General features: G+C 45.8%; 119 protein-coding genes, 7 tRNA genes, 3 rRNA genes and 2 pseudogenes (1 of these 131 cut by a window edge). 100 read left to right on the top strand and 31 right to left on the bottom strand.

Annotated elements, in window-relative coordinates:
- The first annotated feature begins 154 nt into the window (after nucleotides 1–154).
- From ICN41_RS08460 to dsbD, 53 genes and pseudogenes are all read left to right on the top strand, one after another.
- Nucleotides 155–1,687: ribosomal RNA gene (locus ICN41_RS08460) — 16S ribosomal RNA — on the top strand.
- Between the two features lie 59 nt (nucleotides 1,688–1,746).
- Nucleotides 1,747–1,823, top strand: a tRNA-Ile gene (locus ICN41_RS08455).
- A gap of 29 nt (nucleotides 1,824–1,852) precedes the next feature.
- Nucleotides 1,853–1,928 (top strand) — tRNA-Ala (locus ICN41_RS08450).
- A 268-nt stretch (nucleotides 1,929–2,196) separates the two neighbouring features.
- Nucleotides 2,197–5,070, top strand: a 23S ribosomal RNA gene (locus ICN41_RS08445).
- Nucleotides 5,071–5,176: 106 nt separating this feature from the next.
- Nucleotides 5,177–5,290 (top strand): 5S ribosomal RNA (gene rrf / locus ICN41_RS08440).
- Together the 16S, 23S and 5S rRNA genes with 5 tRNA genes alongside form the textbook arrangement of a ribosomal RNA operon.
- A gap of 105 nt (nucleotides 5,291–5,395) precedes the next feature.
- Nucleotides 5,396–5,480 (top strand) — tRNA-Tyr (locus ICN41_RS08435).
- 5 nt (nucleotides 5,481–5,485) lie between these two features.
- Nucleotides 5,486–5,559 (top strand) — tRNA-Gly (locus ICN41_RS08430).
- Between the two features lie 20 nt (nucleotides 5,560–5,579).
- Nucleotides 5,580–5,654 (top strand) — tRNA-Thr (locus ICN41_RS08425).
- A gap of 63 nt (nucleotides 5,655–5,717) precedes the next feature.
- A complete protein-coding gene (tuf, locus tag ICN41_RS08420) occupies nucleotides 5,718–6,908 on the top strand; it encodes an elongation factor Tu (RefSeq protein WP_087908789.1) in 1,191 nt (396 codons plus the stop codon).
- A gap of 14 nt (nucleotides 6,909–6,922) precedes the next feature.
- A tRNA-Trp gene (locus ICN41_RS08415) sits at nucleotides 6,923–6,998 on the top strand.
- Between the two features lie 20 nt (nucleotides 6,999–7,018).
- The gene (gene secE / locus ICN41_RS08410) at nucleotides 7,019–7,396 is read left to right on the top strand and encodes a preprotein translocase subunit SecE (protein ID WP_216292472.1); all 378 of its coding nucleotides are present in this window, start codon (nucleotides 7,019–7,021) and stop codon (nucleotides 7,394–7,396) included.
- A gap of 9 nt (nucleotides 7,397–7,405) precedes the next feature.
- Nucleotides 7,406–7,978: a transcription termination/antitermination protein NusG gene (gene nusG / locus ICN41_RS08405; RefSeq protein ID WP_215293441.1), complete on the top strand. Its 573-nt coding sequence runs from the start codon at nucleotides 7,406–7,408 to the stop codon at nucleotides 7,976–7,978.
- A gap of 166 nt (nucleotides 7,979–8,144) precedes the next feature.
- Nucleotides 8,145–8,576 (top strand): 50S ribosomal protein L11, encoded by a 432-nt coding sequence (gene rplK, locus ICN41_RS08400; protein ID WP_011901890.1) that lies wholly within the window; start codon nucleotides 8,145–8,147, stop codon nucleotides 8,574–8,576.
- Nucleotides 8,577–8,578: 2 nt separating this feature from the next.
- Nucleotides 8,579–9,280: a 50S ribosomal protein L1 gene (gene rplA, locus ICN41_RS08395; RefSeq protein WP_215348179.1), complete on the top strand. Its 702-nt coding sequence runs from the start codon at nucleotides 8,579–8,581 to the stop codon at nucleotides 9,278–9,280.
- A 236-nt stretch (nucleotides 9,281–9,516) separates the two neighbouring features.
- A pseudogene (gene rplJ, locus ICN41_RS08390) lies at nucleotides 9,517–10,032 on the top strand (50S ribosomal protein L10); the annotation flags it as partial.
- A 159-nt stretch (nucleotides 10,033–10,191) separates the two neighbouring features.
- The gene (gene rplL, locus ICN41_RS08385; protein WP_215293444.1) at nucleotides 10,192–10,569 is read left to right on the top strand and encodes a 50S ribosomal protein L7/L12; all 378 of its coding nucleotides are present in this window, start codon (nucleotides 10,192–10,194) and stop codon (nucleotides 10,567–10,569) included.
- Between the two features lie 227 nt (nucleotides 10,570–10,796).
- Complete coding sequence (rpoB, locus tag ICN41_RS08380; RefSeq protein WP_216292470.1) at nucleotides 10,797–14,897, top strand: DNA-directed RNA polymerase subunit beta; 4,101 nt, start codon at nucleotides 10,797–10,799, stop codon at nucleotides 14,895–14,897.
- A 1-nt stretch (nucleotide 14,898) separates the two neighbouring features.
- The gene (gene rpoC, locus ICN41_RS08375) at nucleotides 14,899–19,161 is read left to right on the top strand and encodes a DNA-directed RNA polymerase subunit beta' (RefSeq protein WP_216292469.1); all 4,263 of its coding nucleotides are present in this window, start codon (nucleotides 14,899–14,901) and stop codon (nucleotides 19,159–19,161) included.
- Nucleotides 19,162–19,338: 177 nt separating this feature from the next.
- Nucleotides 19,339–19,719: a 30S ribosomal protein S12 gene (rpsL, locus tag ICN41_RS08370; RefSeq protein WP_216292468.1), complete on the top strand. Its 381-nt coding sequence runs from the start codon at nucleotides 19,339–19,341 to the stop codon at nucleotides 19,717–19,719.
- A gap of 161 nt (nucleotides 19,720–19,880) precedes the next feature.
- Nucleotides 19,881–20,351: a 30S ribosomal protein S7 gene (gene rpsG / locus ICN41_RS08365; protein WP_015420229.1), complete on the top strand. Its 471-nt coding sequence runs from the start codon at nucleotides 19,881–19,883 to the stop codon at nucleotides 20,349–20,351.
- A 27-nt stretch (nucleotides 20,352–20,378) separates the two neighbouring features.
- Nucleotides 20,379–22,481: an elongation factor G gene (gene fusA, locus ICN41_RS08360; protein ID WP_216292467.1), complete on the top strand. Its 2,103-nt coding sequence runs from the start codon at nucleotides 20,379–20,381 to the stop codon at nucleotides 22,479–22,481.
- A gap of 50 nt (nucleotides 22,482–22,531) precedes the next feature.
- Nucleotides 22,532–23,722, top strand: coding sequence for an elongation factor Tu (tuf, locus tag ICN41_RS08355; RefSeq protein ID WP_087908789.1), 1,191 nt, complete (start codon nucleotides 22,532–22,534; stop codon nucleotides 23,720–23,722).
- 115 nt (nucleotides 23,723–23,837) lie between these two features.
- Nucleotides 23,838–24,149: a 30S ribosomal protein S10 gene (gene rpsJ, locus ICN41_RS08350; RefSeq protein ID WP_216292466.1), complete on the top strand. Its 312-nt coding sequence runs from the start codon at nucleotides 23,838–23,840 to the stop codon at nucleotides 24,147–24,149.
- Nucleotides 24,150–24,346: 197 nt separating this feature from the next.
- Nucleotides 24,347–25,003 (top strand): 50S ribosomal protein L3, encoded by a 657-nt coding sequence (gene rplC / locus ICN41_RS08345; RefSeq protein ID WP_216292465.1) that lies wholly within the window; start codon nucleotides 24,347–24,349, stop codon nucleotides 25,001–25,003.
- An 11-nt stretch (nucleotides 25,004–25,014) separates the two neighbouring features.
- Nucleotides 25,015–25,635 (top strand): 50S ribosomal protein L4, encoded by a 621-nt coding sequence (gene rplD / locus ICN41_RS08340; RefSeq protein WP_216292464.1) that lies wholly within the window; start codon nucleotides 25,015–25,017, stop codon nucleotides 25,633–25,635.
- Nucleotides 25,632–25,946, top strand: a complete 315-nt coding sequence (gene rplW, locus ICN41_RS08335) for a 50S ribosomal protein L23 (protein WP_071464440.1) — start codon at nucleotides 25,632–25,634, stop codon at nucleotides 25,944–25,946. Before rplD ends, rplW begins: the two co-directional genes overlap by 4 nt.
- 2 nt (nucleotides 25,947–25,948) lie before the next feature.
- A complete protein-coding gene (rplB, locus tag ICN41_RS08330) occupies nucleotides 25,949–26,779 on the top strand; it encodes a 50S ribosomal protein L2 (protein WP_011901903.1) in 831 nt (276 codons plus the stop codon).
- Nucleotides 26,780–26,799: 20 nt separating this feature from the next.
- Nucleotides 26,800–27,078, top strand: coding sequence for a 30S ribosomal protein S19 (rpsS, locus tag ICN41_RS08325; RefSeq protein ID WP_046329379.1), 279 nt, complete (start codon nucleotides 26,800–26,802; stop codon nucleotides 27,076–27,078).
- A 7-nt stretch (nucleotides 27,079–27,085) separates the two neighbouring features.
- A complete protein-coding gene (gene rplV / locus ICN41_RS08320; protein WP_216292463.1) occupies nucleotides 27,086–27,418 on the top strand; it encodes a 50S ribosomal protein L22 in 333 nt (110 codons plus the stop codon).
- 8 nt (nucleotides 27,419–27,426) lie between these two features.
- Nucleotides 27,427–28,254 carry a 30S ribosomal protein S3 gene (gene rpsC, locus ICN41_RS08315; RefSeq protein WP_216292462.1) on the top strand — a complete coding sequence of 276 codons (828 nt, stop codon included), beginning with the start codon at nucleotides 27,427–27,429 and terminating at the stop codon, nucleotides 28,252–28,254.
- A 2-nt stretch (nucleotides 28,255–28,256) separates the two neighbouring features.
- Nucleotides 28,257–28,670: a 50S ribosomal protein L16 gene (gene rplP / locus ICN41_RS08310; RefSeq protein WP_071464443.1), complete on the top strand. Its 414-nt coding sequence runs from the start codon at nucleotides 28,257–28,259 to the stop codon at nucleotides 28,668–28,670.
- Between the two features lie 14 nt (nucleotides 28,671–28,684).
- Nucleotides 28,685–28,879 carry a 50S ribosomal protein L29 gene (gene rpmC, locus ICN41_RS08305; RefSeq protein ID WP_216175961.1) on the top strand — a complete coding sequence of 65 codons (195 nt, stop codon included), beginning with the start codon at nucleotides 28,685–28,687 and terminating at the stop codon, nucleotides 28,877–28,879.
- Between the two features lie 12 nt (nucleotides 28,880–28,891).
- Nucleotides 28,892–29,161 carry a 30S ribosomal protein S17 gene (rpsQ, locus tag ICN41_RS08300; protein WP_011901909.1) on the top strand — a complete coding sequence of 90 codons (270 nt, stop codon included), beginning with the start codon at nucleotides 28,892–28,894 and terminating at the stop codon, nucleotides 29,159–29,161.
- Between the two features lie 184 nt (nucleotides 29,162–29,345).
- The gene (gene rplN / locus ICN41_RS08295; protein WP_011901910.1) at nucleotides 29,346–29,714 is read left to right on the top strand and encodes a 50S ribosomal protein L14; all 369 of its coding nucleotides are present in this window, start codon (nucleotides 29,346–29,348) and stop codon (nucleotides 29,712–29,714) included.
- 9 nt (nucleotides 29,715–29,723) lie between these two features.
- Entirely contained in the window at nucleotides 29,724–30,032 is a 309-nt protein-coding gene (rplX, locus tag ICN41_RS08290; RefSeq protein WP_011901911.1) for a 50S ribosomal protein L24, read from the top strand.
- A gap of 16 nt (nucleotides 30,033–30,048) precedes the next feature.
- Nucleotides 30,049–30,591 (top strand): 50S ribosomal protein L5, encoded by a 543-nt coding sequence (rplE, locus tag ICN41_RS08285; RefSeq protein ID WP_046329383.1) that lies wholly within the window; start codon nucleotides 30,049–30,051, stop codon nucleotides 30,589–30,591.
- A 9-nt stretch (nucleotides 30,592–30,600) separates the two neighbouring features.
- The gene (gene rpsN / locus ICN41_RS08280; RefSeq protein WP_011901913.1) at nucleotides 30,601–30,906 is read left to right on the top strand and encodes a 30S ribosomal protein S14; all 306 of its coding nucleotides are present in this window, start codon (nucleotides 30,601–30,603) and stop codon (nucleotides 30,904–30,906) included.
- 24 nt (nucleotides 30,907–30,930) lie between these two features.
- Nucleotides 30,931–31,326: a 30S ribosomal protein S8 gene (gene rpsH, locus ICN41_RS08275; RefSeq protein ID WP_011901914.1), complete on the top strand. Its 396-nt coding sequence runs from the start codon at nucleotides 30,931–30,933 to the stop codon at nucleotides 31,324–31,326.
- 10 nt (nucleotides 31,327–31,336) lie between these two features.
- The gene (rplF, locus tag ICN41_RS08270) at nucleotides 31,337–31,870 is read left to right on the top strand and encodes a 50S ribosomal protein L6 (protein ID WP_216292461.1); all 534 of its coding nucleotides are present in this window, start codon (nucleotides 31,337–31,339) and stop codon (nucleotides 31,868–31,870) included.
- A 13-nt stretch (nucleotides 31,871–31,883) separates the two neighbouring features.
- The gene (rplR, locus tag ICN41_RS08265; RefSeq protein WP_046329386.1) at nucleotides 31,884–32,237 is read left to right on the top strand and encodes a 50S ribosomal protein L18; all 354 of its coding nucleotides are present in this window, start codon (nucleotides 31,884–31,886) and stop codon (nucleotides 32,235–32,237) included.
- Between the two features lie 18 nt (nucleotides 32,238–32,255).
- Nucleotides 32,256–32,774, top strand: a complete 519-nt coding sequence (gene rpsE / locus ICN41_RS08260) for a 30S ribosomal protein S5 (RefSeq protein WP_068947703.1) — start codon at nucleotides 32,256–32,258, stop codon at nucleotides 32,772–32,774.
- A gap of 24 nt (nucleotides 32,775–32,798) precedes the next feature.
- Nucleotides 32,799–32,987, top strand: a complete 189-nt coding sequence (gene rpmD, locus ICN41_RS08255; RefSeq protein ID WP_015420249.1) for a 50S ribosomal protein L30 — start codon at nucleotides 32,799–32,801, stop codon at nucleotides 32,985–32,987.
- A 27-nt stretch (nucleotides 32,988–33,014) separates the two neighbouring features.
- On the top strand, nucleotides 33,015–33,455 hold the full coding sequence (rplO, locus tag ICN41_RS08250) for a 50S ribosomal protein L15 (RefSeq protein ID WP_216292460.1): 441 nt from the start codon (nucleotides 33,015–33,017) through the stop codon (nucleotides 33,453–33,455).
- Nucleotides 33,456–33,473: 18 nt separating this feature from the next.
- On the top strand, nucleotides 33,474–34,811 hold the full coding sequence (gene secY / locus ICN41_RS08245; RefSeq protein WP_216292459.1) for a preprotein translocase subunit SecY: 1,338 nt from the start codon (nucleotides 33,474–33,476) through the stop codon (nucleotides 34,809–34,811).
- Between the two features lie 4 nt (nucleotides 34,812–34,815).
- Nucleotides 34,816–35,034 (top strand): translation initiation factor IF-1, encoded by a 219-nt coding sequence (gene infA / locus ICN41_RS08240; protein ID WP_068320132.1) that lies wholly within the window; start codon nucleotides 34,816–34,818, stop codon nucleotides 35,032–35,034.
- 34 nt (nucleotides 35,035–35,068) lie between these two features.
- Nucleotides 35,069–35,185 (top strand): 50S ribosomal protein L36, encoded by a 117-nt coding sequence (gene rpmJ / locus ICN41_RS08235; RefSeq protein ID WP_012357167.1) that lies wholly within the window; start codon nucleotides 35,069–35,071, stop codon nucleotides 35,183–35,185.
- A gap of 24 nt (nucleotides 35,186–35,209) precedes the next feature.
- Nucleotides 35,210–35,575: a 30S ribosomal protein S13 gene (gene rpsM / locus ICN41_RS08230; RefSeq protein WP_096673340.1), complete on the top strand. Its 366-nt coding sequence runs from the start codon at nucleotides 35,210–35,212 to the stop codon at nucleotides 35,573–35,575.
- 18 nt (nucleotides 35,576–35,593) lie between these two features.
- On the top strand, nucleotides 35,594–36,001 hold the full coding sequence (gene rpsK / locus ICN41_RS08225; protein WP_011901923.1) for a 30S ribosomal protein S11: 408 nt from the start codon (nucleotides 35,594–35,596) through the stop codon (nucleotides 35,999–36,001).
- A gap of 116 nt (nucleotides 36,002–36,117) precedes the next feature.
- The gene (gene rpsD / locus ICN41_RS08220; protein ID WP_011901924.1) at nucleotides 36,118–36,741 is read left to right on the top strand and encodes a 30S ribosomal protein S4; all 624 of its coding nucleotides are present in this window, start codon (nucleotides 36,118–36,120) and stop codon (nucleotides 36,739–36,741) included.
- Nucleotides 36,742–36,764: 23 nt separating this feature from the next.
- Nucleotides 36,765–37,745, top strand: a complete 981-nt coding sequence (gene rpoA, locus ICN41_RS08215; protein WP_071464451.1) for a DNA-directed RNA polymerase subunit alpha — start codon at nucleotides 36,765–36,767, stop codon at nucleotides 37,743–37,745.
- Nucleotides 37,746–37,761: 16 nt separating this feature from the next.
- A complete protein-coding gene (gene rplQ, locus ICN41_RS08210) occupies nucleotides 37,762–38,157 on the top strand; it encodes a 50S ribosomal protein L17 (RefSeq protein WP_216292458.1) in 396 nt (131 codons plus the stop codon).
- Between the two features lie 68 nt (nucleotides 38,158–38,225).
- Complete coding sequence (cutA, locus tag ICN41_RS08205; RefSeq protein WP_216292457.1) at nucleotides 38,226–38,588, top strand: divalent-cation tolerance protein CutA; 363 nt, start codon at nucleotides 38,226–38,228, stop codon at nucleotides 38,586–38,588.
- Complete coding sequence (dsbD, locus tag ICN41_RS08200) at nucleotides 38,585–40,258, top strand: protein-disulfide reductase DsbD (RefSeq protein WP_216292456.1); 1,674 nt, start codon at nucleotides 38,585–38,587, stop codon at nucleotides 40,256–40,258. Before cutA ends, dsbD begins: the two co-directional genes overlap by 4 nt.
- Before the next feature lie 3 nt (nucleotides 40,259–40,261).
- Here dsbD and hemB read toward each other — a convergent pair whose 3' ends face one another.
- Nucleotides 40,262–41,287: a porphobilinogen synthase gene (gene hemB, locus ICN41_RS08195; protein ID WP_216292455.1), complete on the bottom strand. Its 1,026-nt coding sequence runs from the start codon at nucleotides 41,285–41,287 to the stop codon at nucleotides 40,262–40,264.
- Nucleotides 41,265–41,930, bottom strand: a complete 666-nt coding sequence (gene yihA / locus ICN41_RS08190) for a ribosome biogenesis GTP-binding protein YihA/YsxC (protein ID WP_216292454.1) — start codon at nucleotides 41,928–41,930, stop codon at nucleotides 41,265–41,267. Before yihA ends, hemB begins: the two co-directional genes overlap by 23 nt.
- 114 nt (nucleotides 41,931–42,044) lie before the next feature.
- On the opposite strand from yihA, the gene ICN41_RS08185 reads away from it, so the two are divergent.
- On the top strand, nucleotides 42,045–42,770 hold the full coding sequence (locus ICN41_RS08185) for a cytochrome c (RefSeq protein ID WP_216292453.1): 726 nt from the start codon (nucleotides 42,045–42,047) through the stop codon (nucleotides 42,768–42,770).
- Between the two features lie 69 nt (nucleotides 42,771–42,839).
- Here the strand turns inward: ICN41_RS08185 and lysA are convergent, their stop codons facing one another.
- Together lysA and ICN41_RS11395 are read right to left on the bottom strand one after the other, a co-directional pair.
- Nucleotides 42,840–44,138 (bottom strand): diaminopimelate decarboxylase, encoded by a 1,299-nt coding sequence (gene lysA, locus ICN41_RS08180; RefSeq protein ID WP_216292452.1) that lies wholly within the window; start codon nucleotides 44,136–44,138, stop codon nucleotides 42,840–42,842.
- Between the two features lie 103 nt (nucleotides 44,139–44,241).
- Nucleotides 44,242–44,322: pseudogene (locus ICN41_RS11395) on the bottom strand (lipoprotein); the annotation flags it as partial.
- Between the two features lie 47 nt (nucleotides 44,323–44,369).
- On the opposite strand from ICN41_RS11395, the gene cyaY reads away from it, so the two are divergent.
- A complete protein-coding gene (gene cyaY / locus ICN41_RS08170) occupies nucleotides 44,370–44,753 on the top strand; it encodes an iron donor protein CyaY (protein WP_216292450.1) in 384 nt (127 codons plus the stop codon).
- 9 nt (nucleotides 44,754–44,762) lie between these two features.
- Here the strand turns inward: cyaY and aroB are convergent, their stop codons facing one another.
- From aroB to ICN41_RS08150, 4 genes are read right to left on the bottom strand one after another with little or no spacing between them, the layout of a single operon-like run.
- Nucleotides 44,763–45,845 carry a 3-dehydroquinate synthase gene (gene aroB, locus ICN41_RS08165; RefSeq protein ID WP_216292449.1) on the bottom strand — a complete coding sequence of 361 codons (1,083 nt, stop codon included), beginning with the start codon at nucleotides 45,843–45,845 and terminating at the stop codon, nucleotides 44,763–44,765.
- 7 nt (nucleotides 45,846–45,852) lie between these two features.
- Nucleotides 45,853–46,377, bottom strand: a complete 525-nt coding sequence (locus ICN41_RS08160; RefSeq protein WP_216292448.1) for a shikimate kinase — start codon at nucleotides 46,375–46,377, stop codon at nucleotides 45,853–45,855.
- 12 nt (nucleotides 46,378–46,389) lie between these two features.
- Nucleotides 46,390–47,499 (bottom strand): secretin and TonB N-terminal domain-containing protein, encoded by a 1,110-nt coding sequence (locus tag ICN41_RS08155; protein WP_216292447.1) that lies wholly within the window; start codon nucleotides 47,497–47,499, stop codon nucleotides 46,390–46,392.
- Nucleotides 47,496–48,188 (bottom strand): hypothetical protein, encoded by a 693-nt coding sequence (locus ICN41_RS08150; RefSeq protein ID WP_216292446.1) that lies wholly within the window; start codon nucleotides 48,186–48,188, stop codon nucleotides 47,496–47,498. Before ICN41_RS08150 ends, ICN41_RS08155 begins: the two co-directional genes overlap by 4 nt.
- Nucleotides 48,189–48,328: 140 nt before the next feature.
- Here ICN41_RS08150 and ICN41_RS08145 point away from each other — a divergent pair, with 140 nt between their 5' ends.
- The 16 genes from ICN41_RS08145 (at nucleotide 48,329) to hisD (ending at nucleotide 66,821) form a co-directional block, all read left to right on the top strand.
- Nucleotides 48,329–50,665 carry a penicillin-binding protein 1A gene (locus ICN41_RS08145; protein ID WP_216292445.1) on the top strand — a complete coding sequence of 779 codons (2,337 nt, stop codon included), beginning with the start codon at nucleotides 48,329–48,331 and terminating at the stop codon, nucleotides 50,663–50,665.
- A 12-nt stretch (nucleotides 50,666–50,677) separates the two neighbouring features.
- On the top strand, nucleotides 50,678–51,382 hold the full coding sequence (locus ICN41_RS08140; RefSeq protein WP_216292444.1) for a transposase: 705 nt from the start codon (nucleotides 50,678–50,680) through the stop codon (nucleotides 51,380–51,382).
- A 195-nt stretch (nucleotides 51,383–51,577) separates the two neighbouring features.
- Complete coding sequence (locus tag ICN41_RS08135; RefSeq protein WP_216292443.1) at nucleotides 51,578–56,323, top strand: glutamate synthase-related protein; 4,746 nt, start codon at nucleotides 51,578–51,580, stop codon at nucleotides 56,321–56,323.
- 38 nt (nucleotides 56,324–56,361) lie between these two features.
- Nucleotides 56,362–57,825, top strand: coding sequence for a glutamate synthase subunit beta (locus ICN41_RS08130; protein ID WP_216292442.1), 1,464 nt, complete (start codon nucleotides 56,362–56,364; stop codon nucleotides 57,823–57,825).
- 9 nt (nucleotides 57,826–57,834) lie between these two features.
- Nucleotides 57,835–58,686 (top strand): ABC transporter ATP-binding protein, encoded by an 852-nt coding sequence (locus ICN41_RS08125; RefSeq protein WP_216292441.1) that lies wholly within the window; start codon nucleotides 57,835–57,837, stop codon nucleotides 58,684–58,686.
- The gene (gene mlaE / locus ICN41_RS08120) at nucleotides 58,686–59,483 is read left to right on the top strand and encodes a lipid asymmetry maintenance ABC transporter permease subunit MlaE (protein ID WP_216292440.1); all 798 of its coding nucleotides are present in this window, start codon (nucleotides 58,686–58,688) and stop codon (nucleotides 59,481–59,483) included. Before ICN41_RS08125 ends, mlaE begins: the two co-directional genes overlap by 1 nt.
- 21 nt (nucleotides 59,484–59,504) lie before the next feature.
- Nucleotides 59,505–59,987 (top strand): outer membrane lipid asymmetry maintenance protein MlaD, encoded by a 483-nt coding sequence (gene mlaD, locus ICN41_RS08115; protein ID WP_216292439.1) that lies wholly within the window; start codon nucleotides 59,505–59,507, stop codon nucleotides 59,985–59,987.
- Nucleotides 59,984–60,733, top strand: coding sequence for a VacJ family lipoprotein (locus tag ICN41_RS08110; RefSeq protein WP_216292438.1), 750 nt, complete (start codon nucleotides 59,984–59,986; stop codon nucleotides 60,731–60,733). Before mlaD ends, ICN41_RS08110 begins: the two co-directional genes overlap by 4 nt.
- 62 nt (nucleotides 60,734–60,795) lie before the next feature.
- Nucleotides 60,796–61,428, top strand: coding sequence for a phospholipid-binding protein MlaC (locus ICN41_RS08105; protein ID WP_216292437.1), 633 nt, complete (start codon nucleotides 60,796–60,798; stop codon nucleotides 61,426–61,428).
- Between the two features lie 27 nt (nucleotides 61,429–61,455).
- A complete protein-coding gene (locus ICN41_RS08100) occupies nucleotides 61,456–61,713 on the top strand; it encodes a lipid asymmetry maintenance protein MlaB (protein ID WP_216292436.1) in 258 nt (85 codons plus the stop codon).
- Between the two features lie 4 nt (nucleotides 61,714–61,717).
- A complete protein-coding gene (locus ICN41_RS08095) occupies nucleotides 61,718–62,470 on the top strand; it encodes an ABC transporter ATP-binding protein (RefSeq protein WP_216292435.1) in 753 nt (250 codons plus the stop codon).
- Nucleotides 62,467–63,255 (top strand): ABC transporter permease, encoded by a 789-nt coding sequence (locus tag ICN41_RS08090; protein WP_216292434.1) that lies wholly within the window; start codon nucleotides 62,467–62,469, stop codon nucleotides 63,253–63,255. The genes ICN41_RS08095 and ICN41_RS08090 overlap by 4 nt, the downstream gene beginning before the upstream one ends.
- A gap of 11 nt (nucleotides 63,256–63,266) precedes the next feature.
- Nucleotides 63,267–63,515 carry a BolA family protein gene (locus tag ICN41_RS08085; protein WP_216292433.1) on the top strand — a complete coding sequence of 83 codons (249 nt, stop codon included), beginning with the start codon at nucleotides 63,267–63,269 and terminating at the stop codon, nucleotides 63,513–63,515.
- A 47-nt stretch (nucleotides 63,516–63,562) separates the two neighbouring features.
- Nucleotides 63,563–64,837 (top strand): UDP-N-acetylglucosamine 1-carboxyvinyltransferase, encoded by a 1,275-nt coding sequence (gene murA / locus ICN41_RS08080; protein ID WP_216292432.1) that lies wholly within the window; start codon nucleotides 63,563–63,565, stop codon nucleotides 64,835–64,837.
- Between the two features lie 20 nt (nucleotides 64,838–64,857).
- Nucleotides 64,858–65,484: an ATP phosphoribosyltransferase gene (hisG, locus tag ICN41_RS08075; protein ID WP_216292431.1), complete on the top strand. Its 627-nt coding sequence runs from the start codon at nucleotides 64,858–64,860 to the stop codon at nucleotides 65,482–65,484.
- A gap of 11 nt (nucleotides 65,485–65,495) precedes the next feature.
- Nucleotides 65,496–66,821 (top strand): histidinol dehydrogenase, encoded by a 1,326-nt coding sequence (gene hisD, locus ICN41_RS08070; RefSeq protein WP_216292430.1) that lies wholly within the window; start codon nucleotides 65,496–65,498, stop codon nucleotides 66,819–66,821.
- Between the two features lie 12 nt (nucleotides 66,822–66,833).
- Here hisD and hisC read toward each other — a convergent pair whose 3' ends face one another.
- The gene (hisC, locus tag ICN41_RS08065) at nucleotides 66,834–67,901 is read right to left on the bottom strand and encodes a histidinol-phosphate transaminase (protein ID WP_216292429.1); all 1,068 of its coding nucleotides are present in this window, start codon (nucleotides 67,899–67,901) and stop codon (nucleotides 66,834–66,836) included.
- A 116-nt stretch (nucleotides 67,902–68,017) separates the two neighbouring features.
- On the opposite strand from hisC, the gene hisB reads away from it, so the two are divergent.
- Genes hisB through tatC form a run of 10 tightly spaced genes read left to right on the top strand, consistent with a single transcriptional unit; the run spans nucleotide 68,018 to nucleotide 73,638 of the window.
- Nucleotides 68,018–68,605, top strand: coding sequence for an imidazoleglycerol-phosphate dehydratase HisB (gene hisB / locus ICN41_RS08060; RefSeq protein ID WP_216292428.1), 588 nt, complete (start codon nucleotides 68,018–68,020; stop codon nucleotides 68,603–68,605).
- Between the two features lie 51 nt (nucleotides 68,606–68,656).
- Nucleotides 68,657–69,316: an imidazole glycerol phosphate synthase subunit HisH gene (gene hisH / locus ICN41_RS08055; protein WP_216292427.1), complete on the top strand. Its 660-nt coding sequence runs from the start codon at nucleotides 68,657–68,659 to the stop codon at nucleotides 69,314–69,316.
- Nucleotides 69,317–69,334: 18 nt separating this feature from the next.
- Nucleotides 69,335–70,096, top strand: a complete 762-nt coding sequence (hisA, locus tag ICN41_RS08050) for a 1-(5-phosphoribosyl)-5-[(5-phosphoribosylamino)methylideneamino]imidazole-4-carboxamide isomerase (RefSeq protein ID WP_216292426.1) — start codon at nucleotides 69,335–69,337, stop codon at nucleotides 70,094–70,096.
- Nucleotides 70,096–70,854 (top strand): imidazole glycerol phosphate synthase subunit HisF, encoded by a 759-nt coding sequence (gene hisF, locus ICN41_RS08045; RefSeq protein ID WP_216292425.1) that lies wholly within the window; start codon nucleotides 70,096–70,098, stop codon nucleotides 70,852–70,854. The genes hisA and hisF overlap by 1 nt, the downstream gene beginning before the upstream one ends.
- Before the next feature lie 21 nt (nucleotides 70,855–70,875).
- Nucleotides 70,876–71,277 (top strand): phosphoribosyl-AMP cyclohydrolase, encoded by a 402-nt coding sequence (hisI, locus tag ICN41_RS08040; RefSeq protein ID WP_216292424.1) that lies wholly within the window; start codon nucleotides 70,876–70,878, stop codon nucleotides 71,275–71,277.
- A gap of 33 nt (nucleotides 71,278–71,310) precedes the next feature.
- Nucleotides 71,311–71,712: a phosphoribosyl-ATP diphosphatase gene (locus ICN41_RS08035; protein WP_216292423.1), complete on the top strand. Its 402-nt coding sequence runs from the start codon at nucleotides 71,311–71,313 to the stop codon at nucleotides 71,710–71,712.
- A 3-nt stretch (nucleotides 71,713–71,715) separates the two neighbouring features.
- Nucleotides 71,716–72,072 carry a histidine triad nucleotide-binding protein gene (locus ICN41_RS08030; RefSeq protein WP_216292422.1) on the top strand — a complete coding sequence of 119 codons (357 nt, stop codon included), beginning with the start codon at nucleotides 71,716–71,718 and terminating at the stop codon, nucleotides 72,070–72,072.
- Nucleotides 72,073–72,088: 16 nt separating this feature from the next.
- Nucleotides 72,089–72,325 (top strand): Sec-independent protein translocase subunit TatA, encoded by a 237-nt coding sequence (tatA, locus tag ICN41_RS08025; RefSeq protein ID WP_216292421.1) that lies wholly within the window; start codon nucleotides 72,089–72,091, stop codon nucleotides 72,323–72,325.
- A gap of 37 nt (nucleotides 72,326–72,362) precedes the next feature.
- Nucleotides 72,363–72,839: a Sec-independent protein translocase protein TatB gene (gene tatB / locus ICN41_RS08020; protein ID WP_216292420.1), complete on the top strand. Its 477-nt coding sequence runs from the start codon at nucleotides 72,363–72,365 to the stop codon at nucleotides 72,837–72,839.
- A gap of 7 nt (nucleotides 72,840–72,846) precedes the next feature.
- A complete protein-coding gene (gene tatC / locus ICN41_RS08015) occupies nucleotides 72,847–73,638 on the top strand; it encodes a twin-arginine translocase subunit TatC (RefSeq protein ID WP_216292419.1) in 792 nt (263 codons plus the stop codon).
- Here tatC and ICN41_RS08010 read toward each other — a convergent pair.
- Nucleotides 73,614–75,095, bottom strand: coding sequence for a tetratricopeptide repeat protein (locus ICN41_RS08010; RefSeq protein ID WP_216292418.1), 1,482 nt, complete (start codon nucleotides 75,093–75,095; stop codon nucleotides 73,614–73,616). The two genes, tatC and ICN41_RS08010, sit on opposite strands and share 25 nt — an antisense overlap.
- Before the next feature lie 208 nt (nucleotides 75,096–75,303).
- Here ICN41_RS08010 and ICN41_RS08005 point away from each other — a divergent pair, with 208 nt between their 5' ends.
- Entirely contained in the window at nucleotides 75,304–76,491 is a 1,188-nt protein-coding gene (locus ICN41_RS08005; protein ID WP_216292417.1) for a porin, read from the top strand.
- A 128-nt stretch (nucleotides 76,492–76,619) separates the two neighbouring features.
- The gene (locus ICN41_RS08000) at nucleotides 76,620–76,769 is read left to right on the top strand and encodes a hypothetical protein (RefSeq protein ID WP_216292416.1); all 150 of its coding nucleotides are present in this window, start codon (nucleotides 76,620–76,622) and stop codon (nucleotides 76,767–76,769) included.
- On the opposite strand, the gene ICN41_RS07995 is transcribed toward ICN41_RS08000, so the two are convergent.
- Nucleotides 76,766–78,838: a tetratricopeptide repeat protein gene (locus ICN41_RS07995; RefSeq protein WP_216292415.1), complete on the bottom strand. Its 2,073-nt coding sequence runs from the start codon at nucleotides 78,836–78,838 to the stop codon at nucleotides 76,766–76,768. The genes ICN41_RS08000 and ICN41_RS07995 overlap by 4 nt on opposite strands.
- 208 nt (nucleotides 78,839–79,046) lie before the next feature.
- On the opposite strand from ICN41_RS07995, the gene ICN41_RS07990 reads away from it, so the two are divergent.
- The 4 genes from ICN41_RS07990 to ICN41_RS07975 are packed head-to-tail and all read left to right on the top strand — an operon-like array spanning nucleotide 79,047 to nucleotide 82,194.
- Complete coding sequence (locus ICN41_RS07990; protein WP_216292543.1) at nucleotides 79,047–79,955, top strand: amino acid ABC transporter substrate-binding protein; 909 nt, start codon at nucleotides 79,047–79,049, stop codon at nucleotides 79,953–79,955.
- A gap of 3 nt (nucleotides 79,956–79,958) precedes the next feature.
- Nucleotides 79,959–80,744 (top strand): amino acid ABC transporter permease, encoded by a 786-nt coding sequence (locus ICN41_RS07985; RefSeq protein ID WP_216292414.1) that lies wholly within the window; start codon nucleotides 79,959–79,961, stop codon nucleotides 80,742–80,744.
- Nucleotides 80,745–80,755: 11 nt separating this feature from the next.
- Nucleotides 80,756–81,424, top strand: a complete 669-nt coding sequence (locus ICN41_RS07980) for an amino acid ABC transporter permease (protein WP_216292413.1) — start codon at nucleotides 80,756–80,758, stop codon at nucleotides 81,422–81,424.
- 35 nt (nucleotides 81,425–81,459) lie between these two features.
- On the top strand, nucleotides 81,460–82,194 hold the full coding sequence (locus tag ICN41_RS07975) for an amino acid ABC transporter ATP-binding protein (protein ID WP_216292412.1): 735 nt from the start codon (nucleotides 81,460–81,462) through the stop codon (nucleotides 82,192–82,194).
- A gap of 10 nt (nucleotides 82,195–82,204) precedes the next feature.
- On the opposite strand, the gene ICN41_RS07970 is transcribed toward ICN41_RS07975, so the two are convergent.
- On the bottom strand, nucleotides 82,205–83,386 hold the full coding sequence (locus ICN41_RS07970) for a trypsin-like peptidase domain-containing protein (RefSeq protein WP_216292411.1): 1,182 nt from the start codon (nucleotides 83,384–83,386) through the stop codon (nucleotides 82,205–82,207).
- 21 nt (nucleotides 83,387–83,407) lie between these two features.
- Nucleotides 83,408–83,830 (bottom strand): large conductance mechanosensitive channel protein MscL, encoded by a 423-nt coding sequence (gene mscL / locus ICN41_RS07965; RefSeq protein ID WP_216292410.1) that lies wholly within the window; start codon nucleotides 83,828–83,830, stop codon nucleotides 83,408–83,410.
- A gap of 137 nt (nucleotides 83,831–83,967) precedes the next feature.
- On the opposite strand from mscL, the gene petA reads away from it, so the two are divergent.
- The 6 genes from petA to ICN41_RS07935 all read left to right on the top strand — a co-directional run bounded on the left by petA (nucleotide 83,968) and on the right by ICN41_RS07935 (nucleotide 88,043).
- Nucleotides 83,968–84,570, top strand: coding sequence for a ubiquinol-cytochrome c reductase iron-sulfur subunit (gene petA / locus ICN41_RS07960; RefSeq protein ID WP_216292409.1), 603 nt, complete (start codon nucleotides 83,968–83,970; stop codon nucleotides 84,568–84,570).
- 10 nt (nucleotides 84,571–84,580) lie between these two features.
- A complete protein-coding gene (locus ICN41_RS07955) occupies nucleotides 84,581–85,981 on the top strand; it encodes a cytochrome bc complex cytochrome b subunit (RefSeq protein WP_216292408.1) in 1,401 nt (466 codons plus the stop codon).
- Between the two features lie 41 nt (nucleotides 85,982–86,022).
- A complete protein-coding gene (locus ICN41_RS07950) occupies nucleotides 86,023–86,796 on the top strand; it encodes a cytochrome c1 (RefSeq protein ID WP_216292407.1) in 774 nt (257 codons plus the stop codon).
- Between the two features lie 105 nt (nucleotides 86,797–86,901).
- Nucleotides 86,902–87,513, top strand: a complete 612-nt coding sequence (locus ICN41_RS07945) for a glutathione S-transferase N-terminal domain-containing protein (RefSeq protein WP_028819209.1) — start codon at nucleotides 86,902–86,904, stop codon at nucleotides 87,511–87,513.
- A 29-nt stretch (nucleotides 87,514–87,542) separates the two neighbouring features.
- On the top strand, nucleotides 87,543–87,950 hold the full coding sequence (locus tag ICN41_RS07940; RefSeq protein WP_216292406.1) for a ClpXP protease specificity-enhancing factor: 408 nt from the start codon (nucleotides 87,543–87,545) through the stop codon (nucleotides 87,948–87,950).
- 17 nt (nucleotides 87,951–87,967) lie between these two features.
- Nucleotides 87,968–88,043 (top strand) — tRNA-Thr (locus tag ICN41_RS07935).
- Between the two features lie 45 nt (nucleotides 88,044–88,088).
- On the opposite strand, the gene ICN41_RS07930 is transcribed toward ICN41_RS07935, so the two are convergent.
- Nucleotides 88,089–89,057, bottom strand: coding sequence for an amidohydrolase family protein (locus ICN41_RS07930; protein WP_216292405.1), 969 nt, complete (start codon nucleotides 89,055–89,057; stop codon nucleotides 88,089–88,091).
- 8 nt (nucleotides 89,058–89,065) lie between these two features.
- The gene (locus ICN41_RS07925; protein ID WP_216292404.1) at nucleotides 89,066–90,391 is read right to left on the bottom strand and encodes an MFS transporter; all 1,326 of its coding nucleotides are present in this window, start codon (nucleotides 90,389–90,391) and stop codon (nucleotides 89,066–89,068) included.
- Nucleotides 90,392–90,557: 166 nt separating this feature from the next.
- On the opposite strand from ICN41_RS07925, the gene ICN41_RS07920 reads away from it, so the two are divergent.
- Nucleotides 90,558–91,142 carry a phasin family protein gene (locus ICN41_RS07920; protein WP_216292403.1) on the top strand — a complete coding sequence of 195 codons (585 nt, stop codon included), beginning with the start codon at nucleotides 90,558–90,560 and terminating at the stop codon, nucleotides 91,140–91,142.
- Between the two features lie 102 nt (nucleotides 91,143–91,244).
- Here ICN41_RS07920 and rmuC read toward each other — a convergent pair whose 3' ends face one another.
- From rmuC to hemA, 5 genes are all read right to left on the bottom strand, one after another.
- The gene (gene rmuC, locus ICN41_RS07915; RefSeq protein ID WP_216292402.1) at nucleotides 91,245–92,519 is read right to left on the bottom strand and encodes a DNA recombination protein RmuC; all 1,275 of its coding nucleotides are present in this window, start codon (nucleotides 92,517–92,519) and stop codon (nucleotides 91,245–91,247) included.
- 15 nt (nucleotides 92,520–92,534) lie between these two features.
- Nucleotides 92,535–92,843: a Grx4 family monothiol glutaredoxin gene (gene grxD, locus ICN41_RS07910; protein ID WP_216292401.1), complete on the bottom strand. Its 309-nt coding sequence runs from the start codon at nucleotides 92,841–92,843 to the stop codon at nucleotides 92,535–92,537.
- 100 nt (nucleotides 92,844–92,943) lie between these two features.
- Nucleotides 92,944–93,786, bottom strand: a complete 843-nt coding sequence (prmC, locus tag ICN41_RS07905) for a peptide chain release factor N(5)-glutamine methyltransferase (protein ID WP_216292400.1) — start codon at nucleotides 93,784–93,786, stop codon at nucleotides 92,944–92,946.
- Between the two features lie 6 nt (nucleotides 93,787–93,792).
- Nucleotides 93,793–94,872, bottom strand: coding sequence for a peptide chain release factor 1 (prfA, locus tag ICN41_RS07900; RefSeq protein WP_216292399.1), 1,080 nt, complete (start codon nucleotides 94,870–94,872; stop codon nucleotides 93,793–93,795).
- Nucleotides 94,873–96,189 carry a glutamyl-tRNA reductase gene (hemA, locus tag ICN41_RS07895; protein ID WP_216292398.1) on the bottom strand — a complete coding sequence of 439 codons (1,317 nt, stop codon included), beginning with the start codon at nucleotides 96,187–96,189 and terminating at the stop codon, nucleotides 94,873–94,875. It lies immediately after the preceding gene.
- Between the two features lies 1 nt (nucleotide 96,190).
- Here hemA and ICN41_RS07890 point away from each other — a divergent pair, with 1 nt between their 5' ends.
- Entirely contained in the window at nucleotides 96,191–96,487 is a 297-nt protein-coding gene (locus tag ICN41_RS07890) for a hypothetical protein (RefSeq protein ID WP_255537943.1), read from the top strand.
- Here the strand turns inward: ICN41_RS07890 and ICN41_RS07885 are convergent.
- The 4 genes from ICN41_RS07885 to ICN41_RS07870 are packed head-to-tail and all read right to left on the bottom strand — an operon-like array spanning nucleotide 96,476 to nucleotide 101,004.
- Nucleotides 96,476–97,228: a uracil-DNA glycosylase gene (locus ICN41_RS07885; protein WP_216292397.1), complete on the bottom strand. Its 753-nt coding sequence runs from the start codon at nucleotides 97,226–97,228 to the stop codon at nucleotides 96,476–96,478. The genes ICN41_RS07890 and ICN41_RS07885 overlap by 12 nt on opposite strands.
- A gap of 11 nt (nucleotides 97,229–97,239) precedes the next feature.
- Nucleotides 97,240–99,015 (bottom strand): M61 family metallopeptidase, encoded by a 1,776-nt coding sequence (locus ICN41_RS07880; protein ID WP_216292396.1) that lies wholly within the window; start codon nucleotides 99,013–99,015, stop codon nucleotides 97,240–97,242.
- A gap of 5 nt (nucleotides 99,016–99,020) precedes the next feature.
- Nucleotides 99,021–99,737 carry a DsbC family protein gene (locus ICN41_RS07875; RefSeq protein WP_216292395.1) on the bottom strand — a complete coding sequence of 239 codons (717 nt, stop codon included), beginning with the start codon at nucleotides 99,735–99,737 and terminating at the stop codon, nucleotides 99,021–99,023.
- Nucleotides 99,730–101,004, bottom strand: coding sequence for an FAD-dependent monooxygenase (locus tag ICN41_RS07870; protein ID WP_216292394.1), 1,275 nt, complete (start codon nucleotides 101,002–101,004; stop codon nucleotides 99,730–99,732). Before ICN41_RS07870 ends, ICN41_RS07875 begins: the two co-directional genes overlap by 8 nt.
- Before the next feature lie 40 nt (nucleotides 101,005–101,044).
- On the opposite strand from ICN41_RS07870, the gene ychF reads away from it, so the two are divergent.
- Entirely contained in the window at nucleotides 101,045–102,139 is a 1,095-nt protein-coding gene (ychF, locus tag ICN41_RS07865; protein WP_216292393.1) for a redox-regulated ATPase YchF, read from the top strand.
- 90 nt (nucleotides 102,140–102,229) lie between these two features.
- Here ychF and ICN41_RS07860 read toward each other — a convergent pair whose 3' ends face one another.
- A complete protein-coding gene (locus ICN41_RS07860; protein ID WP_216292392.1) occupies nucleotides 102,230–102,577 on the bottom strand; it encodes a hypothetical protein in 348 nt (115 codons plus the stop codon).
- Between the two features lie 117 nt (nucleotides 102,578–102,694).
- Between ICN41_RS07860 and ICN41_RS07855 the strand changes: the two genes are divergently transcribed.
- Nucleotides 102,695–103,264, top strand: a complete 570-nt coding sequence (locus ICN41_RS07855) for a hypothetical protein (RefSeq protein WP_216292391.1) — start codon at nucleotides 102,695–102,697, stop codon at nucleotides 103,262–103,264.
- On the opposite strand, the gene trpC is transcribed toward ICN41_RS07855, so the two are convergent.
- From trpC to rpe, 5 genes are read right to left on the bottom strand one after another with little or no spacing between them, the layout of a single operon-like run.
- Complete coding sequence (trpC, locus tag ICN41_RS07850) at nucleotides 103,245–104,048, bottom strand: indole-3-glycerol phosphate synthase TrpC (RefSeq protein WP_216292390.1); 804 nt, start codon at nucleotides 104,046–104,048, stop codon at nucleotides 103,245–103,247. The two genes, ICN41_RS07855 and trpC, sit on opposite strands and share 20 nt — an antisense overlap.
- Nucleotides 104,045–105,079 carry an anthranilate phosphoribosyltransferase gene (gene trpD / locus ICN41_RS07845; protein WP_216292389.1) on the bottom strand — a complete coding sequence of 345 codons (1,035 nt, stop codon included), beginning with the start codon at nucleotides 105,077–105,079 and terminating at the stop codon, nucleotides 104,045–104,047. Before trpD ends, trpC begins: the two co-directional genes overlap by 4 nt.
- A gap of 11 nt (nucleotides 105,080–105,090) precedes the next feature.
- Entirely contained in the window at nucleotides 105,091–105,657 is a 567-nt protein-coding gene (locus tag ICN41_RS07840) for an aminodeoxychorismate/anthranilate synthase component II (RefSeq protein WP_216292388.1), read from the bottom strand.
- Nucleotides 105,641–107,146, bottom strand: coding sequence for an anthranilate synthase component I (gene trpE, locus ICN41_RS07835; protein ID WP_216292387.1), 1,506 nt, complete (start codon nucleotides 107,144–107,146; stop codon nucleotides 105,641–105,643). The genes ICN41_RS07840 and trpE overlap by 17 nt, the downstream gene beginning before the upstream one ends.
- Entirely contained in the window at nucleotides 107,146–107,871 is a 726-nt protein-coding gene (gene rpe, locus ICN41_RS07830; RefSeq protein ID WP_216292386.1) for a ribulose-phosphate 3-epimerase, read from the bottom strand. The genes trpE and rpe overlap by 1 nt, the downstream gene beginning before the upstream one ends.
- Nucleotides 107,872–107,920: 49 nt before the next feature.
- Here rpe and apaG point away from each other — a divergent pair, with 49 nt between their 5' ends.
- From apaG to ICN41_RS07815, 3 genes are all read left to right on the top strand, one after another.
- Nucleotides 107,921–108,295, top strand: a complete 375-nt coding sequence (apaG, locus tag ICN41_RS07825) for a Co2+/Mg2+ efflux protein ApaG (protein ID WP_216292385.1) — start codon at nucleotides 107,921–107,923, stop codon at nucleotides 108,293–108,295.
- 115 nt (nucleotides 108,296–108,410) lie between these two features.
- A complete protein-coding gene (locus tag ICN41_RS07820; protein WP_216292384.1) occupies nucleotides 108,411–109,562 on the top strand; it encodes a murein transglycosylase A in 1,152 nt (383 codons plus the stop codon).
- Between the two features lie 25 nt (nucleotides 109,563–109,587).
- Nucleotides 109,588–110,364 (top strand): enoyl-CoA hydratase, encoded by a 777-nt coding sequence (locus ICN41_RS07815; RefSeq protein WP_216292383.1) that lies wholly within the window; start codon nucleotides 109,588–109,590, stop codon nucleotides 110,362–110,364.
- Here ICN41_RS07815 and ICN41_RS07810 read toward each other — a convergent pair.
- Nucleotides 110,361–111,254, bottom strand: partial view of a M20 aminoacylase family protein gene (locus tag ICN41_RS07810; RefSeq protein WP_216292382.1) — the 3' portion only. 303 nt of this gene lie beyond the right edge of the window; the window shows 894 of its 1,197 coding nt (coding positions 304–1,197); its start codon lies beyond the right edge, outside the window; its stop codon occupies nucleotides 110,361–110,363. The genes ICN41_RS07815 and ICN41_RS07810 overlap by 4 nt on opposite strands.

The raw sequence follows: 111,254 nt of genomic DNA, 5'->3' as shown, positions 1-111,254 counted from the left end.
TTAGTCAACCGATAATTGTGGGTACTAAGTGAAAGCATCCAGTCCTTCGGGACAGATGTAAATAAATAGTACTCATAGACAGTAAAAAGATTTGGTTTTATTACCAAGTCAATTTCTTGAATGAGTGCGACGATCCGCAAGGATCACAGGAATTAAACTGAAGAGTTTGATCCTGGCTCAGATTGAACGCTGGCGGCATGCCTTACACATGCAAGTCGAACGGCAGCACGGGTGCTTGCACCTGGTGGCGAGTGGCGAACGGGTGAGTAATACATCGGAACGTACCTTATCGTGGGGGATAACGCAGCGAAAGCTGTGCTAATACCGCATACGCCCTGAGGGGGAAAGCGGGGGATCGAAAGACCTCGCGCGATTAGAGCGGCCGATGCCTGATTAGCTTGTTGGTGGGGTAAAAGCCCACCAAGGCGACGATCAGTAGCTGGTCTGAGAGGACGATCAGCCACACTGGGACTGAGACACGGCCCAGACTCCTACGGGAGGCAGCAGTGGGGAATTTTGGACAATGGGGGAAACCCTGATCCAGCAATGCCGCGTGAGTGAAGAAGGCCTTCGGGTTGTAAAGCTCTTTTGTCAGGGAAGAAACACCGGCTCTAACACAGTCCGGGAATGACGGTACCTGAAGAATAAGCACCGGCTAACTACGTGCCAGCAGCCGCGGTAATACGTAGGGTGCGAGCGTTAATCGGAATTACTGGGCGTAAAGCGTGCGCAGGCGGTTATACAAGACAGGCGTGAAATCCCCGGGCTTAACCTGGGAATGGCGCCTGTGACTGTATAGCTAGAGTGTGTCAGAGGGGGGTAGAATTCCACGTGTAGCAGTGAAATGCGTAGATATGTGGAGGAATACCAATGGCGAAGGCAGCCCCCTGGGATAACACTGACGCTCATGCACGAAAGCGTGGGGAGCAAACAGGATTAGATACCCTGGTAGTCCACGCCCTAAACGATGCTGACTAGTTGTTCGGGATTTACATCCTGAGTAACGTAGCTAACGCGTGAAGTCAGCCGCCTGGGGAGTACGGTCGCAAGATTAAAACTCAAAGGAATTGACGGGGACCCGCACAAGCGGTGGATGATGTGGATTAATTCGATGCAACGCGAAAAACCTTACCTACCCTTGACATGTCACTAACGAAGTAGAGATACATTAGGTGCTCGTAAGAGAAAGTGAACACAGGTGCTGCATGGCTGTCGTCAGCTCGTGTCGTGAGATGTTGGGTTAAGTCCCGCAACGAGCGCAACCCTTGTCTTTAGTTGCTACGCAAGAGCACTCTAAAGAGACTGCCGGTGACAAACCGGAGGAAGGTGGGGATGACGTCAAGTCCTCATGGCCCTTATGGGTAGGGCTTCACACGTCATACAATGGTGCATACAGAGGGTTGCCAACCCGCGAGGGGGAGCTAATCTCAGAAAATGCATCGTAGTCCGGATCGTAGTCTGCAACTCGACTACGTGAAGCTGGAATCGCTAGTAATCGCGGATCAGAATGTCGCGGTGAATACGTTCCCGGGTCTTGTACACACCGCCCGTCATACCATGGGAGTGGGTTTTGCCAGAAGCCGTTAGCCTAACCGCAAGGAGGGCGACTGCCACGGCAGGGTTCATGACTGGGGTAAAGTCGTAACAAGGTAGCCGTATCGGAAGGTGCGGCTGGATCACCTCCTTTCTAGAGAAAAGATGCTGGAGCTATAGTGCCCACACTTATCGGTTGACAATAAAAGCCACGGGTCTGTAGCTCAGCTGGTTAGAGCACTGTGTTGATAACGCAGGGGTCGTAGGTTCAAGTCCTACCAGACCCACCACCAGCCAGAAACAAACTTAGTGGGACGTTGGGGGATTAGCTCAGCTGGGAGAGCACCTGCTTTGCAAGCAGGGGGTCGTCGGTTCGATCCCGTCATCCTCCACCATCATCTAAATGTCAAAACTAAGCGAATACTTAATCGTTTAGTTTTGCCATTTATGGCTGTTCTTTAAAAATTTGAGTAAGCAAAGTGTCAAATGTTTCTTTGAGAGGACATTTGACAATGTAATAAGGGTAAAGATTGAATCATCAATCAGTAATATCAAACGAGTTTTACAAAGTTCTTAACAAGTACTTACAGTTTGGATTACGGCAAACATGTCAGAAGTAGAAGTAAAACCTGTAACGGTTACTAGTAATGGTGCTCGTTATAGGATCAAGTGAATAAGTGCACATGATGGATGCCTTGGCGATTACAGGCGACGAAAGACGTTATAACCTGCGATAAGCCCCGGGGAGCTGGTAAATAAGCTTTGATCCGGGGATTTCTGAATGGGGAAACCCACCACTTTTGTGGTATCCATACCTGAATACATAGGGTATGAGAAGCGAACCTTGTGAACTGAAACATCTAAGTAGCAAGAGGAAAAGACATCAACCGAGATTCCCAAAGTAGTGGCGAGCGAAATGGGAAGAGCCTTCTAGTGATATCTCAGTAATTAACAGAATGGAATGGAAAGTCCAACAATAAAGGGTGATAGTCCCGTATGTGAAAATTATTGAGTGGTACTAGGCTAGAGACAAGTAGGGCGGGACACGAGAAATCCTGTCTGAATATGGGGGGACCATCCTCCAAGGCTAAATACTCGTAATCGACCGATAGTGAACAAGTACCGTGAGGGAAAGGCGAAAAGAACCCCGGGAGGGGAGTGAAATAGATCCTGAAATTGTGTGCATACAAACAGTAGGAGCCTCGTAAGGGGTGACTGCGTACCTTTTGTATAATGGGTCAGCGACTTACATTCAGTAGCAAGCTTAACCGAATAGGGAAGGCGTAGCGAAAGCGAGTCCGAATAGGGCGCTAGTTGCTGGGTGTAGACCCGAAACCAGTTGATCTATCCATGGCCAGGTTGAAGGTGCGGTAACACGTACTGGAGGACCGAACCCACTAACGTTGAAAAGTTAGGGGATGAGCTGTGGATAGGGGTGAAAGGCTAAACAAAACTGGAAATAGCTGGTTCTCTCCGAAAACTATTTAGGTAGTGCCTCGTGTATCACTGTAGGGGGTAGAGCACTGTCATGGTAGTGGGGTCCATTGCGGATTACTGCGCCATAGCAAACTCCGAATACCTACAAGTGCAAGCACGGGAGACAGACATCGGGTGCTAACGTCCGGTGTCAAGAGGGAAACAACCCAGACCGCCAGCTAAGGTCCCTAATATATGCTAAGTGGGAAACGAAGTGGGAAGGCTAAAACAGTCAGGAGGTTGGCTTAGAAGCAGCCATCCTTTAAAGAAAGCGTAATAGCTCACTGATCGAGTCGTCCTGCGCGGAAGATGTAACGGGGCTAAGCATATAACCGAAGCTGCGGATCACAGCAATGTGATGGTAGGAGAGCGTTCTGTAAGCCTGTGAAGGTGTCTTGTAAAGGATGCTGGAGGTATCAGAAGTGCGAATGCTGACATGAGTAGCGATAAAGGGGGTGAAAAGCCCCCTCGCCGTAAGCCCAAGGTTTCCTGTTCAACGTTCATCGGAACAGGGTGAGTCGGCCCCTAAGGCGAGGCAGAGATGCGTAGCTGATGGGAACAAGGTTAATATTCCTTGACCATTGTTAGATGCGATGGGGGGACGGATCGCGGAAAGTTGTCCGGGTGTTGGAAGTCCCGGTTCTTGCGTTGGAGATGGCTATTAGGTAAATCCGGTAGCGTAATTCAAGGGCGTGAGACGAGCGAATTTATTCGCGAAGCAATTGGAAGTGGTTCCAAGAAAAGCCTCTAAGCTTCAGTCTAACAAGACCGTACCGCAAACCGACACAGGTGGGCGAGATGAGTATTCTAAGGCGCTTGAGAGAACTCAGGAGAAGGAACTCGGCAAATTTGTACCGTAACTTCGGGATAAGGTACGCCCTGGTAGTTTGACCCTGTACAAGGGGAGGACGAAAGGGTTGCAATAAAAAGGTGGCTGCGACTGTTTAATAAAAACACAGCACTCTGCAAACACGAAAGTGGACGTATAGGGTGTGACGCCTGCCCGGTGCTGGAAGATTAAATGATGGGGTGCAAGCTCTTGATTGAAGTCCCAGTAAACGGCGGCCGTAACTATAACGGTCCTAAGGTAGCGAAATTCCTTGTCGGGTAAGTTCCGACCTGCACGAATGGCGTAACGATGGCCACACTGTCTCCTCCTGAGACTCAGCGAAGTTGAAATGTTTGTGATGATGCAATCTACCCGTGGCTAGACGGAAAGACCCCATGAACCTTTACTGTAGCTTTGCATTGGACTTTGAATCGGTCTGTGTAGGATAGGTGGGAGGCGTTGAAAGCGGAATGCTAGTTTCGCTGGAGCCAACCTTGAAATACCACCCTGATTTATTTGAGGTTCTAACCTTGGCCCGTTATCCGGGTCGGGAACAGTGCATGGTAGGCAGTTTGACTGGGGCGGTCTCCTCCCAAAGTGTAACGGAGGAGTACGAAGGTACGCTTGGTACGGTCGGACATCGTACCTAAAGTGCAATGGCAAAAGCGTGCTTAACTGCGAGACCGACAAGTCGAGCAGGTGCGAAAGCAGGTCATAGTGATCCGGTGGTTCTGTATGGAAGGGCCATCGCTCAACGGATAAAAGGTACTCTGGGGATAACAGGCTGATACCGCCCAAGAGTTCATATCGACGGCGGTGTTTGGCACCTCGATGTCGGCTCATCTCATCCTGGGGCTGTAGCCGGTCCCAAGGGTATGGCTGTTCGCCATTTAAAGAGGTACGTGAGCTGGGTTTAAAACGTCGTGAGACAGTTTGGTCCCTATCTGCCATGGGCGTTGGAGATTTGACGGGGGCTGCTCCTAGTACGAGAGGACCGGAGTGGACATTCCGCTGGTGTACCTGTTGTTTCGCCAGAAGCATCGCAGGGTAGCTATGAATGGAAGAGATAACCGCTGAAAGCATCTAAGCGGGAAACTTGCCTGAAGATGAGATCTCCCGTAGGTTTAACCTACATAAAGGGTCGTTGAAGACCACAACGTTGATAGGTCGGGTGTGGAAGTGCAGTAATGCATTAAGCTAACCGATACTAATTGCCCGTTAGGCTTGATCCTATAACCAGCACTATTGTGTTGGATGTTTGCCAGATTTAATCTGCATCCTTATTACATGCTTACTCAAATAGAGTTGTTGATTTATTCAGCAACTCAACCCTCTACGCCCGGTGACCATAGCGAATTGGAACCACTCCTTCCCATCCCGAACAGGACAGTGAAACGATTCTACGCCGATGATAGTGCGGATTACCCGTGTGAAAGTAGGTAACTGCCGGGCACCAATGCGACGCCCAGACCCTTTTAGGTCTGGGCGTTTTTACTTGTGCAAAGCGTTTAGAGAGATTGACAGAAGCTCCATTTGGAGTCAGAATATTGGGTTCGCGGAGGGGTGTCCGAGCGGCTAAAGGAGGCAGACTGTAAATCTGTTGGCTATGCCTACGTAGGTTCGAATCCTACCCCCTCCACCAGATGTGCGGGATTAGTTTAATGGTAAAACAGCAGATTTCCAATCTTCGGTCAAGAGTTCGATTCTCTTATCCCGCTCCAGAATTGTTGTATTAGATTTAGCCCATGTGGCTCAGTGGTAGAGCACTCCCTTGGTAAGGGAGAGGTCGGCAGTTCGATCCTGCCCATGGGCACCATGTTTGATTTATTAATTGTGTATTTCGTGTTTGGTTTAAGAGTTAACTAAAGGCAGATTAAAAATGGCAAAAGAAAAGTTCGAGCGGACAAAACCGCACGTAAACGTAGGCACCATCGGTCACGTTGACCACGGTAAAACCACACTAACAGCTGCAATTGCAACCGTGCTCTCAAAAGCATTCGGTGGCGAAGCAAAAGCATACGATCAGATCGATGCTGCTCCTGAAGAAAAAGCACGTGGTATTACGATTAATACTGCGCACGTTGAGTATGAGACTGCAAATCGTCACTACGCTCACGTGGATTGCCCAGGACATGCTGACTACGTTAAGAACATGATTACTGGTGCTGCTCAGATGGACGGCGCAATCTTAGTTTGCTCTGCTGCTGACGGCCCAATGCCACAAACGCGTGAGCACATCCTCTTGGCACGCCAAGTTGGTGTTCCTTACATCGTGGTGTTCCTCAACAAGTGCGACATGGTTGATGACGCTGAATTGCTCGAGTTAGTTGAAATGGAAGTTCGTGAACTTCTATCTAAGTATGACTTCCCAGGCGATGACACACCAATCATTCAAGGTTCTGCTAAGTTAGCTCTTGAAGGCGACGAAGGCCCATTGGGTAAAGAAGCCATCATGAAATTGGCTGAAGCATTAGACACCTACATCCCAACTCCAGAGCGTGCGATTGACGGTGCGTTCTTGATGCCAGTAGAAGACGTGTTCTCTATCTCTGGTCGCGGTACTGTAGTGACAGGTCGTATCGAGCGCGGTATCGTTAAGGTTGGCGAAGAGATTGAAATTATCGGTATCAAGCCAACACTCAAGACAACTTGTACTGGTGTTGAAATGTTCCGCAAATTGCTCGACCAAGGTCAAGCAGGCGATAACGTTGGTATCTTATTGCGCGGTACAAAACGTGAAGAAGTTGAGCGTGGCCAAGTATTGGCTAAGCCAGGTTCTATCACTCCACATACTCACTTTACAGCCGAGGTTTACATCTTGGGTAAAGATGAAGGTGGTCGTCATACTCCGTTCTTTAACAACTATCGTCCACAGTTTTACTTCCGTACTACGGACGTAACTGGTTCAATCGAGTTGCCAAAAGACAAAGAGATGGTAATGCCTGGCGATAACGTCACCATTACTGTCAAACTCATCGCGCCAATCGCGATGGAAGAAGGTTTACGTTTTGCGATCCGTGAAGGTGGCCGTACTGTTGGCGCCGGCGTGGTTGCAAAGATTTTGGCTTAAGTAGTTTTTTATAAAGGGGTGTAGCTCAATTGGCAGAGCGTTGGTCTCCAAAACCAAAGGTTGGGGGTTCGATGCCCTCCGCCCCTGCCACGATTTGAACTGAAAGTTATATGTCTCAACAAACAGCAAGTCACTCTGAAGAAAAAAGCAGCTGGGTATCCGTACTCGCTGCTTTAATTGTCGTTGCCGCATTGGTGCTTTATTACACCTTGGCCGACCAATCTTTATTGGTGCGTTTAGCAGTTTTGTTTGGTGGCATTGCAGCTGCAGTTTTCATTGTGGCGATTTCACCTGATGGGCGTCGTTTTATCGCCTACGCAAAAGATTCTTGGTACGAAGTAAAAAAGGTTGTTTGGCCAACTCGTAAAGAGACGACCCAAATGACTCTAGTCGTATTTGGCTTTGTTCTGATCATGTCCTTATTTTTATGGCTTGCAGACAAATTAATTGAATGGCTAGTTTTTTCAGTGCTATTAGGCTGGAAGTGAGTAAGAAAAATGATTGATTCTGAAGTAGCCGTAAATCCACAAGCCACTGGCAATATGCGCTGGTACGTCATCCATGCTTATTCCGGTATGGAAAAGAGCGTGAAAAAAGGCCTGGAAGAGCGCATTGCTCGATCTGGCATGCCTGAGAAATTTGGCCGTATTTTGGTGCCTTCCGAAGAGGTTGTAGAGATCAAATCCGGCACAAAATCAGTGACTGAACGCCGTTTCTTCCCAGGATATGTGCTGATTGAGATGGAAATGACCGATGAGAGCTGGCATTTGGTGAAAAATACCCCAAAAGTAACCGGTTTCGTAGGTGGCGTTCGTAACCGCCCAAGCCCGATTTCGACTGCTGAAGTCGCCAAAATCATGGATCAAATGCAGGCTGGGGTGGATAAACCTAAGCCTAAGACCCTATTTGAGGTGGGTGAGATCGTACGCGTTAAGGAAGGTCCATTTGTTGATTTCAACGGAAATATCGAAGAAGTCAATTATGAGAAGTCAAGATTGCGCGTTTCTGTTACAATATTTGGCCGCGGTACCCCAGTTGAGCTGGAGTTCGGCCAAGTAGAAAAGATGTAAAAACAAGGACTTAGTCCTGTTTTGCAGTGCAGCAGTTTGTAGTTTTGGATGGTTATTTAGTTTTTGTAATTAACCGAGGAGCGGAGCTAGAAAGCCAAAAACTAGCGAAGCGTTTACTCAACGGCGGTCTTTCCTAATGAGGTTAGGCGCGCTTTAAGGAGCACACATGGCAAAGAAGATTATTGGCTTTATCAAACTGCAGATTCCTGCAGGTAAAGCAAATCCATCACCACCCGTAGGTCCAGCATTGGGTCAACGCGGTCTTAATATTATGGAATTCTGTAAGGCGTTTAATGCTCAAACTCAGAGCATGGAACCTGGCCTGCCAATTCCAGTCGTGATTACAGCGTTTGCTGATAAGAGCTTCACATTCATCATGAAGACTCCTCCAGCAACCATCATGATTAAGAAGGCTGCGAAGATCGAAAAAGGATCGCCACGTCCCCATACCGATAAGGTAGGAAAAATTACACGTGCTCAAGCGGAAGAAATCGCTAAAGCAAAAATGCCAGATTTGACAGCAGCCGATATGGACGCAGCTGTTAGAACAATCGCTGGTAGCGCCCGTTCCATGGGCATCACTGTGGAAGGTCTCTAATCATGACTAAGTTATCCAAACGCGTTAAAGCAATTCAATCTAAAGTTGATCGCAACAAATTCTATTCATTAGACGATGCATTGAACCTCGTTAAAGAGTGTGCAACTGCCAAGTTCGATGAGTCTATCGACGTTGCTGTTCAGTTGGGTATTGATGCTAAGAAATCTGACCAAGTTGTGCGTGGCGCAGTAGTGCTCCCAGCTGGTACAGGTAAGCATGTTCGTGTTGCAGTTTTTGCTCAAGGCGAAAAGGCTGAACAAGCTAAAGCCGCTGGTGCAGAAATCGTTGGCATGGAAGATCTTGCTGAACAAATTAAAGGCGGCAAAATTGATTTTGATATTTTGATCGCATCTCCAGACACAATGAAAATTGTTGGTACCTTGGGTCAAGTATTGGGCCCACGTGGTTTGATGCCAAATCCAAAAGTTGGAACGGTTACTCCTGACGTTGCTACTGCAGTTAAAAATGCAAAAGCTGGTCAAGTTCAGTTCCGTGTGGACAAGGCCGGTATCGTGCACGCAAGCATTGGCCGTCGTTCATTCGAGCCAACTGCATTGAAGTCCAACTTGCTCGCATTGCTTGAGGCTTTGAATAAAGCAAAACCTCCTGCATCTAAGGGCATCTATTTAAAGAAGGTTGCCGTAAGCAGCACCATGGGTGCGGGCGTACGTGTTGACCAAGCATCGTTACAGGCGGCAGCTTAATTAGCTTGTAACAAAAAAGAACTTTGGGTCGACTCCTGCTCTTTGAGTGAGAGTCGAACATCAAAGACCGTTGGTGGATTAGTTGCTTGTAAAGAGTTAATTCTTAATCGTTACGAAAGTAATAGCCAGCGCAGATGGCGACCCTGAAAAGATTTTCACAAAAATTTTGTGAACAAATGATCAGACGCTGGTGTGTAACCCCAACTGGAAACAGTTGGTTTTTATGGAGTTAAACCGTGCCTTTGAATGTACAAGACAAAAAAGCGATTGTTGCTGATGTCGGCGCTCAATTGGCTGGAGCCCAAACTGTCGTGCTCGCTGAATACCGTGGTATTCCAGTAGAGCAGTTGACAAAGCTACGTGCTAGCGCACGTGACCAAGGTGTATATCTTCGCGTTTTGAAGAACACATTGGCACGCCGTGCTGCACAAGGCACACAGTTTGAGCCTCTTGCTGATTCGATGGTTGGCCCCTTGATTTACGGCATCTCTGCTGATCCGATTGCTTCGGCAAAAGTATTGCAGAGCTTTGCTAAGACTCAAGATTTGCTAGTCATTAAAGCTGGCTTATATAACGGCAAGTTGTTAGACGTTGCAGGCGTAAAAGCCCTCGCAACAATTCCAAGCCGCGACGAGTTGTTATCTCAGTTGTTGGGTGTGATGTTGGCACCTGTCTCTGCGATGGCTCGCGTATTGGGCGCAGTAGCAGCACAAAAGGCAGCTGGAGCACCTGCTCCGGTAGCAGCACCTGCAGTTGAAGCAGCAGCCCCAGCAGAAGTAGTTGCTGAAGCCGCCGCTCCAGAAGCAGCCGCTCAGCCTGCAGCCGCAGCCCCAGAAGCTGGAACAGAAGCAAACGAAACCCCTGCCGCTGAATAAGCGACAGATTAACTATTTAAGTATTAGGAGCTAAAAATGGCGATTACTAAAGAAGAAATCATTGAAGCAGTAGGTAGCATGTCCGTTATGGATTTGAATGACTTGGTTAAGGCGTTCGAAGAGAAGTTTGGCGTTTCAGCTGCAGCGATGGCTGTTGCTGGTCCTGCTGGTGCAGGCGGTGGCGGTGCAGCTGCTGAAGAGCAAACAGAATTCACTGTTAACTTGCTCGAAGCTGGCGCAAACAAGGTTTCAGTAATTAAGGCAGTTCGCGAAATTACTGGTCTTGGCTTGAAAGAAGCTAAGGACTTGGTTGACGGTGCACCGAAGCCAATCAAAGAAGCTGTTGACAAGAAAACTGCTGAAGAAGCTAAGAAGAAGCTTGAAGAAGCTGGCGCTAAAGCAGAACTCAAGTAACACAAACTTTGCTAGCGCTTCTCAAAAAGGAGCGTTAGCTATGTTGGGTTTGACCATTAGTGGTCAAACCCGATTTCATTTCTGATTGAAATCGGGTTTGCCTTCTGATACGACTGCAGAATGCAAGTTTGGTCGGACACTGGATCTAAACGATTTAGTGTTGTCCGCCAGTGATTGGTAGTGGCCAATCGCCAAATCTTTGTACAGTCGCTGAATTCGGAGATGAAATGAACTATAGCTTCACCGAACGCAAGCGAGTCCGTAAAAGCTTTGCTAAGCGAGTAAATAATCACCAGGTTCCGTACCTGATCGCAACGCAGCTGGAATCCTACGCTAAATTTTTACAGGCTGAGAAGCCGCCATTGTCTCGTCTTACTGAGGGACTTCAGGCTGCCTTTACATCAGCGTTCCCAATTGTGTCTAACAATGGTTATGCGCGTATGGAATACGTGTCTTACCAGTTATCACAGCCACCATTTGACGTTAAAGAATGTCAGCAACGTGGTTACACATACCACTCCGCCTTACGCGCAAAAGTTCGCTTGATTATTTATGATCGCGAAGCGCCTACTAAGGTTAAAGAGGTTAAAGAGAGTGAAGTTTATATGGGTGAAATTCCACTCATGACAGAAAACGGCTCTTTTGTGATCAATGGTACTGAGCGCGTCATCGTGTCTCAGTTGCACCGTTCCCCAGGCGTGTTCTTTGAGCACGATAAGGGCAAGACACATAGCTCTGGTAAGTTGCTGTTCTCAGCACGCATCATTCCTTACCGTGGTTCATGGCTTGATTTCGAGTTTGACCCTAAAGATATTTTGTATTTCCGCGTTGACCGTCGTCGCAAGATGCCTGTCACCATTTTGCTCAAAGCAATTGGTTTAAACAACGAACAGATTCTTGCAAACTTCTTCAACTTTGATCATTTTGCATTGACCGCTAATGGCGCATCAATGGAATTTGTTCCTGAGCGTTTGCGTGGCCAGCTGGCTAACTTTGATGTGCTTGATAAGAATGGCGTTGTCGTCATTCAAAAAGACAAGCGTATCAATGCAAAACACATTCGCGAACTCGAAGCTGCTAAGACCAAAACAATCGCTGTACCAGATGACTACTTGGTTGGTCGTGTGGTTGCACGCAATATTGTTGATCCAGATTCTGGTGAAATCTTGGCTTACGCTAATGACGAAATCACTGAAGAGTTATTGGCTACGTTGCGCGATGCAGGTATCAAGCAATTAGAAACCATCTACACCAATGATTTGGATTCTGGTGCGTATATTTCTCAGACATTGCGTACTGACGAAACTGCGGATCAAACAGCAGCACGTATTGCTATCTATCGCATGATGCGTCCTGGCGAGCCTCCAACAGAAGATGCTGTTGAAGCTTTGTTCCAGCGCTTGTTCTATAGCGAAGACACTTATGATTTATCACGTGTTGGCCGTATGAAGGTTAATAGCCGTTTGAACCGTCCAGAAATGGAAGGTCCAATGGTCCTGTCAAACGAAGATATTCTCGACACGATTAAGTCTCTAGTAGATTTGCGTAACGGTAAAGGCGAAGTAGACGATATTGATCACTTAGGTAATCGTCGTGTACGTTGCGTTGGTGAATTGGCTGAAAACCAATTCCGTGCTGGTTTGTCACGTGTTGAGCGTGCGGTTAAAGAACGTCTCGGCCAAGCCGAAACGGAAAACCTCATGCCGCATGATTTGATTAACAGCAAGCCAATTTCTTCTGCAATTCGTGAGTTCTTCGGTTCTTCACAGTTGTCCCAGTTTATGGACCAAACTAACCCCCTCTCAGAGATCACGCACAAGCGTCGTATTTCTGCATTGGGACCTGGTGGTTTGACCCGCGAGCGCGCAGGCTTCGAAGTGCGCGACGTGCATCCAACCCACTACGGACGTGTTTGCCCAATCGAAACTCCAGAAGGACCAAACATCGGTCTGATCAACTCACTTGCGCTATTTGCACGTTTGAATGAGCATGGTTTCTTAGAGACCCCGTATCGTAAGGTTGCTAATAGCAAGGTAAGCGATGAAGTGGTTTACCTCTCTGCGATTGAAGAAGCGAAATATGTCATTGCTCAGGCAAATGCAACGATCGACAAAAACGGTAAGTTGGCTGACGAGCTAGTTTCTGCTCGTCAAGCTGGTGAAACCATGATGGTTAGCCCAGAGCGCATTGATTTCATCGACGTTGCTCCTAGCCAGATCGTTTCTGCTGCTGCTTCACTCGTTCCATTCTTAGAGCACGATGATGCGAACCGTGCCTTGATGGGTGCGAACATGCAGCGTCAAGCAGTTCCTTGCTTGCGTCCAGACAAGCCATTAGTTGGCACAGGCTTAGAGCGTATTGTTGCGGTTGACTCCGGTACTGTTGTATTGGCTAATCGTGGCGGTATCGTCGATTACGTTGATGCAAACCGTGTTGTGATTCGTGTAAACGATGACGAAACAGCAGCTGGTGAAGTTGGTGTGGATATTTATAACCTCATCAAGTACACCCGTTCAAACCAAAATACCAACATCAATCAACGTCCAATCGTACAGGTTGGCGATCGTGTAGCCCGCGGCGACGTTGTTGCTGACGGCGCATCTACCGATTTGGGTGAGTTGGCTTTGGGTCAAAACATGACTGTGGCATTTATGCCATGGAACGGTTACAACTTCGAAGATTCAATCTTGATCTCTGAGAAGGTTGTTGCTGATGACCGTTACACCTCTATTCATATTGAAGAGTTGTCGGTTGTTGCACGTGACACCAAGCTTGGTTCAGAAGAAATTACTCGCGATATTTCCAATTTGGCAGAGTCACAACTCTCCCGTTTGGATGAAAGCGGTATTGTTTACATCGGCGCTGAAGTTGAGGCTGGTGACGTATTGGTTGGTAAGGTAACTCCAAAGGGCGAGACTACTCTCACTCCTGAAGAGAAGCTCCTCCGTGCGATCTTCGGTGAAAAAGCATCTGATGTTAAAGATACTTCTTTGCGCGTTCCTTCAGGAATGATTGGTACCGTTATTGATGTTCAAGTCTTCACCCGTGAAGGTATTGAGCGTGATGCCCGTGCGCAGTCCATTATTCAAGAAGAGTTACAACGCTATCGTTTGGATTTAAACGACCAGTTGCGTATTGTTGAAGGCGATGCCTTCATGCGTTTAGAAAAACTGTTGGTTGGCAAAGTTGCTAACGGCGGCCCTCAGAAATTAGCTAAAGGCACTAAGATCGACAAGGAATACCTTGCCGGCTTGGATAAATACCATTGGTTTGATGTTCGTCCAGCAGATGATGAAGTTGCCTCACAAGTTGAAGCGATTAAATCTTCTATTGAAGCGAAACGTAAACAGTTTGATGAAGCCTTCGAAGAGAAGCGCACCAAGCTTACCCAGGGTGATGATTTGCAACCTGGCGTAACGAAGATGGTGAAGGTGTACTTGGCTGTTAAGCGTCGCTTGCAACCTGGTGACAAGATGGCTGGTCGTCACGGTAACAAAGGAGTGGTTTCAAAAATTGCTCCTGCCGAAGATATGCCATTTATGGCTGATGGACGTCCTGTAGATATCGTCTTGAACCCATTGGGTGTTCCTTCTCGTATGAACGTTGGTCAAATCTTGGAAACCCACTTAGGTTGGGCTGCTCAAGGTATTGGTAAGCGTATCGATGAGATGGTTCGCGAGCACGCTAAACAAGCTGAACTGCGTACGTTCTTAAAACAGCTTTACAACGAAACCGGCCGCATTGAAGATATCGACAACTTCACTGACGAGCAAATTACAGTATTGGCTGAGAATCTTCGCCAAGGCTTGCCATTTGCAACCCCAGTGTTTGATGGTGCTACAGAAGCAGAAATCGGACGCATGCTCGAGTTGGCTTATCCACAAGATGTTGCGACATCTTTGAAGATGACTCCTTCCCGTCAGCAAATGATTTTGTGCGATGGCCGCACTGGTGATCAGTTTGAGCGTCCAGTAACTGTCGGTGTAATGCATGTCTTGAAACTCCACCATTTGGTCGACGACAAGATGCACGCACGTTCAACCGGACCTTACTCACTAGTAACGCAACAGCCATTGGGCGGTAAAGCTCAGTTTGGTGGTCAGCGCTTTGGTGAGATGGAAGTTTGGGCCCTCGAAGCATACGGCGCCTCATATGTCTTGCAGGAAATGCTGACAGTGAAGTCCGATGACGTCGCAGGCCGTACTAAGGTTTACGAAAACATCGTCAAGGGCGAGCACACGATTGATGCTGGTATGCCTGAATCTTTCAACGTGCTGGTAAAAGAAATCCGTTCGTTGGGTATTGACATTGACATGGAGCGCAACTGATATGAAAGCATTGCTCGATTTATTTAAGCAAACGCAGGGCGAAGAGCAGTTTGATGTCATCAAAATTGGTCTCGCATCTCCTGAGAAAATTCGCTCATGGTCTTTTGGTGAAGTACGTAAACCAGAAACCATCAACTACCGGACTTTTAAGCCCGAGCGTGATGGTCTGTTCTGTGCCAAGATTTTTGGACCAACCAAAGACTACGAGTGCTTATGCGGCAAGTACAAGCGCTTAAAGTTCCGTGGCGTAATTTGCGAAAAGTGCGGCGTTGAAGTCACTCTCGCTAAGGTACGTCGTGAGCGCATGGGCCACATTGAGTTGGCAGCCCCTGTAGCGCACATTTGGTTCTTGAAGTCCCTGCCATCCCGTTTGGGTATGGTTCTCGATATGACATTGCGTGATATCGAGCGCGTTCTTTACTTTGAAGCATATGTAGTTGTTGATCCTGGTATGACTCCTGAAGGCGCAATGAAGCGTGGTCAGATCATGTCTGAAGACGAGTACATTGCCAAAACTGAAGAGTATGGTGACGGTGCGTTTACCGCCATCATGGGCGCCGAGGGTATTCGTGATCTCTTGCGTTCGATTGATATCGATCGTGAAGTAGAGACCATTCGCGCTGAATTAAAAGCCACTGGTAGCGATGCCAAGATCAAGAAATACGCTAAGCGCTTAAAAGTGCTGGAGGCGTTCCAGACTTCAGGTATTAAGCCTGACTGGATGATCATGGAAGTATTGCCAGTATTGCCACCTGAATTGCGCCCACTGGTGCCATTGGATGGCGGTCGCTTTGCTACCTCCGATTTGAACGACCTCTATCGTCGCGTCATCAACCGTAACAACCGTTTGAAGCGTTTGTTAGAGTTGCGCGCACCAGAGATCATCGTTCGTAACGAAAAACGCATGTTGCAAGAAGCGGTTGACTCATTGCTCGACAACGGTCGTCGCGGCAAGGCTATGACTGGCGCTAACAAGCGTCCTCTCAAGTCCTTGGCTGAGATGATTAAAGGTAAGAGCGGTCGTTTCCGTCAAAACTTGTTGGGTAAACGCGTTGACTACTCTGGTCGTTCAGTCATCGTAGTTGGTCCTACATTGAAATTGCATCAGTGCGGCTTACCAAAATTGATGGCCTTGGAATTGTTCAAGCCATTTATTTTCAACAAGCTTGAAACTTTGGGAATTGCAACCACGATTAAGGCTGCGAAGAAAGAAGTTGAAAGCCAGACTCCAATCGTTTGGGACATTCTCGAAGAAGTCATTCGTGAACATCCAATCATGTTGAACCGTGCGCCTACATTGCACCGCCTTGGTATTCAGGCTTTCGAGCCAATGCTGATTGAAGGTAAAGCAATCCAATTGCACCCTTTAGTCTGCGCGGCATTTAACGCCGACTTTGACGGTGACCAAATGGCGGTTCACGTTCCTTTGTCGCTCGAAGCGCAAATGGAAGCACGTACCTTGATGTTGGCTTCGAACAACGTATTGTTCCCAGCTAACGGCGAGCCATCCATCGTTCCTTCACAGGACGTGGTGTTGGGTCTGTACTACGCTACACGTGACAAGATCAACGGCAAAGGCGAAGGCATGGTTTTCGCCAACATTACTGAAGTAGTACGTGCATACGAAGCAGGTCAAGTTGAATTGGCTTCTCGTGTTGCTGTGCGTATTACTGAGTATGAGATCGTGGACAAGAAGGCAGAAGGCGATGCGCGTTTTGCTGAGAAGACCAAGATCTATCAAACATCAGTTGGCCGTGCAATCTTGTCTGAGATTTTGCCTAAAGGCATGTCTTTCGAGGAAATTAACAAGCCTTTGAAGAAAAAAGAAATCTCACGTTTGATTAACACCTCATTCCGCAAGTGCGGTTTGCGTGAAACAGTGATTTTTGCTGACCGTCTCTTGCAGTCTGGTTTCCGCTTGGCGACCAATGCTGGTATTTCAGTTGCGATCGACGATATGTTGATCCCAACTTCTAAAGAGCGCATCATCACCGAAGCTTCTGCCAAGGTTAAAGAGTATGACAAGCAGTTCATGTCAGGCCTCGTAACCAATCAAGAACGTTATAACAACGTGGTTGATATTTGGGGTGCTGCTGGTGACCAAGTTGGTAAGGCGATGATGGATGAGTTGTCACACGTTGACGTACTCGACCGCAACGGTAAGACTGTGCGTCAAGAATCCTTTAACTCCATCTACATGATGGCGGACTCTGGCGCGCGTGGATCTGCAGCGCAGATTCGTCAGTTGGCTGGTATGCGTGGTTTGATGGCTAAGCCTGATGGCTCCATCATTGAAACCCCAATTACTGCGAACTTCCGTGAAGGTTTGAACGTGTTGCAGTACTTCATTTCAACCCACGGTGCTCGTAAGGGTCTGGCTGATACCGCGTTGAAGACAGCGAACTCTGGTTACTTGACACGTCGTTTATGTGACGTTACTCAAGACCTCGTGGTTATTGAAGAAGATTGCGGCGCAACTTCTGGCGTAACAATGAAAGCGCTTGTTGAAGGCGGCGAAATTATCGAAGCATTGCGTGATCGTATTTTGGGTCGTGTATGCATCGGTGACATCGTTCACCCTGACACACAAGAAGTCATCGTTCCTAACGACACCTTGCTCGACGAAGATCATGTTGATCAAATCGTGGCATTGGGTATCGACGAAGTTAAAGTTCGCACAGTATTGTCTTGCTTAACTCGCTTCGGCTTGTGCGCTAAGTGCTACGGACGTGATCTAGGTCGCGGTGGTTTGGTGAACGTTGGTGAAGCGGTAGGTGTTATCGCTGCTCAGTCCATCGGTGAGCCAGGCACACAGTTGACTATGCGTACCTTCCACATTGGTGGTGCAGCGTCACGTGCTTTGGTTGCAAGCAATATTGAAGCCAAATCTAACGGTGCTTTGAAGTTCTCCGGCACGATGCGTGTTGTGAAGAACGCGAAGGGTGAGCAGATCGTGATTTCACGTTCTGGCGAAGCCTTGATCGTTGATGAGAATGGTCGTGAGCGTGAGCGTCATAAAGTTCCTTACGGCGCAACCCTCTTGTTAAAAGAAGATGCAGCAGTTAAGGCTGGCGCAAGCTTAGCAACATGGGATCCATTAACACGTCCGATTATTTCTGAGTACGCTGGTGTCGCTCGCTTCGATAACGTCGAAGAAGGCGTGACTGTTGCTAAGCAGGTTGACGAAGTTACCGGTCTTTCCACTTTGGTGGTAATTGATGGTAAGCGTCGCTCTGCAGCTAGCAAAGGCGTTCGCCCGATGATCAACTTGGTTGATGAAAAGGGTAATGAAGTGATGATCGCCGGTACTGATCACCCAGTAAACATTGGTCTCCAGGTAGGTGCTTTGATTACTGTTAAGGATGGTCAGAAGGTCGAAGTTGGTGAAGTATTGGCACGTATTCCAATCGAATCACAGAAGACTCGCGATATTACTGGTGGTTTGCCGCGCGTTGCAGAACTGTTCGAAGCACGCTCTCCAAAAGATGCAGCAGTATTGGCGAAAGTTACTGGAACAGTTTCCTTCGGTAAAGAAACCAAAGGTAAACAACGTTTGGTCATTACCGATATGGATGGCGAAGCTAATGAATTCTTGATTCCTAAAGAGAAGCAAGTTCTCGTTCATGATGGTCAAGTTGTGAACAAGGGCGAGATGATTGTGGAAGGCCCTGCTGATCCTCATGACATCTTGACACTCAAAGGCATCGAAGAGTTGGCTATCTACATCGTTGACGAAGTTCAAGACGTTTATCGTCTCCAGGGTGTGAAGATTAATGACAAGCACATTGAAGTGATCGTGCGTCAGATGTTGCGTCGTGTTCAGGTAACTGATCCAGGCGATACATCCTTCATCACTGGTGAGCAAGTTGAGCGTTCTAAGTTGTATGACGCTAACGATGCAGTGATCGCCCAAGGTAAGCACCCAGCTCAGTTCGATAACGTGTTGCTAGGTATTACTAAGGCATCCTTGTCGACCGACAGCTTCATTTCAGCGGCTTCTTTCCAAGAAACCACCCGTGTATTGACCGAAGCCGCCATTATGGGCAAGACCGATACACTCCGTGGCCTCAAGGAAAACGTCATTATTGGTCGTCTGATCCCTGCTGGTACTGGCTTGTCTTATCGCCGTGCACGCAAGGTCAGAGAGCAATTCGAGCGTGATCGCGCTCAAATGATTGCCGCCGAAGAGGAAGCAATGGCCAATATGCCTGTAGAAATCGAGGCTGAAGTCGTTGCTCCTACTGGGGAGGCTGATCCAAGCTAATTTGGCAATTCTGGCCAGAAATGGCCAGTTTTTTCCCCATTTGGTTGACGGAAAAGGCTGGCCAAGCTAGAATGCAGAGTTCTACTGATTCAGAAGAGGGTCTTTTTGACCTGGAAATTCTCTAAGTCATTGATTTTCTTGAAGAAAGCAACAAAGAAGTACTAACCGAGCTATTTTATGCCAACAATTAATCAATTAATACGCAAGCCAAGAGCAAAGCTTACCGTTAAAAGCAAGAGCCCTGCGATGCAAAACAGCCCGCAGCGCCGCGGTGTATGTACACGTGTGTACACAACCACTCCTAAAAAGCCTAACTCTGCGCTTCGTAAAGTAGCCAAAGTTCGCTTAACCAATGGTTTTGAAGTCATTTCATACATTGGTGGTGAAGGCCATAACCTCCAGGAGCACTCAGTTGTGTTGATTCGTGGTGGTCGTGTAAAGGATTTGCCAGGTGTTCGTTACCACATCGTTCGTGGCTCACTTGACTTGCAAGGTGTTAAAGACCGTAAGCAATCACGTTCCAAGTACGGTGCGAAGCGCGCTAAGAAAGCTGCTTAATTTTTAAGAATTAAGCGGTAGCAGTTTTTGTATTAAGTCATTGTTTGTCAGACTCAAAAGACAAGTAAGTGGTTGTTCCGTCTAAGAATCTTCTTAGATAGTAGGACAACTGGAGTGGGTGATCCGTGTGGGCCACCCCTAACTGAACTGAAGGAGTAGTTATGCCACGTCGTCGTGAAGTTCCCAAACGGGAAATTTTGCCGGATCCAAAATTCGGCAATGTAGAAGTAGCTAAATTCATGAACGTCCTGATGTTGGACGGCAAGAAATCGGTTGCAGAGCGTATCGTTTACGGTGCCTTTGATCACATCGAGAAAAAAGCAAACAAAGAACCACTCGAAGTTTTCTCAACAGCTATGGGCAACGTTAAGCCAATGGTTGAGGTGAAGAGCCGTCGTGTTGGTGGCGCTAACTACCAGGTTCCTGTTGAAGTTCGCCCATCACGCCGTTCAGCTTTGGCAATGCGCTGGGTGCGCGAAGCCGCTAAAAAGCGCGGTGAAAAATCTATGGCTCAACGTTTGGCCAACGAATTATTAGAAGCCGCTGAAGGTCGTGGCGGCGCAATGAAGAAGCGTGAAGAAGTTCACCGTATGGCAGAAGCTAACAAAGCTTTCTCACATTTCCGCTTCTAATCAAATAGTAAAGAAAAGGCACCAACAGTGGCACGTAAAACCCCTATCGACAAATACCGCAATATCGGTATTTCTGCGCACATTGACGCAGGTAAGACAACAACAACAGAACGCGTTTTGTTCTACACCGGTGTTAATCACAAAATTGGTGAAGTACATGATGGCGCAGCAACCATGGACTGGATGGAGCAAGAGCAAGAGCGTGGTATCACGATTACTTCTGCTGCTACTACTACGTTCTGGAAGGGTATGGCTGGTAATTTCCCAGAGCACCGCATCAACATTATTGATACTCCAGGACACGTAGACTTCACTATTGAAGTTGAGCGTTCTATGCGCGTTTTGGATGGCGCTTGCATGGTTTACTGTGCGGTAGGTGGTGTACAGCCACAATCTGAAACTGTTTGGCGTCAAGCTAACAAGTATCAAGTTCCACGTTTAGCATTCGTTAACAAGATGGACCGTACTGGCGCAAACTTCTTCAAGGTCTATGACCAAATGAAGACTCGCCTTAAAGCAAATCCAATCTTGATTCAAATTCCAATCGGTGCTGAAGAAAACTTCAAAGGCGTTGTGGATTTGGTAAAAATGAAAGCGATTTACTGGGATGAGGCTTCACAAGGTACTAAATTTACCTACGAAGACATTCCTGCTGAATTGCAAGCATCTGCAGAAGAGTGGCGCGAGAAGATGCTCGAAGCTGCTGCAGAGAGTTCTGAAGAGCTGATGGAAAAATATCTCGGCGGCGAAGGCTTGACTGAAGATGAAATTAAAGCTGCATTGCGTCAGCGCACTATCGCCAATGAAATCGTTCCAATGTTGTGCGGAACTGCATTTAAAAACAAAGGCGTTCAGGCGATGTTGGATGCTGTAGTTGAATTATTGCCATCACCTTTAGATGTTCCACCAGTTCCTTGTGAATTGGAAGACGGTACACCTGCAACTCGTGAAGCATCTGACAATGCTAAGTTTTCTGCATTGGCATTTAAGATCATGACGGACCCGTTTGTTGGCCAGCTCATCTTCTTCCGTGTTTACTCAGGCGTAATGAAGTCTGGCGACACTATCTACAACCCAATTAAGGGCAAGAAAGAGCGTGTTGGCCGTTTGTTACAGATGCATGCAAATCAACGTGAAGAAATTAAAGAAGTTTATGCGGGTGATATCGCTGCTGCAGTTGGTCTGAAGGACGCTACTACCGGTGAAACCTTATGTGATCCAGATAGCATCGTGATTTTGGAGCGCATGGTATTCCCAGAGCCAGTGATTTCTCAAGCAGTTGAGCCAAAGACAAAAGCTGACCAAGAAAAAATGGGCCTTGCTTTGAATCGCTTGGCACAAGAAGATCCTTCTTTCCGCGTGAAGACTGATGAAGAATCAGGTCAAACGATTATTTCCGGTATGGGCGAGCTCCATTTGGAAATTTTGGTTGACCGTATGAAGCGTGAATTCAGCGTTGAAGCTACTGTTGGTAAGCCACAAGTTGCTTATCGCGAAACCATTCGTAAGGTTTGCGAAGAGATCGAAGGTAAATTCGTTAAGCAGTCTGGCGGTCGTGGTCAGTATGGCCACGTTGTACTCAAGCTTGAACCACAAGCTCCAGGCAAAGGTTTTGAATTCGTTGACGCTATTAAGGGTGGTGTAGTTCCTCGTGAATACATTCCTGCAGTAGAAAAAGGAATAATTGAAACCTTGAATTCCGGTATTTTGGCTGGCTATCCAGTTGTAGATATCAAAGCAACATTGTTCTTCGGTTCATACCATGATGTTGACTCTAACGAAAACGCATTTAAGATGGCGGGCTCGATGGCGTTCAAAGACGGTATGCGCAAAGCGTCTCCAGTATTGCTTGAGCCGATGATGGCTGTTGAAGTTGAAACTCCAGAAGATTTCATGGGTAACGTAATGGGCGACCTCTCATCACGTCGCGGTATTTTGCAAGGTATGGATGACATTCCAGGCGGCGGCAAGATCGTTCGTGCTGAAGTGCCATTGGCAGAGATGTTTGGTTACTCAACTGGCTTGCGCTCGTTGACCCAAGGTCGCGCTACCTACACCATGGAATTTAAGCATTATTCCGAAGCACCTAAGAACGTTGCTGAAGCAGTTATGGCTGCTAAAGCGAAGTAATTTATCCACATTAATTTTGAATATTGACTAGCTAAAGAAAGCAGACAAAAATGGCAAAAGAAAAGTTCGAGCGGACAAAACCGCACGTAAACGTAGGCACCATCGGTCACGTTGACCACGGTAAAACCACACTAACAGCTGCAATTGCAACCGTGCTCTCAAAAGCATTCGGTGGCGAAGCAAAAGCATACGATCAGATCGATGCTGCTCCTGAAGAAAAAGCACGTGGTATTACGATTAATACTGCGCACGTTGAGTATGAGACTGCAAATCGTCACTACGCTCACGTGGATTGCCCAGGACATGCTGACTACGTTAAGAACATGATTACTGGTGCTGCTCAGATGGACGGCGCAATCTTAGTTTGCTCTGCTGCTGACGGCCCAATGCCACAAACGCGTGAGCACATCCTCTTGGCACGCCAAGTTGGTGTTCCTTACATCGTGGTGTTCCTCAACAAGTGCGACATGGTTGATGACGCTGAATTGCTCGAGTTAGTTGAAATGGAAGTTCGTGAACTTCTATCTAAGTATGACTTCCCAGGCGATGACACACCAATCATTCAAGGTTCTGCTAAGTTAGCTCTTGAAGGCGACGAAGGCCCATTGGGTAAAGAAGCCATCATGAAATTGGCTGAAGCATTAGACACCTACATCCCAACTCCAGAGCGTGCGATTGACGGTGCGTTCTTGATGCCAGTAGAAGACGTGTTCTCTATCTCTGGTCGCGGTACTGTAGTGACAGGTCGTATCGAGCGCGGTATCGTTAAGGTTGGCGAAGAGATTGAAATTATCGGTATCAAGCCAACACTCAAGACAACTTGTACTGGTGTTGAAATGTTCCGCAAATTGCTCGACCAAGGTCAAGCAGGCGATAACGTTGGTATCTTATTGCGCGGTACAAAACGTGAAGAAGTTGAGCGTGGCCAAGTATTGGCTAAGCCAGGTTCTATCACTCCACATACTCACTTTACAGCCGAGGTTTACATCTTGGGTAAAGATGAAGGTGGTCGTCATACTCCGTTCTTTAACAACTATCGTCCACAGTTTTACTTCCGTACTACGGACGTAACTGGTTCAATCGAGTTGCCAAAAGACAAAGAGATGGTAATGCCTGGCGATAACGTCACCATTACTGTCAAACTCATCGCGCCAATCGCGATGGAAGAAGGTTTACGTTTTGCGATCCGTGAAGGTGGCCGTACTGTTGGCGCCGGCGTGGTTGCAAAGATTTTGGCTTAAGTAGTAGAAGTAAAAATATTTAGCGGTTTGCTAACCGGTGACATCAGTGCTGCTGATGTCACCGTGCTCTTTAGATGTATAACGTGGCAGCACCACACCGCTCTTTGGAATTAATATGCAAAACCAAAAAATTCGTATTCGCCTTAAAGCATTTGATTACCGTTTAATCGACCAGTCTGCTGCTGAAATCGTAGATACAGCCAAGCGCACTGGTGCAGTTGTTAGAGGTCCAGTACCTTTGCCAACTCGTATTGAGCGTTTTGATATCCTGCGTTCACCACACGTGAACAAGACATCGCGCGATCAATTAGAGATCCGTACCCATCTCCGTTTGATGGATATTGTTGATCCTACAGAGAAAACTGTTGATGCCTTGATGAAATTAGACCTTCCAGCAGGTGTAGACGTCGAAATTAAGTTGCAGTAATTTGTTGTTTCCGGTCTTTTTGCTTGTCAAGACTGGTATTTCGGGATAGAATCTAAGGCTTCGCTCAATTATTTGGGTGAATTCTATGGGTTTATCAGCATTAAAAACGTTGTAAGTTATTGATTTAGAAGTACTTTTACTTGTAAATCACTTAAATTAATTTTGCCGACCAATCGAAGTCGGCGTGGAGCATGAATATGAGCTTAGGCTTAATCGGCCGCAAGGTCGGCATGACCCGTCTATTTACGGACGAAGGGGATTCAATCCCTGTAACCGTAATTGACGTGAGCGATAACAGAATCGCTCAAATCAAGACCCAGGCAACTGATGGCTATGATGCTATCCAGTTAGCACATGGCACACGTAGAGCTACTCGCGTTACCAAAGCAATGGCCGGTCACTTCGCCAAAGCAGGTGTAATGGCTGGTAATGGTCTCAACGAATTCAGAATAGACGCAGCAAAAATCGCAGAAATGACACCAGGACAAGTTATTCCTGCTGAAACTGCTTTTACAGCTGGTCAAAAGGTGGACGTTCAAGGCGTATCGATTGGTAAAGGTTACGCCGGTACCATTAAGCGGTATCACTTCGCTTCTGGTCGCGCATCCCACGGTAACTCACGATCACATAACGTACCAGGCTCTATCGGTATGGCGCAAGATCCAGGTCGTGTTTTCCCTGGTAAGCGCATGACTGGTCACTTGGGTGACGTTACCAAAACAGTTCAAAATTTAGTCATCGCACGCATTGATGCAGAACGTAATCTCATCATGGTTAAAGGCGCTATTCCAGGTGCCCCAGGCGGTAAAGTTATTGTTACTCCAGCGGTGAAGACACCGTTGAAGAAGAAATAAGGAGAGCGAATATGGAACTTAAGCTTCTCCAAGACAACGGTACTTTAGGTGCAGGCGTACAAGCTTCACCAGAAGTATTCGAGCGCGAATATAACGAAGCATTGGTACACCAAGTTGTGGTGGCTTACCAAGCAAATGCACGCAGCGGTAACCGTGCACAAAAAGACCGTGAGCAAGTTAATCACACAACCAAGAAACCTTGGCGTCAAAAAGGTACTGGTCGTGCACGTGCTGGTATGAGCTCTTCCCCGCTGTGGCGTGGAGGTGGTCGTATATTCCCGAATTCTCCAGAAGAGAATTTCAGCCAAAAAGTAAACAAGAAAATGTACCGCGCTGGTATGAGATCAATTTTGTCTCAGTTGGCACGCGAAGGTCGTTTGAATGTAGTTGATCAATTTTCTCTTGACGCTCCAAAGACTAAAGTTTTGGCTGACAAAGTTAAAGCGATGGGCTTGGATTCAGTCTTGATCATTGTTGATCAGGTTAGCGAGAATTTGTATTTGGCGTCACGTAACTTGCATAAGGTTGCTGTATGTGAGCCACAGCACGCTGATCCATTGGCTTTGGTTCAATACAAAAAGGTATTGGTAAGCAAAGCTGCGATCGCAAAAATTGAGGAGTTGCTGAAATGAGCCAAGTCCGTAAAAACGATCACAACCTGATGAAGGTTCTGCTTGGGCCGGTTATCTCTGAAAAAGCCACTATGGTTGCAGAGAAAAACGAACAAGTAGTTTTCCAAGTTGCTCGCGATGCTAACAAGCTCGATGTAAAACAAGCAGTTGAATTGCTCTTCAAAGTGCAAGTTGACTCTGTTCAAATCGTGAATCAAAAAGGTAAGCCTAAGCGCTATGGCCGTTTTGAGGGTCGTCGTGACCATACTAAGAAGGCCTATGTGAATTTGAAGCCAGGTCAAGAAATTAACTTTGAAGCGGAGGCGAATTAATCATGCCTTTGATGAAAACAAAACCGACCTCACCAGGTCGTCGCTCAATGGTCAAGGTGGTCAATCCTGACCTCCATAAAGGCAAGCCTTTTGCACCATTGCTCGAGCCACAATTTCAAAAAGCAGGCCGTAACAACAACGGTCACATCACTACCCGTCATAAAGGTGGTGGTCATAAGCATCACTATCGTGTTGTTGACTTTAAACGCAACGATAAAGATGGTATTCCAGCAAAAGTAGAACGCTTGGAATACGATCCAAACCGCAGTGCAAATATTGCATTGATTGTGTTTGCTGATGGTGAGCGTCGCTATATTCCTGCTGCTAAAGGTATGACTGTTGGCCAATCTCTGATGAGCGGTTCAGAAGCGCCGATCAAGTCTGGTAACAACTTACCAATTCGCAACATTCCAGTTGGTAGCACAATTCACTGCGTAGAAATCATGCCAGGCAAAGGTGCGCAAGTTGCACGTTCTGCTGGTGGTTCAGCAGTATTGTTGGCTCGTGAAGGCGTATACGCTCAAGTGCGTTTGCGCTCAGGTGAAGTTCGCCGTGTTCTGATTGAGTGCCGTGCCACTATTGGTGAAGTTGGTAATGAAGAGCACAGCTTGCGTGTGATTGGTAAAGCAGGTGCAAATCGCTGGCGTGGTATTCGCCCAACCGTTCGCGGTGTGGCAATGAACCCAGTAGATCACCCACATGGTGGTGGTGAAGGTAAAACTGGCGAAGGCCGTGTACCAGTATCTCCATGGGGTACTCCAACCAAAGGTTATCGTACACGTCGTAACAAGCGTACAACATCGATGATCGTTCAACGCCGTCAAAAGCGCTAAGCGATTAAGGAAAAATAGATATGACACGTTCAGCTAAAAAAGGCCCATTTTGCGAAGCCAGCTTGGTAAACAAGGTTGAAGTCGCACAAGCCAACAAAGACAAGAAGCCGATTAAAACTTGGTCACGCCGTTCAACAATTCTTCCAGACTTTATTGGTCTGACAATTGCTGTTCATAACGGTCGTCAGCACGTTCCGGTTTATGTATCAGAAAACATGGTGGGTCATAAGTTAGGCGAATTTGCCTTGACCCGTACTTTCAAAGGTCACGCTGCTGACAAGAAAGTAACGAAGAAGTAAGGGGATGATGATGGAAGTTAAAGCTATTCACAAGGGTGCCCGCATTTCTGCACAAAAGACACGTTTGGTCGCTGATCAAATTCGTGGCTTGCCGATTGCTCGCGCACTAAATATTTTGCAATTCAGCCCTAAGAAAGCTGCTTTTATTGTGAAGAAAGTAGTTGAATCAGCGATTGCAAATGCTGAACACAATAAAGGTGCTGACATTGATGAGCTTAAGGTATCAGCGGTAATCGTTGATAAAGGTACTTCCTTGAAGCGCTTCACTGCACGCGCTAAGGGTCGTGGCAATCAAATCGAAAAACAAACTTGTCACATTAGCGTGACCTTGAGTAACTAAGGAAAGATATGGGCCAAAAGATTAACCCCACCGGATTCCGACTCGCGGTAACGAAGAATTGGACATCACGTTGGTATGCAAACAATACTGACTTCGCAAAGATGCTGAAAGAGGACGTTGATGTCCGTAGCTATTTGAAGAAGAAGTTAAAGAATGCATCTGTAAGTAAAGTTGTGATCGAGCGTCCTGCTAAGAATGCACGTATTACTATTTACAGCTCACGTCCAGGCGTTGTAATTGGTAAAAAAGGCGAAGACATTGAAGTTCTCCGTCGTGAATTACAAAAGCGTATGGGTGTTCCAGTTCACGTAAACATCGAAGAAATTCGTAAGCCAGAAGTTGATGCGCAATTAATCGCTGACTCTATTACTCAACAGTTAGAGAAGCGCATTATGTTCCGTCGCGCTATGAAGCGTGCAATGCAAAGCGCAATGCGTCTTGGCGCACAAGGCATCAAAATTATGTCTTCAGGTCGTTTGAATGGTGCAGAGATTGCTCGTCGCGAGTGGTACCGTGAAGGTCGTGTTCCACTTCATACATTGAAGGCTGACATTGATTACGCTACATCTGAAGCAGAAACAACATACGGCATCATCGGTGTAAAAGTTTGGGTTTACAAAGGCGATACATTAGGCCGTGGTGCAGAAGCTCAAGTGGCTGCTCCAAGTGCTGAACCAGCTGCCGAAGAAAAGAAAACTCGTCGTGCTCCAAGCAAAACAGCTGCTCGTAAACCAGCCGCTGCTACCGACAAGCCATTAGTTGCTGCTAAGCCAGCAGTAAAGCGTGTGCGCAAGGTTGAAGCACCTGCCGCAGATACGCAGAAGTCAGGAGAGTAAGCATGCTACAACCAAAGCGTCGCAAGTATCGTAAGGAACAAAAGGGCCGTAACACTGGCGTGGCAACACGCGGTAGTTCTGTTGCCTTTGGTGACTTTGGATTGAAGGCCGTTGGCCGCGGTCGTTTAACTGCTCGTCAAATCGAGTCAGCACGTCGCGCAATGACCCGTCACATTAAACGTGGTGGCCGTATTTGGATTCGTATTTTCCCAGATAAGCCAATTTCACAAAAACCTGCTGAAGTACGTATGGGTAACGGTAAAGGTAATCCAGAGTACTACGTAGCTGAAATTCAACCAGGCAAAGTACTTTACGAGATGGATGGTGTGGATGAGACTTTGGCGCGCGAAGCTTTCAAGCTTGCTGCCGCTAAGTTGCCTTTGCAGACTACATTCGTGATTCGCCACTTAGGTTGATCGGGATAGAGATTATGAAAAATAAAGAATTAGCAGCTAAAGATCTGACTGGCTTAAATGCAGAATTGACAGAGCTCTTAAAGACAAACTTTAAGCTCCGTATGCAAAAGGGCACTCAGCAACTCACAAATACCAGCCAATTGGGTAAAACTAAGCGCGACATCGCTCGTGTGAAGACTTTTATTGCCCAAAAGACTGCACAGAAATAAGGAAAAAGGGATATGACAGAATTATCTAAACCCTTGCGCCGCACCCTCGTGGGCCGTGTTGTTAGCGACAAAATGCAAAAAACTGTGACGGTCTTAGTTGAGCGTCAAGTGAAGCATCCTGTGATTGGTAAGTATGTTGGCCAGTCCAAAAAGTACCACGCTCATGACGAAGCTGGCACATACAAGATGGGCGATACCGTTGAAATTGCTGAATCTAAGCCAATTTCACGTACTAAATCTTGGGTTGTGACCCGTTTAGTAGAGGCTTCAAAGGGTATTTAAGGCATTTTTAGGGGATTTTGGCGAAGTTTCTTCCCAAATCCCTGTTTTACGTAGTAGAATAGAAGGCTTCTCTGGTTTTATTGGAGAAGCAGTGTTTTTCATTAATTCCGGGTTTTAGCTTTCGTTAAAACCCATAGACGGAACCAAGACTGTTTGCCTTTGGCCAATAAGTTGGGGATTAGAAATGATACAAACCGAAAGTAGATTACAGGTCGCCGATAACACAGGCGCCAGTGAAGTTTTGTGCATCAAGGTATTGGGCGGCTCTAAGCGTCGTTACGCCAGTATCGGTGATGTCATCAAAGTCAGCGTTAAGTCAGCTGCTCCACGTGGCCGTGTAAAAAAAGGTGATATTTATAATGCTGTTGTTGTAAGAACAGCTAAGGGTGTTCGCCGTCCAGACGGTTCATTGATTAAGTTCGATGCAAACGCTGCGGTATTGCTCAACGCTAAGTTAGAGCCAATTGGCACACGTATCTTCGGACCAGTTACACGCGAATTGCGTACTGAGAAGTTCATGAAGATCGTTTCTCTCGCCCCCGAAGTGATTTAAGAGGCTGATATGAAAAAAATTCGTAAAGGTGATTCCGTAGTTCTGTTGACTGGCCGCGATAAGGGCAAGCAAGGAACAGTTACGGCCGTTCTCGAGAACAAGTTAGTGATCGAAGGCGTAAATATTTATAAAAAGAGCGTTAAGCCAAACCCAGCTGCTGGTGTAACCGGCGGCATGATTGACAAGACGATGCCTGTTCACATTTCTAATGTGGCTGTGGTTGACGGTAACGGCAAACCATCACGTGTTGGTATCAAACTCGTTGACGGTAAAAAACAGCGTTTCCTCAAAACCACTGGCGCAACATTAAGCGCATAAGGGGCACGGAGAAATTATGAGCACACGTTTTCAAGAACACTATCAAGCTAAAGTTGTTGCAGATTTGATCGCCAAGTTTGGTTACAAATCTGTAATGGAAGTTCCACGTATCACCAAGGTAACCCTGAACATGGGCTTGGGTGATGCAGTGAACGACAAGAAGATTATCGAAAATGCAGTTGGTGATTTAACTAAAGTTGCCGGTCAAAAGCCAGTGGTAACTAAAGCTAAAAAAGCGATTGCTGGTTTCAAGATTCGTCAAGGTTACCCAATTGGTGCCATGGTGACATTGCGTGGTGCACGCATGTACGAATTCTTGGACCGTTTCGTTACTGTTGCATTGCCACGCGTACGCGACTTCCGCGGCATTTCTGGTAAGGCATTTGACGGCCGTGGTAATTACAACATCGGCGTTAAAGAACAGATCATTTTCCCTGAAATCGAATACGACAAGATTGATGCCCTCCGTGGTCTCAATATCAGTATTACGACGACTGCTAAAACCGACGAAGAAGCAAAAGCTTTGTTGGCAGCATTCAAATTCCCTTTCCGCAATTAAGAGGCTAACGTGGCAAAACTATCCCTGATTGAGCGCGAGAATAAGCGCGCAAAAACTGTAGAGAAGTACGCTGTTAAGCGTGCCGAACTCAAAGCGATCATTGCTGATCAATCACGCAGCGATGAAGAGCGCTATGAAGCTCGCTTGAAGCTACAGGCACTTCCACGTAACGCAAGCCCGATTCGTCAAAGAAATCGTTGTTCATTAACCGGTCGCCCACGTGGCACATTCCGTAAATTCGGTTTGGCTCGTAGCAAGATTCGTGAAATCGCCTTCCGTGGCGAAATCCCCGGTTTAACCAAGGCCAGCTGGTAAGCGGCGAAAGAATTAGGAGAACTCATGAGTATCAGCGATCCAATCGCCGACATGTTGACAAGGATCCGCAATGCGCAAGCAGTGCAGAAACCCGTAGTCTTGATGCCGTCGTCAAAAGTTAAAGTAGCCATCGCAAAAGTTTTGCAAGACGAAGGCTATATCGAAAGTTTCGAAATCAAAGGTGAAGCAGCTAAGCCAGTGCTCCACATTGATCTCAAATACTATGCAGGCCGTCCTGTTATTGAGCGTATCGACCGTGTTTCAACACCAAGTCTACGTATCTATAAAGGTCGTCATGACATCCCAGAAGTAATGAATGGCTTGGGCATTGCAATTATTTCAACCCCTCAAGGCGTAATGACAGACCGTAAAGCACGTGCAACAGGCGTGGGCGGCGAAGTTATTTGCTACGTAGCCTAAGGAGAGAAAGATGTCCCGCGTAGGTAAATCACCAATTCCAGTTCCTAAGGGAGCTGAGATCAGCATCAACGGTGCAAACATTACTGTTAAAGGTCCATTAGGTACTTTGACACACAACTTGCACCCTTCTGTTGGTTTGAAACAAGAAGATGGCGTATTGACAGTTGTTGTAAACAACGACTCACCAGAGGCTGGTGCTCAGTCAGGTACAGCCCGTGCTTTGGTTAACAACATGGTTGTTGGCGTAACTGCTGGCTTTGAGCGCAAGCTCAGCTTGGTAGGCGTTGGTTACCGTGCTGCTGCTCAAGGTGACACATTGAAATTGCAGTTAGGTTTCTCACATGACATTATTTACAACCTGCCAAAAGGTGTAAAAGCTGAGACTCCAACACAGACTGAAATCATTATTAAAGGCTCCAACAAGCAACAAGTTGGCCAGGTCGCAGCTGAAGTTCGCGCATACCGTTCACCAGAGCCATATAAAGGCAAGGGCGTTCGCTACGTTGACGAAGTTGTGCATCTGAAAGAAACCAAGAAGAAGTAAGCGAGATTAGAAAATGAATAAAGACGAATCCAGACAAAGACGTGCTCGGCAGACTCGTATTCGCATTGCCGAAGCATTGGCAAATCGCTTAACAGTTATCCGTAGCAATACACATATTTCTGCTCAGGTTTATAGCCCATGCGGAACCAAGGTTGTAGCAGCTGCTTCAACAATGGAGAAAGATTTGCGCCAAGCGATCAAAAACGGCGGCAACGCTGAAGCGGCAAAACAAATCGGCAAGTTAGTTGCTGAGCGTGCTGTTAAGGCAGGCATTGTTGATGTTGCTTTTGATCGTTCCGGTCATCGTTACCACGGCCGTATTAAGGCCTTAGCTGAAGCTGCGCGTGAAGCCGGCCTGAAGTTCTAAAAGGGTTTAGGAAAAAACATGGCAAAAATGCAAACTAAGATGCAAAACGAAGAGCGTGATGATGGTCTTCGCGAGAAGATGATCGCGGTTAATCGCGTAACTAAAGTGGTTAAGGGTGGTCGTATTCTCGGCTTCGCCGCACTCACTGTAGTTGGCGATGGCGATGGTCGTATCGGTATGGGTAAAGGTAAATCCAAAGAAGTTCCAGTTGCTGTTCAAAAAGCAATGGATGAGGCCCGTCGCAAGATGATTAAAGTTTCCTTGCGTAAGGGTACTTTGCAACACACGGTTACTGGCCAACATGGCGCATCACGCGTTCTGATTTCTCCAGCTAAAGACGGTACTGGAATTATTGCTGGCGGCCCAATGCGCGCAATTTTCGACGTAATGGGTGTAACTAACGTAGTTGCTAAATCACTCGGTTCTACAAACCCTTATAACTTGGTTCGTGCAACGATTGATGGTTTGAGCAAGATGAGTACTCCTGCTGAGATTGCTGCCAAGCGCGGTAAGTCAGTTGAAGAGATTCTCGGCTAAGACCAAAAGATTAGGAATCTATAAATGACAACATCTAACTCTAAAGTCAAACTGCAATTAGTACGCAGCTTGATCGGCACACGCGAAAGCCATCGTGCAACTGTACGTGGCTTAGGCCTTGGTCGTATCAATTCAGTTTCTGAATTGGAAGATACACCAGCTGTTCGCGGCATGATTAATAAAGTTTCTTATCTAGTTAAAGTCATTGGCTAATAACTAGCAAGTAAATAGGCGAAGAATATGCAACTTAATACACTCAAACCCGCAGAGGGCTCCAAGAAAAACCGTCGTCGCGTAGGTCGCGGCATTGGTTCCGGTCTTGGTAAAACTGCTGGCCGTGGTCACAAAGGTCAAAAATCCCGTTCCGGTGGTTTCCACAAGGTTGGATTCGAGGGCGGTCAAATGCCTATGTACCGTCGTTTGCCAAAACGTGGTTTCGTGTCTATGACACGTCGTCACGTTGGTCAAATTACTTTGAACGATTTAGCAAAAATCAACTTGCCAGAAGTAGATCTCTTGGTATTGAAGGCCCATGGCTTTGCTGGCGAGCAAATTAATGCAGTCAAAGTGATCAAAACTGGTGAACTCAAGATTGCTGTGACCCTCAAAGGCATTACAGCGACTGCCGGTGCAAAAGCAGCTATTGAAGCAGCTGGTGGCAAATTAGTTGAGTTGGCTTAATAAGTCTAACTAGTCAATATGGCATTAGCACCTACCACTAACGGAAGCACTGCAGCAGCAGGAGGCAAGTTTGGCGAATTACGCCAACGCTTGATTTTCCTGGTGTTGGCTTTGATCGTGTTCCGTTTGGGTGCGCATATCCCTGTTCCTGGTATCGACCCTGATCAATTAGCACAGTTATTTGCTGGGCAAAAAGACGGTATCTTGGGAATGTTTAACTTGTTCTCTGGCGGTGCACTTTCACGCTTTACCGTTTTTGCCTTGGGAATCATGCCTTATATTTCTGCATCGATCATCATGCAGTTGATGACGATTGTGGTTCCTTCTTTAGAGTCTTTGAAGAAAGAAGGCCAGGCCGGGCAACGCAAGATTACTCAGTACACCCGTTACGGCACAGTATTTTTGGCAACTTTCCAAGCATTGGGTATTTCCGTTGCACTGCAAGCTCAGCCAGGTTTGGTGATTAACCCAGGCTTAATGTTCGAGTTGAGCTCTGTAGTAACTTTAGTTACTGGGACAATGTTCTTGATGTGGTTAGGTGAGCAAATTACTGAGCGTGGTTTGGGTAATGGCATCTCTATCATTATTTTCGGCGGCATTGTTTCTGGATTACCAAGCGCATTAGCAAGCTTGTTGGAGTTGGTGCGTACTGGCTCAATGAATATTATTTCTGCAATGCTCATCGTAGTCATTTGCGTGGCAGTAACTTATTTTGTGGTGTTTGTAGAGCGCGGCCAACGTCGTATCTTGGTGAACTACGCAAAACGTCAGGTTGGTAACAAGGTATATGGCGGCCAGTCTTCTTACTTCCCATTGAAGTTAAACATGGCAGGCGTAATTCCTCCAATCTTTGCTTCTTCAATTATTTTGTTCCCTGCAACGATTGCTGGCTGGTTTACTTCAGGTGAGCCGACCAATATGTTCAGCAAATTTATTAAAGACTTGGCTGCCACTTTAGCCCCAGGTCAGCCTGTGTACACCATTTTGTATGCTGCAGCGATCATTTTCTTCTGTTTCTTCTATACCGCATTGGTATTTAATAGCCGTGAGACTGCAGATAACTTAAAGAAGAGCGGCGCTTTTGTTCCTGGTATTCGTCCTGGAGATCAAACAGCACGTTACATCGATAAGATCTTGGTGCGTTTGACCTTGGCAGGTTCTATTTATATGGTTTTGGTTTGCTTGTTACCAGAATTTTTAGTCTTGAAGTACAACGTGCCGTTTTATTTCGGCGGTACTTCATTGTTGATTATTGTTGTTGTTGCAATGGATTTCATGGCTCAAGTTCAGTCATTTGTCATGCAGCAGCAATACGGCTCTTTGATGAAAAAAGCTAACTTTAAGATGGGCGCTTAACTGAATGTCTAAAGACGATGTAATTCAGATGGCGGGAGAAGTTGTAGAGAATTTGCCGAACGCGATGTTTCGCGTGAAGCTGGAAAACGGACATGTAGTTCTTGGCCATATTTCTGGAAAGATGCGGATGCATTACATCCGAATCTTGCCGGGAGACAAGGTAACGGTGGAGATGACTCCTTACGACCTGACAAGAGCCAGAATTATTTTCCGCGCGAAGTAAAGATTAAGTAGTACCTATTTTTAAGAGGTGAGTTATGAAAGTTTTAGCATCCGTTAAGTGTATTTGCAGAAATTGCAAGATCATTAAGCGCAAACGTGTTGTGCGTGTGATCTGTTCTTCAGATGCACGTCATAAGCAGCGTCAAGGCTGATCTGGTTAATTAAGAGGAAATCTCATGGCACGTATCGCTGGGGTAAATATCCCAAATCATCAACACACTGTCATCGGTTTGACAGCGATTTTTGGCATTGGCACAACTCGTGCTAACAAAATTTGCAAAACCACAGGTGTTGCTATCGACAAAAAAGTAAAAGATCTTACTGACGCTGACTTGGAAAAGTTGCGTGATGAAGTAGGTAAGTTCATCACCGAAGGTGACCTTCGTCGTGAAGTAACTATGAGCATCAAGCGTTTGATGGACTTAGGTTGCTACCGTGGCGTACGTCATCGTAAGGGCTTGCCTGTACGTGGTCAACGTACCAAGACTAACGCGCGCACCCGCAAGGGCCCACGTAAGTCTGGTGTGCAACTCAAGAAATAATCAAGAAAGTTTATTGACATGGCAAAACAACAATCCGCTTCTGCCGCTTCACAGCGCGCACGTAAGAAGGTTAAGAAGAACGTTGCTGACGGTATTGCACACGTTCACGCTTCTTTTAACAACACCATTATTACGATCACTGATCGTCAAGGAAATGCGCTTTCATGGGCAACTTCTGGCGGCCAGGGTTTCAAAGGTTCACGCAAATCAACACCTTTTGCTGCTCAGGTAGCTGCAGAAGTTGCTGGTAAAGCTGCCGTTGAATGCGGTATCAAGAACTTGGAAGTTCAGATCAAAGGCCCAGGCCCAGGTCGTGAGTCCGCTGTACGTGCATTGAATTCATTGGGCATCAAGATCACTGAGATTCAAGACGTTACTCCAGTTCCACACAATGGTTGCCGTCCTCCTAAGCGTCGTCGTATCTAAGCTAGGAAGTAGGTATTACAAGTTTTAGTAGTTTTTTATTAAAGCCCACTGTTCACCTGATTTAAAGGGTGAACTCACCGCCGGTCGTAAGACTGCGGCAAAGAAAGGAAAGCATCGTGGCACGTTACTTAGGGCCTAAGGCCAAATTAGCACGTCGGGAAGGTACCGACTTATTTTTAAAGAGCGCACGTCGCGCCCTGTCAGACAAGTGCAAGTTAGATACTAAGCCTGGTCAACATGGTCGTACATCTGGCTCAAGAACATCTGATTACGGTAATCAATTGCGTGAAAAGCAAAAGGTTAAGCGTATCTATGGCGTTTTAGAGCGTCAATTCCGTCGTTACTTCGCAGAAGCTGAGCGTCGTAAGGGCAATACCGGTGAAACATTGCTCCAGTTGCTTGAGTCACGTCTCGACAACGTGGTTTATCGCATGGGCTTTGGTTCAACACGCGCTGAAGCACGTCAGCTGGTTTCTCATTGCGCAATTTTGCTCAATGGTAGCCCAGTTAATATTCCATCTATTCAGGTTAAGCCTGGTGACGTTGTTGCGATTCGTGAAAAAGCGAAAAAGCAAGCCCGTATTACCGAATCACTTAACTTGGTTGGGCAAATGGCAGCTGTTACTTGGGTTTCAGTTGACGCAGCTAAGCTTGAAGGAACATTTAAGCAAGTGCCTGACCGCGAAGATATTAGCGGTGAAATTAATGAAAGTTTGATCGTCGAATTGTATTCACGCTAATTAGGCACTCTCAAGGAAAAAATATGCAAACAAATTTGCTCAAGCCAAAGATTATTTCTGTTGAAGCGCTTACCGCCAACCAAGCTAAGGTTGTTATGGAGCCGTTCGAGCGTGGCTATGGCCACACACTCGGAAACGCATTACGTCGTGTACTTTTGTCCTCGATGGTTGGTTATGCGCCAACTGAAGTAGCAATTGCAGGTGTAGTTCATGAGTACTCCACATTGGATGGAGTTCAAGAGGACGTAGTTAACCTCTTGTTGAATCTCAAAGGTATCGTATTTAAGTTGCAGTCACGTGATGAAGTCACTATCAATTTGCGTAAAGAAGGCCCTGGTGTTGTTACAGCAAAAGATATCGATTTGCCACATGATGTAGAAATCATTAACCCTGATCACGTGATCGCTCACTTGTCTGCTGGTGGCAAGTTAGATATGCAGATCAAGGTTGAAAAAGGACGTGGCTATGTTCCAGGTAACGTTCGTCAATACAACGACGAAACGACCAAGATCATTGGCCGCATCGTATTGGATGCCTCATTCAGTCCAGTAAGCCGTGTTAGCTATGCAGTTGAGTCTGCTCGTGTTGAGCAACGTACCGACTTAGATCGTTTGGTAATGACGATTGAAACGAATGGTGTGTTGTCTCCTGAAGAGGCGATTCGTCAAGCAGCTAGCATCTTGGTTGACCAGTTAGTAGTATTCGCAGCCCTCGAAAGCAGCGAAGTTTCTGGCGATCTTGCACCAAGCCGCTCTTCAATGGTTGATCCAATGTTGATGCGTCCGGTTGATGATCTCGAGCTCACAGTTCGCTCTGCAAACTGCTTGAAGGCTGAGAACATTTACTACATTGGTGACTTGATTCAACGTACAGAGAATGAATTGTTGAAGACGCCTAATTTGGGTCGTAAGTCTTTGAATGAAATCAAAGATGTATTGGCTGCTCGTGGCTTGAGTCTTGGCATGAAACTCGAAAGCTGGCCTCCAGCTAACCTCGAGAAATAATTAGAAAGGAAGCATCATGCGTCACGGAAACGGCTTACGCAAACTAAATAGAACATCTTCACATCGCTTGGCGATGCTGCGCAACATGTCCAATTCTCTTTTGGAGCACGAAGTGATTAAAACCACTTTGCCAAAAGCTAAAGAATTGCGCATGGTTGTTGAGCCTTTGATTACCCTGGGTAAAAAAGATAACTTAGCAAACCGTCGCTTGGCATTCAATCGCACTCGTGATCGTGATATCGTGACCAAACTCTTTACAGAGCTGGGCCCACGTTATGCAACTCGTCCAGGTGGCTACCTTCGTATTTTGAAGTTTGGCTTCCGTCATGGCGATAACGCGCCAATGGCCTTGGTAGAGTTGCTTGATCGTCCAGAAGTTGAAGAAACAGCAGCTGTAGCTGAAGAGGCTTAAATCTCTTAGCAATTTAAAAAGCCAGGCTTCGGTCTGGCTTTTTTCATTTATCAGGTTATAAATACAGAATGTCTCAAAACCACTCGGTTACCACTACCATCAATCCCAGCAAGCTTTTGGTGGTGGTGACCAGTTTTCCGAATGTCGAGACCGCTCAAGCCTTGGCTCGAGCCTTAGTGGAGAAGAATTTAGCAGCTTGTGTGCAGCTTATGGGCGGCATTCAATCGATTTATCGCTGGGAAGGAAAGATTTGCGAAGAGCAAGAGGTCTTGTTATCGGCAAAGACAACAGATTCGCAGTGGCCAGAGATTTCTGCATTTCTTCAAAGTGCTCATCCTTATGCCTTACCGGAAATTTTAGCTTTTTCTCCAGAGCAATATGAAAAGCAATACGGCAAGTGGGTGGAGTCTGAGGTAAATTCGAAGTCATGAGAATGCAATCATTTCTGAAAAAGATTTTGCTGGTGCTGGCACTGTTATCGGTGTCAGTATTTGCGGCGCCTGATTTTCTTCCGCCAGAAAAAGCGTTTCGAGTAGAGGCGACTTGGCTTGAAAATTCTAATGAAATTGAAATCGAATTTCAGCCGGCAAAGGGTTACTACATATATCAAGAGTCTCTTAAATTTCAGGCGGGAAGCGAAGCCGGGAAGTTAGGTAGTATCAAGCCTTCATTGCCATTGGGCATTGAGAAATTTGATGAAACTTTTCAGAAGAAACTGCAGGTTTATAAAGCCCCTTTTATGGTGCTTCTTGGGGTTAAGCCTCAGGCCGGTAGCCCAATGCATATAGAGGTCACTTTGCAGGGTTGTGCAGAAGCAGGTATTTGTTATCCGCCAATGACCTTGCCATTTTTATTAACTGGCCCTGGTGTAAAAGCAGCACCTATACCAGAGGTATTGGAGGGATCTCCTGCAATATCTAAGCAAGCAGAATTTAGTCTGACTGATTTATGGCGTGAGCGCGATGATGTCAATGCCATCAGCCGCTTTTTAGAAAACACTTCTACCACCTATTTATTTTTAGCCTTCTTTATTTTGGGTCTTGCTTTGGCCTTTACGCCTTGCGTATTGCCTATGCTTCCGATCTTATCGAGCGTCATCTTTGGTGCCCAAGGCGGTAAAGCTGTTTCTAAGGGGCGAGCTAGTGTTTTAGCCCTTGCATATGTCTTGGGTATGGCCTTGGTCTATGCCTTGGCCGGCGTGCTCATGGCAGCCCTTGGAGGCAGTGTTCAAAGAGCCCTACAAAGCCCATTTGCTCTTGCTGCCTTTGCATTATTGCTAATAGCCCTCTCAGGCAGCTTATTCGGCTTGTATGACCTTAGATTGCCTCAATCATGGCACCAGCATGTTGATCGCCTAGCGGGGCGCCATCAGGGCGGAAACCTGTTTGGAGCATTTGCCTTAGGGGGTATCTCTACTTTGGTAGCCAGCCCCTGTATTACTGCCCCATTGGCTGGGGTTTTAGCGTTTATTGCCCAAACTGGTTCAATGAGCTTGGGCGCCGGTTTACTTTTCGTGATGGCGCTGGGTATGGGCTTGCCATTGTTATTAATTGCAGTGGAGGCCCGCATTTTGATTCCCTCAACTGGCATCTGGATGGTTTGGTTACAACGGACCCTGGGTGTTTTGCTGGTGGCAACGGCAGCTTGGATTGCGTCTCCCCTGCTACAAAAAAATGAGGGCGTAAGTTCTACAAAAGCAGCCAACGGGCAGGGCGTGCATCAGGTAGGCGATCTTAGTTTTATCGTGATTCAGTCACCTGCACAGCTAGATGCACAATTAATAAAGGCCAAGGAAGAGAAAAAATTAGTACTCTTAGATTTTTATGCGGACTGGTGTATCAGTTGCAAAGAAATGGAAGTCAGTACTTTTGCAAATCCTGAGGTAAGTAAACAATTAAAGCAATTTGTATTAATACAAGCAGATGTGACTAAAAATAGCGCCGATAATCAGGCATTATTAAAGCGCTTTGGATTATTTGGGCCACCTGGTATCTTGATCTTTAACTTAGATTCACAAGAGCAGAAAGATCAACGGGTAATTGGCTTTATGCCGCCACAACGTTTTATGGAGCGACTCAAAAAGATTTCTGAGTCGCAATGAAACTTATTTAGTTGCCTTGAGTAAGCGCGCAGCTTCTAGTGCAAAGTAAGTGAGAATGCCATTAGCACCAGCACGTTTAAAGGCCATGAGAGATTCCATCATGACTGCATCGTGATCTAACCAACCATTTTGCGCAGCAGCTTTTAGCATGGCATATTCACCGCTCACTTGATAGGCGTAAGTAGGGTAATTGAACTCTTCTTTTACGCGACGAACAACATCTAAATAGGGCATGCCTGGCTTGACCATCACCATATCAGCACCTTCGCTAATATCTAAACCTACCTCCCGCAAAGCCTCGTCAGTATTGGCGTAGTCCATTTGATAGGTCTTTTTATCTGCCTTACCCAGATTCTTGGCTGAACCTACTGCATCTCTGAATGGACCATAAAATGCGGATGCATATTTAGCTGAATAAGCCATGATGCGCGTGTGAATAAGTTTCTTTTGCTCAAGCGCTTCACGAATTTTTCCGATACGACCATCCATCATGTCTGATGGTGCAACAATATCAACACCAGCCTCTGCTTGAGCTACAGCTTGCTGTACCAAAATCGCTGTGGTCTCATCATTCAGAATCCGACCCTGATCATCGAGAACACCATCTTGACCGTGGCTTGTATATGGGTCAAGCGCCACATCAGTCATGATGCCTAAAGTGGGAAAATGTTTTTTAAGTTCACGTACAGCTGTAGGAATCAGGCCATTGGGATTAAAAGCTTCTTTGCCATCTGGGGTTTTTAACGCAGCATCAATTACGGGGAATAGCGCTAGCACTGGAATGCCAAGATCAACACATTCTTGAGCAACAGGCAAAAGAAGATCTAGTGAAACGCGACTCAGGCCTGGCATTGATGCCACCGCCTGTGATTGTCCTGTACCCTCGAGCAAAAATACGGGATAAATTAAATCACCAGCCGAGAGGTGGTTTTCTTGCATTAAGCGACGTGACCAATCGTCTCGGCGCATGCGACGAGGGCGGTGTGCTGGAAAGTGCAACAAAGAATTAGTTGGTGATTTCATCTTCATGAGTTTCTGCTTCAAATAACCACTTAATAATTAAATTATCAGCCTCTTCAAGACCAATGCGTTTGGTGCTTGAGAATAATTGTGCCGTAAGTTGCTTAGAGTCTCCAGTTCCGTCAGGGAGCGCTGGATCATATTGCTGAAGTTGCTTTCTGACATCCTCCAGGGCATGTTTGCACTCGCTTTTGTTCAGTTTGTCACATTTGCTGAGCAATATATGGATGGGCTTGCCCGTAGGCACAAACCATTCAATCATTTGTTCATCTAGGTCGGTGATGCCCCGCCTAGCATCCACAATGAGCACCATTCCAACCAGCTGCTCCCGCTCTTGTAAATAATCGCTTAGGAGGGCATTCCAGTGGTATTTGGTCTCATGGTTGACTGCAGCATAGCCATAGCCTGGTAAGTCGACCAAATAAGCCAGAAGGTCATCTTTGGCAAAAAGACCGAAATAGTTGATATGTTGGGTCCGACCAGGGGTCTTACTAGCAAAAGCGAGCCTTTTTTGATTGCAAAGGACGTTAATGGCGCTGGATTTGCCGGCATTGGAGCGGCCAGCAAAAGCCACCTCACGAAGGGGGGTGGCAGGCAGGCAATGGGTGTCATTGACTGTGGTTGCGAATCGGGCTTGAAAGAGTTTAGACATGTCGAGAAGCTATTGTAAAATCACGCAAAATCATGAAATATCTCATGGTGTTGGGTAAAAGGTTGTAAATGTAGGGCCCAAACACTTTTAGGAATTTTTGCCAAGGTAAACATAATGCGTCAAAGCTCCCAAATCTCCAAATTAACTAGCCTGCGTGCTGGTTTTGCGGTTATCTCCATTTTCGCTCTAACAAGCATTTCTGGTCTTGCATTTGCGGCTGATCCTGCCCCGGCAGCTCCAATGGCTGATGCCAAAGCAGCCGTGCCAGGTAAGCCAAAGGTAGACCTAGCTGCAGGTGAAGCACTGTATTCCAATGGGGATGCTAGTCGCGGCGTAACTGCTTGTCTTACATGCCATGGCCCTAAAGGCCAGAGCGCAGTAAGCACATGGCCAAAATTATCAGCACAGCATGCTGCATATACAGCTAAGCAATTAAAGAACTTTAAAGAGGGCAGTCGTGCAAACCCAGTCATGATGGGTATGTCTGCTACTTTGACTGAGCAAGACATGAACAATATTTCTGCTTACTTGGCTGCTCAACCAGCTTCTTTAGGTGTTGCTCAAAATAAAGACAGTATCCAGTTGGGTCAAAGTATTTATCGCGGCGGTATTGCTGCTAAGGGCGTTCCAGCTTGTGCTGCTTGCCATAGCCCTACTGGCGCTGGTATTCCAAATCAATATCCTTTGTTAAGCGGTCAATGGGCTGACTACTCTAGCGCCCAGCTAATGGCTTTCCGTGAAGGTACACGCAAAAATAGTAGTCAAATGTCAATGATTGCTGCCAAGCTTTCAGATCAAGAGATGAAGGCAGTGGCAGATTACATGGCTGGTCTGCGTTAATCTAAAAAAATAAAAAGATAAAAAAACCCCGCTGGTTTAGCGGGGTTTTTTCTTGGGCTATTCAATACATTATTTTGGTAACACTGTCTCGCTTGCAAACAAGTCTTTGGTATTTTCACGTTTGCGAATGACGTAAACATTTTTTCCGTCCACCATAATTTCAGCTGGCTTAGGACGTGTGTTGTAGTTTGATGCCATCACAAATCCATAAGCACCCGCTGACAGAATCGCCAAGAGATCCCCTTCTTCAACTGCCAATGAACGATCTCTTCCAAGCCAGTCGCCGGATTCGCAAACTGGACCAACGACATCGTAAGTACTTGCTTTGCCTGGCTTAGCTTGTACGGGCACGATCCCATGATGCGCTTCATATAAGGCTGGGCGCATGAGCTCAGTCATAGCGGCATCCACAATACAAAAGTTTTTTTCAACGCCGGGTTTGAGGTATTCCACTCTAGTGAGGAGAACGCCAGCATTACCCACCAGGGATCTTCCAGGCTCTAGCACAACATCAAGATGTCCAAAGCCTCTCTCGGCTACACGATTTAATAAAGTATTCGTGAACTCAGTAATATCTGGCGGCGTTTCATCACTGTACGCAATGCCTAGGCCGCCACCTAAATCAAGATGGTGAATCACAATGCCTTCTTTTTTTAAATGCTCAACTAAATCTAAGACTTTATCGAGAGCATCCAAATAAGGCGCAGTAGTGGTGATTTGTGAACCAATATGACAATCGATGCCAACCACATCTATTTGCGATAGTTGTGCAGCCTCTCGATATGTCTTTAATACTTCGTGATATCCAATACCAAATTTATTTCCTTTAAGACCAGTGGAAATATAGGGATGGGTTTGTGCGTCTACGTCGGGATTAACACGTAAGGAAATCGGTGCACGGCAATTGAGCTTCGTAGCTACGCGATTGATCTGATGAAGTTCGGCGATCGATTCGACATTGATGCATTTGACGCCAGCTTCTAATGCTTGAGCAATTTCTGTAGCCGATTTTCCAACGCCTGCAAAGACAAGACTTTTTGGGTCGGCTCCGACTGCTAAGGCACGAGCTAATTCGCCGCCGCTGACTAAGTCAAAGCCAGCCCCCAATTTTTTAAAGCAATCGATTACAGCTAAGTTACTGTTGGCTTTCATGGCGTAATGAACGCGAGCTCGGCGCTTGCCGCTTGCATCAAGACATGCGCGATCATAAGCTTGATAGGCCTCAGTTAATGCTTTTCGACTATAAACATAGAGAGGGGTACCAAATTCGTTTGCCAAGTCTGCTAAAGGAACTTCTTCGGCGTACCAGTTACCGTTGCGCTCTGTAAATCCAGATAATTTAGGAAGAGGAAGGACTTTACTTGTCATTGCTTGCCGGAGTTTGTGCGGCTTCAGGAGCCTGAGGTGGATAGAGTATCCCTTTGGGTTCAGGCGCAGTAGGCGCTGGAGGAACCGGGGGGATAATTGGCAAAATCAGAGGTCCCCTAACCCCACATCCAGCAAGGGATATTAGAAGGCTAATGCCAAGGACTCTATTAATAATCGCTATCATGAATGTCTCTAAAACGAATAATTGAATATAGCATGCAGGGCGCGGATATGAATCCAAATAATTTGAGTATTGAAACTATCGACGATAAGCAATTTCATGAGCAGGGCAGTCATTTATTGCAATCAATTGAATTGGCCTTGGAGGCTGCTGATGATGAGCTCGATCTCGATTTAGACGTTGAGCGCCAAGGCGGTAATGTCATCAATATTCGTTTTCGTGACAAAAGCGTCATTGTGGTCAATACGCAGCCGCCTTTGCATGAGATTTGGGTTGCGGCTAAATCAGGCGGCTATCACTATCGCTGGGCAGGCACCATGGCTCAACCATTATGGCTTGACACTAAAACGGGCCGTGAGCTGCTGAATGATTTATCTCAATTTGCTACTGCCCAAGCAGGCAAAGCAATCACTATAGAGTTGAAGAAAAAATAAGTCGCTGAATTAGGCGGCACCAGTAGCGATTAAGGTTTCTAACACTTGTGCATCAGGCACGCTCTTAATCTGGGCTTTGCCAATTTTTTCAAGAAGCACATAACGAATTTGGCCGCCTTCAGTTTTTTTATCTACCTGCATGAGCTCCATATAGCGAGCTGCTCCAAATTTTGGCGGCACTATTGGTAAGTTCATTGACTGGATGATTTTAGTCAAGCGCTCCGCTTCTGCTTTGCTGATGTGATTTAGGCGACAAGATAGATCGGCACCCATGACCATGCCACAACCTACTGCTTCACCATGTAGCCATTCACCATAACCCATGCCTGCTTCAATGGCGTGGCCAAAAGTATGACCAAAGTTCAGAGTTGCACGAATGCCGCCTTCTCTTTCGTCTGCAGAGACAACGGCAGATTTAATTTCGCAAGAACGTAAGACGGCATGTGCCATAGCATCGGTATCGCATGCCAATAAACCAGCTGAATTAGATTCAATCCAGTCCAAAAATGCAGCATCTGCAATAGCGCCATGTTTTACTACTTCCGCTAAACCTGCAGACAGTTCGCGTGCGGGCAGAGTCTTTAAAGTATTTAAATCGGCAACCACTGCCACCGGTTGATGAAATGCCCCGATCATATTTTTTCCAAGCGGATGATTGATGCCGGTCTTGCCACCAACCGAAGAATCTACTTGAGAGAGCAGGGTTGTGGGTACCTGAATAAACCGTACACCTCGCATAAAACTTGCTGCAGCAAACCCAGTCATATCCCCAATGACGCCACCGCCCAAAGCGATGAGCATCGTTTGACGATCGGCTCCAAATTTCAGAAGATCATCAAAAATGAGCTGTAGATTTTTCCAATCCTTGTATGACTCGCCATCTGGTAACACAATGGTTCTGATGGGTTTGCCAAAGCTGCTTAAGGTTTTACTAAGGCGCTCTGCATAGAGTGGGGCAACCGTGGTGTTGGTGACAATATAAATAGAGGTCGCTTTTTCACATGCGCTAAATAAAGCAGGCTGATCAATCAGGTTGGCGCCAATATAGATTGGATAGCTGCGACTACCGAGATCAACTTCAAGTGTTTTCATCGTCATTTTAGGAGGCAAGTTCAAGTTGCATGATTAAGGTGTTGACCAATTGATTGACGCTGGGCTTGCCAGTTTCAATGATGTGATCAGCGATTTCGCGATACAGAGGATCACGAAGGGAATATAAATTTTCTAGAATTTTTTTTGGATCACCACTTCTCAGCAGGGGCCGTCCTTCACCACCTTTAGTGCGATGCCATAGTTCAATAGGGTTAGCATGGAGATAAATGACAGTGCCACGCTCACTGAGTGCTTTGCGATTTTCTGGCAACAGGACTGCGCCACCACCAGTTGCTAGGATGATATTTTCTTCGGCAGTGACATCTCGAATTGTTTGCGCTTCACGTTTTCGAAAACCTTCTTCACCTTCCATTTCGAAGATGACGGGTATCTTGACCCCACAACGCTCTTCGATGACATGGTCTGCATCTAAAAACCGACGACCTAATTTTTTGGCCAATACTTTTCCTACGGTTGACTTACCCGCGCCCATAAGGCCGATGAGGAAAATATTCTTGGTTGAAGAGTTCACCCCTCGATTTTATTAGGGTTTGTCTAGAACGGTGGGTGTTAGAAAGACAAGTAGCTCTGTTTTGTCTTGTAATTTGGATTTATGACGAAATAAGTGGCCAAGAAGAGGGATATCACCCAACAAAGGAATTTTCACCTCATCTTCCCTTTCGGTAGTTTGAAAAATTCCACCAATAATGGCTGTACCACCGTTTTCAACGGTTACCTCGGAGCTCAAGCTTTTAGTGTCAATGGCATAGCCCTGCTCTGTTTTCATGCCTATAGTGTCTTTATTGATCCCAACCAACATCGAAATTTTTCCATCTGGATGAATTTTGGGAAGAACCTCTAAGCGTAAATTAGCCTTTCTAAATTGGAGCTTGCTGCCATTTTGGGAGGTGGTTTGATAGGGAAGCTCAGTTCCTTGTTCAATGGTTGCTTTCACTTGGTCGCCAGTCATGATGCGAGGATTAGACAAAATTTTCCCTTGACCCTCTGTTTCAAGTGCTGAGAGCTCTATCTGCAAGAGCCGCTGTGCATTTTTGGAGACTAGGGTTGCTGCTATGGTTGCGGGGCTAAACCCATTGAGGCCGGTGCCTGCCAAATCGAGGTTGCTCACCAAAGTTTGCTCTGGATTGCCGCCTATAGTATTGGCTTGTGAGCCTAGCTTTACGCCAAGCTCACGTGCAAAGCGCTCATCTGCCTCAACAATGCGGGCTTCAATTAAGATTTGCCGCGGGCTATTCACATGATCGCCACCAAAAGGAAGTGCCGCATCTTCACGCCGATATTTTTGAAACGCCTGGATTTCTGCATGAGGACCAATCCAATAGATATCGCCATTCCGAACCAGGCGAAGACCCCTGCTAGCCATAATCGAGTGAAGGGCTGTTTGCCAAGGGGTGTTATTTAAGCTGACAGTAATCTTTCCTTTAATCGACTCGCTGAGTAAAAAATTGGTTTTCCCCATCTTTGCTAAAAGCTGCAAAAGCTCGGAAACCTCAATCTCAGAAAAGTGAAGACTTACTGGTTCTTGAGCAAGATTTTTGCTTGGGGTATTGCCAAGGGAGGGGCTGACAAAAAAGGGTGCTAATAGGACAAGAGAAAGGAAGAATGAAGAGAGTTTTTTATGGGCTTGTTTCATTCGCTTTTCACCGGTTTAAGCACAATCGTTTTGCCTTGTGGATGACTCAGAATGGCGGCATCCTTTTCAATATGAGAAAGGCGCCATTCACCCAATACCAATGCTTCTTTTGCAAATTGGGTATGAGATTTACCAAGATGAAACAGTGCTTGTTGGATCCCCCCAATTTGGCTGCTGCCTAAATAACGCCACCGACGGATTTCTTGTTCATGTGGAGTGGTCGTAGGCCTTGCAAGCGCCTTGATATTGGGCTTGATCTCCTTTAATGAGTGAATACTCACTTCTAATTTATCCATTTCTTCATATAGGATATCCACTTCCTCATTCAGTTCTTTTCGTATTAAGCCCACTTCCTTTTGCAGGGCTGATATGCGGTGCTGAGATTCTTCTAAATCTGTATTTCCATCCTCTTGAATGAATTTATAGGTGATCAATCCGCCCATGAGGAGGGCTAGTAAAAGTACCCCTAAGCTTAGAAAAAGACCTAATTTTTTCGCTTGAGAAAGTAAATCTATTTGTCCCGGGAGTCCAAAAATAGGCTGAGGATTACTTTGGCTAGGAGCCGGTGGAGCGACATTTTTTGGGGCGCTTGATTTACGTATCCCATGGGGGTCTGGGATTGCTGGATCATCACCCAGATCACTCAAGATTTGGTCAAATGATTGGGGGGAAATTTGGCGTGCTGGCATGCCCATATTCTTCAAGCCTTCAGAATGAATGACTATCAGGTTTGGCTTAATTTGGCATCAGAACGCACTTTCCAGAATTTAAAGAATGTGGGTTTTATTGCTTTTAGGACAATTGACTAAGCGCCCTATAATTTGGTCATATGGCTCTCCCCCCAAAAGACAAGCCGCCGATTAATCAGCGAACTTCCCGTCAGCCTGACAGGCGTCCTCGTCAATATGGGGGCCAATCTCATTTGGCACGAAACTCTTCAAGCAATCCTTTAATTAAGGCTTTGCTCATCATGGGAGTGGTCTTTGCTTTTGTGGTGGCGCTTTTGATGGGATATGCATTTTTAATCGCCAAGCCTAATCTACCCAAAATATCTGCATTAACCGATTACAACCCGAAGACACCTCTGCGTATTTATACGGCTGATAAGGTCTTGATCGGTGAGTTTGGTGAGGAGCGTCGCAAAGTTATTCCCTTGAATGAAATTCCACAAAGCATGCGTAATGCAGTGTTAGCGATTGAGGATGATCGCTTTTACTCTCATGGTGGCGTTGATTATGTCGGCATCTTGAGGGCTGCTTTGACAAATTTACGTGGCAATCTCTCTCAAGGGGCCTCCACAATCACTATGCAGGTGGCGCGCAATTTCTTTTTAAGCAATGAAAAAACATTTAGCCGCAAGATTTATGAAGTCCTCTTGTCTTGGGAAATTGAGTCACAACTGACCAAGGATAAGATTCTTGAGATCTATATGAATCAGATTTTCTTGGGACAAAGAGCCTACGGATTTTCAAGTGCTGCGCAGATTTATTTTGGTAAAGAGTTAAAAGACATCACGATTGCAGAGTCAGCCATGTTGGCAGGCTTACCTAAGGCGCCTTCAGCATACAACCCGGTAAGTAATTTCAGGCGCGCCAAAATTCGTCAAGAATACATTTTGCAGCGCATGCGTGATTTGTCTTATATCTCGCAAGAGGATTATCAAAAGGCAATGGCAGAGGAGTTGCGCATTCGCGGCTTAGGCAATGAATTTAGTGTACGGGCAGATTTCCCTGCGGAGATGGTTCGTCAATTGCTCTTTACTCAGTATGGTGAAGCAATCTACTCACAGGGTATTGATGTTTACACCACGATTTTGAAGACCGACCAAGAGGCCGCCTACAAAGCCGTGCGACGTGGCATATTTGAATATGACTTGCGACATGCTTATCGGGGACCAGAGGGTTTCATAACCTTGCCTGAGGATCCTCTTAAGATGCAGCGTGCAATTGATGAAGCTTTATTGGCTTATCCACAATTAGACGATTTGCAGTCTGGTGTGGTGCTGGATGTAAAGCCTAAAGAGATGCAGGTGATGACATCAACTGGCGATGTGATTGCCATTAAAGGTGATGGTCTGAAATTAGCATCAGCGTCATTAACTGATAGCGCGCAACCTAAAAAACGTTTACGTCCTGGTGCGATTGTGAGATTGCTATCAGATGGTGGCATTTGGAAGTTGGCGCAACTGCCTCAGGTAGAGGCAGCTTTTGTTTCCATGAATGCCGAAACGGGCGCGATTCTTTCCTTGGTTGGTGGTTTTGATTTCCGCCGTAATCAGTTCAACCATGTCACCCAAGCATTGCGTCAACCGGGCTCATCATTCAAGCCTTTTATCTACGCTGCTGCAATCGAAAAAGGTTTCTCTCCTAGCACTGCAGTAAATGATGCGCCTTTATCGATTGGCAGCATGGAAACAGGCAGTCAGGCTTGGGAGCCAAAGAACTACGATGGCAAATATGACGGCATGATGCGTTTACGTAATGCCTTAGCAAAATCGAAGAATTTGGTTTCGGTTCGAATCATTCGTGCAATTGGTCCATCCTATGCCCAAGAATATATTCAACGCTTTGGATTTGAGCCTGAAAAGCATCCGCCATACTTGACTATGGCACTGGGTGCGGGATCAGTGACTCCTCTGCAAATGGCTTCGGCTTATAGTGTGTTTGCTAATGGCGGTTATCGAGTCGACCCATTCCTCATTGACAAAATGGTGGACTCTAAAGGGGCGGTTTTATTTGAGGCAAAACCAACTCGCGCACGCGAGGACGCCACTAGAGTCTTGGATGCCCGAACAGCTTTTGTGATGGACAGCATGTTGCAAGAAGTGACTAAGAGCGGTACTGCTGCATCGGCAAGAGCCAAGTTAGGTCGTAACGATATTGCCGGTAAAACTGGCACAACTAATGAATCCCATGATGCATGGTTCGCCGGTTATAACCCTAAAGTGGTTGCAGTTGCATGGATTGGTTTTGATAAGCCCGCTAGCTTAGGTGACCGAGAGACAGGTGGTGGTCTTGCATTGCCAATGTGGATTTCTTACATGGGCACTGCCTTAAGAGATGTCCCTCAGGAAAGTCGTGAAGTCCCTAGCGGTGTAACTCAGGTTGATGGAGATTGGTTTATTCCTGAATTCTCTAACGCTGGCGGCGTAAGCGAACTTCAATAACTCGATCACATCATGGCTCGGCAAGCGCGCACTGTAATACCTGGTCAGGTAATGCATGTCATGGTGCGTGGTAATAATCGTGAAGTTCTCTTTTTTAGTGAAGAGGATCGTCGCATTTACTTGCAATGGTTAAGAGAGGCTGCCAAACAATTTGGATGCGCAGTTCATGCATTCGCATTAATGCCCAATCATGTTCATCTCTTGCTAACGCCAAAGGATGAAGATTCGCTGGCCAAAACGATGCAGTCTTTAGGTAGGCGTTATGCCCAGTACTTCAATCAACAACACAAACGGTCGGGGACTATTTGGGAGGGGCGTTATCGCTCTTCTTTGATTGACCCAGATTATTTCTTGCGCTGTCAGCGCTATATTGAGCTTAATCCAGTCAGGGCAGGTTTTGAATCGAGCCCTCAAGATTCAGCCTGGACTAGTTTCGCAACGCATATCGGCGGAAACTCCGATCCATGGCTAGTAGATCATCAGAACTTTTGGCGATTGGGTAATACCCCTTTTGAGCGACAAATGGGTTGGGCTGCTTATGTCAAAGAGGGTGCGCCGCATTGGGAGGACAGGCAAATCACGGAATCTTTGCTCCGCTCCAAGCCTTGGGTAAGTGATATTTACGCCAAAAAGCTCTTTAAAGACCGCCCAGAACTTGCTCAAATACGACATCGTGGCCGCCCAAGAAAAATAATTTCATTAAATTCAGCACCTTAGCTTCATTGATGACTTGGGGAGTCTCAACAAAAGAGTTCAAAGTCAATGACTCTGTCCCTATTTAGCTAATTCATTTTGGTGCGGTATAGAAATAAACGGGACAGAGTCATTTTATTTCTATTGCATCAGCATGGGTATTCCCCTATATTTGATCCTCCAAAAGTAATCAGGCCTTTGTCGCCCCTCGGAAATATTATGACTACACAAACGAATATCAATCTTCGCCCAATCGCTCATGGTCTATATGACCCACAAAATGAGCATGACGCCTGCGGCGTAGGATTTGTCGCACACATCAAGGGTAAGAAATCCCACGAGATCGTTTCTCAAGGTTTGCAGATCCTTGAAAACTTAGATCATCGTGGTGCGGTTGGCGCAGATCCATTGATGGGTGACGGTGCTGGTATTTTGATTCAGATTCCAGATACCTTGTATCGCGAAGAAATGGCAAAGCAAGGTATTACCTTACCTCCATTAGGTGAATATGGTGTGGGCATGATTTTTCTTCCAAAGGAACATGCATCACGCTTAGCTTGCGAACAAGAATTAGAACGCACAGTGCGTTTAGAAGGTCAGGTTGTTTTAGGTTGGAGAGATGTTCCGGTAGATGTGAAATTGCCAATGTCACCAACAGTACGAATGACAGAGCCATTCATTCGTCAAATTTTTATTGGTCGTGGTCGTGACATCATGACAACCGATGCGCTTGAACGGAAGTTGTATGTCATTCGCAAAACAGCAAGTCATGCAATTCAAGATTTACATTTGAAGCATGGCAAAGAATATTTCGTAGCTTCTATGTCTGCGCGAACCATTGTCTATAAAGGTTTGCTGCTGGCAAATCAGGTGGGCGCTTACTACCAAGATCTCCAAGATCCACGTACTGTGTCAGCTTTAGCCTTAGTGCATCAGCGTTTCTCAACCAATACTTTCCCTGCTTGGGAGTTGGCTCACCCCTATCGCATGATTGCGCATAACGGCGAAATCAATACCGTTAAAGGAAATGTGAACTGGGTTAACGCACGTGAAGGCGCGATTAGCTCCCCAGTGTTGGGTGATGATTTGAAAAAATTATGGCCTTTGATTTATCCAGGTCAGTCAGATACTGCATGCTTTGATAACTGCTTAGAGTTATTGGTCATGTCCGGTTATCCGTTGGCACAAGCCATGATGATGATGATTCCAGAGGCATGGGAGCAGCATGCATTAATGGATGACAACCGTCGTGCTTTCTATGAATATCATGCTTCCATGATGGAGCCATGGGATGGCCCTGCTGCGATGGCATTTACAGATGGCCGTCAAATTGGCGCAACACTCGATCGCAATGGCTTGCGTCCAGCTCGATATTACGTCACTGATGATGACTTAGTCATCATGGGTTCTGAAGCAGGTGTATTGCCAATTCCTGAAAGCAAAATTGTCCAAAAATGGCGTTTGCAACCAGGCAAGATGTTCATGATTGATATGGAGCAAGGACGCATCATTGATGACGTAGAGCTGAAGAATGCAGTTTCTAAAGCGAAGCCATACAAAAGCTGGATTGATGCTGTCCGCGTTAAATTAGATGAAGTTGATGCAACTAAGGCGGATTTGGTAGATGAAAAAACCACTATTCGTCCTGCGGCAAAATTATTAGACCGTCAACAAGCCTTTGGTTACACCCAAGAGGACATCAAGTACCTCATGGCGCCTATGGCCATGAATGGTGAAGAGGCAATCGGGTCCATGGGTAACGATAGCCCGTTGGCAGTTCTCTCAAATAAAAATAAGCCGCTCTATAACTACTTTAAGCAATTGTTTGCGCAGGTGACCAATCCTCCGATTGACTCCATTCGCGAAAACATGGTGATGTCATTGGTGTCTTTCATTGGACCAAAACCCAATTTATTGGATACCAACAACATTAATCCTCCAATGCGCTTAGAAGTAAGCCAGCCTATTTTGGATTTTGAGGACATCACTAAGATTCGCCATATTGGTCATTACACCAACGGTAAATTCCGCTCTTACGAGTTAGATATTTGCTACCCAGCATCATGGGGTAAGGCCGGTATTGAAGCGCGTCTCGCTTCCTTATGCGCTGAAGCAGCCGATGCTGTGCGTTCTGGTTACAACATCTTGATCGTGAGCGATCGTCAAGTTGATGAGAAGCATGTGGCCATTCCAGCTTTACTGGCGACTTCGGCAATTCATCAACATCTAGTACAAAAAGGCTTGCGTACTAGCGTTGGTTTGGTGGTTGAAACTGGTAGTGCCCGTGAGACACATCACTTTGCGCTCTTGGCTGGATATGGTGCAGAAGCAGTTCATCCTTATCTTGCAATGGAAACATTGGCTGAGATGGCTAAAGGTTTGTCAGGCGATTTATCTCCTGAGAAGGCGGTGAAGAATTTTGTTAAAGCAGTCGGCAAGGGCTTGCAAAAAGTGATGTCCAAAATGGGTATCTCTACATACATGTCCTACACCGGCTCACAGATTTTTGAGGCCATTGGTTTAAATCACGACATCATTGATCAGTACTTCAAAGGCACCCCGTCTAATGTTGGCGGTATCGGCGTATTTGAAGTGGCCGAGGAAGCGTTGCGCATGCACACTGCAGCCTTTGGCAACGATCCTGTTTTGACGAATATGTTGGATGCAGGCGGTGAATATGCTTTCCGTATTCGTGGTGAAAATCACATGTGGACGCCAGATACGATTGCGAAGTTACAGCACTCCACTCGTATTGGTGCAGAGAAGGGCTATCAGACTTACAAAGAGTACGCCAACATCATTAATGATCAAACCAAGCGTCAAATGACATTGCGCGGTTTGTTTGAGTTCAAAATTGATCCTGCAAAAGCGATTCCATTAGATGAAGTGGAGTCAGCAAAAGAAATCGTTAAACGTTTTGCAACGGGCGCGATGTCTTTGGGCTCTATTTCGACTGAAGCGCATGCCACATTGGCGATTGCAATGAACCGTATCGGTGGTAAGTCCAATACGGGTGAGGGTGGTGAAGATCCAAATCGTTACATTAATGAGCTCAAAGGCATTCCAATTAAGAAGGGCGAAACCCTTTCCAGTATTTTGGGTAGCGATGTTGTTGAAGCCAACATCCCATTGCTCGATGGTGATTCATTGCGCTCCAAGATTAAACAAGTAGCTTCTGGTCGTTTCGGCGTTACTACAGAGTATTTGCGTTCTGCCGATCAGATTCAGATCAAGATGGCGCAAGGTGCTAAACCTGGTGAGGGTGGTCAACTGCCAGGTGGAAAAGTTTCTGACTACATTGGGAAATTACGTTTCTCAGTACCAGGAGTGGGTTTGATTTCTCCCCCTCCACATCATGATATTTATTCGATTGAAGACATTGCTCAGTTGATTCATGACTTAAAGAACGTCAATCCAAAAGCAGACGTTTCCGTCAAGTTAGTTTCTGAAGTAGGTGTGGGTACGGTTGCTGCCGGCGTTGCCAAGGCTAAAGCAGATCACGTGGTGATTGCTGGTCATGACGGTGGAACTGGCGCATCACCACTTTCTTCTATTAAGCACGCTGGCTCGCCATGGGAGCTGGGTCTTGCTGAAACACAGCAAACTTTGGTTCTCAATGGTTTGCGTAGTCGTATTCGAGTCCAAGCTGACGGGCAAATGAAGACTGGTCGTGACGTCGTTATTGGTGCTTTACTGGGCGCTGATGAATTTGGATTTGCGACTGCTCCATTAGTCGTTGAGGGTTGCATCATGATGCGTAAGTGTCATCTGAATACCTGCCCTGTAGGCGTAGCAACTCAAGATCCAGAATTACGTAAAAAGTTCTCCGGTAAGCCAGAGCACGTTGTGAATTTCTTCTTCTTTATTGCAGAAGAGGCACGCGAGATCATGGCGCAATTAGGTATTCGTAAATTTGACGACTTAATTGGTCGCGTAGATTTATTAGATACTCGCAAAGGTATCGATAACTGGAAAGTCCACGGCTTAGATTTCAGCAAGATCTTTGCTGAGCCGCAAGTTGCAGGCGATGTTCCACGTTACCAAGTGCTCACGCAGGATCATGGCTTAGACAATGCGCTCGACAATATCTTGATCGAGAAGAGCGAGCCTGCTCTTGAGCGTGGCGAGAAGGTTTCCTTCATTGTTCCCGTGAAGAACGTTAACCGTACTGTTGGTGCAATGCTCTCCGGTGAAGTTGCTCAGCGCTATGGTCATGCAGGTTTGCCTGATGACACCATCCATATTCAACTAAATGGTACGGCTGGACAAAGCTTTGCCGCCTTCTTGGCGCATGGCATCACCCTAGATTTAGTGGGCGATGGCAATGACTACGTTGGAAAGGGTATCTCTGGCGGCCGTGTCATTGTGCGTGCTCCACATGAGTTCCGTGGCGATACTGCAAAAAATATTATTGTTGGTAATACCGTTCTTTACGGTGCTATTGCTGGTGAAGCCTTCTTTAATGGTGTAGCTGGCGAGCGTTTTGCAGTTCGTAACTCTGGTGCTACTACCGTTGTAGAAGGTACTGGTGACCATGGTTGTGAATATATGACTGGTGGCACTGTAGTTGTGCTGGGTACAACAGGTCGAAACTTTGCTGCTGGTATGAGTGGTGGTATCGCTTATGTATATGACGAAGATGGCATGTTTGATAAGCGTTGCAATACGAGTATGGCCACTTTAGAAAAAGTACTGCCTTCTGCAGAACAGATCGCAAAGATTCCACAGTCTGATTGGCATGCGCCAGTCGATGTCAAAGACGGTGGCGAGCGTTTAACAGATGAGCAAATTTTGAAGGGTTTAATTGAGCGTCACTTCCGCCATACCGGTTCAGAGCGTGCTAAAGCGCTATTGGCCGATTGGGAAAATGCCCGCGGTCGTTTTGTCAAGGTGCTTCCAACTGAGTACAAGCGCGCCTTGGGTGAGCTGTGGGAAAAAGCTCAGAAGAAAACAGTTGCTGCTTAATTAATACGGACATTAAGAAAAGATATTAAGGATTAGATATGGGTAAGGTCACTGGATTTATGGAGTTCGAGCGCGTTGATGAAACATACGAAGCGCCCGTTAAACGACTCCACCACTATAAAGAATTTGTAGCCGCTTTAACCGATGAAGAAGCTAAGATTCAGGGTGCGCGTTGTATGGATTGCGGTATTCCGTTTTGCAATAGCGGCTGCCCAGTTAACAACATCATTCCTGACTTTAATGATTTAGTTTTTCATAATGATTGGAAGAATGCATTAGACGTTTTGCAATCTACCAATAACTTCCCTGAGTTCACGGGTCGTATTTGCCCGGCTCCTTGTGAAGCAGCTTGCACTCTAGGTATTAATCGTGCACCGGTTGGTATTAAGTCAATTGAGCATGCCATTATTGATAAGGGCTGGGATAGCGGCTGGGTTAAACCGCAACCATCTAAAACCAAGACCGGTAAAAAGATTGCGATTGTGGGTGGCGGACCTGCTGGTATGGCAGCTGCTCAGCAGTTAGCGCGGGTTGGTCACGATGTTACCGTCTTTGAAAAGAATGATCGGGTTGGTGGACTTTTGCGTTACGGCATTCCTGATTTTAAAATGGAAAAGTGGCTGATTGACCGTCGGGTTGAGCAGATGCAGGCTGAAGGCGTTAAATTTGAAACAGGTGTTTTTGTTGGCAAAGAAGCAATAAGTGCTGAAGTTAAGAACTACTCCACCAAGACAGTTTCTCCTGAGCAGTTGATGAAGGATTACGATGCAGTAGTGATCACTGGTGGTGCTGAGCAGCCGCGTGATTTACCTGTGCCAGGACGCGAATTGGCTGGCGTGCACTATGCATTAGAGTTTTTGATTCCTCAAAACAAAGAAAATGCTGGCGATTTAAAAAACGAAATTCGTGCAACCGATAAACATGTTGTTGTTATCGGCGGTGGTGATACGGGTTCAGATTGTGTTGGTACATCGAATCGACATGGCGCTAAACAAATTACTCAGTTTGAATTATTGCCACAACCACCAGAAGTAGAAAACAAGCCTTTGGTATGGCCTTATTGGCCAACCAAATTACGCACTTCTTCTTCTCATGAGGAGGGTTGTGAGCGCGATTGGTCAGTGGGAACTAAGCGTTTTGAAGGTAAAAATGGCAAAGTCGAGAAGCTCATTGGTGTACGTTTGGAGTGGAAAGACGGAAAAATGTCAGAAGTTCCGAACTCTGAATTTGAGATCAAGGCTGACCTCGTTCTCTTGGCAATGGGCTTTGTATCACCAGTGCAGCAGGTGTTAAATGCATTTGGTGTTGAGAAAGACGCTCGAGGCAATGCTAAAGCCAATGTCGAAGGGCAAAATGCCTATCAAACGAACGTCCCTAAGGTATTTGCAGCGGGTGATATGCGCCGTGGCCAGTCTCTAGTGGTTTGGGCTATTCGTGAAGGTCGTCAATGCGCTCAGGCAGTAGACCAATATTTAATGGGGTCATCTGTTTTACCCCGATAATAAGGGGATATGAACATTAGTCATTTGCCTCCTTTGGATGTAGACAAAAAAGTCACTGGCGAAGTCGTCGTTGAAATCAAGGACGTCGACTTTGCCTACGCTCCTGATGGCCGTCAAATTCTGTCAGGACTCAATATGGAGTTTCGTCGTGGCCAAGTCGTTGCAGTCATGGGCGGATCTGGTTGCGGTAAGACAACGATATTGCGCTTGATTGGTGGTCAATATACCGCTCAATCAGGACAGGTTTTGTTTGAAGGTCATGACATCGGCAAAATGAATGCAGTCGAGCTCATGGCAGCTCGTCGTCGCATGGGTATGTTATTTCAATTTGGCGCACTATTTACAGATCTGAGTGTGTTTGAGAATGTCGCATTCCCGCTTCGAGAACATACCAACTTGAGTGAAGAATTATTGCGCTCATTGGTTCTCATGAAATTAAATGCAGTGGGTTTGCGTGGTGCTCGTGATTTGATGCCGTCCCAAATTTCTGGGGGTATGGCAAGACGAGTAGCACTTGCAAGAGCCATCGCACTCGATCCTCCGCTCATCATGTATGACGAGCCCTTTGCTGGTTTAGATCCTATTTCGCTGGGCATAACTGCGCGCTTAATTCGCGATTTGAATAATGCCCTGGGAGCCACGAGTTTATTGGTTACACACGATGTTGAAGAAACATTTGAAATCGCTGATTATGTGTACTTTATTGCCAATGGTCGCATTGGTGCACAGGGTACGCCAGAGGAATTAAGTCGCTCTACAGATCCTTTTGTACGACAATTTTTGGATGCCGCGCCAGATGGTCCAGTGCCATTTCACTATCCAGGTGAAAGCCTAGCTGAAGATTTTGGAGTGAAGATCTAATGTCAGCTCTCCATAAATTAATTGATCTATTGGGTGACCTAGGATTTTTTATTCGTCGCAATATTAGTAATCTTGGGCATGCTGCGCGTTTATTTGTTGCAGTGATTTTTCGTTCAGGATTTTTACTGAGAAGACCCCGTTTAGTTATTGATCAAATTTTATTTGTTGGTAATCATTCCTTTGTCATCATCGCCGTCTCTGGATTATTTGTTGGCTTTGTTTTGGGCTTGCAGGGTTATTACACGCTAAATCGCTATGGCTCTGAGCAGGCTTTAGGTTTATTAGTTGCTTTGTCATTGACCCGTGAATTAGGTCCCGTCATTACTGCCTTATTATTTGCAGGGCGTGCAGGCACCTCCTTGACTGCTGAAATTGGTCTCATGAAAGCAGGTGAGCAATTAAGTGCGATGGAGATGATGGCGGTTGATCCTTTGGCGCGTGTTATTGCCCCTCGCTTATGGGCTGGGATTATTTCGATGCCAATTTTGGCAACCATTTTCACGGCCGTAGGCGTTATCGGTGGTTACTTTGTGGGCGTTCCTTTGATTGGGGTCGACTCTGGGGCATTTTGGTCTCAGATGCAGGGTGGTGTAGACCTGTTCTCAGATATTGGAAATGGCCTCATTAAAAGTATTGTGTTTGGTGTGGCGGTGACATTCATCGCGCTTTACCAAGGGTATGAAGCTCGTCCTACGCCAGAGGGCGTTTCACAAGCAACAACCCGTACGGTAGTGATTTCATCTTTAGCGGTTTTGGCATTGGATTTCTTGCTCACCGCAATGATGTTCTCAAATTAGAAAGAATAAACTGAGGTTCTTATGAGAAAAAGTGCAATTGATGTTTGGGTCGGAATATTTGTTGTCATTGGTTTGTTGGCAGCATTTTTCTTAGCCTTAAAAGTGGGTAATATGAACGCCGTCTCTTTTGCCCCGACTTATAAAATTTCTGCCCGCTTTGACAATATTGGGGGTCTAAAGCCGCGCGCCCCAGTGAAGAGTGCTGGCGTAGTTGTCGGGCGCATTGCTAACATTTCTTTTGATGACAAAACCTATCAAGCTACTGTGGTGATGACCATCGAGGACTCTTATAAGTTTCCTAAAGATTCTGCTGCCAAGATCTTGACCTCTGGTTTATTGGGTGAGCAATACATTGGCTTAGAAGCTGGTGGATCAGATGATATGTTGGCCGAAGGTGGAAAGATTTCTCAAACGCAGTCAGCAGTTGTATTGGAAAACTTAATCAGTCAGTTTTTGTACAACAAAGCAGCTGATGGCGGTCAAGAAAAGGGCGCAGCAAAATGATTGTGTGGGCAGGCAGATTGAAGCGCTTGGTGTTGCTAAGCGTAACCTGCTTTTTCGTGGGGTGTGCCTCTATTCCTGCTGGGGTGGAGCCATCGCCCCGAGATCCTTGGGAGTCATTCAATCGCTCCGTATTTGAATTCAATGAAGGTTTAGACACTTATCTTCTAAAGCCTGTAGTTGCTGCTTACCGTTTTATCCTGCCTGAGATTGTGCGTGAGGGCATTTATAACTTTTTTAGTAATTACAGTGACATTTATACGGCTTTGCAAAACCTATTACAGGGCAAGCCGGATTATGCGTTTAATGATTTGATGCGGGTTGCTGTTAATACAATTTTTGGATTAGGCGGTTTGATGGATGTGGCAACTCCTGGCGGACTCGAAAAACACAAAGAGGATTGGGGTCAAACATTTGGGGTATGGGGAATTCCTTCGGGTCCTTATGTCGTGTTGCCGTTTTTTGGCCCTAGTACCGTTCGAGACACATTTGGAACGGCAGCGGACCTAGAGACAGATTACCTATTTAAGTACATCCCCGATGTTGGCCTCAGGAATAGCATTACAGGATTGCGTGTTGTGAATGCTCGCAATACCTACTATGAGGCAGGCGATCTATTGGATGGTGCGGCGATTGATAAATATAGTTTTCTGCGAGATGCTTATCTACAGCGACGTGAATATCAGATTAATGAGGGGCGTAATGATGAAGAGCCTCTCATGCCCGTTTATGAAAATCCTTACGAATAAGCAAAATCGTTTAAAGAGCTAAAATTAGCTCTAACTAATTGAGAGTGGATGGGACCAGGCATATGAAAGCAAACAACATCATTTCGGCATCGATTGCTACAGTCTTGCTTCTGCTGTCTGGCACGATCTTCGCCCAGACACCCGATCAAAATACCCCTCCTGATGCATTAATTAAGATGGTAGTAACTGATGTCATGACTTCGGTTAAGGCTGACCCAGACATTCAAAAGGGCAATATTCCAAAAGTAATGGAATTGGTTGAAAAGAAGATCGTCCCATTTACTGATATGCGCCGTACAACTGAAATGGCAATGGGTCCCAATTGGAAGAAAGCGACCCCAGAGCAGCAAGCCATTTTGACCTCAGAATTTAAAACGCTATTGATGAGAACCTATTCGGGCGCCTTAAGTCAGCTGCGTGATCAGACTGTGCAATTTAAGGCATTAAGAGCGGCGCCAGATGATAAAGAGGTCGTTGTTAAGACGGTTGTTATTGGTCGCGGCGACCCTATCTCCCTAGATTACCGCTTAGAAAAGGGCAGCAATGGGTGGAAGGTCTATGACATGAATATTATGGGCGCTTGGTTAGTAGAGGCCTATCGCAATCAATTTGCTAATCAAATTAGTCAAAATGGGATTGATGGTTTGGTGAAGTTTTTGCAAGACCGTAATAAGCAATTAGCTGCAACTAAGTAAGCCCATCTAAATAGAAATCAAAAAATAATGCCCTTTTGTTTACCTCAAGTAGTGACGCAGGAAAATGTCTTGCAGCTTCAACAAGAGGGCCTATCCAATCTTTCTGAATTAAGTAGAGTAGATTGTTCTGCGCTAAAAGATTTTGATTCAACCGTGCTGACAGTGCTATTAGCCTGGCAAAAAACCTTGCAGGCGAATAGCCAGTCTCTAGTGGTAGAGCATGCCCCTGAAAAATTAAAAGTATTGGCTGGTGTGTATGGCGTCTCTGCTTTGCTAGGTTTGTAAGCGCATGCATCAAGCGATATCGATTAAAAATATCACCAAAAATTATGGAGCCTTAACAGCGCTTGATGATGTTACCTTGGGGATTGAGCCGGGGGAATTTTTTGGTTTACTGGGCCCTAATGGCGCCGGTAAAACCACCTTAATTTCTATTTTGGCTGGCTTGGTAAGGCCTGATCGCGGGCATGCAGCCATTATGGGGGCTGACGTTCAAAAGGGCTTTCGTGATGCGCGAAGGATGCTTGGCGTTGTTCCACAAGAATTGGTTTTTGATCCTTTCTTTACAGTACGTGAGACCTTGCGTTTTCAGTCAGGTTATTTTGGGATTCGCAATAACGATGCATGGATTGATGAAATCATGGCCAATCTTGATCTCACTAATAAAGCGGATAGCAATATGCGCTCCTTGTCAGGCGGCATGAAGCGTCGTGTATTGGTGGCTCAAGCCTTAGTACATCGGCCACCCGTCATTATTCTGGATGAGCCCACTGCTGGTGTTGATGTGGAGCTTCGTCAATCCCTATGGCAATTCATTAGCAGACTAAATCAAGATGGCCATACGATTGTGTTGACTACGCATTACTTAGAAGAAGCCGAAGCATTGTGTCAACGCATTGCCATGCTAAAGCAAGGCAAGATCGTCGCGTTGGATACCACAGCAAATTTATTGACTCGCTATGGTTCGGTTAAAAAAGATGGAGAAGGTAAGACGGATTTAGAAGATGTCTTTGTCAATATTATGTCGGGCGGTGCTTTATGAAAAATGCCCTGAATAAACCTATCTTGGAATACGGCAGCGGTTTTCCAACGCTACTACGTAAAGAGATTAAGCGTTTTTATAAGGTGGCCTTCCAAACTGTAGCAGCACCAGTGCTTACTGCTATTTTGTACCTGATGATTTTTGGTCACGTGCTTGAAGGCAAGGAAATTTATGGCCGCCTTAGTTACACCGCCTTTTTAATTCCCGGCCTAGTCATGATGACAGTGCTGCAAAACGCTTTTGCCAATACTTCATCTTCGTTAATTCAATCAAAGGTGACAGGTAACTTGGTGTTTGTGTTGCTGGCCCCATTGAGTCACTTTGAGTTTTATGCGGCATATATATTGGCTGCCGTATTTCGGGGTATTGTTGTGGGCCTCGGTGTCTTTTTAATCACCGCCTGGTATGGATTGCCCAGTATTGAATACCCCCTGTGGATTTTGACTTTTGCCTTTTTAGGCGCCGCTATTTTAGGAAGCCTAGGTTTGATCGCTGGTATCTGGGCTGACAAATATGACCAGCTTGCCGCATTTCAGAACTTTTTTATCATGCCAGCAACCATGCTGTCTGGAGTGTTCTATTCCATTCACTCTTTGCCACCAGCATGGCAAGTGGTGTCGCATTTCAATCCCTTTTTCTACATGATTGATGGATTTCGTTTTGGCTTTTTTGGGGTATCAGATATTTCCCCATGGACTAGCCTAGCAATCGTGGGCTCATTCTTTATCGTAGTCTCAGTGATTGCCTTAAGAATGCTGCAAAAGGGCTATAAGCTCAGACATTAAAGGAGAATTCAATGTTTCCAACCCCAGAACAGATCGAGGGCTACATCAAACAGGGAATTGACTGCACCCATATCCAGGTAGAAGGTGATGGACAGCATTTTTTTGCAACGATAGTCAGTCCACAGTTTGAAGGCAAGCGCTTGATACAGCGTCATCAATTGGTGTACGGCGCAATGGGTGATCGCATGAAAGCCGAAGTTCATGCTTTATCAATTAAGGCCTTTACCCCAGAAGAGTTTGCTCAGAATCCTGCCGCATAAAATACGCTTACTCTTTATTACAAAAAAGTTTTTACTGGAATCGTTTCATGGATAAATTAAGAATGGTTGGCGGAACACCGCTAAATGGTGAGGTGGTCATTGCCGGCGCAAAGAACGCAGCCTTACCCATTCTGTGTGCTTGTCTATTAACGGATCAGCCGATTGTCTTACGCAATGTTCCTGATTTGCAGGATGTTCGTACGATGCTCAAACTTCTCCAAGAAATTGGAGTGACTGTGAGCTTTCCGGATGCAGGTGATCGCAGTCATCTTGTTTTAAATGCTGCTGATATCAAGAGTTCAGAGGCGACATATGAGATGGTGAAAACCATGCGTGCTTCCATTTTGGTATTGGGCCCATTGCTGGCCAGAATGCATAGTGCAAAAGTTTCATTGCCTGGTGGCTGCGCTATTGGCGCACGTCCTGTCGATCAGCATATTAAAGGCTTGAAAGCTATGGGCGCGACCATCAAGATTAAAAGTGGTTACATACAAGCAGAAACGAAACCACCGCTAGAGCGTTTAAAAGGCGCATCGATTTTGACAGACATGATTACCGTAACCGGTACTGAGAATTTGCTAATGGCTGCCACACTAGCTTCAGGTACAACTATTCTCGAAAATGCTGCGCGCGAACCAGAGGTCGGTGATCTTGCTGAGCTATTAGTGAAGATGGGTGCAAAAATTACGGGGATTGGTAGCGATCGATTGGTCATTGAAGGCGTAGAAAAACTCCATGGTGCAGAGCATGCGGTTATTCCTGATCGTATTGAGGCAGGCACTTTCTTATGCGCTGTTGCTGCGGCTGGCGGAGAGATATTAGTTAAACATTGCCGTCCTGATACTTTGGATGCTGTCATCGTTAAACTCAAGGATGCGGGTTTAAAAATGGAAGTGGGTCCTGATTGGATTAAGGCCTCGATGCAAGCTAGACCTAAGGCAGTAAGCTTTCGCACTTCTGAATACCCAGCGTTTCCAACCGATATGCAGGCCCAGTTAATGGCAGTCAATGCCATTGCAAGTGGCGCCTCTACTATTACTGAGACTATTTTTGAGAATCGTTTTATGCACGTTCAAGAGCTCAATCGCTTGGGTGCAGATATTGCGATTGAGGGCAATACAGCCATAGTTCAAGGTGAAGAGAAGCTCTCAGGAGCGATTGTGATGGCTACTGATTTACGAGCTTCGGCCAGCTTGGTCATCGCCGGTTTAGCGGCCCAAGGTGAAACTCAGGTGGATCGGATTTATCACTTAGACCGTGGATATGACCGCATGGAGCAAAAGTTGACCCTCCTAGGGGCCAATATTCAGCGCATAAAGTAAGCCTGGTGGATAATTAGTCCATGAAATTGACTCTGGCCCTATCTAAAGGGCGCATCTTTGAAGAAACGGCGCAGATCTTATCCAAGGTCGGAATTGTGCCGCTTGAGGATCCAGAAAAGTCACGCAAACTCATTATTGAAACCTCTAACTCTGATGTGCGTTTAATTATTGTGCGCGCCTCAGATGTGCCTACTTATGTGCAATTTGGTGGCGCTGACTTTGGGGTTGCGGGCCTAGACGTTCTGATGGAAAAAGGTACGGATGGCTTATATGTTCCTTTCGACTTAGATATAGCCAAATGCCGTATGTCAGTCGCAGTGCGCGAAGGATTTGATTACGAAGCCGCAGTCAAACAAGGCTCCCGATTAAAGGTGGCTACCAAGTATGTCAATTGTGCAAGAGAGCACTTTGCTAATAAAGGCGTACACATTGACACCATTCAACTCTATGGTTCGATGGAGCTGGCACCATTAGTTGGCTTGGCGGATGCCATTGTTGATCTCGTCTCTACCGGCAATACTTTGCGTGCCAATGGATTGATTGAGGTTGAGCCGATTGCGGATATCAGCGCGCGCTTAGTAGTTAACCAAGCTTCTTATAAACGCAAGCGTGCGCAACTTCAGCCTATTTTTGAATTACTGAAGTAAGCCTTATTCAAATGTCTTTTGCACCCATTAAAGTAAAGCGCCTCAATAGTCTGGATGCAGGCTTTAAAGATACTTTGTTATCTAGCCTTTCATTACCCATGGCCGATGATGAGGCGATTGATGCAGCTGTACAGAAGATTCTGGCAGCAGTGAAGTCTCAGGGCGACGCAGCGGTGTTGAACTTCACTAAACAGTTTGACCGCTTAAATGTTGCTAGCGTTTCTGAATTAGAAATTGCCCGCAGTGAATTAGAGCAAGCTTACAAAGCTTTACCAGTAGAGCAAAAAAATGCTTTGGATGTCGCCGCTCAAAGGGTGCGGGCTTATCACGAGAAGCAAAAGATTGAAGCGGGGTGTCATTCTTGGGAATATGAAGAAGCGGACGGCACGCGTTTAGGTCAAAAAGTGACTCCGCTCGACCGTGTGGGAATTTATGTTCCTGGCGGCAAAGCAGCCTACCCATCCTCTGTTTTGATGAATGCGATTCCAGCAAAGGTTGCGGGAGTCCAAGAGGTGGTGATGGTGGTGCCTACTCCAGACGGCGCTCGTAATTCATTGGTATTGGCGGCTGCTCACTTAGCAGGCGTTGATCGCGTTTTCACGATTGGTGGCGCACAAGCAGTGGGTGCTTTAGCCTTTGGTACTAAGACAATTCCTTCGGTCGATAAGATCGTGGGGCCAGGCAATGCTTACGTAGCTGCAGCGAAGCGTAGGGTATTTGGCATCGTTGGTATTGACATGATTGCTGGTCCATCAGAGATTCTGGTGCTGTGTGATGGAACGACTGATCCAGATTGGGTTGCAATGGATTTGTTCTCGCAAGCAGAACATGATGAACAGGCTCAATCCATTTTGCTTTGCCCTGATGCTGGCTATATTGAGAATGTGCAAGCCAGTATTGATCGACTCTTGCCGGAGATGCCGAGATCTAAGGTAATAGAAGTCTCTTTAAGAAATCGCGCATTATTGATTCAAGTAAAAGATATGAGCGAGGCTTGCGAGATTGCTAATGCCATTGCCGCCGAACATCTAGAAATCTGTGCTGCTGAGCCTCGCAAATGGGCTGATCAGATTCGTCATGCAGGCGCTATTTTCATGGGTAACTACACCAGTGAATCACTAGGTGATTATTGTGCCGGCCCAAATCACGTTCTACCTACTGCGCGAACTGCACGCTTCTCATCCCCTTTGGGTGTCTATGACTTTATTAAGCGCTCGAGCATGATTGAGGTGAGTGAGGCAGGGGCTCAAACTTTAGGCCAGGTTGCTAGCACTCTCGCGCACGGTGAAGGCTTGCAAGCGCACGCTCGTGCTGCTGAGATGCGCCTCAAAAAATAAATTAGATTTTTCTTAAGAAAGAATTTCTTGTAGGGCTGTAACGAGCTCATTGCTTTGCTCGTCGGTACCAATGGTAATCCGCAAGAATTCTTCAACACGTGGTGACTTGAAGTGGCGCACAATAATTCCGCGATCTCTCAATGCTTGATAAAGTTTTGCACCAGTATGCTGAGGATGACGAGTAAAAATAAAGTTTGCTGTTGATGGCAGGGTTTCAAAACCCAAGGCTTTCAATTGAGAAACCAACTTTTCTCGGGTTTGAATTACCTTCTGAGAGCTAGCCTCTAAATGTGCTTGATCTTCAATCGCTGCGACCGCCCCAGCTTGTGCCAAGCGGCCCAGGGGGTAAGAGTTAAAACTATTTTTGACTCGCTCCAAGCCTTCAATCAGTGAAGGATGTCCAAGGGCAAATCCAACACGGAGCCCAGCAAGCGCTCTTGATTTAGAAAGCGTGTGGACTACCAAAAGATTCTCTGGGCATTTGTCGCCCCGTAAAAGAGGAATGCAAGATTCAGTGCCATAGTCTACGTAAGCTTCATCTATAACGAGGACCGAGTCTGTATTGCGGGCAAGTAGTTTTTCAATATCTGCACGAGTAATAGATCTGCCAGTGGGCGCATTCGGATTTGGAAAAATAATTCCACCGTTGGGTAGTTTGTAAGTAGATGGATCAATTTCAAACTCGGATCCTAAGGGGACGGTTTGATAGTCGATACCAAATAGCTTGCAGTAGACCGGGTAAAAGCTATAGGTGATATCAGGAAACTGAATAGGTCTATTTTGTTTTAGTAGGCCCGCAAAAACATGGGCTAACACTTCATCTGAGCCATTGCCTAAAAAAACTTGGTTTGGATTTAGGTCATGGAGTGTGGCAATCGCTTTTTTAAGTGCAACACCCTCTGGATCTGGGTATAGGCGCAAATCCTCATTATTCAGACTATTGATTGCGGCGAGCGCTTTGGGAGAGGGTCCATATGGACTCTCATTTGTATTGAGCTTCACTAAGCGCTGCATTTGCGGCTGCTCCCCTGGGATATAGGGGGTTAAAGTTTGAACGACGGGGCTCCAAAAACGGCTCATTAGGGTACTCGGGTCAATAGTCAGAAAGAAAGTTGGGCAATATCTGCATTTATAAGTCTTCTAGGAATGATATTATGAGGCTTCAATCAACACTTCGCCTCGCGGCGCAATGAAGCATGCGGCAAGCCGACGTTACCCGAAACACTTCGGAAACCAAAATTCAAATTGCTATCAATTTAGATGGCACTGGAAAGGCTGAACTAGCCTCAGGGGTCCCCTTTTTAGACCATATGCTCGATCAGATAGCCCGTCACGGCATGATTGACCTTAAGGTTGTGGCAAAGGGTGATACCCATATTGATGATCACCATACTGTTGAGGATGTCGGCATTACTCTGGGCCAAGCTTTTGCTAAGGCTGTCGGGGATAAGGCTGGGATTACTCGCTATGGCCACTCTTATGTGCCTTTGGATGAAACACTATCTCGTGTAGTGATCGATTTTTCAGGTCGCCCTGGCTTGGAATTTAATGTGCCATTCACGCGTTCACGCGTAGGTGATTTCGATGTGGATCTCAGTATTGAGTTCTTTCGCGGCTTTGTAAATCATGCTGGCGTGACATTGCATATTGATAATTTGCGCGGTATTAATGCGCACCATCAGATTGAAACCGTGTTCAAGGCATTCGGCCGTGCATTACGTATGGCGCTTGAGATTGATCCACGCGCATCCGGTGTTGTTCCCTCAACCAAAGGCAGTCTCTAATTTAGACACCTCTTAGTTGCCCAGTAGACAACAGCAGACAATAGGCTAACTTTGGCGCAAACAATTGCGATCGTCGATTACGGAATGGGAAATTTACGTTCTGTTTATCAAGCATTTCATCATGTAGCTCCCGATGACAATGTGCTGATAGCGCACCAGCCAGAAGAAATTCGCTCTGCAGATCGAGTGGTCTTACCTGGCCAGGGTGCCATGCCAGATTGCATGAAGCATCTTGAAGAGTCGGGTTTACTAGACGCCTTACTCGAGGCATCTAAAACTAAGCCACTACTTGGCGTCTGTGTTGGCGAGCAAATGCTCTTTGATAAAAGTGCTGAAGTTCGCTCTAATCAAGAGCAATGGACTGCATGCTTAGGCTTAATTCCGGGTGAAGTGCGCCGTTTTGAACTAGCCGGCCAAAAGCAAGCGGATGGATCGGCTTACAAAGTCCCTCATATGGGCTGGAATCAGGTTCGCCAAGATGTGAAGCACGCTCTTTGGGCCGGAATTCCTGATTTAACGAGCTTTTACTTTGTACACAGCTACTATGTTGTGCCGCAGCGCAAGGAAGACTGTGCGGGTTCTACCGAATATGGGGATTGGTTTACTTCTGCAGTGGCGCGAGATAATATTTTTGCTACACAGTTTCATCCTGAAAAAAGTGCAGAATACGGATTAAAGCTTTATAAAAATTTTGTTTCTTGGCAACCTTAATATTTCTAACCATTTGCTATGCTGCTGATTCCCGCAATTGACCTTAAAGACGGCCACTGTGTTCGACTAGAACAAGGTGATATGGATAAAGCCACGGTTTTTTCTGAGGACCCCGGTGCAATGGCTAGCCATTGGATTAGTAAGGGCGCGCGTCGTTTACATCTAGTGGATCTAAATGGTGCGTTTGCAGGCAAACTCAAAAATGAGTCTGCAATTAAATCGATTCTGAAAGCTGTTGGCGACGAAATTCCGGTGCAGCTGGGTGGCGGGATTCGTGATCTAGAAACGATTGAACGTTTATTGGATGACGGTATCAGCACTGTCATTATTGGAACTGCTGCAGTAAAAAATCCGGGTTTTGTTCAGGATGCTTGCACAGCATTCCCAGGCCATGTCATGGTTGGCTTGGATGCGCGCGATGGCAAAGTGGCAACAGACGGCTGGAGCAAGATAACCGGTCATGAAGTTATCGATCTGGCCAAGAAATTTGAAGACTGGGGTGTTGAGGCCATTATCTATACTGATATTGGGCGCGATGGCATGCTCAAGGGCGTCAACATCGAAGCGACAATGAAGTTGGCTCAAGCAATTCGCATTCCTGTGATTGCCAGTGGCGGTCTCTCTAATAATCAGGATATTGAAGCATTATGCAAGGCTGAGGAAGAGGGTGTGATGGGTGTGATTGCCGGCCGTTCCATTTATGCTGGCGATCTTGATTTAGCTGCCGCTCAAAAATACGCTGATGAGTTAACACTCAAATACGCAAAGAAAATTATCTAGTGCTCACCAAAAGAATTATTCCTTGCCTTGATGTTACTGCAGGGCGTGTGGTGAAAGGTGTGAACTTTGTTGGCTTGCGTGATGCAGGCGATCCAGTAGAAATTGCTCGTCGCTATGATGGTCAAGGCGCTGATGAGTTGACCTTCTTGGATATCACTGCGACTTCAGATGGTCGCGATCTGATTCTGCACATGATTGAAAATGTTGCTTCTCAAGTATTTATTCCCCTAACCGTTGGTGGTGGTGTGCGTGCAGTGGCAGATGTGCGCCGTTTACTCAACGCAGGTGCAGATAAAGTGAGCATGAATTCTTCCGCGGTAGCTAATCCCGATTTAGTTTCAGATGCGGCTGCCTACTATGGCTCTCAATGCATTGTGGTTGCAATTGATGCTAAGCAAACAGATGCTGGTCATTGGGAGGTATTTACTCATGGAGGCCGAACATCTTCTGGCAGAGACGTGGTCGAGTGGGCCAAAGAAGTAGCTCAACGAGGTGCTGGTGAGATCTTGTTAACGAGTATGAATCGCGATGGAAGTAAGGATGGTTTTGATCTCTCTTTGACTGCAGCAGTAAGCGATGCTGTAAGTGTTCCGGTCATTGCTTCTGGGGGCGTTGGCAATCTACAGCATTTAGTTGATGGAATTACCAAAGGTCATGCAGATGCAGTATTAGCGGCCAGCATCTTTCACTATGGTGAATATACAGTTCAAGAAGCAAAAGAATATATGGCCTCTCAAGGAATTCCAGTCCGTATTTAAGATTCAATGTACAGTTGATCTATGAGCGCATTTACCCCTATTGAAAGTTTACAACCGGGTCCTTGGTTGGATGCGGTGACATGGAATGAGCAAGGACTTGTTCCTGTGATTGCCCAAGAGGTCGGTAGCAAAGATATCTTAATGATGGCTTGGATGAATCGTGATGCCTTGCTTGCTACTTTGCGTTTAGGTGAAGCGGTTTACTGGACTCGCTCAAGGCAGAAGCTTTGGCATAAAGGTGAAGAGTCTGGCCATACCCAAAAGATTAAAGAAATTCACTTAGATTGCGATGGCGATACGATTTTATTAATGGTTGAGCAAAAAGATGGCATTGCTTGTCATACGGGTGAGCACAGCTGTTTCTTCATGCGTTGGGATTGTGCAAGTACGAGTTGGGTAGACGAATCTAAGGGTAAGAAGTAAAACTTGCCTCAATAAAAGACATAAAATGTACTGATGACTAGCTCTACAAATAAACCCTCTAATTTGGATTCTGCATTCGCACATTTGGCTGATGTCGTTGATCAGCGTCGTGACGCATTCAAAGCAGGTCAGGCCGATCCTAAAACTTCCTATACTGCACTGCTTTTTTCTAAGGGCGACGATGGGATATTAAAAAAGATTGGCGAAGAGGCGACTGAGGCAGTCATGGCTGCCAAAGATGTGCGCAGCTCTAATATGGCTCCTGAGCAGAAAAAGCTATTGGTTGGCGAAATGGCTGATCTGTGGTTTCACTGTTTGATAGCCCTATCCCAGTTCAATTTACGTCCTGAGGACGTCATTGAGGAATTAGATCGTCGTTTGGGCACCTCAGGTATTGAGGAAAAGGCTGCTAGAAAAGCCTCCGGTAAGGAATAAGCCATGTCTCACGATCCTAATTGCTTGTTTTGTAAGATTTCTCAAGGTCTGATCCCATCCCAAAAGGTGTATGAGGACGAGGGAATCTATGCGTTTAAAGATATCAACCCGGCAGCCCCGGTGCATTTTTTGATGATTCCTAAAAAACATATCCCCATGTTGGAGTCAGCAGAAAGCATAGATGCACCTTTGCTAGGTAGAATGATGGAATTAGCACCCCGTCTTGCCAAAGAACAGGGTTGCCGTCCCGGTAAAGATGGCGGCTTTAGATTGATGGTGAACAATGGTGCAGATGGAGGGCAGGAGGTTTATCACTTGCATTTACATGTGATGGGCGGTCCGCGCCCTTGGAAAAAATAATCCAAGGAGATTAAAAATGGGTTCATTTAGTATTTGGCATTGGTTAATTGTGTTGGTCATCGTGATGTTGGTATTTGGTACCAAGAAATTGCGCAATATTGGCCAAGACCTCGGCGGTGCAGTCAAAGGCTTTAAAGATGGCATGAAGACCTCTGAAGAGTCTAAAGATCAAACAACTGAGCAAATTCAACAAAGTGCTGCAACTACTCCAGATAAAACTGTTGATGTTCACGCTAAAGACGTAAATAAATAATTGCTACAGCGCAGATAGAAATTCATGCGGTTCATAAATGATTGATCTTGGAGTTTCAAAACTTGCGCTCATTGCAGTCGTGGCATTAGTAGTAGTTGGACCAGAGCGATTACCTAAAGTTGCTCGAATGGTCGGCAATCTTTTTGGACGCGCTCAGCGCTACATGGCCGATGTTAAGTCTGAGGTCAATCGCCAAATGGAGATTGAGGAATTTAAAAAACTCCGAGCAGAAAGTGTTTCTGCTTTTAAAGACGTTGAGAACACCATTAACTCAACCGTTCAAGAAGCAGGTACGCATCTGAGCGACCAAGCTGATATTTTTGAAACCAGCTTTGAGAAGCCTCCGCTAGATGAGCAAGAGGTTTTGCGTAAATCTAAGCGACAAGGCCGCAGTAGTTGGGGTGTGCGACGCGCTGCTAGGCCAGTTTGGTTTAAACGCTCTGCTGGTATCCGTACTCGTGTGCAATCTGGAGCAGCCAGAATGAAACGCTTTCATCACACTGCAGGTAAATAATTAATTAATGACACAAGAAACATCTAACGAAGATTCTGGTTTACAAGAATCCTTTCTTTCGCATCTATTTGAGTTGCGCGATCGCGTCATTAAATCTGCATTGGCAATTATTGTTGTCTTTGTTTGTTTGGTGTATTGGGCGCCAGATATCTTTCATTTATTTGCACAGCCATTATTAAAAGCATTGCCTGCTGGTGGCAAGATGATTGTGACTGATGTCACAGGCTCTTTCTTTGTGCCCATGAAAGTCACTATGTTGGTTGCTTTTTTGATTGCGCTCCCAGTAGTGATGTATCAAATCTGGGCTTTCATTGCTCCAGGTTTGTATACGCATGAACGTAAATTGATCTTACCCTTAGTGGTGAGTAGCTACTCTTTATTTATTATTGGCATGGCATTTGCTTACTTCTTGGTATTCCCAACGGTGTTCCAGTTTATGGCTAGTTACAACGCACCTTTGGGCGCGGAAATGTCTACTGACATTGATAAGTACCTGGGTTTTGCAATGACCACCTTTTTGGCTTTTGGTATTACTTTTGAGGTTCCTGTAGTTGTGGTGGTTTTGGTCCATATGAAAATTGTGACATTGGCCAAACTCAAAGAGATTCGACCTTACGTCATCGTAGGCGCATTTGTAATCTCTGCAATTGTGACCCCGCCAGATGTGCTCTCTCAGCTACTCTTAGCCATACCGATGACCTTACTCTACGAATTAGGTTTACTGATTGCACGGTTTTATGTGCCTAAAGCATCGCCTGAGGATGAGTCAGATAATCAAGCGAGTTCAGCGTCGGTTTGATTCTTTGAGGTTTTCGAGAAGGTATTCGTGAGCCACTCAGTGACGCGATCAAAGCGATAGCGTCTTTGACGCAAATTGCCTTCAATGTCCAGTTCAGATCCGGCAAAGATTTTGCCAGCCGCCAACAGTGCGCGACGTTGTTGAATGGTTTCAATTTGGATCAGTCTGGGTAAAATCTTTGGCAGTTCCCAGCGTATATCTACCACTACGCAATGCTCATGCTGTAGTTGGCCAATATCTGAGAGTAACAATTCTGCTTTACTAAAATTAAATTGGTTGGCGATGATGAGACGGTGGCACATCAAGATCCAATCGTGATCCAGTTTATATTCTGCATGATGGCTGAGGGCTTGCTCACCGCACACTGCTAACTCATACCATTCATTCTTTTTTGGATTTGGACAACTCTCCAAAATTTTAGAGAGTAATTCTTTTGCCTCAGCAACACCTTGTTGATGTGCTTGCCATACCCAATAGGAAGCTTGTAGGCCGCGCACTTTTTCATCTAATTTCTCACGCTTACGCCAGAGGTTAGCGGCCTTACGAAATTGTGCTTGTGGATGACCAAGATCAGCAGCGCGATCAAAACAGCGATCACTTTCAGCTGCGTTGTAACCAGAAAATTGTGGGCGACGATAAATTTCTCCAAGCGCGTACCAAGCATTCAGGTCGCCATCTTTTGCTGCTAGCTCTAGCCAGTAGGCTGCCTTTTTCAATGATGCATTGGACTTAGATAATTTTTCATCTCCAAGAGATTCGCTGCGCTCATCCAGTTGTGCAAGGCGCAATCCCAGTGTGAGTCGTGCGTCAGTGAGACCTAATTCAGCCGCTTGTGCGAGAGATTCTTCATTTTGAGTTTCAATCCAAGCACTCCAAAGGGAGGAGAGCGCTTCATTTTTTGGTTGTAACTTTATTAAGAGTTCTTTTGCAGCAACTGAATGGATTGATTCATTTTCTGCAAGTTCTTGCAAATATTGTTTGGCCAGTTTTTGTAGGCCGGCAAAATCTAAATGAGATATATGGTTGACTGTGGCGACAGTTTGTTTTTTAAGCCAATCCACTAGTTCGGATTGAGTTGCACTAAATTCAGGGTTAATCAGTAGATTGGCTAACTGCCATTTAGCTGCCAGTTGCGCTTCAGAAGACGCTTGATTGCTGGATAAATTCCAAAAAGCCTCCCAGCCAAACCGAAATGCAGGGGAACTGAAGGTCTCAACCAGGGGAATGTGGGCAATTTGATTCCAAAACTCATGAATTTGATCTTTATTTGAGGTGTTATCTTTAAGTTCTTGATTTTGAATAGAAATATAGGATTTTTCTAACCAAATTAAGGCATTAGACGGCTGTATCGGAGTTTTAAACTCACCCGTTAGGTAGGCTGAGGCTAGTTTTTGTTGCGCGGATACATCACCCATTCGGGCTGAACTAAGGATTTTTAAGAATTCACGGCTTGCCATATGACAATTTTGGCATCTATAGCCTTAAAAAGACAGAAAACAGGGCCCTTGTTGCCGTGATACAACGAAGAAAGCCAAAAAACTACCTTTTGACAAGCAAAAAGCGCTCCTAATTGCCCTGACCCTGAGATTAGCTGGGCAAAACGAGCAAAATTCACAGGTCCCAGTTTTTTTTGGGCATTACTTTCAATTTATGGAGATTTACAGAATGAAAAAATCGCTATTAGCAGTTGCAGCGTTGTCAGCTATTGCTGGCGCAGCACAAGCACAATCCAGCGTAACAATCTATGGTGTATTGGATGCTGGTTACGTTAACCAAAAATCTGACGGTGCTGGATCAAATTCACGTTCAAATGCATCAAACAGCCTAATCGCTTCTTCTGCTGAGCAGACTAGCCGTTTGGGTTTCAAAGGCACTGAAGATTTGGGCGGCGGTACGTCTGCAATCTTCACTGTTGAGACTGGTCTTCAAGTAACTAACGCAACAGCGTCTGCTTGGAATAACCGTCAATCTTTTGTTGGTTTGAAAAAGAACGGTACAGGTCAGTTCACATTAGGTACTCAGTACACACCAGCTTTCCAAGCTTTGTCAGCAACTGACGTTGGTCAGACTAACAACATGGTTGGTTCTGCTGTTTACCCACAAGAAGTTCCTACTGGTAACGGTAACACTGGCGTAGCTAGCTACCGTGGTTCAGATGGTACTTCTGGTACATCTAACGCAATCACCGTTCGTACAACAAGCACTATCCAGGCTCAGTCTGACAAGTTTGCTGGTTTCTCTTTAGGCGCTTCTTACACACAAAACGGCTCAACAGTTACCAACACAAATACATCAGCTGTAAGTAATAACTGGACTGGTTGGGGCTTAAAAGCTGACTACACATGGAACAAGTTGTATGTTGTAGCTGCTGCAAACCGTTTGAAGTCTAGCAACACAGGCCCAGTTGCTAACAACAACCCAGCAGCTGCTACTGCCTGGACTGGTGCTGGCGGTGGTTTGCAATCTCAAGACAATCAATTTTATGCTGCTGCTACGTATGACTTTGGTATCTTGAAGGCTTACTTACAGTACATCAACAAGAAAGTTTCTTCTACTGTTAACGCTAACTACTACGCACAGCGTAATGCACAACAGATCGGTGTTCGTTCTTACATTACTCCAACAATCGAAGGTTGGGCTAATATCGGTAACGGTAGCACAAGAACTTTTGGCGTTGGTTCAGTTGTACCAAAAGCAAACTTTGTAGCATGGCAAGCTGGTTTGAACTACTATTTATCTAAGCGTACAAACGTTTATGGTATCTACGGTACAAACAACATGAGCTCTGCTCAGCCTGTAAACCCAGCTTTGAATGTGTCTGCATTCGCAGTTGGCGTACGTCACACTTTCTAATTTAACGCTAGCGTAAGCTAGCTAAGAATTAGAGAAGCAACAATTAACCCGCGGTGGAAACACCGCGGGTTTTTTCTTTAGACCAAGCTATTATGAAAAATACTCTGAATAATGGATTAGATGAAATGATGAACAAAACAAAACTGATGGCCTTATTGGCTTTTGCTGCTTTAGGTTTAAGCGGTTGCTTGGCGAGCAGTACCTCGACTAAAGGCGTGAACTGCGTTCAGGGCACACCATTCGCAGATCTGCCAGTTGCTTGTATTGGTGGGAATTAATTGATTTTGATGTGTTCAGGAGGGAGTCCCTCCTGAAAGCGCTGATGCATTGCTTGATAAGCCTTTTCTATATCCTTGACTATCAGGTTTGCATTAAATAAAGGTGAGCTCAGAAGGTTTTTATTGAGCTTAGCTTTGATTGCTTGAAGCATTTCTGGATTGGTAGCTAATTCATGCGCAAGAGCTTCATATTGACTGGCGTTGCTGGTAATGAGCTCTGGCATATCTAATGCGGTCAACATGCTGGTGGCTACTCTGCCGGCAAAAGCAGTTCCAGTACAAGTTAAGACTGGTAGCCCTGCCCAAAGTGCATCACTAGCGGTGGTGTGCGCATTGTAGGGAAGAGTATCTAAAAATAGATCCGCATATTGATGTCTTGCTAAATGCTCAGGCAGAGGAATACGTTTTGCAAAAATGATTCTTGTAGGACTAATGCCTCTAGCTTGCGCTGCGCTTTGAAGATGACGCCTGGCATCTGGGCTATCTTCAATCAACCATAGGACGCTTCCTTGTACAGCGTGAAGCAATCTCATCCAGAGATCAAATAGCTGTGGATGAATTTTGTAGCTATTGTTAAAGCAACAAAAGACAAAGCCCTCTTGGGGTAGCCCTAACTCCCCTATACTAAATTGCTTGCCATCTATTAGTCTTGTTGAATCATTGGGCTGATAGCAATGCGGAAGTTGCACAATCTTTTCCGAATAAAACTGCTGGCTCTCATTTGGAATAACAATCCTGTCAGCAATCAGATAGTCCATATAGCTAGCGCCGATCGTTCCCGGAAAGCCTAAGTAGTTCACTTGGATAGGGGCTGGCTTTTTGGCAAAGATGCCTTGTCTAGGTTTGCCAAAGAAGCCATTCAAGTTCAGCAAAATATCAATTTCTTTATTAAATATGACTGTTGATGCTTGTTCATCTGACATCCTTGAAATATCAATGACTTCATCAAATGCCGCTTCAATCCTTTTACGCCTGAGACTGTTGTCATCCCAGCCATTATCAAAAGCGACTATTTCAAACTGAGATTTGTCGTGGAGTTCCCACAACTCAGTCATCAGCATTGCAGTGGCTTGCTCCCTAAACTCCCCACATAAGTAGCCAATACGGATTTTTTGACCACTTCTTTTGAGATGCTCAAAGTTGAATTGAGGGTCGGACGGAAATTTGTCATTGGAAAAGATTTCCGCGCATTGCTGCAAAAGACTCTCATCATCACAGATGCCCTGAAATCCAAATGGATCAGCTGACTTTTTACGCTCCCGAATATCTTGGCAAATTGAGCGATACAGCCCATCCAGTCCTTTCCAATCGCAGGCTGACATTTTGTCGTGCAACAGGGCGCCTTTTCCAAAGGCAAAGTTAGGATTGAGATTGAGAACTCGTTCAAAGCACTGGGAGGCGGCCTCATAACGCTTGAGTTCAGCGCAGATCACTCCTTTATTGGCCCAAGCTTCAAGGTATTGGGGGTTGATCTCAAGCGCCTTATCGTAGTGCGCTAGGGCTTCCTCATGGCGCTTTAGTTCTGCAAGAGTAACCCCCTTATTTGACCAAGCTTCAACGTATTGGGGGTTAAGCTCAAGCGCCTTATCGTAGTGCGCTAAGGCGTCCTCATAGCGCTTTAGCTCATTCAGGGCGGTGCCCTTATTAGACCAAGCCTCAGCAATATTAGGATTGAGAGCAACAGCCTGATTTAAGGACTGTATTGCCTCTTCATATTGTTTGAGCTCATTGAAAGTAGCTCCCTGATTGATATAAATAGCGGGATCCAGTGGATCTAACTTCAGTGCCTCACCATAATATTTCAGGGCCTCTCGAGGCTCTTTCAGCAGGGAGTAAATAAAGCCCAAGTTATACAAAATAGCAGCATCCCCTTTTTTCGTTAGGGAAAGCTCACTAAAAATCAAAACTGCCTGCGCTAGCCTATTATTTTGGGCACATTCGATCCCAATATTGAAGAGGATGTCTATATTCTCTGCTTTTTCAGCTGTCGCTTCCCGAATCAGCTCCTGAGGCAGGGCGTGAATATTTTCACGGAGCAATTCTAGAATTTGAAGGATTGGCGAAGACATCTCGCTATTGTCCATAAATTACGACTATGAATGCTGCGCCCATTTTCGGCTCATTTTCCCCTAGGGGTGACAGCCATTGTCACGAGGTGTAGATAATGCTAAATTGACCTCTGAATGTCATTTATGATTGCTTATTAAATTTTGCAATAAAAAGCACATAAAAGCGTTTAGTTCACTACCCACATGATTGGAAGAGCATCTTATGAAAATGAAACAAATTAGCCAAATATTAGCTGTCACAGCCCTTGTTGCTATCTCTGGTGCTGCAGTTGCTGCAAGCGCAACGATGGATAAAATTAAATCATCAGGCGCAGTGACTATGGGCGTTCGTGAGTCATCCATTCCAATGTCATATACCACAGGCGATAGCCGCTTTGATGGTTACCATGTCGAAGTCTGCCGTATGATTTTGAATGACATCAAAGACAAGTTGGGGATGAGCACCTTGCGCATCAACTACCAACCAGTTACTTCACAAAATCGCGTGCCTTTAGTACAAAACGGCACCGTAGATATTGAGTGCGGCACAACCACTAATAATGCAAATCGTGCAAAAGATGTAGGCTTTGCTAACACCCTCTATGTTGAGGAAGTACGTATTGCAGTGAAAGCCAATTCAGGTATTAACTCTATTGCACAATTGGCAGGTAAAAAGGTAGCAACCACTACTGGCACTACATCAGTTCAGCTATTGCGTAAACATGAGAAAGCGAACGGCGTGAACTTTGATGAAGTCTTCGGTAAAGACCATGCTGACAGCTTCTTGCTCTTAGAGTCTGGCCGTGCCGATGCATTTGTAATGGATGGTTCGATTTTGGCCGGCAATATTGCTAACTCCAAAAATCCAAAAGACTACAAAATTGTTGGTGAGGTTTTGAGTACAGAGCCAATTGCGATTATGGTTCCAAAAAATGATCCAGAATTCAAGGCCGCTGTAAACGCTGCGATTGCGAAGATTGTCGCTGACAACAAAATGCCAGCGCTTTGGGACAAGTGGTTTTTGAAGCCAATTCCACCAAAAAATATTGTTGTTGGTCTTGAGCTATCTCCTGCAACTAAAAATGCTTGGGCTAACTTAAACGACAAGCCAGCAGAAGATTATGCGCAGAAAAAATAATTTATGGCTTTAGATTTAGGTGTTTTTTGTAAAAGCACCTTAGACGGAGAAGTAGTTGACCACTGCTTCTCCTCCTTATTTGGGCTGGGCCAAAATGCTGATCCAAGTTATTTAGATTGGCTAATGACGGCATGGGGCTGGACCTTGGCAGTTGCGGGTCTGGGTCTCACTATTGCCTTAATCGTTGGTGCCGTGATGGGTACCTTGCGTACGCTCCCAGATACCGGAAGAGGTAGCAGGATGCTGGTGCGTTTCGCAACTGCTTGGGTAGAGTTATTTAGAAATATCCCAGTGTTGGTCCAGGTATTCCTTTGGTATCACGTTATTCCTGCATTTATTGTGCCTTTAAAGCTTTTGCCCTCTTATTGGCTAGTGAGTATTGCTTTGGGTTTTTACACCTCAGCACGTATCGCTGAGCAAGTACGGGCAGGTATTCAGTCATTACCTAGCGGTCAGCGCGCAGCAGCGACGGCCTTGGGTTTAACCACCACCCAAACGTATCGCTACATTATCTTGCCAATGGCTCTGCGCATTGTGATTCCACCGTTGACCTCAGAAAGCATGAACGCTGTTAAGAATTCTTCTGTAGCGTTCGCAGTTTCTGTCCCGGAGCTCACTTTATTTGCCATGCAGGCCCAAGAAGAAACATCGCATGGGGTTGAGATCTATTTGGCAGTAACAGCGCTATATGCACTCTCTGCTTTTGGTGTCAATCGCGTGATGGCATTGATTGAAAAGCGTAGCCGCATACCGGGCTTTATTGTGTCTAACGATGCTGCAGCTCATTAAACGGATCTGATATGTTTAGTCTAGATCTAAGTTTTTATAACTGGGAATTATTTACCAACTACATCCTCAAGGGATTGGTCTTTAGTATTCAGTTAACCGTGATTGCTACGATTGGCGGCATCGTAGTGGGAACCTTCTTGGCATTAATGCGTTTATCAGGACGCCCAGCCTTAGTCTACCCAGCCACGATATACATCAACACCATGCGTTCGATTCCTTTGGTCATGGTGATCCTCTGGTTCTTCTTACTGATTCCAATGTTGATTGGTAAGCCAATTGGCGCAGACCTATCGGCCACCATTACCTTTATTGCTTTTGAGGCTGCATTCTTCGCTGAGATTGTGCGAGCGGGTATTCAGTCTGTTCCTAAGGGGCAAGCCTATGCTGGTGAGGCATTAGGCATGACTTATGGTCAGAACATGCGCTTGATTGTGTTGCCCCAGGCATTTCGTAACATGATTCCTGTTTTCATGACCCAAACCATTATTTTGTTTCAAGATACTTCCTTGGTTTACGCCATTGGCGCGTATGACTTGCTTAAAGGATTTGAGATTGCTGGAAAGAACTATGGCAGGCCGATTGAGACCTATATCTTGGCAGCTGCAACCTATTTTGTGATTTGCTTTTCACTTTCTAAAGTGGTTCGTAAGATTCAAGCCAAAGTCGCGATCATTCGCTAATTTTTATATTGTTACTACCTATTAAATAGACCATCATGATTGAACTTCAAAACGTTTCTAAATGGTATGGATCCTTTCAGGTTCTAACGGATTGCAGTACCTCAATCAATAAGGGTGAGGTCGTTGTGATTTGCGGTCCCTCTGGCTCAGGTAAGTCAACGCTGATTAAAACAATTAATGCTTTAGAGCCATTTCAGAAGGGTGAGATTACCGTTGATGGCATTGCTTTGCATGATCCCAAAACGAATTTACCTAAGTTACGCGCCCGTGTTGGTATGGTGTTTCAGCATTTTGAATTATTTCCTCATCTCAGTATTACTGAAAACTTAACTCTTGCACAAATTAAAGTATTGGGACGCTCCGCTGACGAAGCAAAAACACATGGTTTGAAATATCTTGAGCGTGTTGGTTTGATTGCTCAAAAGGATAAATTTCCAGGACAGCTTTCTGGTGGTCAACAACAGCGTGTCGCCATTGCCCGTGCATTGAGTATGGATCCGATTGTGATGCTCTTTGATGAGCCGACCTCTGCTCTAGATCCAGAGATGGTTGGTGAAGTCTTAGATGTCATGGTGAAGCTGGCAAATGAGGGAATGACGATGTGCTGCGTAACTCATGAGATGGGCTTTGCCCGCAAAGTCAGCAACCGAGTCATCTTTATGGATCAAGGCAGAATTATTGAAGATTGCACTCGGGATGAATTCTTTGGTAACCCAGATGCGCGCTCACCGAGAGCAAAAGATTTCTTATCGAAGATTTTGCCAGGCTAAATAACAGTTACTACTTCGCTTGACCATGTATCGTTGGCTTGGGACGCTTGCCAATTTTGAGGGTGAGCTCAAGCGATTTTCCTTTACGCAATACCTTAATCGTGGCCTCGTTACCCGGCCCTAATTGCGCTATTTGATTGAGTAGCTGACGAACGTCTTTGGTTGATTGGTTATTGACGCCAACGAGAACATCACCAGGTTTGGCTCCTCCGCGGTCCGCAGGCCCACCCTCAAGGACTCCAGAGAGTAAAACACCCTCGGTAGACCCTGCTAGACCAAGCGATTCAGCGAGCTCTTTGGAGAGATTTTGAGGTTCAACGCCAATCCAGCCACGGGTCACAGATCCATTGCTCACAATGGACTCCATCACTTGTTTAGCCAGGTTTACGGGAATGGCAAATCCAATTCCCATTGAGCCACCGTTATTAGAATAGATCGCCGTGTTAATTCCGATGAGATTGCCGCGTGTATCAATCAGCGCACCACCTGAGTTGCCGGGATTAATTGCTGCATCAGTCTGAATAAAATTTTCAAATGTATTGATGCCAACATGATCGCGACCTAAGGCAGAAACAATTCCTGAAGTAACTGTTTGACCAACGCCAAATGGATTGCCAATGGCAAGCACTACATCTCCAACATGAACAGATTCTATTTTTCCAAGCGTAATTGGCGTAGGTAAATTTTTAGCATCAATTTTTAAAACTGCAATGTCTGTCTCTGGATCGCTACCAATGACTTGAGCTTTTAGTTTGCGACCATCAGCTAAAGCAATATCAATTTCAGCAGCATCACTAATGACGTGATGGTTAGTTAGGATGATGCCTTCCGGACTAACGATCACCCCAGAGCCCAAGCTGGAGCTAGGTTCCTCATCCGGAGGCTGACCCCCAAAAAAGAATTTAAATAAAGGATCGCTTGAGTTACTGCCTTTTCGCGATTTGGATTTTGTAGATGCCTTGCTGGTAAAAATATTGACTACTGCAGGCATCGATTTTTTAACCGCCTCATGATATGAGCCCGGACTAAGATGGCCGCTATCGTAAGAACCCTCTTTTAAAGTAATGCTTTCTACAAGTGAAGTACTTTGAATGCCATTAAGCCAACTTGGCTTTAGGATCATCGTGATAAACCACGCCGCTAAAAAAATGGTGACGACTTGTGCAAACAGCAGCCAAAGACGATTCAACATTTTTTGAATTAGCCTAAAGAATTATTTTTGAAGACTATCGCGAATTTCACGGAGTAAAACAATGTCTTCTGGAGTGGGTGGTGGAGGAGGGGCATCTATGATGCGAATTTTGTTCACAATTTTGACCATTTGAAAAATAACAAAGGCCAAAATGAGGAAATTGATCGAAATAGTGATGAAATTGCCGTAGGCAAAGAGGGGTACCCCTGCTTTTTTAAGGGCGTCATAAGTTTTTGGGACACCCTCTGGAATGCGGCCCAAAACGATAAAAAGGTTGGTGAAGTCAATATGACCCCCAAAAAGGGTCGAAATCACTGGCATCACGATGTCATTCACCAAGGAATCAACAATTTTGCCGAAAGCTCCGCCAATAATGACGCCGACAGCTAAATCGATGACATTGCCCCTGACCGCAAAGTCCCGAAATTCCTTTAAAACGCTCATATTTGCCTTCCTTTTTGCTTGAATACAGATTAACCCGAGATTAACCCCATAACTTTCTTCCTCACCCCACTTTTTACTTTAAAATCTTACCTTTAAGCAATTTCCACCCATAAATACCCTTTCTAGGAATTTTGTAAATGAGTGACAAGCCCTCTATGGACAAGGATCGCCGTAACTGGTTGATCGCCACTTCGGCGGTTGGTGGTGCAGGTGCAGCCGCAGCCCTTTACCCTTTTGTTGACAGTTTTCAGCCTTCAGAGCGCGCTAAGGCCGCCGGCGCTGCTGTTGAAATTGATATTTCAGACATGAAGCCTGATGAGATGAGAACTGCGGAATGGCGCGGTAAGCCAGTTTGGGTTGTGCGCCGCACACCAGAGCAAATTGCAGAATTATCCAAAATTGATGGTGAGTTGGCTGATCCTAATTCTTTGCGCGATCCAGCTCAATACACTCCTGCATACGCCCAAAATCAATGGCGCTCAATCAAGCCTGAGTATTTTGTAGTGGTAGGTATTTGCACACACTTGGGCTGCTCCCCAACGCCTAAATTTGAATCCGGTGCACAGCCTTCATTGCCGAATTCTTGGCCAGGCGGTTATCTTTGCCCGTGCCATGGCTCTACTTTTGATATGGCAGGCCGTGTCTATAAAAACAAACCAGCTCCAGATAATCTTGAGGTGCCGCCACATATGTATTTGAGCGATACCAAGATTCTGATTGGCGAAGATAAGAAAGCCTAAGGAGAAATAAATGGCATTTCAAGAAAAAGAAGTCCCTGCAGACGCTTCTGGGGCCCAAAAGTTAATGGCCTGGGTTGACTCCAGGCTGCCAGTTACTGAAGCCTTCAAGAGGCATATGAGCGAGTACTACGCTCCCAAAAATTTGAATTTTTTCTATATTTTTGGTGCGTTAGCAATTGTTGTTTTGGCAATTCAGATCATCACTGGGATTTTTCTAGTAATGAACTACAAGCCTGATGCGGCAAAAGCATTTGAGTCAGTTGAATACATCATGCGAGAGGTTCCTTTCGGCTGGTTGATTCGTTATATGCATTCCACTGGTGCTTCGATGTTCTTCGTGGTTGTTTACATGCACATGTTCCGAGGCTTGATCTATGGTTCATATCGCAAACCGCGTGAGCTGATTTGGATTTTTGGTTGTGCCATTTTCTTGTGCTTGATGGGTGAGGCCTTCTTTGGTTACTTGCTCCCCTGGGGACAGATGTCCTATTGGGGCGCACAAGTGATCGTGAACTTGTTCTCTGCAATTCCATTCATTGGCCCAGATCTTTCTTTGTGGTTGCGTGGTGACTATGTGGTGGGCGACGCTACATTAAATCGTTTCTTCGCATTCCATGTGATTGCCATTCCGTTGGTTTTGATTGGCCTGGTAGCAGCACATATCCTTGCCTTGCATGAAGTGGGTTCCAATAATCCTGACGGTGTTGAGATTAAAAACACCTTGGATGCACAGGGTCATCCTGTAGATGGCATTCCATTCCACCCTTATTACAGCGTTCATGACGTGATGTATTTAGGTGGTTTCTTGATTATTTTTGCTGCAATCGTGTTCTTTGCTCCTGAAATGGGAGGCTATTTCTTAGAGGCGAATAACTTCATTCCAGCAAATCCATTTGTTACACCATCACACATTGCGCCAGTTTGGTATTTCACGCCGTTCTACTCGATGTTGCGTGCAACAACCACCAACTTCTTGCTGCCATTGTGGATTTTCTTGGCTGTGATTTTGGGCATGTTTGCTCTCAACACAAAAGATATGAAGGTGAAGGGCGCATGCGCTGCAATCGCCTTAGCACTAGCTGTTGGCTTCTATCTATTTGATGCGAAGTTCTGGGGCGTTGTGATTATGGGTGGCTCTGTAGTGATTCTATTTTTCTTGCCATGGCTTGATCACTCGCCAGTTAAATCGATTCGCTATCGTCCTCAGTTCCATAAATATATTTATGGAATCTTCGTTGTTGCTTTCATCATCCTGGGTTATTTAGGTATTCAGCCACCATCCCCAGTGTTTGAAAAGATTTCTCAGATATGCACGATTTATTATCTGGGCTTTTTCTTGGCAATGCCGTTCTGGAGCAAGCTTGGTACATTTAAGCCAGTTCCAACCCGCGTTACTTTTGAGGCTCATTAATTCACGCCTGAGATAATGGTAAAGAGAAATTAGGAACTAGTATGAAACGAATTTTGCAAACTTTAATGGGCGTCTGCCAAGTAACTGTATTGGTTGCTGCCCTGGGTTTTGGCCTAACTGCCAATGCAAGCGAAGGTGAATTTCCTTTAGATAAAGCCCCAGATCGCGTAAATAGCAATGCATCTTTGCAAAATGGTGCAAAGATATTTGTGAACTATTGCTTGAACTGCCATTCAGCGGTTAGCATGCGTTACAACCGCTTGCGCGATATTGGTTTGACCGATGAGCAAATTAAAGATAACTTGATTTTTACTGATGCAAAAGTCGGTGATTTGATGACCATTGCCATGACGCCTAAAGAAGGCAAGGCTTGGTTTGGTAAGACTCCTCCAGATTTATCAGTTGAAGCTCGAGCACGTGGAACCGATTGGCTCTACACCTACTTCCGTACCTTTTACAAAGACGATACAACCCAAACAGGTTGGAATAACTTGGTATATCCAAACGTAGGTATGCCTCACGTGCTGTGGCAGTTGCAAGGTATCCGTGCTGCTAACTTTGAAGAGCGTAAAGATCCGCACGATGAGAGCAGAACAGAAAAAGTATTCGTGGGTTTCGAGCAATTGACTCCGGGCACAATGAAGTCACAAGAATATGATGACAACATTGCCGACCTAGTTGCATTTATGTCTTGGATGGCAGAGCCTGTTCAACTTGAGCGTAAGCGCCTTGGCGTTGTAGTGCTCTTGTTCTTGGCGATCTTCACGCTCCTGGCATGGCGCTTGAATAAAGCTTATTGGAAAGATATTCACTAAATTGTTTTACGGGCGTCGATATGGGCGCCCATTAGTGAGGATGTATAAAGCCGCTGTTTGTTGTGCGTTTGTTGTATTGAAGTAGAAATTTAAGGAAATAAATTTATGATGGTGTTGTACTCGGGCACTAACTGCCCATTCTCGCAACGCTGCCGTTTGGTGCTTTTCGAAAAAGGCATGGATTTTGAAATCCGCGATGTCGACTTGTTTAACAAGCCTGAAGATATCTCGGTCATGAACCCATATGGCCAAGTTCCTATTTTGGTTGAACGCGATTTAATTTTGTATGAATCAAACATCATCAATGAATATATTGATGAGCGTTTCCCTCATCCACAGTTAATGCCGCCTGATCCAGTGGCTCGCGCACGTGCACGCCTCTTCCTCTTTAACTTTGAGAAAGAGTTATTTGTGCATGTAGCAGCACTAGAAAATGAAAAAGGCAAAGCTGCTGAAAAGACTCACGAAAAAGCACGTCTTGCGATTCGCGATCGTTTAACTCAGCTTGCGCCGATTTTTGTTAAGAACAAATACATGTTGGGCGACGAGTTTTCAATGTTGGACGTGGCGATTGCACCATTGTTATGGCGTCTTGAGCACTATGGCATTGATCTGTCTCGTAATGCGGCTGCTCTCTTAAAGTACGCAGAGCGTATTTTTAGCAGACCTGCTTACATTGAAGCTCTAACTCCTTCTGAAAAGGTTATGCGCCGCTAATTTGGTTAAGCGGTTCATAACAGGTCAGCATGTCTGACGTTCCAAGCAATAAACCCTACCTAATCCGTGCCCTCCATCAGTGGTGCACGGATTTTGGTTTTACACCCTTCATCGCAGTTTTTGTGGATGCACGGGTTGAAGTGCCCATGGAGTTTGTAAAGAACGACGAAATCGTTTTGAATCTATCTCTTGAGGCTTGCCATCAATTGCAATTGGAAAACGACTGGATCAGTTTTCAAGCGAGATTTGGTGGTATCCCGAGAAAAATTATGGTGCCTGTAAGCCACGTTTTGGCGATCTATGCCCGGGAAAATGGCCAAGGTATGTCATTCCCCTTTGATGCTAGCCAGCACCGTGATTTACACCTGGCGGATTCAAGCGATAAGGCCCCAGAAAAGCCAGCAACCGGCAGGCCGTCCTTGAAGATTGTGAAATAGGCTAAAATATTGTCATTGCCCCTTTAGCTCATCTGGTAGAGCAACTGATTTGTAATCAGTAGGTGGTCTGTTCGAGTCGGACAAGGGGCACCAAAATCAAAAGGCTTCTAGGTTAATTAACTTAGAAGCCTTTTTTCTTTAGGGCTTTTGAGTTATTTCAGAGGGTGCTTTGAGGGAAAAGATGCGTACAGCATTTTTATGGGCAACTTTTTCAATTGTTTCGGGCTTGAGATAGGGCAAGACGCTAGTTCTTAACTCGCTAATAATTTCAGAATAAGATGCATCAATTCCACAGCAGGGATCTGAACCTAGCATCACTTGATCTGGGTAGGCTTCAATAAACTTTATCCAATTGCTATAGAGGCCGCCAGAATCATAAGCATGTGGTGATCTTGGAATATTGAGTCGATTCACATGAACAGCACCCAAACTGGATAACTCGCATACGATATTTTTTTGTTTACTAAGTATTCTGGCAACTTGATCTGCATTCTTTGTACTAAGGCAGTGTGATAGAACTGTGGTCGTATTTGGATAATCTGCTGATAAATTCAAAATATCTTTCTCAAAGTCGCCATCAAACTCCGCATGTATTTGAATAAAGCCGCTATATCGATTGGCTATCTCATAAAACTTCCGCATTGCAGGATTATCTGTTCTGATGCTGCGCCGAATTCTTGGGGGCCCACTTGAGTGATTATCAGTATGAAATTCCCCAAAACCCTTGATTTTCCCCTCTGCAAATAGCTTTTCTGAGCGAAGGTATAAATCTTTAAAGGTTTCATTTTCAGGATTGCTTAATCCACTTCTACCATCCTTAAAAAATACCTTAAAGAACTCAGGTTGACCAACTGCGGGAATATATCTATCGCCTAGCTCCGCCTGTACGTCCTCTCGGTAATCGCCAACTGCTCCACCCCATTGAACTCCATTGGCATCCATCATTTCGCGCCACCAAGTTGCAGATCGTGGATTTTGTTGATAGGTGTGCATATGAACATCGGCAATGGGCACTACCTTAGCCAATTCAATTGATTGAGAATTAGCTTGTGCATAACCCCAGCTTGAAAAAATAAGCAGACATAGGAAAAGAGCATGTTTAGCCATGATTTATTTTAGTGATGCAAATTTGTTTTATGTGTTTCTGGTAAATAGAGCAGGGCAATGATCGCGCCACTGGCTAAGAAGATGGTTGGATACCAGAGGCCAGCGACATCACTCTCCCATTTTTGGTTCAGCCAGGTCACGATTAGTGGCAATAAACCACCTATCCATCCAGCAGCTAAATTATGTGGAAAAGTTGCCGCAGAGTTTCTGGTCTTCGCTGGGAAGAGTTCAGCCAGTAGCGCCGTTTGAGGTCCAACCACCAAAGCAAGGGCAAGCGAGAGAATGGTTAGCAGTAGGGCAATCATGCCCACATTGTTTGCTTGTCCATATTGTTGAAGCAATTGATAGGCGGGATGAATACATATTGCACCCAGAAAAAGCCCGCTTACTACAACAGGCTTGCGCCCAATCTTGTCAGATAGCCAGCCTGCAAAAAGTGTCAGTGGAAATAAGGCTAGGGTTGCATAGATGCTGAGTTGATCAACTAATTGTGGCGCTAGTTTGACTGAGGTTTTTAGAAAGATTGCCGTATATACCTGGACAGAAAAGAAGAGTACTGCGCCACCTGCAGAAATACAAAAGAAGAGTAAGAACATGCGCTTGCGTGTATGAGCGTCCTTGAAATTGCTTCGCAAAGGATTTTTAACTTTGACGCTGCTCTTATTGAGTTCCAGAAATACGGGAGTTTCTTCTAGCGCCATCCGTGCCTTAAAGGCGATCAGCAAAAGAATAATAGAAACCCAAAACGGCACACGCCATCCCCAGGAGAGAAATTCTTCATTGGTGAGGTAATAGCGCAAGATAGCAATTTGCAAAGTGGAAAATAAAATACCAAGCGGCCCCATCAGTTGTAAGAAGCTGGTTTTGAAGCCCCGATATTGATCCCCAGCATGCTCAGTTAAATAGACGGCGCTTCCGCCGATTTCGCCGCCAGCGGATAGCCCTTGCATTAAACGTAGCCCCACCAAGAGGATGGGAGCCCAAATACCAATTTGTGCATAGCTGGGTAAAAAGCCGACGCTAAAAGTTGCTATACCCATCAAAGCGATTGTGATCATGAAGACGGGCTTACGGCCGATACGGTCGCCCATAGAGCCAAAAATAGCCGCTCCAATAGGCCTTACTACCATTCCAACGCCGAATGTCGCTAAGCTCGCCAGAAGGCCGGCATTAGGGTCGCTTGAGGGGAAGAATAGTGGTCCAAAAATAACCGCCAAGGTGGCAAAGGTGAGAAAGTCATACCACTCCAAAAAAGTACCAAAACAGGCTGCAGTAGCTACTTTTCGGTAAGATTGGGTAGAATTATTAGATTCTAAGTTATTGATTTTATTCAATTTAATACTTCTTCAGTAAATATTTGTTGCATAGCAGCAAAAAGTTCTTGCTTTGTCATATTGCTTCAGTTAAAGTTTCATGGTGCAGTGCAATATTTAAGGTAAATGAATTCTCCTTAAATGCACTTAATTGACTAGTTGTACCACTTAATTACTGGAGAAATACATGAACCAAGAACAAATCACCGCTAAATTGTCCCAAATTAACAGCAAGGGCCTCGAGACTTCATTTTCTTTGAGCGAAGCTGCTTTGGAAAATGCTCAGAAATTGGCTGAGTTGAACTACGCTGCTTCTAAAGATGCATTGGTAAATGCTCAAGACGGTATTCAACAAGTTTTGACTGCTAAAGACCTAAAACAAGTTACTGAAATGTTGAGCGCTGACACATTGCAAGCTGCTGGTAACCAAGCTGCTGCTTATCAAAAGAAAGTAACTAAGGTTTTACGTGATGGCAATAAGGAATTTGCAAATGTAGTTGATGCAAGCATTGACCAATTGCAAGATGGTTTCCAAGATTGGATCAACACTGTTGCCGCTAATGCACCTGCTGGTTCAGACGTATTTGTGTCTTCTTTTAAAACTGTATACGGTAGCGCATTGCAAGGTTTCGAGCAGTTCCGTGCTGCTAGCAAAGAAGCTTTTGCAACTGCAGAAAAAACTGCTGATCAAGCAATCGACGCTGTTCAAGGTCAGATTGCTCAAGTTAAGAAAGCTGCTACACCTGCATCACGTAGCCGTAAATCTGCTTAATTAACTTTGATAAGTTAGTTGTAGTTTCGTAATACGATTTAAAGAAAACCCCGCATAGTGAAAGCTAAGCGGGGTTTTTATTTACCTTAAAAAGTAGAGGACTTACTCAGGGTCTGCAGCAGATTCAATTAAGGGCGCAGCCAGATTTTTACTAGGCTTGACCCCAAGCTCCCGAACCTTCTCAGCGGAGCGAATGAGATTACCCTTACCGCTTTTTAGTTTATTGAATGCATCGTGGTAACTAGTTTGCGCTTGATCTAAGCGTTGCCCCAGTTTCTCTAGATCATCTACAAAGCCAACAAACTTATCGTAGAGGTTGCCGCATTGTTTTGCAATTTCCAAAGCATTACGATTCTGATGATCTTGTCTCCATAAGTGCGCAACTGTTCTTAAAGTAGCCATTAAGGTGCTTGGACAAACCAGCACAATATTTTTTGCTAGTGCTTCTTGATAGAGATTGGGTGCTGTTTTGAGTGCCAATAAAAAGGCAGGCTCAATTGGTACGAACATCAACACAAAATCGACTGAACCAATGCCATATAAGGAGCTGTAGTTCTTGCCAGAAAGACCTTGAATATGTTGGCGTAATGACTGGATATGCGCCGCCAGCTCTAGCTCAGCCGCCGCTGGATCAGTAGCCTCAGCATGCCGTGCATAAGCGGTAATGGATACTTTGCTGTCCACCACCAGACTTCTGCCCTCTGGTAGTTTGACCACTACGTCAGGCTGCAAACGCGAGCCATCAATTTGGGTGTGGCTGTCTTGAACTAAATACTCTTCACCTTTACGCAGCCCTGAAGACTCCAAAATAGACTCAAGGACCAATTCACCCCAATTACCTTGAACTTTGGAATCCCCTTTTAAGGCTTGCGTCAAAGAACGAGTCTCATCTGACATCTTCAAGTTCAAATTGGCTAAACGTTCAATTTCACTTCTTAGGGCAAAGCGTTCACGAGCTTCATTGCCATAAGAGGTGTTCACCTGCTCTTTGAACTCAGTGAGTTTGGTTTGGAGTGGTTTGAGGATGGCATCTAAGCTGGCGGCATTTTGTTCGGTGAAACGCTTGGATTTATCTTCCAGAATCTCATTAGCTAGATTCTTGAATTGATTTGTTAAAGCTTCTTTAGCTTCATTCAGCGATTCGATTCTGCCCAAACCTTGCTTGCGCTCGGAATCCAACTCTGCTTCTAAGCGAATGGCATTTTGTAATGCCTGATCGCGCTCGGTGCGCAGGGTGATGGCTAGTGAAGCTTCTGTTTGGGCTTGTAATTCAGTACGAGCTAAGGCTGAACGTAAATTCAACACATAAACTAAAAGGCCTACACATAAAGCAAATGGTAGGCCAAAAAGTACTAGAGAACTTAAATCAAAAGTCACGAAAGCAATACGAAATTAGGCTTGTACGATCTTTTGCAATTCACCAGATTGAAACATTTCAGTCATGATGTCAGAGCCACCAATAAATTCACCGTTGATATAGAGCTGAGGAATCGTTGGCCAATTTGAAAACTGTTTGATGCCTTGACGAATGCCTTCATCTTCTAATACGTTCACGGTATGCAACTTCTCAACACCGCTTGCACGCAGGATATTGATGGCGTTTCCTGAAAATCCACACTGTGGAAACTGAGCAGTACCTTTCATAAACAAGACCACGGGATGGCTTGTCACGATTTCTTTAATTTGAGCTTGTGTATCCATAAATTCTTTCTAGAAGAGCGGTGTTTCTGTAAATGCGCCTGTGAAAATCTACGCTTGCTTAATTTTAAGACTTTATCCCAAAAAGGGTTATTCAAATACCTTATTTTCTACCAGAGGCTACCCGGCGGTGGCCCGCCAGATCCAGGTGGGTTTGAATATCCTCCAGGCCTGCAGACTTCATCAGTGCGACTACGGCATCTGACTGATCGAATCCGTGTTCGACTGCAATCAGCCCTTTTGGATTTAAGTGCAGTTTGGCCTTGGAGATGATGGCAGCTAAACAACTTAGGCCATTCGCTTGATCAGTTAGCGCATGGATTGGTTCAAAGCGTAGGTCACCTTGTTGTAGGTGGGGATCCCCTTTTTCTATATAAGGGGGATTACTCAAAATGAGATCAAAAGTAGCCTCTCTCTCAATGGCCTCATACCAACTACCTTGTACAAACTGTACTTGGCGCTCTAGCTTTAAATATTGCGCATTGGATCTAGCTATTGCTAATGCTTCTGGAGCTTGATCAGTTGCAACAACCTGAGAGTCTGGTGCTGCGCTCGCAATAGCAAGGGCAATTGCGCCAGAGCCAGTGCCCAAATCTAGTATCTGGGCTTTGCCGCCTAAGCGAGAGATCTCTAAAAGCCCAATCTCAACCAGGAGCTCAGTTTCTGGGCGGGGAATTAATACCCCTGGCGCCACTTGTAATTCAATATTGTGAAATCCCTTTTTACCCACGAGATAGGCAATCGGTTCACCATTAAGGCGTTTAGTTTCTAGTAGCTTCCAGTCTGCGAGGGCAATTGGGCTGAGCTCCATATCATCCCGAGATAGTAGGGCTGACCGAGGAAGCTGATAGTGCTTATCTAGAACATGGGCTAGTAATAAGCGCGTATCGCTTTGAGGAAGGGTAGAACTGCGCAACAAGTCACGCAATGACAAATTAGCACCCATTTTTTATTAGCTATCGCCCAGGGCAGCGAGTAATTCAGCCTGATGTTCGGAAGCCAGAGCGTTGCAAAGATCATCAATATCACCATCCATCATGGCATCAATTTTGTAGAGCGTAAGATTAATGCGGTGATCTGTGATGCGTCCCTGCGGAAAGTTATAAGTCCGAATACGGTCGCTACGATCACCAGAGCCAATTAATGATTTACGAGTTTGTGCTTCAAGCTGATGCTTTTCACGCTCACGCGCATCCATGATGCGAGACACTAAGACCTTCATTGCCTGTTCGCGATTACGGTGCTGACTTCTATCATCCTGACATTCCACAACCGTACCGGTAGGTAGATGTGTGATACGTACTGCAGAGTCCGTTTTATTGATGTGCTGGCCACCTGCACCAGAGGCGCGGAAGGTATCAATCCGCAATTCAGCTGGATTGATTTTGACAGCCTCTAATTCATCTGCTTCAGGCATGACAGCCACGGTACAGGCCGATGTGTGGATGCGACCTTGAGTCTCCGTTTGGGGAACCCGTTGCACACGATGTCCACCAGACTCAAATTTGAGTCGAGAATATACTGCCTGCCCAACCAGGCGGAGTACAACTTCTTTATAACCACCTAAGTCAGATTCAGCGGCACTAACGACTTCTACTTTCCAGCCTTGGCGTTCAGCAAAGCGGGTGTACATGCGGAGTAAGTCACCAGCAAATAGGGCGCTCTCATCACCACCAGTACCAGCACGAATTTCTAAGAACACATTCCGCTCATCGTTTACATCTTTGGGTAGCAGGAGCTTTTGTAAGGCCCCCTCCAGCTCTTCCATCGTCGCTTGCGCTTGCTTTTGCTCCTCATCGGCAAAGTCCTTCATCTCAGGGTCTTTGCGCATTTCCTCTGCGGCTTGAGCATCTGCTTCAGCCTGCTTGTATAAGCCAAATTGCTCTACAACAGTGGCGATATCAGAATGCTCGCGCGTGAGCTTCCGATAAGCATCCATATCTTTGGTTGCTTCTTCAGAAGTTAAAAGAGAGTTGAGTTCGGCTAAGCGCGTGTCTAGATGATCTAGCTTAGCCCGCATGCTGGGCTTCATCTAATGGTCTTCTGGTTTGGAATGCGAGGCAAATAATTTAGGCAGTAACTTCACTAGGGCATCACGCTCTGCGCCGTTAGAGTGCTGGAGTGCATGAAGAGACCCATGCAAGAATTTATTAGTCAGACCTTGAGCCATAGCATTGAGAACTTCTTGAGGATCATCGCCGCGCATCAGGCGCTTCATGGCGCGTTCAAGCTCAAGTTGTCTTAAGCGTTCACCTTGTTGTTGAATGTCTTGAATGATGGGCACTGCATTGCGGCCATGCATCCAGTGCATAAAGTTACCAACGCGATCTTCGATAATCGCCTCAGCTTGACTTACTGCAGCTTGACGTAAATTGGCACCCGTTTGAATCATGACGCCAAGGTCGTCGACGGTGTAGAGGTAGACGTCATCTAATCTAGCAATTTCCGGCTCAATGTCGCGAGGAACCGCTAGGTCAATCATGACCATAGGCTTATGGCGCCGTTGTTTTAAGGCGCTTTCAACCATGCCTAGACCAATAATCGGTAAAGAAGAGGCAGTACTGGAAACGATGATGTCAAATTCATGAAGACGTCCAGGAAGCTCGGATAGCCTGAAAGAATCAGCCTGAACATCTTGTGCAGAGATAGAGTCTGCTAATTCTTGGCCGCGTTCAATTGTGCGATTAGCAATAGATACATTTTTTGGTTTACGCGAAACAAAATGCGTTGCACACAGGGTAATCATGTCACCTGCACCAATGAATAAAATCCGCTGATCAGAAATCTTTTCAAAGATACGCTCCGATAAGCGCACTGAAGCAGCTGCCATCGAAATAGAATGCGCGCCAATTTCAGTAGAGCCACGTACTTCTTTTGCAACAGCAAATGTCTTCTGAAAGAGTTGATTGAGGTAAGTGCCAAGTACACCCGCATCATTAGCGGTGCGAACGGCATCTTTCATTTGCCCTAAGATTTGGGTTTCACCAATCACCATCGAGTCTAATCCGCACGCCACTCTAAAGGCGTGACGTACTGCATCTGATTGGGGAAGGGAATAAATGTGGGGTTGCAGGCTGCTTGGTGCAAGTTGTTGGGTTTTAGCGAGCCAATCAAAAGTGGCTTCATGCAAAAGGCCAGCAGCACTCGCATCATTCGCAGCGCAGTAGACTTCAGTGCGGTTGCAGGTTGACAAAATCGTAGCCTCAGGCAGCCCAGCCTGATTCGCGCCAACTAAGTGTTGGCGAAGATCGTGCAACGCTTCTTGAAGAAATTCAGGATCAAAGGCAACTTTTTCCCGAATGGCGACCGGCGCTGTGTGATGATTGATGCCGAGTGTCAACAACTTCATAATGGGGATTATAGATTTGATGACGCTATTAATGGGGGTAACAATGGGGTTTTTGGCTTTTCTGCTAATTGGCGGGGTATCAGGGGCTTCAGCCTGGATTTTTTACCCTGGGAAATCTAGTGGTTCAAAACCCATAAAGCTCCTCTTAGCCGTCTTTCTGGGCTTTATTGCAGCAATTGCTAGCTCATATTTAGGCCAATACACAGGCTTTTTTCAATCGGGACAGATGCTGGAGTGGCTCAGTGCGATTGTTACCTCTTGTTTAGTAGGCTGCACCTACACCGCTTTAGCTAAATAAGTCCGGACTCGCCTGACCTATCCACTGAATCGGGGGTATTTGGTGGGTCTTTAGCCATTCATTAGTCTTGCTAAAGTGGCCACAACTCCTTTGACCTCCTGGCTCTAAAAAAGGTCGATCCGTTTTATAGACTCCCAATCCCGATGGATGTGAGGATTGAAGAATAAGTTGGCTTTGAGAGTTTTGTATGAGGGCTAACTTAGATTGCGCATGTCCTCCCCACAACATCCAAACTAAATTGGGCTTATGAAGGGCGAGCGCATGGATTAAGCGATCAATCAGACTTTTCCATCCTAGATTGGCATGGCTTGCGGCCTCACCTAATCTCACGCTAAGTGCGGTATTGAGCAGCAATACGCCCTGCTTAGCCCAATCATGCAAGTCACCATGAGGTAGATGACCAAAACCATCTAAAGCTAAAGCTTTGCTGATGTTGCGAAGCGAGCTTGGAAACGCTCGCGAGTTTGTTGGAATATTTTCGGGAATAGAAAAGGCGAGCCCTTGTGCAAGCCCAGGTGAGTGATAAGGATCTTGACCGAGAATGACTATCTTGACTGAATCAACCGGAGTTAACTGTAAGGCTTTAAAAAAATCTTTAGGCGCTGGTCGGATGAGGTCTGACCCTTGATCTAATGCTGACTGCAAGTTATTTTTTAATGCGAGCCATTCATTGGACTCAAAATAATCACCCAAAAGTTTCTGCCAGTCCTGCGGAATATCTGCTTCAGAAAAAGAGCGCATTAAAAGAGTAATTAATGTTTTGTAGTGCTGAGCTCATACTGAGGAGGAGTTGCCGCCGTGACTTGGGCTAAACGCTCATGCATAAAGTCGTCTCGATAAAAACAGACATGGATACTTTGACCCTCTGTTAGTCCGCCCAATACTTTATCCCAGCGTGAGCTAGTGATACGCTGACCATTAATGCTGGCTAATAAATCGCCGGATGCTAGACCAATCGCTTGGGCTATCCCGCCATCTAGGACGTGGGTTACTTTGAGCCATCCATTACTGTCGGCATGGCGCATACCAAATTGCAACTTTAATTTTTCCAGTTTCGATTCAGATTTCGGTTTCACTGAAATTAATCTTGAGCTAATCCATTTCTGAATCGGAATATCTTCAGTACCAAAGACATACTTGGACTTCATTTCCTTCCAAGTTTTGGTAAAGCCGTCTCCCAGGAGCTCGTAGAGTAAATCATCCATGCCTTCCTCGGCAATGCCATCCATCGTGATGCCATGCTTTCTCCATAAGAGGCGCATGAGATCGTCTAGAGAAAATTTATTTTTAGAGAATGCTCGGATTTGTAGATCTAGGCCCAGTGCCAATAGGGCGCCCTTTCCGTAGTAGCTCACAACAGCATTCGGCGTATTTTCGTCTGCTTGGTAATACTTAGTCCATGCATCAAATGAGCTATCGGCAAGACTTTGCTTCTGTCTTCCGGGGCCGCGCAAAATTCCATTCCAGTTATCCGAGACTAATTTCAAATAGGTTTTGAGATCAATGCGCTTGCTGCGCAATAGTTGTAAATCATCGTAGTAGCTGGTGAAGCCCTCAAACAACCAGAGCAAGCGAGTGTGATTTCTGCGATCGAGTTGATAAGGTTGAAAGACTTTAGGTTGAATGCGCTTAACTAACCATGCATGAAAATATTCATGACTACATAGACCTAAAAACTCTCGGTAAGCATTTTCTTCATAGAGCACTTGATCTTGAGGAATTTGATCCCGACGACATAGCAAGGCAGTGCTATTACGGTGCTCAAGACCGCCATAGCCATTCAATACGGCATTGACTAAAAAGAGGTAGCTCTTAAAGGGCGCTCGATGAGATTTGGGTTCAAACAAATCAATCGTAGAGCTGCAAATTGCCTTGAGGTCATCCGCTAGGCGGGCAGTATCTATAGGGTGAGCGCATCCTTGTATCGCCATGCGATGGGGCGTGCCATGCGCTTGCCATTGGACTATCTGAAACTCACCCATAGCAACCGGATGATCTAATAAGTCATCATAGTTTTGCGCAAGATAAAAACCAAAGCCCCGTGAGTCTGTCTTCGCTGCCGCCATACTAGTTTGAACAGACCATTGATCTGCACATGCGTCTTCAGGCGCCAAGATGGCTAGTGAGCATGGTACGTGCTCTTGTCCTGTTACTGCTAAACATAAGCTACTGGCATTAAAGAAAGCACGTTCAGTATCTAAATATGCAGCGCGTACAGAAGAATCAAAGGCATATACCGTAGTCATGATGTCAACTGCCGAACAATTTTTTGGTAGACGCCACTGATCGTTATCAATGCGCTCTAAGTGAAGCGTCTTACTATCGCCACCAGCTGACTTTGCTGCTATGGCTTCGATATTTTTACTGAAATCACGAATGAGATAGCTGCCTGGTATCCAAGCAGGCATTGCAATGACCTGTCCCTCTGGATCAGGATTGGCAATATGTAACTTGATCCGATAGCGATGACCGTGGAGATCGGCTGGCCATACGGTGTATTGAATTTGAGGAAGATCGGTATAACTCATAGGATTTACTTGAGAGAGCTAAATTTCTTTTCAATATCGGTAATCTGAACTGCGCCAGGGAAGCGGCTGCCATCAGTAAAGAAGAGGGTGGGTGTGCCAGTGACGCCATACGACTTTGCAAAAGCCATGTTTTTATCTAAAGGTGTTGCGCAATCACTTTTGCCGCTCGGAGCGGAACCGCCGATCATCCAATCCATATAGGCTTTATAGGGATCAGCTGCGCACCAGATCTGCTTTGACTTCTGAAGTGAGTCGGGACCTAAGACCGGAAGGAGATAGGTATACACAGTCACGTTATCGAGCTGCTGTAAAGATTTTTCAAGCCGCTTGCAGTAGCCGCAATTGGGATCAGAAAAAACAGCCAACTGTCGGCTTCCATTGCCGCGTACTGTTTTGATCGCATTGGCTGGTACAAGATCGGCCCATTTAATTCGGTTTAAATCAGCCTGTCTTTGTTCAGTAATATTTTTACCGCTTGCCAGCTCAATGATTTCTCCCTGGATTAAATATTTTCCAGAGCTATCGGTATAAAAGACGTCATTCCCAACCAGCACTTCATATAAGCCGCTTACTGGGGCGGGTGAGACACTGCGTACTTTGGCATTCGTGCCTAATTTTTTTTGTAAATCCGTTTTCAGTTGTTGCTCGGTTTGGCCATTGGCAACTCCAATGCAAAGTAGTGCACCTAAGATCGCTAAGCCGCTAGATAAAAGTTTATTCAAAATCAATTTCCCCTAATGCGCGCTCGATGAGGCGCTGTTTAATAAAGTGACTTTTATTTACCAAGCCAAGACCCCAGTTACGGAGTTGACGCTCTGCGTTACTGCTGGATGAGAATAATTTTTTCAGTTTGTCAGTGACCCACAATAAGGCAGTGGTATCCCCTTGTCGTTGGCGTTCATAGCGACGTAACAGAACGGGGTCGCTTGGTGTTCGGAAAGATTCACGCTTACCCAGGATGTTAAGAAGGACAGCAACATCGCGAAGGCCTAAATTGAGACCTTGGCCTGCGAGTGGATGCATGACGTGGGCAGCATCGCCAATCAGCACGATCTTTGGCGCTTCGGCAGGTCCAATAAAGCGACTTGCCCGTATTTTTCGTAATGGAAAGGCTGCGGGTGTCGAGTTCAGCGTGAGTTCACCAAGTTGTTTGCTGATGGCGCCATTCGCAAGAGAGCTCAATAGATTAGACCACCCATTTTGATCAAGCTCTAGCAGTGCTGATGCATTTTCTGGAGTAGTTGACCACACCATCGACACTTGTTTATTTGGTAAGGGCAGCATCGCAACAATGTCACCGCCTGGCAAAAACCATTGAAAGGCTGTCTCAAGATGTGGATAAGTACATATCCAGTTTGCAACAACTGCACTTTGTGTATAACTCTCTTCCGTTGTACTAATGCCGAGTTCAGAGCGAATAGGTGAATTTGCGCCATCAGCGGCGATCACGAGTTGTGCGCGAATGGGCCCACCATTTTTCAAATGGAGCGTGACGCCATCTGCATCAGTTTCCATTTTTTCTACATGATCAGTAATGCGTTCTAATTTATTTTGGAAACGAGATGCTTGGTCAAGGGTGTTTTCTATTAAATTGGATTCACCAATCCAGGCCAACTGAGGTGTGCCTGCTTCAAATGCGGACAGATGCAGATGATCATTTTTTTCACCGCGATCTCCATAAATCTGCATATCTCTGACAACTTGTAGGCGAGCATGATCGATGGCATCCCAAATTTGCAAATGGGCCAACAATTTTTGCGTGCTTGGTGAAAAGGCGTATATCCGTTGACCCCATTGCTCACCCTGCGGGCTTGGCACTATTTGATCTAAATCGGGTGCAATCTCAACCGTGACTAGGCCAAGTTGTGCTAAACCTAGTGCGCATGCTTTGCCGGCTATGCCGCCACCCACCACAGCAACCTCTACTACGCGAGTTGGCTGGGAATGAGCGGGGTGTTTGGAGGGGGTTTTTTGATGAACTTCTGACATAACTCGATGATATCGAAACAAGCCCCTTTACAATACGGCTATGTCTTTGAAATGTGGCATCGTCGGCCTGCCTAACGTCGGCAAATCTACCCTCTTTAATGCGCTTACCAAGGCTGGAATCGCAGCGGAAAACTATCCTTTCTGCACGATCGAGCCTAATGTGGGCGTGGTTGAGGTTCCTGACCCCCGTTTAGCCGCTCTGGCTGAAATTGTGAAGCCCGAGCGTATTCTGCCGGCCGCAGTCGAGTTCGTCGATATTGCTGGCCTGGTGGCAGGCGCCTCTAAGGGCGAAGGTCTGGGCAATCAATTTCTAGCCAATATTCGTGAAACTGATGCCATTACGCATGTGGTCCGCTGTTTTGAGGATGCTAATGTGATCCACGTGGCTGGAAAAATCGACCCGATCTCCGATATTGCAGTGATTGATACCGAATTAGCGCTTTCGGATTTAACGACCGTTGAAAAAACACTGCAGCGCTCAAGTAAGGCAGCAAAGTCGGGTAATGACAAAGAAGCGGCAGCATTGGTGGCTGTACTGACCAAGGTACAAGCCCATCTTGATCAGGCTCAGCCAGTGCGTAGCATGAAGTTAAGCGAAGAAGAACTAGTGCTGTTAAAGCCGCTTTGTTTAATTACTGCGAAACCAGCCATGTACATTGCCAATGTCAAAGAAGGTGGCTTTGCCAATAACCCCCACTTAGAAGCTGTGATTCAGCATGCTGCTAAAGAAGGCTCACCAGTAGTAGCGGTATGTGCCGCAATCGAAGCAGAGATCGCAGATTTAGATGATGCTGATAAGCTTGAGTTTTTGGCAGACCTTGGTATGGAAGAGTCTGGATTAGACCGCGTCATTCGCGCAGGTTATTCCTTATTGGGCTTGCAGACTTACTTTACTGCTGGCGTTAAAGAAGTGCGTGCATGGACTATTCATCAAGGTGATACAGCGCCCCAGGCAGCTGGCGTGATTCATACTGATTTTGAGCGCGGCTTCATCCGTGCGCAAACCATTGCTTATGATGACTTTATTCAGTTCAAGGGTGAAGCGGGTGCTAAAGAGGCTGGCAAGATGCGCGCTGAAGGAAAAGAGTATGTTGTTAAAGACGGAGATGTATTGAACTTCTTGTTTAACGTTTAAAGCCTTATTCAGATCTTCGCTAATAAAAAAGCCCTTTTTAAAAGGGCTTTTTTATTACTTGCTGTATATACAGCCTAAGTCAAATCATGCTTAACTTGATTTAGTTGCCTTCTCTAAGCATTTCGAAATTTCTTCATAACGCTTAAGTGCCATCTTGGTTGGGACAACTTCTTTTTTACGGCCATCCACATTGGCGGCCATCTTGATGTAGCCCATGGCGTTCAGATTTTTTAGGCGACCATGAAGCGTGGCTTGCGAGCCCAATTCAGAAAGTGAAATTAAGTCACCTACCAAAACAGAATCTTTGGCATATGAGGCCAAGACAATCTTGTCTAGCAAACTCTCTTCAATGCAGTCTAATTTTTTCCCAGGATTAATGCGATCAAGCGCATCCATCAAGTTGAGAAAGCGAAGGTAAGAAGTTTTATTAACTGTCATTAAGGGCTTTAAGTAGGTGTTTGCGTGGTGTAAACACCTAGAGTATATCCCTTAAGCTAGCTACAAACTGATTTGTAACTTGTACGCACATTTGAAAAATAAACCATACTGTTATTAATGTCAAAAGTATTCTCATCTACTTCCGCTTGGTTTTTTCAATTGCTTTTAAGTGCGCTGACCTATAGCATTCTGTTTTATTGCAATGCGGCGGTGGCAAGTTCCCTCACCTTTGGGGTGGGAGTGAACTGGGTTTATTTGCCTGCAGGACTGCGCCTATTTCTTACCCTCATCTTTGGTCTATCCGGCGCTATCGGAATTGCTATAGCCTCATTTCTAATTAGCTATTACGGCGATTTTCCACACGATTTAACTCTATGTATTGGGATTGGCTTGATTTCAGGTTTTGCGCCTTATTTTGCCCGCGTCTTCATTTTGAAGAACATTCAACTGGAGTCTGACCTTAGTAATCTCAATATCTATAAGCTAGGCATCTGCATACTGGTCTACGCCTTTTTGAGTGCCGGCCTGCATCAGTGGTGGTTTTCTACTATGGGGCTAAATGAAGCTGGAACTCTGGATCACTTTGCGGTGATGGTGTTTGGAGACGTCCTGGGATCACTGCTGCTCATAGCGGTAGTGAAGTCAGGAATGGACTTGCTAAAGCGATTTAAGCAAACAGCTCGCTAAGAGCAACCCCTGGGTTGTTAGCGCGCATAAAAGCTTCGCCGACTAAAAATGCATTGATCTGGTTATCGCGCATGAGTTGAACATCTGCTCGATTAAGAATGCCTGATTCAGTAACCAAGGTTTTATTTTTAGGAACCATAGACATCAGGGATAGGGTTGTCTGTAAAGTCACCTCGAATGTCTTGAGGTTGCGATTATTGATGCCTAGTAAAGGTGTTTTTAATTCAAGAGCTTGTTCTAGTTCGGGTGCGTTGTGCACTTCGACCAAAACATCCAAACCTAGTTCGTGGGCGCAAGCTTCTAGCTCTTTCATTTGATTGAGTTCTAAGCAGGCAACGATCAAGAGAATTGCATCCGCGCCAATGGCTCGTGCTTCATAGACCTGATAGGGGTCAATCGTGAAATCTTTTCTAAGTACTGGAATGCTACAGGCTGCACGTGCTTCCTGAAGGTAGGCATTACATCCTTGAAAGTAATCAAGATCCGTTAGAACGGATAAACAAGCTGCACCATGCTGCTCATAAGTACGGGCGATTTCTGCTGGTATAAAGTTTTCTCGGAGAACACCTTTACTTGGGCTTGCTTTTTTAATTTCCGTAATCACACCTGCTTTACCAGCTGCAATTTTTTGATTGATTGAGGCAATGAAACCACGTGGCTTTAAAAGTGGACTCTGGTTATTCTCTACAGCAATCTCACGTTGGGTGCTTAAAGAAATTTGCTTTGAGATATCCGTAATTTCACGCTTCTTGGTCGCAACAATTTTTTCTAGAATATCGCTCATGAAGTTGACTTCGCTTGAGTTGCTGCAACAAAGGCATTCAGTTTTTGGCGAGCAGCGCCTGAGGCAATAGATGCTTTGGCCATGTTGATACCGCTCGCAATATCGGGTGCAACCCCTGCCACATAGAGCGTAGCACCAGCATTGAGGCAGACAATATCGCTAGCTGCCCCAGGTTTGTTATTAATGACATCTAAAACAATTTGCTTGGATTCTTCTGCATTAGCCACCTTAAAGCCATTGGTAGGCGCAGTACTGAGACCAAAATCCTGTGGATGAATTTCATATTCACGCACTATGCCATCTTTTAGTTCGCCAACGAGTGTGGGTCCTTCAAGAGAAATCTCATCTAAACCATCACGCCCATAAACCACTAAAGCATGTTCCATGCCTAAGGCTTGTAATACCCGAGCTTGGATACCTACTAGGTCTGCATGAAACACACCCATCAAAATTCGCTTGGCATCAGCAGGGTTGGTGAGGGGGCCTAGGATGTTAAAAATAGTACGCACACCCAATTGCTTACGAATAGGCACCACATTTTTCATGGCAGGATGGTGGTTTGGAGCGAACATAAAGCCTGCCCCAACACTTGAGATGCACTGTGCAACCTGCTCGGCGGAAAGGGCGAGATTCACTCCCAGTGCCTCTAGTACGTCAGCGCTCCCAGATTTGCTGCTCACACTACGATTTCCATGCTTGGCGATCTTGGCGCCAGCGCCAGCTGCAACAAACATGGCTGCGGTAGAGATATTAAAAGTATGTGCACCATCGCCACCAGTTCCAACTACATCCACTAGATACGTACGATCTTCTACGTGTACCGAGGTAGCAAATTCACGCATGACTTGCGCTGCTGCTGCAATCTCTCCAACAGTTTCTTTTTTGGTGCGTAATGCTACGAGTAGTCCAGCCACCAACTCGGGGGACATCTCGCCGCTCATGATGAGACGCATCATGGCAGTCATCTCATCGTGAAATAGTTCGCGATGTTCGATGCAGCGTTGGAGGGCTTCTTGAGGAGTTATCGACATATTGCTAATAGTTATTTACTTTGCAAAAAATTCTTGAGAAGTGCATGTCCATGCTCAGACAAAATAGACTCTGGATGAAATTGCACGCCTTCCACTAAAAGGTCTTTATGGCGTACGCCCATAATCTCCCCATCCGAGGAGGTAGCAGTGACTTCAAGTACCGCAGGTAGCGTACTTTTCTCAATGGCGAGAGAATGGTAGCGCGTAACCTTGAAAGGATTTGGTAGGTTTCTAAAAACTCCAACCCCCGTATGGTGAATATCATCGGTTTTGCCATGCATCACTTTTTGGGCGCGAATAATATTTCCACCAAAGGCTTCACCAATAGCCTGGTGACCAAGGCAAACACCCAAAATAGGAATTTGTCCGGCATAGCGCTTGATGGTCTCTACTGAGATACCGGCTTCTGCAGGACTACAAGGTCCTGGAGAGATGCAAATGCGTGCCGGATTAATTTTTGCAATTTCTTCAACTGCAATTTCATCATTACGAAACACTTTTACTTCTTCACCTAGCTCTGCAAAATATTGCACTAAGTTATAAGTAAAGGAATCGTAGTTATCAATCATGAGGAGCATCGAGTCCTCCTTGAACTAAATCTGCTGCTGTTAGAACGGCGCGTGCTTTTGCTTCGGTTTCTTTCCATTCGGCAGTGGGGTCAGAGTCAGCTACTACGCCAGCACCTGCTTGGGAATGCAACACGCCATCACGGATAACCCCGGTACGAATCGCAATTGCGACATCCATATCGCCTGAGAAAGAGAGATACCCAACTGCACCACCATAGACGCCGCGTTTCACAATTTCCATTTCATCAATGATTTCCATGGCACGAATCTTAGGGGCCCCTGAGAGAGTCCCTGCCGGGAAAGTGGCCCGTAATACATCCATATTGCTCATATTGTCCAAAAGATGCCCTTCTACTGAGCTCACAATATGTTGAACATGCGAGTACTTTTCAATCGACATGGAGTCTGTCAATTTGACCGAGCCTGTTTTGGCAATGCGACCTACGTCATTGCGCGCCAAATCAATCAGCATCACATGCTCAGCAATTTCTTTAGGATCAGCTAAAAGCTCTTTTGCAAGGCGCTCATCTTCTTCGGGGTTATCACCGCGGGGACGAGTGCCTGCAAGCGGACGAATTGTCACAATTTTTTCTGCGGCACGTTGCTCTTGACGCACCAAAATTTCTGGTGAGGATCCTACAATTTGCATGTCACCAAAATCATAGAAATACATATAGGGCGATGGATTGAGCGAACGCAATGCTCTGTATAGCGCTAATGGTGAATCAGTAAATGGCTTACTAATCCGTTGACCAATAACGACTTGCATACAGTCACCAGCCAAAATATATTCTTTAGTTCTAAGCACAGCTTTTTCAAAAGCATCCGCTTTAAAGTTCCGGATTAATTCAGTCTTGGTACTTGGTAATGAAGCAGGCATGCTCACAGGCTTACTTAGACAAGCCAATAAATCTTTTAAGCGAGCTTGAGTGCTGTCAAAACTATCAGGCTTGCTTGGATCCGCATACACAATTAAATAAATTTTGCCGGCAACGTTATCAATGACAGCAAGTTCTTCAGTCAACATCAGTTGAATATCTGGAACACCTAATTCATCTGGAAGAGAGTGCTTGGCTAGACGTGATTCAATATATCGAACAGTGTCATAACCAAAGTAACCAGCAAGGCCACCACAAAAACGTGGCAAGCCCGGTGGCAGAGCTACATTAAAACGTTTGAAGTAAGCATCAATAAAGTCGAGCGGGTTATCGGTATTGGTTTCTACAAGCTTCCCATCGGTGACTACTTCATTGATAGGTGAGGTGGGTGAGCCCACAGTCTTAATAATAGTCTTGGCAGGCAGGCCAATAAAGGAAAAGCGGCCAAAACGTTCGCCGCCTAAAACAGACTCAAGCAGATAGGTATTGGTCTTACCAAAGGCCTGTGTCAGCTTAACGTAGAGGGAGAGCGGCGTCTCAAGATCCGCAAGCACTTCCTTTACTAAAGGAATGCGATTGAAGCCCTGTTTACCGAGAGCAATAAATTCTTCACGCAGCATTAGGCTTTACTCGACTTTCCTAACTCTGTGCGCATCGCTTCAATGACAGAGGCGTAATTTTCTTTTCCAAAAATAGCCGAGCCTGCTACAAATGTGTCTGCACCTGCATTGGCAACTTGCGCAATGTTATCGACCTTGATGCCGCCATCTACTTCTAAACGAATGTGTCGACCCGTTTCAGCTTGGTATCGATCGAGACGTGCACGTACCTGGGCAATCTTATTGAGCGTGCTTGGAATAAATGATTGACCTCCAAACCCAGGGTTGACGGACATCAGCAAGACTAAGTCGAGTAATTCCAAGGTGTGGTCGAGGTGATCTAAGGGAGTTGCAGGATTAAAAACCAAGCCCGCTTGACAACCTTGATCTCGAATTAAGTTCAGTGTGCGATTGACATGGGGGCTTGCCTCAGGATGAAAGCTAATAAGGTTGGCACCCGCCTTAGCAAAATCCGGAACAATGCGATCAACGGGTTCAATCATGAGATGCACATCAATCACTGCCGGTTTGCCATTTTTCATGGCATGAGGGCGAATAGCCTCACAAACCAGAGGGCCAATGGTGAGGTTGGGCACATAGTGGTTATCCATCACATCAAAGTGAATCCAATCAGCGCCTGCAAGCAAAACATCTTGGACTTCTTTGCCTAAACAGGCAAAGTCAGCCGACAAAATCGACGGGGCAATGAGAAATTGGCTTTGAGAAGAAGTTTTTTGGCTTTCCATCCCTAGATTCTAGCTTGCAGTTGGCCTTAGGATGGAGCAGAATTCGTGCATGAACCCCCACGAAATCAGCATTACAGTCAAAGCCCAGTATCTTCCAGAGCAATCTGACCCAGATAATCGCCAATTTGCCTTTGCCTACACGGTCACCATCAGGAATACCGGTACGGCTAGCATCCAATTAATAGCCCGCCATTGGTTTATTACGGACGGGGATAACGAAGTCCAAGAAGTCCGTGGTTTGGGGGTTGTAGGCCAACAACCCTTATTGCGCACCGGAGAGCAGTTTGAATACACCAGCTGGGCTACTTTGCCCACGCCTGCAGGCACAATGCGCGGCGAGTACTTTTGCGTCACGGAGGAAGCTCAGTTTTTCCAGGCACCTATTCCAGAATTTGTTCTGGTGATGCCACGAACACTGCACTAAAAGCTATTTTTTGCCTTTACCAGTCCAAAGGACAATAAATAGCAACAGCCCTAAAGCAATAACCCCCTCAGCTACAAAGAGCAGCATGGGGTATTCATCGAGTAAATTGGCAATCATGTTTTCAATATTGAATTTAAAAGATCCTGTCTTCAAGCTGACATTTGTAAGAAGTGTATTCCTTATCCTGATTACTAGTTTGATCAGTGCTTGTTCTACGCCGCCAACACGTGGAACTGGCTATCGATCGCCATCGAGTGCTGCACCTGCTAATTACAGCTCTCCCATTGCCAGCTTTAATGCAGTCTCTTGGCAATCATTGCCAGGTTGGCAAGAAGATGACTTATCGCAAGCATGGCCTGCTTGGTTAAAGAGCTGTGAGGCATTGCGTAAGCGAAGTAGTGAGATCAATTGGCGCTCAGTATGTTCACAAGCCAGCAGCGTTTCAGCACGCGACTCACAGGCGATACGGCGTTACTTCGAGAGTAATTTTCAAGCCTACGAAATCCGCAACAGTGCGGGTAGTGAAACAGGCCTGATCACCGGCTATTACGAGCCAGTGATGAATGGCTCACAAACTCGAACCAATGTATTCAATGTGCCTCTCTATGCTTATCCGAATGCCTGGCGCCAAAGCAGGCCTAATCCTGGCCCAAGCCGTGCTGAATTAATAAGTTCAGGCATATTAAAAGGATCTGAAATTGCTTGGGTTCAGGATCCTGTAGCTGCAGCATCGATGCAAATCCAGGGCTCTGGAAAAATTCGCTTACAAGATGGGCGCATCATGCGCCTGGGTTATGCAGGGACAAATGAGCAGCCATTCAAATCATCTGCACAATGGTTACTCGACAAAAAAGAAATTACTCGCAGCGAAGCAACCATGCAGGGTATTTCACTATGGGCTAAACGCAATCCCGATCGTGTTAATGAAATGCTAAATGCCAATCCACGTTTTGTCTTTTTTAAAGAATTACCGGGAAACGTGAGTGCTGATATGGGGCCGATTGGCGCTTTAAATGTTCCGCTCACTTCGGAGCGAAGTATTGCGATTGATTTACAGGCGATGCCTTTGGGCGCACCCGTTTTTTTGGCTACAACCCGGCCGCTTAGCGATCAAGTTTTACAAAAACTCGTCATGGCACAAGATACTGGCAAGGCAATTGTCGGAGGGGTCAGAGCAGACTACTATTGGGGTTCAGGGGACTCCGCCGGGGAGTTGGCAGGACGTATGAAGCAAAATGGCAAGATGTGGGTATTGCTGCCGCGCTAATTGAATACATTTTAGAAAGAAATTGATGAGCTATAAAACGATTTTGACTGAAGTAGACGGAAAAGTTGCCACCATCACCTTGAACCGTCCTGAGGTGCTCAATGCACTCAATGACCAGCTAATGAACGAGTTAGGCGCTGCTTTGTTGGGTTTTGATGCTGATGACAATATTGGTTGCATCATCGTGACCGGAAGCGAGAAAGCATTTGCTGCTGGTGCAGATATCGCATCAATGGCTAAATACGGTTTTAAGGATGTCTATCGCGAAGACTTTATTACTCGTAATTGGGAGGAAATAAAGAAAGTACGCAAGCCAGTAATCGCAGCAGTTTCTGGTTATGCCCTTGGTGGGGGTTGTGAGTTGGCGATGATGTGCGACACCATCATGGCTGCAGACAATGCCAAATTTGCTCAACCAGAAGTGAAGTTGGGAATTATTCCAGGCGCCGGTGGTACGCAGCGTTTACCGCGTGCAGTATCAAAGGCAAAGGCAATGGATTTGGCCTTAACAGGGCGCATGATGGATGCAGCAGAGGCAGAGCGTGCAGGCTTAGTTGCTCGTGTATTTCCGCAGGCCGACTTATTGAAAGAAGTAAAAGCGATAGCTAAGGGAATTGCCGATATGCCTTTACTCACAGCCATGATGGTTAAGGAGGCGATCAATACTGCCTATGAAACTACTTTGTCTGAAGGCATTCATTTTGAGCGTCGCTTATTTCATGCTTGCTTTGCAACGAACGATCAAAAAGAAGGTATGGCAGCGTTTATGGAAAAACGCCCAGCCAAATTTACTAACTCTTAATTTTTCTCTAGATAGCGCTGAGCTAGTTTGACCCAATAGCTCACGCCAACTGGAATCAAGGCGTCATTGAAATCATAAGATGGGTTGTGTAAATGGCATGGCCCCATGCCATGACCTACCGAGCGATGATCGCCATCACCATTTCCTAAGAAGACGTAGCAGCCAGGCTTTTCAAGCAATAGAAAAGCAAAGTCTTCAGCGCCCATCGTAGGATCAATTGAAGTATTGACGTTTTGTGCCCCAACTACTTCACTCATGACTTCCGCAGCAAATGCTACTTCTTTGTCATGATTGATTAGTGGTGGGTAACTTCTTCTAAACTCAACTTCTGCTTGGCAATCAAATGCGCTTGCAACGGCATGAGAAATTTCACGAAGACGCTCTTCAATTAAATCTAAGACTTCTAGGGTAAAAGTTCTTACCGTACCGCCGATAAAGGCACTGTTCGGAATGACGTTACTGGTTTCGCCTGCGTGAAACTGGGTAATTGATAAGACCGCTGCATCAACTGGGCGTTTATTGCGAGTGATGATGCTTTGTAGGGCTTGTACCAACTGCACACCAGTTAGCACCGGATCCGCGCTATTGTGAGGTAGCGCTGCATGTCCACCTTTGCCTTTGATAGTGATTTCAAAAGCATTGCTAGAGGCCATCATAGGACCTGTAGTGACGCCAAAGTGACCCTCTTCTAATCCAGGCCAGTTATGCAAACCAAAGACAGCATCACATGGGAATTCTTTAAAGAGACCATCTTTAATCATTTCTTTTGCACCAGCGCCACCTTCCTCTGCAGGCTGGAATATAAAAATGACAGTACCTTTGAAATCCCGATGATTGGATAAATACTGAGCAGCTCCAAGCAGCATGGCAGTGTGACCGTCATGACCACA

This window comes from Polynucleobacter sp. 15G-AUS-farblos (assembly GCF_018882445.1).
Taxonomy (GTDB): Bacteria; Pseudomonadota; Gammaproteobacteria; order Burkholderiales; family Burkholderiaceae; genus Polynucleobacter.
The sequence above is the reverse complement of the archived record's forward strand: the minus strand, read 5'-3'. Positions and strand labels throughout refer to the sequence as shown.

Bases quoted from the DNA above. Each gene is read 5' to 3' on its own strand.
- tuf (WP_087908789.1), top strand. From the start codon at position 5,718: ATGGCAAAAGAAAAGTTCGAGCGGACAAAACCGCACGTAAACGTAGGC.
- secE (WP_216292472.1), top strand. From the start codon at position 7,019: ATGTCTCAACAAACAGCAAGTCACTCTGAAGAAAAAAGCAGCTGGGTA.
- nusG (WP_215293441.1), top strand. From the start codon at position 7,406: ATGATTGATTCTGAAGTAGCCGTAAATCCACAAGCCACTGGCAATATG.
- rplK (WP_011901890.1), top strand. From the start codon at position 8,145: ATGGCAAAGAAGATTATTGGCTTTATCAAACTGCAGATTCCTGCAGGT.
- rplA (WP_215348179.1), top strand. From the start codon at position 8,579: ATGACTAAGTTATCCAAACGCGTTAAAGCAATTCAATCTAAAGTTGAT.
- rplL (WP_215293444.1), top strand. From the start codon at position 10,192: ATGGCGATTACTAAAGAAGAAATCATTGAAGCAGTAGGTAGCATGTCC.
- rpoB (WP_216292470.1), top strand. From the start codon at position 10,797: ATGAACTATAGCTTCACCGAACGCAAGCGAGTCCGTAAAAGCTTTGCT.
- rpoC (WP_216292469.1), top strand. From the start codon at position 14,899: ATGAAAGCATTGCTCGATTTATTTAAGCAAACGCAGGGCGAAGAGCAG.
- rpsL (WP_216292468.1), top strand. From the start codon at position 19,339: ATGCCAACAATTAATCAATTAATACGCAAGCCAAGAGCAAAGCTTACC.
- rpsG (WP_015420229.1), top strand. From the start codon at position 19,881: ATGCCACGTCGTCGTGAAGTTCCCAAACGGGAAATTTTGCCGGATCCA.
- tuf (WP_087908789.1), top strand. From the start codon at position 22,532: ATGGCAAAAGAAAAGTTCGAGCGGACAAAACCGCACGTAAACGTAGGC.
- rpsJ (WP_216292466.1), top strand. From the start codon at position 23,838: ATGCAAAACCAAAAAATTCGTATTCGCCTTAAAGCATTTGATTACCGT.
- rplC (WP_216292465.1), top strand. From the start codon at position 24,347: ATGAGCTTAGGCTTAATCGGCCGCAAGGTCGGCATGACCCGTCTATTT.
- rplD (WP_216292464.1), top strand. From the start codon at position 25,015: ATGGAACTTAAGCTTCTCCAAGACAACGGTACTTTAGGTGCAGGCGTA.
- rplW (WP_071464440.1), top strand. From the start codon at position 25,632: ATGAGCCAAGTCCGTAAAAACGATCACAACCTGATGAAGGTTCTGCTT.
- rplB (WP_011901903.1), top strand. From the start codon at position 25,949: ATGCCTTTGATGAAAACAAAACCGACCTCACCAGGTCGTCGCTCAATG.
- rpsS (WP_046329379.1), top strand. From the start codon at position 26,800: ATGACACGTTCAGCTAAAAAAGGCCCATTTTGCGAAGCCAGCTTGGTA.
- rplV (WP_216292463.1), top strand. From the start codon at position 27,086: ATGATGGAAGTTAAAGCTATTCACAAGGGTGCCCGCATTTCTGCACAA.
- rpsC (WP_216292462.1), top strand. From the start codon at position 27,427: ATGGGCCAAAAGATTAACCCCACCGGATTCCGACTCGCGGTAACGAAG.
- rplP (WP_071464443.1), top strand. From the start codon at position 28,257: ATGCTACAACCAAAGCGTCGCAAGTATCGTAAGGAACAAAAGGGCCGT.
- rpmC (WP_216175961.1), top strand. From the start codon at position 28,685: ATGAAAAATAAAGAATTAGCAGCTAAAGATCTGACTGGCTTAAATGCA.
- rpsQ (WP_011901909.1), top strand. From the start codon at position 28,892: ATGACAGAATTATCTAAACCCTTGCGCCGCACCCTCGTGGGCCGTGTT.
- rplN (WP_011901910.1), top strand. From the start codon at position 29,346: ATGATACAAACCGAAAGTAGATTACAGGTCGCCGATAACACAGGCGCC.
- rplX (WP_011901911.1), top strand. From the start codon at position 29,724: ATGAAAAAAATTCGTAAAGGTGATTCCGTAGTTCTGTTGACTGGCCGC.
- rplE (WP_046329383.1), top strand. From the start codon at position 30,049: ATGAGCACACGTTTTCAAGAACACTATCAAGCTAAAGTTGTTGCAGAT.
- rpsH (WP_011901914.1), top strand. From the start codon at position 30,931: ATGAGTATCAGCGATCCAATCGCCGACATGTTGACAAGGATCCGCAAT.
- rplF (WP_216292461.1), top strand. From the start codon at position 31,337: ATGTCCCGCGTAGGTAAATCACCAATTCCAGTTCCTAAGGGAGCTGAG.
- rplR (WP_046329386.1), top strand. From the start codon at position 31,884: ATGAATAAAGACGAATCCAGACAAAGACGTGCTCGGCAGACTCGTATT.
- rpsE (WP_068947703.1), top strand. From the start codon at position 32,256: ATGGCAAAAATGCAAACTAAGATGCAAAACGAAGAGCGTGATGATGGT.
- rpmD (WP_015420249.1), top strand. From the start codon at position 32,799: ATGACAACATCTAACTCTAAAGTCAAACTGCAATTAGTACGCAGCTTG.
- rplO (WP_216292460.1), top strand. From the start codon at position 33,015: ATGCAACTTAATACACTCAAACCCGCAGAGGGCTCCAAGAAAAACCGT.
- secY (WP_216292459.1), top strand. From the start codon at position 33,474: ATGGCATTAGCACCTACCACTAACGGAAGCACTGCAGCAGCAGGAGGC.
- infA (WP_068320132.1), top strand. From the start codon at position 34,816: ATGTCTAAAGACGATGTAATTCAGATGGCGGGAGAAGTTGTAGAGAAT.
- rpmJ (WP_012357167.1), top strand. From the start codon at position 35,069: ATGAAAGTTTTAGCATCCGTTAAGTGTATTTGCAGAAATTGCAAGATC.
- rpsM (WP_096673340.1), top strand. From the start codon at position 35,210: ATGGCACGTATCGCTGGGGTAAATATCCCAAATCATCAACACACTGTC.
- rpsK (WP_011901923.1), top strand. From the start codon at position 35,594: ATGGCAAAACAACAATCCGCTTCTGCCGCTTCACAGCGCGCACGTAAG.
- rpoA (WP_071464451.1), top strand. From the start codon at position 36,765: ATGCAAACAAATTTGCTCAAGCCAAAGATTATTTCTGTTGAAGCGCTT.
- rplQ (WP_216292458.1), top strand. From the start codon at position 37,762: ATGCGTCACGGAAACGGCTTACGCAAACTAAATAGAACATCTTCACAT.
- cutA (WP_216292457.1), top strand. From the start codon at position 38,226: ATGTCTCAAAACCACTCGGTTACCACTACCATCAATCCCAGCAAGCTT.
- dsbD (WP_216292456.1), top strand. From the start codon at position 38,585: ATGAGAATGCAATCATTTCTGAAAAAGATTTTGCTGGTGCTGGCACTG.
- hemB (WP_216292455.1), bottom strand. From the start codon at position 41,287: ATGAAGATGAAATCACCAACTAATTCTTTGTTGCACTTTCCAGCACAC.
- yihA (WP_216292454.1), bottom strand. From the start codon at position 41,930: ATGTCTAAACTCTTTCAAGCCCGATTCGCAACCACAGTCAATGACACC.
- ICN41_RS08185 (WP_216292453.1), top strand. From the start codon at position 42,045: ATGCGTCAAAGCTCCCAAATCTCCAAATTAACTAGCCTGCGTGCTGGT.
- lysA (WP_216292452.1), bottom strand. From the start codon at position 44,138: ATGACAAGTAAAGTCCTTCCTCTTCCTAAATTATCTGGATTTACAGAG.
- cyaY (WP_216292450.1), top strand. From the start codon at position 44,370: ATGAATCCAAATAATTTGAGTATTGAAACTATCGACGATAAGCAATTT.
- aroB (WP_216292449.1), bottom strand. From the start codon at position 45,845: ATGAAAACACTTGAAGTTGATCTCGGTAGTCGCAGCTATCCAATCTAT.
- ICN41_RS08155 (WP_216292447.1), bottom strand. From the start codon at position 47,499: ATGAAACAAGCCCATAAAAAACTCTCTTCATTCTTCCTTTCTCTTGTC.
- ICN41_RS08150 (WP_216292446.1), bottom strand. From the start codon at position 48,188: ATGCCAGCACGCCAAATTTCCCCCCAATCATTTGACCAAATCTTGAGT.
- ICN41_RS08145 (WP_216292445.1), top strand. From the start codon at position 48,329: ATGGCTCTCCCCCCAAAAGACAAGCCGCCGATTAATCAGCGAACTTCC.
- ICN41_RS08140 (WP_216292444.1), top strand. From the start codon at position 50,678: ATGGCTCGGCAAGCGCGCACTGTAATACCTGGTCAGGTAATGCATGTC.
- ICN41_RS08135 (WP_216292443.1), top strand. From the start codon at position 51,578: ATGACTACACAAACGAATATCAATCTTCGCCCAATCGCTCATGGTCTA.
- ICN41_RS08130 (WP_216292442.1), top strand. From the start codon at position 56,362: ATGGGTAAGGTCACTGGATTTATGGAGTTCGAGCGCGTTGATGAAACA.
- ICN41_RS08125 (WP_216292441.1), top strand. From the start codon at position 57,835: ATGAACATTAGTCATTTGCCTCCTTTGGATGTAGACAAAAAAGTCACT.
- mlaE (WP_216292440.1), top strand. From the start codon at position 58,686: ATGTCAGCTCTCCATAAATTAATTGATCTATTGGGTGACCTAGGATTT.
- mlaD (WP_216292439.1), top strand. From the start codon at position 59,505: ATGAGAAAAAGTGCAATTGATGTTTGGGTCGGAATATTTGTTGTCATT.
- ICN41_RS08110 (WP_216292438.1), top strand. From the start codon at position 59,984: ATGATTGTGTGGGCAGGCAGATTGAAGCGCTTGGTGTTGCTAAGCGTA.
- ICN41_RS08105 (WP_216292437.1), top strand. From the start codon at position 60,796: ATGAAAGCAAACAACATCATTTCGGCATCGATTGCTACAGTCTTGCTT.
- ICN41_RS08100 (WP_216292436.1), top strand. From the start codon at position 61,456: ATGCCCTTTTGTTTACCTCAAGTAGTGACGCAGGAAAATGTCTTGCAG.
- ICN41_RS08095 (WP_216292435.1), top strand. From the start codon at position 61,718: ATGCATCAAGCGATATCGATTAAAAATATCACCAAAAATTATGGAGCC.
- ICN41_RS08090 (WP_216292434.1), top strand. From the start codon at position 62,467: ATGAAAAATGCCCTGAATAAACCTATCTTGGAATACGGCAGCGGTTTT.
- ICN41_RS08085 (WP_216292433.1), top strand. From the start codon at position 63,267: ATGTTTCCAACCCCAGAACAGATCGAGGGCTACATCAAACAGGGAATT.
- murA (WP_216292432.1), top strand. From the start codon at position 63,563: ATGGATAAATTAAGAATGGTTGGCGGAACACCGCTAAATGGTGAGGTG.
- hisG (WP_216292431.1), top strand. From the start codon at position 64,858: ATGAAATTGACTCTGGCCCTATCTAAAGGGCGCATCTTTGAAGAAACG.
- hisD (WP_216292430.1), top strand. From the start codon at position 65,496: ATGTCTTTTGCACCCATTAAAGTAAAGCGCCTCAATAGTCTGGATGCA.
- hisC (WP_216292429.1), bottom strand. From the start codon at position 67,901: ATGAGCCGTTTTTGGAGCCCCGTCGTTCAAACTTTAACCCCCTATATC.
- hisB (WP_216292428.1), top strand. From the start codon at position 68,018: ATGCGGCAAGCCGACGTTACCCGAAACACTTCGGAAACCAAAATTCAA.
- hisA (WP_216292426.1), top strand. From the start codon at position 69,335: ATGCTGCTGATTCCCGCAATTGACCTTAAAGACGGCCACTGTGTTCGA.
- hisI (WP_216292424.1), top strand. From the start codon at position 70,876: ATGAGCGCATTTACCCCTATTGAAAGTTTACAACCGGGTCCTTGGTTG.
- ICN41_RS08035 (WP_216292423.1), top strand. From the start codon at position 71,311: ATGACTAGCTCTACAAATAAACCCTCTAATTTGGATTCTGCATTCGCA.
- ICN41_RS08030 (WP_216292422.1), top strand. From the start codon at position 71,716: ATGTCTCACGATCCTAATTGCTTGTTTTGTAAGATTTCTCAAGGTCTG.
- tatA (WP_216292421.1), top strand. From the start codon at position 72,089: ATGGGTTCATTTAGTATTTGGCATTGGTTAATTGTGTTGGTCATCGTG.
- tatB (WP_216292420.1), top strand. From the start codon at position 72,363: ATGATTGATCTTGGAGTTTCAAAACTTGCGCTCATTGCAGTCGTGGCA.
- tatC (WP_216292419.1), top strand. From the start codon at position 72,847: ATGACACAAGAAACATCTAACGAAGATTCTGGTTTACAAGAATCCTTT.
- ICN41_RS08010 (WP_216292418.1), bottom strand. From the start codon at position 75,095: ATGGCAAGCCGTGAATTCTTAAAAATCCTTAGTTCAGCCCGAATGGGT.
- ICN41_RS08005 (WP_216292417.1), top strand. From the start codon at position 75,304: ATGAAAAAATCGCTATTAGCAGTTGCAGCGTTGTCAGCTATTGCTGGC.
- ICN41_RS08000 (WP_216292416.1), top strand. From the start codon at position 76,620: ATGAACAAAACAAAACTGATGGCCTTATTGGCTTTTGCTGCTTTAGGT.
- ICN41_RS07995 (WP_216292415.1), bottom strand. From the start codon at position 78,838: ATGTCTTCGCCAATCCTTCAAATTCTAGAATTGCTCCGTGAAAATATT.
- ICN41_RS07990 (WP_216292543.1), top strand. From the start codon at position 79,047: ATGAAACAAATTAGCCAAATATTAGCTGTCACAGCCCTTGTTGCTATC.
- ICN41_RS07985 (WP_216292414.1), top strand. From the start codon at position 79,959: ATGGCTTTAGATTTAGGTGTTTTTTGTAAAAGCACCTTAGACGGAGAA.
- ICN41_RS07980 (WP_216292413.1), top strand. From the start codon at position 80,756: ATGTTTAGTCTAGATCTAAGTTTTTATAACTGGGAATTATTTACCAAC.
- ICN41_RS07975 (WP_216292412.1), top strand. From the start codon at position 81,460: ATGATTGAACTTCAAAACGTTTCTAAATGGTATGGATCCTTTCAGGTT.
- ICN41_RS07970 (WP_216292411.1), bottom strand. From the start codon at position 83,386: ATGTTGAATCGTCTTTGGCTGCTGTTTGCACAAGTCGTCACCATTTTT.
- mscL (WP_216292410.1), bottom strand. From the start codon at position 83,830: ATGAGCGTTTTAAAGGAATTTCGGGACTTTGCGGTCAGGGGCAATGTC.
- petA (WP_216292409.1), top strand. From the start codon at position 83,968: ATGAGTGACAAGCCCTCTATGGACAAGGATCGCCGTAACTGGTTGATC.
- ICN41_RS07955 (WP_216292408.1), top strand. From the start codon at position 84,581: ATGGCATTTCAAGAAAAAGAAGTCCCTGCAGACGCTTCTGGGGCCCAA.
- ICN41_RS07950 (WP_216292407.1), top strand. From the start codon at position 86,023: ATGAAACGAATTTTGCAAACTTTAATGGGCGTCTGCCAAGTAACTGTA.
- ICN41_RS07945 (WP_028819209.1), top strand. From the start codon at position 86,902: ATGATGGTGTTGTACTCGGGCACTAACTGCCCATTCTCGCAACGCTGC.
- ICN41_RS07940 (WP_216292406.1), top strand. From the start codon at position 87,543: ATGTCTGACGTTCCAAGCAATAAACCCTACCTAATCCGTGCCCTCCAT.
- ICN41_RS07930 (WP_216292405.1), bottom strand. From the start codon at position 89,057: ATGGCTAAACATGCTCTTTTCCTATGTCTGCTTATTTTTTCAAGCTGG.
- ICN41_RS07920 (WP_216292403.1), top strand. From the start codon at position 90,558: ATGAACCAAGAACAAATCACCGCTAAATTGTCCCAAATTAACAGCAAG.
- grxD (WP_216292401.1), bottom strand. From the start codon at position 92,843: ATGGATACACAAGCTCAAATTAAAGAAATCGTGACAAGCCATCCCGTG.
- prmC (WP_216292400.1), bottom strand. From the start codon at position 93,786: ATGGGTGCTAATTTGTCATTGCGTGACTTGTTGCGCAGTTCTACCCTT.
- prfA (WP_216292399.1), bottom strand. From the start codon at position 94,872: ATGAAGCCCAGCATGCGGGCTAAGCTAGATCATCTAGACACGCGCTTA.
- hemA (WP_216292398.1), bottom strand. From the start codon at position 96,189: ATGAAGTTGTTGACACTCGGCATCAATCATCACACAGCGCCGGTCGCC.
- ICN41_RS07890 (WP_255537943.1), top strand. From the start codon at position 96,191: ATGGGGATTATAGATTTGATGACGCTATTAATGGGGGTAACAATGGGG.
- ICN41_RS07885 (WP_216292397.1), bottom strand. From the start codon at position 97,228: ATGCGCTCTTTTTCTGAAGCAGATATTCCGCAGGACTGGCAGAAACTT.
- ICN41_RS07880 (WP_216292396.1), bottom strand. From the start codon at position 99,015: ATGAGTTATACCGATCTTCCTCAAATTCAATACACCGTATGGCCAGCC.
- ICN41_RS07870 (WP_216292394.1), bottom strand. From the start codon at position 101,004: ATGTCAGAAGTTCATCAAAAAACCCCCTCCAAACACCCCGCTCATTCC.
- ychF (WP_216292393.1), top strand. From the start codon at position 101,045: ATGTCTTTGAAATGTGGCATCGTCGGCCTGCCTAACGTCGGCAAATCT.
- ICN41_RS07860 (WP_216292392.1), bottom strand. From the start codon at position 102,577: ATGACAGTTAATAAAACTTCTTACCTTCGCTTTCTCAACTTGATGGAT.
- ICN41_RS07855 (WP_216292391.1), top strand. From the start codon at position 102,695: ATGTCAAAAGTATTCTCATCTACTTCCGCTTGGTTTTTTCAATTGCTT.
- trpC (WP_216292390.1), bottom strand. From the start codon at position 104,048: ATGAGCGATATTCTAGAAAAAATTGTTGCGACCAAGAAGCGTGAAATT.
- trpD (WP_216292389.1), bottom strand. From the start codon at position 105,079: ATGTCGATAACTCCTCAAGAAGCCCTCCAACGCTGCATCGAACATCGC.
- ICN41_RS07840 (WP_216292388.1), bottom strand. From the start codon at position 105,657: ATGCTCCTCATGATTGATAACTACGATTCCTTTACTTATAACTTAGTG.
- trpE (WP_216292387.1), bottom strand. From the start codon at position 107,146: ATGCTGCGTGAAGAATTTATTGCTCTCGGTAAACAGGGCTTCAATCGC.
- rpe (WP_216292386.1), bottom strand. From the start codon at position 107,871: ATGGAAAGCCAAAAAACTTCTTCTCAAAGCCAATTTCTCATTGCCCCG.
- apaG (WP_216292385.1), top strand. From the start codon at position 107,921: ATGAACCCCCACGAAATCAGCATTACAGTCAAAGCCCAGTATCTTCCA.
- ICN41_RS07820 (WP_216292384.1), top strand. From the start codon at position 108,411: ATGTTTTCAATATTGAATTTAAAAGATCCTGTCTTCAAGCTGACATTT.
- ICN41_RS07815 (WP_216292383.1), top strand. From the start codon at position 109,588: ATGAGCTATAAAACGATTTTGACTGAAGTAGACGGAAAAGTTGCCACC.